This is a genomic window from Pseudomonas sp. SMV71 (genome assembly GCF_052042015.1).
Lineage (GTDB): Bacteria > Pseudomonadota > Gammaproteobacteria > Pseudomonadales > Pseudomonadaceae > Aquipseudomonas.
On sequence record NZ_JBKGGU010000020.1, the window covers coordinates 1 to 103,634 of the forward strand.

At 60.8% G+C, this 103,634-nt stretch carries 91 protein-coding genes, 4 tRNA genes and 1 pseudogene; 45 read left to right on the top strand and 51 right to left on the bottom strand.

The genetic code is table 11. From position 1 onward, the window contains the following. Nucleotides 1-200 precede the first annotated feature (200 nt). From msrQ to ACLEJQ_RS19765, 6 genes are all read right to left on the bottom strand, one after another. Complete coding sequence (gene msrQ, locus ACLEJQ_RS19740) at nt 201-821, bottom strand: protein-methionine-sulfoxide reductase heme-binding subunit MsrQ (protein ID WP_440797668.1); 621 nt, start codon at nt 819-821, stop codon at nt 201-203. Further along, nucleotides 821-1,831 (bottom strand): protein-methionine-sulfoxide reductase catalytic subunit MsrP, encoded by a 1,011-nt coding sequence (gene msrP / locus ACLEJQ_RS19745; protein WP_440797670.1) that lies wholly within the window; start codon nt 1,829-1,831, stop codon nt 821-823. Before msrP ends, msrQ begins: the two co-directional genes overlap by 1 nt. A gap of 75 nt (nt 1,832-1,906) precedes the next feature. After that, nucleotides 1,907-2,752 (bottom strand): CDP-diacylglycerol--serine O-phosphatidyltransferase, encoded by an 846-nt coding sequence (pssA, locus tag ACLEJQ_RS19750; protein ID WP_440797672.1) that lies wholly within the window; start codon nt 2,750-2,752, stop codon nt 1,907-1,909. Nucleotides 2,753-2,896: 144 nt separating this feature from the next. After that, nucleotides 2,897-3,913 carry a ketol-acid reductoisomerase gene (gene ilvC / locus ACLEJQ_RS19755; protein ID WP_042728776.1) on the bottom strand — a complete coding sequence of 339 codons (1,017 nt, stop codon included), beginning with the start codon at nt 3,911-3,913 and terminating at the stop codon, nt 2,897-2,899. A gap of 45 nt (nt 3,914-3,958) precedes the next feature. Continuing rightward, the gene (gene ilvN / locus ACLEJQ_RS19760) at nt 3,959-4,450 is read right to left on the bottom strand and encodes an acetolactate synthase small subunit (protein WP_003205610.1); all 492 of its coding nucleotides are present in this window, start codon (nt 4,448-4,450) and stop codon (nt 3,959-3,961) included. A gap of 2 nt (nt 4,451-4,452) precedes the next feature. Beyond that, nucleotides 4,453-6,177 carry an acetolactate synthase 3 large subunit gene (locus tag ACLEJQ_RS19765; RefSeq protein WP_440797674.1) on the bottom strand — a complete coding sequence of 575 codons (1,725 nt, stop codon included), beginning with the start codon at nt 6,175-6,177 and terminating at the stop codon, nt 4,453-4,455. Nucleotides 6,178-6,576: 399 nt separating this feature from the next. Here ACLEJQ_RS19765 and ACLEJQ_RS19770 point away from each other — a divergent pair, with 399 nt between their 5' ends. After that, nucleotides 6,577-6,999 (top strand): DUF4124 domain-containing protein, encoded by a 423-nt coding sequence (locus ACLEJQ_RS19770; RefSeq protein WP_440797676.1) that lies wholly within the window; start codon nt 6,577-6,579, stop codon nt 6,997-6,999. A 6-nt stretch (nt 7,000-7,005) separates the two neighbouring features. Here ACLEJQ_RS19770 and ACLEJQ_RS19775 read toward each other — a convergent pair whose 3' ends face one another. The 3 genes from ACLEJQ_RS19775 to mrcB are packed head-to-tail and all read right to left on the bottom strand — an operon-like array spanning nt 7,006 to nt 10,419. Further along, complete coding sequence (locus ACLEJQ_RS19775) at nt 7,006-7,335, bottom strand: YqcC family protein (RefSeq protein WP_440797678.1); 330 nt, start codon at nt 7,333-7,335, stop codon at nt 7,006-7,008. After that, nucleotides 7,335-8,084 carry a hypothetical protein gene (locus ACLEJQ_RS19780; RefSeq protein ID WP_440797680.1) on the bottom strand — a complete coding sequence of 250 codons (750 nt, stop codon included), beginning with the start codon at nt 8,082-8,084 and terminating at the stop codon, nt 7,335-7,337. Before ACLEJQ_RS19780 ends, ACLEJQ_RS19775 begins: the two co-directional genes overlap by 1 nt. 16 nt (nt 8,085-8,100) lie before the next feature. Continuing rightward, nucleotides 8,101-10,419, bottom strand: coding sequence for a penicillin-binding protein 1B (gene mrcB, locus ACLEJQ_RS19785; RefSeq protein WP_440797682.1), 2,319 nt, complete (start codon nt 10,417-10,419; stop codon nt 8,101-8,103). Between the two features lie 116 nt (nt 10,420-10,535). On the opposite strand from mrcB, the gene ACLEJQ_RS19790 reads away from it, so the two are divergent. From ACLEJQ_RS19790 to ACLEJQ_RS19805, 4 genes are all read left to right on the top strand, one after another. Then, entirely contained in the window at nt 10,536-12,092 is a 1,557-nt protein-coding gene (locus tag ACLEJQ_RS19790) for an AAA family ATPase (RefSeq protein ID WP_440797684.1), read from the top strand. A 91-nt stretch (nt 12,093-12,183) separates the two neighbouring features. Then, nucleotides 12,184-12,525 carry a pentapeptide repeat-containing protein gene (locus tag ACLEJQ_RS19795; RefSeq protein WP_440797686.1) on the top strand — a complete coding sequence of 114 codons (342 nt, stop codon included), beginning with the start codon at nt 12,184-12,186 and terminating at the stop codon, nt 12,523-12,525. A 225-nt stretch (nt 12,526-12,750) separates the two neighbouring features. Further along, nucleotides 12,751-13,023, top strand: coding sequence for a TfoX/Sxy family protein (locus ACLEJQ_RS19800; RefSeq protein WP_245139182.1), 273 nt, complete (start codon nt 12,751-12,753; stop codon nt 13,021-13,023). Between the two features lie 496 nt (nt 13,024-13,519). Beyond that, nucleotides 13,520-13,837: a Rieske (2Fe-2S) protein gene (locus tag ACLEJQ_RS19805; RefSeq protein WP_440797688.1), complete on the top strand. Its 318-nt coding sequence runs from the start codon at nt 13,520-13,522 to the stop codon at nt 13,835-13,837. Here the strand turns inward: ACLEJQ_RS19805 and sfsA are convergent. Further along, nucleotides 13,793-14,548 (bottom strand): DNA/RNA nuclease SfsA, encoded by a 756-nt coding sequence (sfsA, locus tag ACLEJQ_RS19810; RefSeq protein ID WP_440797690.1) that lies wholly within the window; start codon nt 14,546-14,548, stop codon nt 13,793-13,795. The genes ACLEJQ_RS19805 and sfsA overlap by 45 nt on opposite strands. Further along, nucleotides 14,548-15,720, bottom strand: coding sequence for a pyridoxal phosphate-dependent aminotransferase (locus ACLEJQ_RS19815; protein ID WP_440797692.1), 1,173 nt, complete (start codon nt 15,718-15,720; stop codon nt 14,548-14,550). The genes sfsA and ACLEJQ_RS19815 overlap by 1 nt, the downstream gene beginning before the upstream one ends. A 337-nt stretch (nt 15,721-16,057) precedes the next feature. Here ACLEJQ_RS19815 and dksA point away from each other — a divergent pair, with 337 nt between their 5' ends. The 14 genes from dksA (at nt 16,058) to ACLEJQ_RS19885 (ending at nt 35,618) form a co-directional block, all read left to right on the top strand. After that, on the top strand, nt 16,058-16,501 hold the full coding sequence (dksA, locus tag ACLEJQ_RS19820; RefSeq protein ID WP_003205639.1) for an RNA polymerase-binding protein DksA: 444 nt from the start codon (nt 16,058-16,060) through the stop codon (nt 16,499-16,501). A gap of 237 nt (nt 16,502-16,738) precedes the next feature. Beyond that, nucleotides 16,739-17,629: a tRNA glutamyl-Q(34) synthetase GluQRS gene (gene gluQRS / locus ACLEJQ_RS19825; RefSeq protein ID WP_440797695.1), complete on the top strand. Its 891-nt coding sequence runs from the start codon at nt 16,739-16,741 to the stop codon at nt 17,627-17,629. A 77-nt stretch (nt 17,630-17,706) separates the two neighbouring features. After that, a complete protein-coding gene (locus tag ACLEJQ_RS19830) occupies nt 17,707-17,883 on the top strand; it encodes a hypothetical protein (protein ID WP_003176118.1) in 177 nt (58 codons plus the stop codon). After that, the gene (locus ACLEJQ_RS19835; protein ID WP_440797697.1) at nt 17,867-20,821 is read left to right on the top strand and encodes a sensor histidine kinase; all 2,955 of its coding nucleotides are present in this window, start codon (nt 17,867-17,869) and stop codon (nt 20,819-20,821) included. The genes ACLEJQ_RS19830 and ACLEJQ_RS19835 overlap by 17 nt, the downstream gene beginning before the upstream one ends. Nucleotides 20,822-20,843: 22 nt before the next feature. After that, nucleotides 20,844-22,280: a sigma-54-dependent transcriptional regulator gene (locus ACLEJQ_RS19840; RefSeq protein WP_440797699.1), complete on the top strand. Its 1,437-nt coding sequence runs from the start codon at nt 20,844-20,846 to the stop codon at nt 22,278-22,280. Between the two features lie 808 nt (nt 22,281-23,088). Then, nucleotides 23,089-24,486 (top strand): polynucleotide adenylyltransferase PcnB, encoded by a 1,398-nt coding sequence (locus ACLEJQ_RS19845; protein ID WP_440797701.1) that lies wholly within the window; start codon nt 23,089-23,091, stop codon nt 24,484-24,486. Between the two features lie 3 nt (nt 24,487-24,489). Then, nucleotides 24,490-24,975, top strand: coding sequence for a 2-amino-4-hydroxy-6-hydroxymethyldihydropteridine diphosphokinase (folK, locus tag ACLEJQ_RS19850; protein ID WP_440797703.1), 486 nt, complete (start codon nt 24,490-24,492; stop codon nt 24,973-24,975). 330 nt (nt 24,976-25,305) lie between these two features. Beyond that, nucleotides 25,306-26,106, top strand: coding sequence for a 3-methyl-2-oxobutanoate hydroxymethyltransferase (gene panB / locus ACLEJQ_RS19855; RefSeq protein WP_440797705.1), 801 nt, complete (start codon nt 25,306-25,308; stop codon nt 26,104-26,106). Continuing rightward, nucleotides 26,103-26,963: a pantoate--beta-alanine ligase gene (panC, locus tag ACLEJQ_RS19860; protein WP_440797707.1), complete on the top strand. Its 861-nt coding sequence runs from the start codon at nt 26,103-26,105 to the stop codon at nt 26,961-26,963. The genes panB and panC overlap by 4 nt, the downstream gene beginning before the upstream one ends. Nucleotides 26,964-27,335: 372 nt before the next feature. Next, the gene (pgi, locus tag ACLEJQ_RS19865) at nt 27,336-29,000 is read left to right on the top strand and encodes a glucose-6-phosphate isomerase (RefSeq protein WP_440797709.1); all 1,665 of its coding nucleotides are present in this window, start codon (nt 27,336-27,338) and stop codon (nt 28,998-29,000) included. Nucleotides 29,001-29,195: 195 nt separating this feature from the next. Beyond that, nucleotides 29,196-31,133, top strand: a complete 1,938-nt coding sequence (gene acs / locus ACLEJQ_RS19870; protein ID WP_440797711.1) for an acetate--CoA ligase — start codon at nt 29,196-29,198, stop codon at nt 31,131-31,133. Nucleotides 31,134-31,250: 117 nt separating this feature from the next. Further along, on the top strand, nt 31,251-32,267 hold the full coding sequence (locus tag ACLEJQ_RS19875; RefSeq protein ID WP_440797713.1) for a class I SAM-dependent rRNA methyltransferase: 1,017 nt from the start codon (nt 31,251-31,253) through the stop codon (nt 32,265-32,267). 118 nt (nt 32,268-32,385) lie between these two features. Next, a complete protein-coding gene (locus ACLEJQ_RS19880) occupies nt 32,386-35,319 on the top strand; it encodes a DUF748 domain-containing protein (RefSeq protein WP_440797715.1) in 2,934 nt (977 codons plus the stop codon). Between the two features lie 2 nt (nt 35,320-35,321). Further along, nucleotides 35,322-35,618: a DUF2845 domain-containing protein gene (locus tag ACLEJQ_RS19885; protein ID WP_440797815.1), complete on the top strand. Its 297-nt coding sequence runs from the start codon at nt 35,322-35,324 to the stop codon at nt 35,616-35,618. 310 nt (nt 35,619-35,928) lie between these two features. Here the strand turns inward: ACLEJQ_RS19885 and ACLEJQ_RS19890 are convergent, their stop codons facing one another. Continuing rightward, nucleotides 35,929-36,282, bottom strand: coding sequence for a BON domain-containing protein (locus ACLEJQ_RS19890; protein ID WP_440797717.1), 354 nt, complete (start codon nt 36,280-36,282; stop codon nt 35,929-35,931). Between the two features lie 268 nt (nt 36,283-36,550). After that, nucleotides 36,551-36,961 (bottom strand): pilin, encoded by a 411-nt coding sequence (locus ACLEJQ_RS19895; protein WP_440797719.1) that lies wholly within the window; start codon nt 36,959-36,961, stop codon nt 36,551-36,553. Between the two features lie 225 nt (nt 36,962-37,186). On the opposite strand from ACLEJQ_RS19895, the gene pilB reads away from it, so the two are divergent. From pilB to yacG, 5 genes are read left to right on the top strand one after another with little or no spacing between them, the layout of a single operon-like run. Further along, nucleotides 37,187-38,887: a type IV-A pilus assembly ATPase PilB gene (gene pilB / locus ACLEJQ_RS19900; protein ID WP_440797720.1), complete on the top strand. Its 1,701-nt coding sequence runs from the start codon at nt 37,187-37,189 to the stop codon at nt 38,885-38,887. Between the two features lie 2 nt (nt 38,888-38,889). Beyond that, nucleotides 38,890-40,107, top strand: a complete 1,218-nt coding sequence (locus tag ACLEJQ_RS19905) for a type II secretion system F family protein (protein ID WP_440797722.1) — start codon at nt 38,890-38,892, stop codon at nt 40,105-40,107. Nucleotide 40,108: 1 nt separating this feature from the next. Next, complete coding sequence (locus tag ACLEJQ_RS19910; protein WP_440797724.1) at nt 40,109-40,978, top strand: prepilin peptidase; 870 nt, start codon at nt 40,109-40,111, stop codon at nt 40,976-40,978. Between the two features lie 24 nt (nt 40,979-41,002). Further along, nucleotides 41,003-41,626: a dephospho-CoA kinase gene (gene coaE, locus ACLEJQ_RS19915; RefSeq protein WP_440797726.1), complete on the top strand. Its 624-nt coding sequence runs from the start codon at nt 41,003-41,005 to the stop codon at nt 41,624-41,626. Next, nucleotides 41,623-41,829, top strand: coding sequence for a DNA gyrase inhibitor YacG (gene yacG / locus ACLEJQ_RS19920; protein WP_440797728.1), 207 nt, complete (start codon nt 41,623-41,625; stop codon nt 41,827-41,829). Before coaE ends, yacG begins: the two co-directional genes overlap by 4 nt. On the opposite strand, the gene ACLEJQ_RS19925 is transcribed toward yacG, so the two are convergent. Next, nucleotides 41,826-42,041, bottom strand: coding sequence for a hypothetical protein (locus tag ACLEJQ_RS19925; protein ID WP_003185533.1), 216 nt, complete (start codon nt 42,039-42,041; stop codon nt 41,826-41,828). The two genes, yacG and ACLEJQ_RS19925, sit on opposite strands and share 4 nt — an antisense overlap. Before the next feature lie 63 nt (nt 42,042-42,104). Then, complete coding sequence (locus ACLEJQ_RS19930; protein ID WP_440797731.1) at nt 42,105-42,791, bottom strand: energy-coupling factor ABC transporter permease; 687 nt, start codon at nt 42,789-42,791, stop codon at nt 42,105-42,107. A 227-nt stretch (nt 42,792-43,018) separates the two neighbouring features. On the opposite strand from ACLEJQ_RS19930, the gene ACLEJQ_RS19935 reads away from it, so the two are divergent. The 3 genes from ACLEJQ_RS19935 (at nt 43,019) to ACLEJQ_RS19945 (ending at nt 45,339) form a co-directional block, all read left to right on the top strand. Next, nucleotides 43,019-43,645 carry a DUF1780 domain-containing protein gene (locus ACLEJQ_RS19935; protein ID WP_245140946.1) on the top strand — a complete coding sequence of 209 codons (627 nt, stop codon included), beginning with the start codon at nt 43,019-43,021 and terminating at the stop codon, nt 43,643-43,645. 119 nt (nt 43,646-43,764) lie between these two features. Next, the gene (locus tag ACLEJQ_RS19940; RefSeq protein ID WP_440797733.1) at nt 43,765-43,938 is read left to right on the top strand and encodes a DUF3094 domain-containing protein; all 174 of its coding nucleotides are present in this window, start codon (nt 43,765-43,767) and stop codon (nt 43,936-43,938) included. A gap of 102 nt (nt 43,939-44,040) precedes the next feature. Then, nucleotides 44,041-45,339 (top strand): NAD(P)/FAD-dependent oxidoreductase, encoded by a 1,299-nt coding sequence (locus ACLEJQ_RS19945; protein WP_440797735.1) that lies wholly within the window; start codon nt 44,041-44,043, stop codon nt 45,337-45,339. Nucleotides 45,340-45,487: 148 nt separating this feature from the next. Here the strand turns inward: ACLEJQ_RS19945 and ACLEJQ_RS19950 are convergent, their stop codons facing one another. The 9 genes and pseudogenes from ACLEJQ_RS19950 to rluD form a co-directional block, all read right to left on the bottom strand. Then, nucleotides 45,488-46,351, bottom strand: coding sequence for a methyl-accepting chemotaxis protein (locus ACLEJQ_RS19950; protein ID WP_440797817.1), 864 nt, complete (start codon nt 46,349-46,351; stop codon nt 45,488-45,490). Continuing rightward, nucleotides 46,343-47,113: pseudogene (locus tag ACLEJQ_RS19955) on the bottom strand (MCP four helix bundle domain-containing protein); the annotation flags it as partial. The gene ACLEJQ_RS19950 and the pseudogene ACLEJQ_RS19955, both read right to left, overlap by 9 nt. A gap of 145 nt (nt 47,114-47,258) precedes the next feature. Then, nucleotides 47,259-47,335: transfer RNA gene (locus tag ACLEJQ_RS19960), tRNA-Pro, on the bottom strand. Nucleotides 47,336-47,429: 94 nt separating this feature from the next. Continuing rightward, a tRNA-Lys gene (locus ACLEJQ_RS19965) sits at nt 47,430-47,505 on the bottom strand. Between the two features lie 5 nt (nt 47,506-47,510). Further along, nucleotides 47,511-47,587, bottom strand: a tRNA-Pro gene (locus ACLEJQ_RS19970). Nucleotides 47,588-47,594: 7 nt separating this feature from the next. Further along, nucleotides 47,595-47,670 (bottom strand) — tRNA-Asn (locus tag ACLEJQ_RS19975). A 308-nt stretch (nt 47,671-47,978) separates the two neighbouring features. Further along, nucleotides 47,979-50,543, bottom strand: a complete 2,565-nt coding sequence (clpB, locus tag ACLEJQ_RS19980; RefSeq protein ID WP_440797737.1) for an ATP-dependent chaperone ClpB — start codon at nt 50,541-50,543, stop codon at nt 47,979-47,981. Nucleotides 50,544-50,879: 336 nt separating this feature from the next. Beyond that, a complete protein-coding gene (gene pgeF / locus ACLEJQ_RS19985; RefSeq protein ID WP_440797739.1) occupies nt 50,880-51,605 on the bottom strand; it encodes a peptidoglycan editing factor PgeF in 726 nt (241 codons plus the stop codon). After that, nucleotides 51,602-52,564 carry a 23S rRNA pseudouridine(1911/1915/1917) synthase RluD gene (gene rluD / locus ACLEJQ_RS19990; RefSeq protein WP_440797740.1) on the bottom strand — a complete coding sequence of 321 codons (963 nt, stop codon included), beginning with the start codon at nt 52,562-52,564 and terminating at the stop codon, nt 51,602-51,604. Before rluD ends, pgeF begins: the two co-directional genes overlap by 4 nt. Nucleotides 52,565-52,715: 151 nt before the next feature. Here rluD and ACLEJQ_RS19995 point away from each other — a divergent pair, with 151 nt between their 5' ends. From ACLEJQ_RS19995 to ACLEJQ_RS20010, 4 genes are all read left to right on the top strand, one after another. Then, a complete protein-coding gene (locus ACLEJQ_RS19995; RefSeq protein ID WP_440797742.1) occupies nt 52,716-53,732 on the top strand; it encodes an outer membrane protein assembly factor BamD in 1,017 nt (338 codons plus the stop codon). 126 nt (nt 53,733-53,858) lie between these two features. Next, nucleotides 53,859-54,092: a PP0621 family protein gene (locus tag ACLEJQ_RS20000; RefSeq protein ID WP_440797744.1), complete on the top strand. Its 234-nt coding sequence runs from the start codon at nt 53,859-53,861 to the stop codon at nt 54,090-54,092. Next, on the top strand, nt 54,082-55,668 hold the full coding sequence (locus ACLEJQ_RS20005) for a two-component system sensor histidine kinase NtrB (protein ID WP_440797746.1): 1,587 nt from the start codon (nt 54,082-54,084) through the stop codon (nt 55,666-55,668). Before ACLEJQ_RS20000 ends, ACLEJQ_RS20005 begins: the two co-directional genes overlap by 11 nt. Continuing rightward, nucleotides 55,665-57,005, top strand: coding sequence for a sigma-54-dependent transcriptional regulator (locus ACLEJQ_RS20010; RefSeq protein WP_440797748.1), 1,341 nt, complete (start codon nt 55,665-55,667; stop codon nt 57,003-57,005). The genes ACLEJQ_RS20005 and ACLEJQ_RS20010 overlap by 4 nt, the downstream gene beginning before the upstream one ends. 197 nt (nt 57,006-57,202) lie before the next feature. Here the strand turns inward: ACLEJQ_RS20010 and ACLEJQ_RS20015 are convergent, their stop codons facing one another. The 8 genes from ACLEJQ_RS20015 to ACLEJQ_RS20050 form a co-directional block, all read right to left on the bottom strand. Then, nucleotides 57,203-57,457, bottom strand: coding sequence for a DUF6124 family protein (locus tag ACLEJQ_RS20015; protein WP_440797749.1), 255 nt, complete (start codon nt 57,455-57,457; stop codon nt 57,203-57,205). A gap of 325 nt (nt 57,458-57,782) precedes the next feature. Beyond that, nucleotides 57,783-58,883 carry a glycine oxidase ThiO gene (gene thiO, locus ACLEJQ_RS20020; protein ID WP_440797751.1) on the bottom strand — a complete coding sequence of 367 codons (1,101 nt, stop codon included), beginning with the start codon at nt 58,881-58,883 and terminating at the stop codon, nt 57,783-57,785. Between the two features lie 55 nt (nt 58,884-58,938). Next, nucleotides 58,939-59,340 carry a type IV pilin protein gene (locus tag ACLEJQ_RS20025; RefSeq protein ID WP_440797753.1) on the bottom strand — a complete coding sequence of 134 codons (402 nt, stop codon included), beginning with the start codon at nt 59,338-59,340 and terminating at the stop codon, nt 58,939-58,941. Nucleotides 59,341-59,348: 8 nt separating this feature from the next. Beyond that, nucleotides 59,349-62,468: a pilus assembly protein gene (locus tag ACLEJQ_RS20030; RefSeq protein WP_440797755.1), complete on the bottom strand. Its 3,120-nt coding sequence runs from the start codon at nt 62,466-62,468 to the stop codon at nt 59,349-59,351. Further along, the gene (locus ACLEJQ_RS20035) at nt 62,455-62,934 is read right to left on the bottom strand and encodes a pilus assembly PilX family protein (RefSeq protein ID WP_440797757.1); all 480 of its coding nucleotides are present in this window, start codon (nt 62,932-62,934) and stop codon (nt 62,455-62,457) included. The genes ACLEJQ_RS20030 and ACLEJQ_RS20035 overlap by 14 nt, the downstream gene beginning before the upstream one ends. A 10-nt stretch (nt 62,935-62,944) precedes the next feature. Continuing rightward, complete coding sequence (locus ACLEJQ_RS20040) at nt 62,945-63,670, bottom strand: PilW family protein (protein ID WP_440797759.1); 726 nt, start codon at nt 63,668-63,670, stop codon at nt 62,945-62,947. Then, nucleotides 63,667-64,131 (bottom strand): type IV pilus modification protein PilV, encoded by a 465-nt coding sequence (gene pilV, locus ACLEJQ_RS20045; RefSeq protein WP_440797761.1) that lies wholly within the window; start codon nt 64,129-64,131, stop codon nt 63,667-63,669. The genes ACLEJQ_RS20040 and pilV overlap by 4 nt, the downstream gene beginning before the upstream one ends. Then, nucleotides 64,128-64,601, bottom strand: coding sequence for a GspH/FimT family pseudopilin (locus ACLEJQ_RS20050; RefSeq protein WP_440797763.1), 474 nt, complete (start codon nt 64,599-64,601; stop codon nt 64,128-64,130). The genes pilV and ACLEJQ_RS20050 overlap by 4 nt, the downstream gene beginning before the upstream one ends. 213 nt (nt 64,602-64,814) lie before the next feature. Between ACLEJQ_RS20050 and ACLEJQ_RS20055 the strand changes: the two genes are divergently transcribed. Next, nucleotides 64,815-65,330, top strand: coding sequence for a GspH/FimT family pseudopilin (locus ACLEJQ_RS20055; protein ID WP_440797765.1), 516 nt, complete (start codon nt 64,815-64,817; stop codon nt 65,328-65,330). On the opposite strand, the gene ispH is transcribed toward ACLEJQ_RS20055, so the two are convergent. The 6 genes from ispH to murJ form a co-directional block, all read right to left on the bottom strand. After that, a complete protein-coding gene (gene ispH / locus ACLEJQ_RS20060; RefSeq protein ID WP_440797767.1) occupies nt 65,307-66,254 on the bottom strand; it encodes a 4-hydroxy-3-methylbut-2-enyl diphosphate reductase in 948 nt (315 codons plus the stop codon). The two genes, ACLEJQ_RS20055 and ispH, sit on opposite strands and share 24 nt — an antisense overlap. Before the next feature lie 169 nt (nt 66,255-66,423). Continuing rightward, nucleotides 66,424-66,861: an FKBP-type peptidyl-prolyl cis-trans isomerase gene (gene fkpB / locus ACLEJQ_RS20065; RefSeq protein ID WP_440797769.1), complete on the bottom strand. Its 438-nt coding sequence runs from the start codon at nt 66,859-66,861 to the stop codon at nt 66,424-66,426. After that, nucleotides 66,854-67,366 carry a signal peptidase II gene (gene lspA, locus ACLEJQ_RS20070; RefSeq protein ID WP_440797771.1) on the bottom strand — a complete coding sequence of 171 codons (513 nt, stop codon included), beginning with the start codon at nt 67,364-67,366 and terminating at the stop codon, nt 66,854-66,856. Before lspA ends, fkpB begins: the two co-directional genes overlap by 8 nt. Further along, nucleotides 67,359-70,190: an isoleucine--tRNA ligase gene (gene ileS / locus ACLEJQ_RS20075; RefSeq protein ID WP_440797773.1), complete on the bottom strand. Its 2,832-nt coding sequence runs from the start codon at nt 70,188-70,190 to the stop codon at nt 67,359-67,361. Before ileS ends, lspA begins: the two co-directional genes overlap by 8 nt. Before the next feature lie 13 nt (nt 70,191-70,203). Then, on the bottom strand, nt 70,204-71,142 hold the full coding sequence (gene ribF, locus ACLEJQ_RS20080; RefSeq protein WP_440797774.1) for a bifunctional riboflavin kinase/FAD synthetase: 939 nt from the start codon (nt 71,140-71,142) through the stop codon (nt 70,204-70,206). A gap of 129 nt (nt 71,143-71,271) precedes the next feature. Then, on the bottom strand, nt 71,272-72,810 hold the full coding sequence (gene murJ / locus ACLEJQ_RS20085) for a murein biosynthesis integral membrane protein MurJ (RefSeq protein WP_440797776.1): 1,539 nt from the start codon (nt 72,808-72,810) through the stop codon (nt 71,272-71,274). Between the two features lie 253 nt (nt 72,811-73,063). On the opposite strand from murJ, the gene rpsT reads away from it, so the two are divergent. Then, nucleotides 73,064-73,342, top strand: a complete 279-nt coding sequence (gene rpsT, locus ACLEJQ_RS20090; RefSeq protein WP_020798646.1) for a 30S ribosomal protein S20 — start codon at nt 73,064-73,066, stop codon at nt 73,340-73,342. A 179-nt stretch (nt 73,343-73,521) separates the two neighbouring features. Here rpsT and ACLEJQ_RS20095 read toward each other — a convergent pair whose 3' ends face one another. The 6 genes from ACLEJQ_RS20095 to rplU all read right to left on the bottom strand — a co-directional run bounded on the left by ACLEJQ_RS20095 (nt 73,522) and on the right by rplU (nt 79,519). Further along, on the bottom strand, nt 73,522-75,558 hold the full coding sequence (locus ACLEJQ_RS20095; RefSeq protein WP_440797778.1) for a toxin-antitoxin system YwqK family antitoxin: 2,037 nt from the start codon (nt 75,556-75,558) through the stop codon (nt 73,522-73,524). An 80-nt stretch (nt 75,559-75,638) separates the two neighbouring features. Beyond that, nucleotides 75,639-76,094 carry a CreA family protein gene (locus ACLEJQ_RS20100; protein WP_440797780.1) on the bottom strand — a complete coding sequence of 152 codons (456 nt, stop codon included), beginning with the start codon at nt 76,092-76,094 and terminating at the stop codon, nt 75,639-75,641. A gap of 9 nt (nt 76,095-76,103) precedes the next feature. Beyond that, complete coding sequence (gene proB / locus ACLEJQ_RS20105; protein ID WP_440797782.1) at nt 76,104-77,222, bottom strand: glutamate 5-kinase; 1,119 nt, start codon at nt 77,220-77,222, stop codon at nt 76,104-76,106. Nucleotides 77,223-77,497: 275 nt separating this feature from the next. Further along, on the bottom strand, nt 77,498-78,721 hold the full coding sequence (gene cgtA / locus ACLEJQ_RS20110) for an Obg family GTPase CgtA (protein ID WP_440797784.1): 1,224 nt from the start codon (nt 78,719-78,721) through the stop codon (nt 77,498-77,500). Between the two features lie 190 nt (nt 78,722-78,911). Next, nucleotides 78,912-79,169: a 50S ribosomal protein L27 gene (gene rpmA, locus ACLEJQ_RS20115; protein WP_003205738.1), complete on the bottom strand. Its 258-nt coding sequence runs from the start codon at nt 79,167-79,169 to the stop codon at nt 78,912-78,914. Between the two features lie 35 nt (nt 79,170-79,204). Beyond that, nucleotides 79,205-79,519 carry a 50S ribosomal protein L21 gene (gene rplU / locus ACLEJQ_RS20120; protein WP_003176051.1) on the bottom strand — a complete coding sequence of 105 codons (315 nt, stop codon included), beginning with the start codon at nt 79,517-79,519 and terminating at the stop codon, nt 79,205-79,207. Between the two features lie 239 nt (nt 79,520-79,758). Here rplU and ACLEJQ_RS20125 point away from each other — a divergent pair, with 239 nt between their 5' ends. The 3 genes from ACLEJQ_RS20125 (at nt 79,759) to ACLEJQ_RS20135 (ending at nt 81,725) form a co-directional block, all read left to right on the top strand. Continuing rightward, entirely contained in the window at nt 79,759-80,727 is a 969-nt protein-coding gene (locus ACLEJQ_RS20125) for a polyprenyl synthetase family protein (protein ID WP_440797787.1), read from the top strand. A gap of 193 nt (nt 80,728-80,920) precedes the next feature. Next, entirely contained in the window at nt 80,921-81,262 is a 342-nt protein-coding gene (locus ACLEJQ_RS20130) for a zinc ribbon domain-containing protein YjdM (protein ID WP_440797789.1), read from the top strand. Nucleotides 81,263-81,467: 205 nt separating this feature from the next. Further along, the gene (locus ACLEJQ_RS20135) at nt 81,468-81,725 is read left to right on the top strand and encodes a PA4570 family protein (protein WP_440797791.1); all 258 of its coding nucleotides are present in this window, start codon (nt 81,468-81,470) and stop codon (nt 81,723-81,725) included. Between the two features lie 135 nt (nt 81,726-81,860). Here ACLEJQ_RS20135 and ACLEJQ_RS20140 read toward each other — a convergent pair whose 3' ends face one another. The 4 genes from ACLEJQ_RS20140 to ACLEJQ_RS20155 all read right to left on the bottom strand — a co-directional run bounded on the left by ACLEJQ_RS20140 (nt 81,861) and on the right by ACLEJQ_RS20155 (nt 86,426). Next, the gene (locus ACLEJQ_RS20140; protein WP_042731943.1) at nt 81,861-82,478 is read right to left on the bottom strand and encodes an FKBP-type peptidyl-prolyl cis-trans isomerase; all 618 of its coding nucleotides are present in this window, start codon (nt 82,476-82,478) and stop codon (nt 81,861-81,863) included. A gap of 202 nt (nt 82,479-82,680) precedes the next feature. Beyond that, the gene (locus ACLEJQ_RS20145) at nt 82,681-83,169 is read right to left on the bottom strand and encodes a TIGR00645 family protein (protein ID WP_042731944.1); all 489 of its coding nucleotides are present in this window, start codon (nt 83,167-83,169) and stop codon (nt 82,681-82,683) included. Nucleotides 83,170-83,289: 120 nt separating this feature from the next. Continuing rightward, the gene (locus tag ACLEJQ_RS20150; protein WP_440797793.1) at nt 83,290-83,631 is read right to left on the bottom strand and encodes a PA4575 family protein; all 342 of its coding nucleotides are present in this window, start codon (nt 83,629-83,631) and stop codon (nt 83,290-83,292) included. 356 nt (nt 83,632-83,987) lie between these two features. Beyond that, on the bottom strand, nt 83,988-86,426 hold the full coding sequence (locus ACLEJQ_RS20155; protein ID WP_440797795.1) for a Lon protease family protein: 2,439 nt from the start codon (nt 86,424-86,426) through the stop codon (nt 83,988-83,990). A 282-nt stretch (nt 86,427-86,708) separates the two neighbouring features. On the opposite strand from ACLEJQ_RS20155, the gene ACLEJQ_RS20160 reads away from it, so the two are divergent. The 6 genes from ACLEJQ_RS20160 (at nt 86,709) to lanM (ending at nt 93,974) form a co-directional block, all read left to right on the top strand. Then, entirely contained in the window at nt 86,709-87,197 is a 489-nt protein-coding gene (locus tag ACLEJQ_RS20160; RefSeq protein ID WP_440797797.1) for a DUF3015 domain-containing protein, read from the top strand. 87 nt (nt 87,198-87,284) lie between these two features. Beyond that, nucleotides 87,285-89,138 carry an Lnb N-terminal periplasmic domain-containing protein gene (locus ACLEJQ_RS20165; RefSeq protein ID WP_440797799.1) on the top strand — a complete coding sequence of 618 codons (1,854 nt, stop codon included), beginning with the start codon at nt 87,285-87,287 and terminating at the stop codon, nt 89,136-89,138. A gap of 112 nt (nt 89,139-89,250) precedes the next feature. Next, the gene (locus tag ACLEJQ_RS20170; protein WP_440797801.1) at nt 89,251-89,607 is read left to right on the top strand and encodes a hypothetical protein; all 357 of its coding nucleotides are present in this window, start codon (nt 89,251-89,253) and stop codon (nt 89,605-89,607) included. A gap of 70 nt (nt 89,608-89,677) precedes the next feature. Then, the gene (locus ACLEJQ_RS20175; protein ID WP_440797802.1) at nt 89,678-90,169 is read left to right on the top strand and encodes a GreA/GreB family elongation factor; all 492 of its coding nucleotides are present in this window, start codon (nt 89,678-89,680) and stop codon (nt 90,167-90,169) included. A 476-nt stretch (nt 90,170-90,645) separates the two neighbouring features. Next, nucleotides 90,646-90,807 carry a hypothetical protein gene (locus tag ACLEJQ_RS20180; protein WP_440797804.1) on the top strand — a complete coding sequence of 54 codons (162 nt, stop codon included), beginning with the start codon at nt 90,646-90,648 and terminating at the stop codon, nt 90,805-90,807. Between the two features lie 83 nt (nt 90,808-90,890). Further along, nucleotides 90,891-93,974: a type 2 lanthipeptide synthetase LanM gene (gene lanM / locus ACLEJQ_RS20185; RefSeq protein WP_440797806.1), complete on the top strand. Its 3,084-nt coding sequence runs from the start codon at nt 90,891-90,893 to the stop codon at nt 93,972-93,974. A gap of 196 nt (nt 93,975-94,170) precedes the next feature. Here the strand turns inward: lanM and ettA are convergent, their stop codons facing one another. Next, nucleotides 94,171-95,835: an energy-dependent translational throttle protein EttA gene (ettA, locus tag ACLEJQ_RS20190; protein WP_440797807.1), complete on the bottom strand. Its 1,665-nt coding sequence runs from the start codon at nt 95,833-95,835 to the stop codon at nt 94,171-94,173. Nucleotides 95,836-96,106: 271 nt separating this feature from the next. On the opposite strand from ettA, the gene ACLEJQ_RS20195 reads away from it, so the two are divergent. The 3 genes from ACLEJQ_RS20195 to ACLEJQ_RS20205 all read left to right on the top strand — a co-directional run bounded on the left by ACLEJQ_RS20195 (nt 96,107) and on the right by ACLEJQ_RS20205 (nt 102,101). Next, entirely contained in the window at nt 96,107-99,955 is a 3,849-nt protein-coding gene (locus ACLEJQ_RS20195; RefSeq protein ID WP_440797809.1) for a sensor domain-containing protein, read from the top strand. A 165-nt stretch (nt 99,956-100,120) separates the two neighbouring features. Then, the gene (gene glyA / locus ACLEJQ_RS20200) at nt 100,121-101,374 is read left to right on the top strand and encodes a serine hydroxymethyltransferase (protein ID WP_053153674.1); all 1,254 of its coding nucleotides are present in this window, start codon (nt 100,121-100,123) and stop codon (nt 101,372-101,374) included. A 196-nt stretch (nt 101,375-101,570) separates the two neighbouring features. Next, nucleotides 101,571-102,101 carry a hypothetical protein gene (locus tag ACLEJQ_RS20205; protein WP_440797811.1) on the top strand — a complete coding sequence of 177 codons (531 nt, stop codon included), beginning with the start codon at nt 101,571-101,573 and terminating at the stop codon, nt 102,099-102,101. Nucleotides 102,102-102,219: 118 nt separating this feature from the next. Here the strand turns inward: ACLEJQ_RS20205 and yjiA are convergent, their stop codons facing one another. After that, on the bottom strand, nt 102,220-103,188 hold the full coding sequence (gene yjiA, locus ACLEJQ_RS20210) for a GTPase (protein ID WP_440797813.1): 969 nt from the start codon (nt 103,186-103,188) through the stop codon (nt 102,220-102,222). A 310-nt stretch (nt 103,189-103,498) separates the two neighbouring features. Next, nucleotides 103,499-103,634: YbdD/YjiX family protein (locus ACLEJQ_RS20215; RefSeq protein WP_440797819.1), on the bottom strand; the 136-nt coding region annotated here is incomplete at its 5' end.

Genomic DNA, 103,634 nt, shown 5'->3' on the forward strand with positions numbered 1-103,634 from the left:
TCACCGCTTGCGACCGAGAAGATCGAACCGTCAATGGGCACTACTACAACTGCCCTGTCGACTCCTTCCAGACTTCGATGAACTGAAGCAGGCCGCCATCGAAAACCAAGTAACTCATTGAATCTCAAGGAGTTTTCCGTTTCGACTGCGCCGGAAGTGGGGCGAATTATAGACACCTGAAATCTGCCGTCAACCCTTAATTACGCTTTTGTTGCAGAAGACACTTTCCTGCCCTTTAAACGCGGGATCCGCCGGGCAATCGGTGGGAGCCGCAACACTAACAGCGCAGCACCTATAAACGCATATATCGCCCACTCCTGCAGATCCGCCCGCACAATCCACAGCATATGCAGCAACCCGAGACCCAGTATCAGATACACCAGGCGATGCAATTTCTTCCAGCGTCCGCCCAAGCGACGCTGGCTATAACGATTGGACGTGAGCGCCAACGCCAGTAATCCTAGAAACCCCAGCGCTCCGACAATGATGTAAGGTCGCTTGCTCAGCTCTACCCCCAATTGCGACCAATCGAACCCCAATATGAAAGCGGTATACCCACTCAGGTGCAGGACCACATAGGCAAAACACCACAATCCCAACTGGCGCCTGACCGCGATCCATCCCGCCCACCCCGTCAATTTCTGTAGCGGTGTCATGCTCAACGTGATCAGCAACAGGATCAGCGTTCCCAACCCAAGCCGATCCACGAGCACCTTGCCAGGGTCAGGTCCCAGCGCGTTCGTCAGCGCCTGATAGAGCCAGAGCATCGGCCAGATTGCTGCGGCAATGAAGACGCCAATCCGCCACAGAGGAAAACGCATCAGTAATCCTTCCTCAAATCCATTCCCGCATATAAGGAAGCGACTTCATCCTGGTACCCGTTGAACATCAGGGTATCGCGGACATTGGGGCTGAACAGGCCGCTTGGCAAACGACGTTCATGGGCCTGGGTCCAGCGCGGATGATCGACCGTTGGATTGACGTTGGCATAAAAGCCGTACTCATCAGCTGCAATGCTCTGCCAGGTGGTTCTCGGCTGTTCGCTGACCAGGCTGATACGCACGATGGACTTCACGCTCTTGAACCCGTATTTCCACGGCACCACCAGTCGCAACGGCGCGCCGTTCTGGTTCGGCAGCTCCCGCCCGTACATGCCTACCGCCAGAATCGCCAAGGGATTCATTGCCTCGTCCAATCGCAGGCCCTCTACATAAGGCCAGTCGATCAAGGCGAACCCCGAGCGCTGTCCCGGCATGACCTTGGGATCCTGTAAGGTTTCAAAACGAATGTATTTGGCCTTCGAGGTGGGTTCGACGTGTTTGAGCAGCGCGGAGACAGGAAAACCGATCCAGGGGACGACCATCGACCAGGCTTCAACACAGCGCAGTCGGTAAATTCGCTCTTCCAACTGATAAGGCTTCATGAAGTCTTCCAGGCCGTAGCGTCCCGGCTTACTCACTTCCCCATCGACCACTACGCTCCAGGGTTCGGTTTTCAGGGAGCCGGCATTCGCAGCCGGATCCCCCTTGTCAGTCCCGAATTCATAGAAGTTGTTGTAGTGGGTGGCGTCCTTGAACGGTGTAATGGGCTCATTAACCGTAATAGCGCCCCATTGAGTCGATGGTAGCTTCTTGGTAAACCAGGACGGCGCCTTGCCAGGCTCGACATCGGCGTACCGCGCTGCATCGGCAGCACCGGCCCAGCGCGGCAGGCTACTGATCGCCACTCCAGCCACGCTGGCGCCAAGCAGCTGACGACGAGAGAAATAGAGGGACTCAGGCGTGACGTCTGATTCTGAGCAGTCGGACGACTTGGGGATCTTGATCAGCATGACAACTCCGCAGCATTGGAGGGCAGATGCACCAATAGACTGCGGAGTATGGGGGAAATTACATTAAGGCAACATTTAGCGGCGACGAAGACGCAGCAAATATTGCACCGGTCCGGAAGCGGCATACGCGAGAAACACCAGCAGCAGGATACGTGGCGGATCGCTGAACACCACTGCAAATACCAGCACCACCGCCAGGATCGCAACGAACGGCACTCGCCCTTTCAAGTCCAGCTCCTTGAAGCTGTTGTACTTGATATTGCTGACCATCAACATCCCGGCTGCCGCCACCAGCAGCGCCACCAGGAACGACATCTTCGAACCCTGGATACCGTAGTCACTGAACGCCCAGACGACCCCGGCCACGACACCCGCCGCAGCCGGACTGGCCAAGCCGATGAAGTAGCGCTTGTCCGCCTTGCCGACCTGGGTATTGAAACGCGCCAGGCGCAACGCCGCACCTGCGACATAGATAAAGGCAACCATCCAGCCAACCTTGCCCATATCCCCCAGTGCCCAACCGAACGCCAACAAGGCAGGCGCCACGCCGAAGGCGACCATATCGGACAACGAATCGTATTCGGCACCGAATGCGCTCTGGGTGTTGGTCATGCGGGCAACGCGCCCGTCCAGGCCGTCGAGCACCATGGCGACGAAGATTGCGATGGCGGCGAAGGCAAAGTAACGACTCGCTCCTGCGCTATCGCCGGCACTCAGTGCAGCCTGGGCACTCATGGAACTGATGATGGAATAGAAGCCAGCGAACAGGTTCGCGGTGGTGAACAGGTTTGGCAGCAGATAGATGCCACGATGCCGGACCTTACGGCCTTCAGCGTCATGACCTTCTTCGACATGCTCATCGATGGGCAGCAGGCTTTCGGCGTCAGAAGCCTGATTCGGCTCTTCGGGACGTTCGCTCATGGACAGTACCTTGCAACGGTGTGAAAAAATTCGACAGACGCCTGGGACGACGGTTCGGCCGCAAACGATGCAGCTTTATACCAGAAGCCGCCCACCAAACGAAAAAACGCGGCCAGGGCCGCGTTTTTCGATCAAGCTTGCGACTCAGTTCTTGGCTTTGTCGACAATCTTGTTGGCGCTGATCCAAGGCATCATGGAGCGCAGTTGCTCACCGATGATTTCGATGCCGTGGGCAGCGTTATTACGACGCTTGGCGGTCATCGAAGGATAGCCGGTGGCGCCTTCGCTGATGAACATCTTGGCGTATTCGCCGTCCTGAATACGTTTCAGGGCGTTGCGCATGGCCTGACGGGATTCGGCGTTGATCACTTCCGGGCCGGTCACGTATTCGCCGTACTCAGCGTTGTTGGAGATCGAGTAGTTCATGTTGGCGATACCGCCTTCGTACATGAGGTCAACGATCAGTTTCAGTTCGTGCAGGCATTCGAAGTAAGCCATTTCTGGCGCGTAGCCGGCTTCAACCAGGGTTTCGAAACCGGCTTTCACCAGTTCGACGGTACCGCCGCACAGAACGGCTTGCTCGCCGAACAGGTCGGTTTCGGTCTCGTCCTTGAAGGTGGTTTCGATGATGCCGGTACGACCGCCGCCAACACCGGCAGCGTAGGACAGGGCCACGTTCTTGGCGTTGCCCGATGCGTCCTGGTAGATCGCGATCAGGTCAGGGATACCGCCGCCCTTGACGAACTCGGAACGCACGGTGTGGCCTGGAGCCTTGGGCGCGATCATGATCACGTCCAGGTCAGCACGTGGCACGACCTGGTTGTAGTGGATCGAGAAGCCGTGGGAGAAAGCCAGGGTTGCGCCCTTCTTGATGTTCGGCTCGATCTCGTCGCGGTACAGAGCGCCCTGGAATTCGTCCGGAGTCAGGATCATGACCAGGTCGGCTGCGGCAACAGCGGAAGCCACGTCAGCCACTTTCAGGCCATGGGCTTCTGCCTTGGCAACGGTGGACGAGCCTTTACGCAGACCGACGGTCACGTCAACGCCGGAGTCTTTCAGGTTGCACGCCTGGGCGTGACCTTGGGAGCCGTAGCCAATGATGGCGACTTTCTTGCCCTGGATGATCGACAGGTCGCAGTCTTTATCGTAGAAAACTTTCATGAATTACCCCTATATCCGGCCGTTCAGGCCATTCGCTAATTTGATTTAGATGCTCAGTACTTTGTCGCCACGGGCAATGCCGGTGACGCCACTGCGTACGGTTTCCAGGATCGAGGCAGTACCGATCGATTGGATGAAGCTGTCGAGCTTGTCGCTGGTACCGGTCAACTGAACGGTATAGACGCTGGCGCTGACATCGACGATCTGCCCACGATAAATATCGGTAGTACGTTTGATCTCGGCGCGCTGGGCGCCGGTGGCCTTGACCTTGACCAGCATCAGTTCACGCTCGATATGAGCGCTTTCCGACAGGTCCACCAGCTTGACCACCTCGATCAGCTTGTTCAGGTTCTTGGTGATCTGCTCGATGATTTCATCGTGACCTACCGTGGTCAGCGTCAGACGCGACAGGGTCGGGTCCTCGGTTGGCGCCACGGTCAGGCTTTCGATGTTGTAGTTGCGCTGCGAGAACAGGCCTACAACACGAGACAGAGCGCCCGGTTCGTTTTCCAGAAGCAAGGAAATAATATGTCGCATGATTAGGTACGCTCCGTCTTGCTCAGCCACATATCGCGCATGGAGCCGTCTTTGATCTGCATCGGATAGACGTGCTCGCTGGTGTCAACCGCAATGTCGATTACCACCAGGCGATCCTTCATGGCGAACGCCTCCTCCATCTTCGACTTCAAATCCTTCGATTCGGTGATGCGCACGCCCACGTGACCGTAGGCTTCGGCCAGCTTGACGAAATCAGGCAGGGATTCCATGTAGGAATGCGAGTGGCGACTGCCGTAGCTCATGTCCTGCCACTGGCGAACCATCCCCAGCACACCGTTGTTCAGGATCACGATCTTCACCGGCAGACCGTACTGCAGGCAGGTGGACAGCTCCTGGATGTTCATCTGGATGCTGCCCTCGCCCGTAACGCAGGCGACGTCGGCATCCGGGAAGTTCAACTGGATGCCCATGGCCGCCGGCAGACCGAAGCCCATGGTGCCCAGGCCACCGGAGTTGATCCAGCGGTTGGGCTTGTTGAACTTGTAGTACTGCGCGGCGAACATCTGGTGCTGACCCACATCGGAGGTCACGAAGGCATCGCCTTTGGTCACTTCGCACAAGGTTTCGATCACGGTCTGCGGCTTGATCATGCTGCCGTCACCCTTGTCGTAAGGGAACAGGCCGCGATCGCCACGCCATTCATCCACCTGTTTCCACCAACTGGTCACCGCGTCCTTGTTCGGGGTTTCTCCGATCTCCTTGAGGATGGCGACCATTTCGGTCAGCACGCTCTCGACAGGACCGACAATCGGCACGTCTGCCTTGATCGTCTTGGAGATGGAAGCCGGGTCGATGTCGATGTGGATGATCTTGGCGTTCGGGCAGAACTTCGCCGCACCGTTGATCACACGATCGTCGAAACGTGCGCCGACTGCCAGTATCACGTCCGCATGGTGCATCGCCAGGTTGGCCGTGTAGCTGCCGTGCATGCCGAGCATGCCGATGAACTGACGGTCGGTACCCGGATAGGCACCCAGGCCCATCAGGGTATTGGTGACCGGCAGGTTAAGCATTTTCGCCAGTTCGGTCAGTTGCGCGGAGCCGCCACCGAGGATCACGCCACCGCCCGAGTACAGCACCGGGCGCTTGGCGGCCAGCAGCATTTCGGCGGCCTTGCGGATTTGTCCCGAATGACCGCGTACAGCCGGACTGTAGGAACGCAGCTTGGCTTTTTTCGGGAAGATGTATTCGAACTTCTCGGCCGGGTTGGTCATGTCTTTCGGGACGTCGACCACGACCGGGCCCGGACGACCGGATTCGGCCAGGTAAAAGGCCTTCTTCATCACTTCCGGGATTTCCGATGCGTGCTTGATCATGAAGCTGTGCTTCACGATCGGCCGGGAGATACCGATCATGTCGGTTTCCTGGAACGCATCGGTACCGACCATGGTGCTGGGCACCTGACCAGAAATGATCACCATCGGGATCGAGTCCATGTACGCGGTGGCGATACCGGTGATGGCGTTCGTGGCGCCCGGGCCGGATGTCACCAGCACCACGCCGGCCTTGCCGGTGGCGCGGGCATAGCCGTCAGCCATGTGGGTCGCGGCCTGTTCGTGACGAACCAGGATGTGGGTCACTTCCGGTTCTTTGAACAGGGCATCATAGACATGAAGAAGAGCACCACCTGGGTACCCATAGATATATTTGACGCCTTCGTCACGCAAAAAGCGGACGAGCATCTCACCGCCAGATAAAAGCTCCACGTTGTTCACCTCTAAAACGCCAGAATACCGACCCACGAAAGGGGACGGGTCTTAATAGGTTTACTTCTCGGCAGAGCATGAGCGACGGTGGTCGCCGACTACGTCAGCACTGACTGAGCAAGTATTGGGATCGTCCCAAGTGTTGCGGGCCTTTCCCACCCAGCGCGAGGTAACGCGTTGCGGGTGTAACAGGTCGGCGCGGATATGCGCCTCATGATCTGCCGAGTGGGCCTGCTTCTGGCAGTCCCTCTACAGCGGACTTTGGATTCTTCTGTTTCGCCTTCTGCAAGTCAAGTCGTCAATGTGCCTTATTGAAGTAAGCGCATGAGAACGCAAGAAAAAACCTTTAAAGCCCAACTGTGTTAGCTTCAATTGCGCAACCCAGGACAAGGAAACAGCATGCGAATGTTCTTATTGACGGCCAGCCTGCTCGTTGGCCTGAGCCCGATGTGCATGGCCGGCCAGGTCTACAAATGGGTGGACGCCCAGGGCGTTACCCACTTCGGCGCCCAGCCGCCGCAAGGTGCAGAAGCCACGACCGTGATCAAATCCGCCTCGCCCCCGACAAAGCCACAGGCACTGCCGTCCGGCGAGGCCATTGGCGATCAGAAGGCAATCGATCAACAGGTCAAGAAGCAGGTGGCCGAGCAGGAGGCTCAGCTCAAGGCGTTCTGCGAACAGGCCCGGACCAACCTGGCCCAACTGCAGAACAACCCGCGAGTCCGCGAGGATGTGGAGGGAGAAATGCGCCGCCTCACTGACGAACAGCGGCGCCAGCGGATCGATGAGACCCGCAAGCAGATCGAGGAAAACTGCCAGTGAAGGCCGTCAGCCGGCTTCGCTGATCAGCTGGTCGAACTGCGCCAGCAGCCGCTGCAACCCGATGCCCTGCCCTGGCCGTTGTGCATAGACCATTTCGGCCATGGCAAGGATACCCGAGGCATTGGGCAGCGGCAGATCGTTTTCCAGGATCGACTTCATCCGTGGCAGGAAAATCCATTGCAGCCATTGCTCGAAGTCCAGGGTATCGACCGCGAACGGCTCGACGCTGGCCAGCGCTTCAGCCGATGGCGAAACGCTGCTCCACCAGCCCTGGACTCGCAACTCGCGCTCGATCAGCAGCAATTGATCGGCAATCTGAGGAAACCGCGTGTCCATCAGAGCGCAACCTTGGCTTTCTGACGGGCCAGTGCCGCGCCGGCAGCGTCGCCTTGTTTCTCACGGGCCTGGGCGATCAATTCCCACAGGCTGGCCTGAAGTGCCGGACGCCCGCTGGTGAAAGTCAGGCCGCGACGGGCGAGCTGTTCGGCTTGCGGCGCGTCGCCCTGGGCCATGCGCACCTGGGCCAGGCGATAAAGCACCTGCGGCTCGCGCGGTGCGACACGCTGGGCACGCTCCAGGCTGGAGGACGCACCATTGAGGTCGCCACCGGCCTGTTGCTGTTGGGCCGTGGTCAGTAACGCCAGGACCGGGCCATCGAGTTGCTCATCGGCGGACAAGCCACCCGAACTGGCGGGCGGGATACTGCTCGGCGTCGATGGCATGCTGTAGCTGCCTTGATCGATCGGCGAGGTCTCGATCGGTCCCGGGGTGATCGGGCCAGGCGTGATCGGGCCAGGCGTGATCGGGCCCGGAGTAATCGGTGTGCTGCTGATCGGTGCCGACGTCGCGGCACCGCCGCCAGGCACCATCACCACTACACCGCTGTCGCCCTGCGGGATCGCCTGGGCCTGGTTTTGCGCCGGGCGTTTCACGGTCGTCTGGCGGAAACCGCCATTGGCCGAGATCCGCTCGCTATTGGAAACCGCGGTACCGGAATCAACGACCGGAATCGACCCGCGCTGTACGGTAGAGCAGCCACTGAGCAAAGCCACGGCCGTTACCGCTGGAATCAACCACTTGTTCACGTGAAACCCTCTTTGCTTAATTCATCCAGTCCTTGACCCAATCCATCACCGACTCGGCGGGATTCTGGCCCCCGCAGGCTGCGCCGGGAGGTGGCTCGCTGCCGCGAATATACGGCATCTGCACGGCGCCCGGGCAGTTGGCGTCGGAACCTTGTCCGGTGCGCGAGTCGACCCAGGCCTGGACGATGTTGTCCGGTTGCGGCATGTCCAGTGGCAACGGGTCGGCCTTGCGCATGAAACTGGTCCAGACCTGCAGCGCTCCGGTGGCGCCGGTGAACGGGGTCTTGCCATTGTCATCACGTCCAAGCCAGACCACCGCCAGCAGATCCTGGCTGAAACCGGCGAACCAGCTGTCGCGCGAGTCGTTACTGGTACCGGTCTTGCCCGCCAGGGTCAGGGTCCGGGGCAGCACGTTATAGACCGAGCTGCCGGTGCCCTCACGCATGACGCGCTGCATGGCACTCTGGATCAAATAGATGGAGCCAGGATCGAAACGCTGCTGGATCTGGAACGGGTAACGCTTGAGCGGCTCGCCGTCGGCAGTGAGCACGCTACGGATCCCGCGCATCGGCGTATTGAATCCGCCGTTGGCCAGGGTCTGGTACATGGCCGCCACTTCAATCGGCGTAAGGCCTCCGGCCCCCAGGAGCATTGATGGGAACGCTGGCAGCTCGCGGCTTACCCCCAGGCGCGCCACGGTCTTGAGCACATTCGGCACCCCGACTTCCAGCCCGAGGCGGGCCGTTGAGAGGTTGTAGGAATGCGCCAACCCCTGGTACAGGAACACCGTGCCGTGGGAGCGACGATCGTAGTTCTGCGGCTTCCACACCTGGCCGTCCGCGCCCTTGACCGAGAACATCTCGTCCGAAAGCCAACTGGTCAGTGTGTACTGGCTGGGTTTTTCCAGTGCGGTGAGGTACACCGCAGGCTTGATCAGCGAGCCGATCGGGCGGACGGCATCCAGGGCCCGGTTGAAGCCGGCGAAACTGGCCTGGCGACTGCCGATCATGGCCTGGACTTCACCGGTTTCGGGATTGGTCACCACCATGGCGGCTTCGACTTCATCGGCGCCTTTGCGTGCGCCGAGGCGCTTGAAAGTGTCCTCGACCGAGGCCTCGGCCTTCATTTGCAGGATCGGATCGAAGCTGGTGAAGATCCGCAGGCCTTCTTCGGTCAAGTCTTCGTCGCGATAGTCTTCACGCAACTGGCGCTTGACCAGGTCCATGAAACCCGGAAACGAGCTGTCCGCCAGGCTGCCCCGCTTGGTCACGCCCAGCGGCATCTTCTTCGCCGCTTCGACTTGCTCGGCAGTCGCCACGCCTTGCTGTTGCAGCAGGTCGAGCACCAGGTTGCGCCGTTCGAGGGCACGCTCCGGATAACGCCGTGGATTATAGGAAGACGGCCCCTTGACCATGCCCACCAGCAACGCCACTTGATGCAGCTTGAGTTCCGACAGCGGCTGGCTGAAGAAGAACTGGCTGGCGAGGCCGAAACCGTGCACGGCGCGCTGGCCGTCCTGGCCGATAAAGACCTCGTTGAGGTACGCCTCCAGGATCTCCTGCTTGTCGTAGTGCAGTTCCAGCAGCAGCGCCATCATGGCTTCGGTGAGCTTGCGGGTGAGGCTGCGTTCGTTGGTCAGGTAGAAGTTCTTGACCAACTGTTGGGTCAGGGTACTGCCGCCCTGGCGCATATGACCGGAGGACGTATTGACCCAGACCGCCCGGGCAATCGACTTGGGCGAAACACCGAAGTGATGATAGAAGTCGCGGTCTTCGACGGTGATCAGCGTATCGAGCAGGAACGGCGGTACCTGGTCGATCTTGATCAGGATCCGGTCCTCGAGGTTCTTGGGGTACAGGCCACCGATCAACAGTGGTTCGAGGCGCACCACCGACAGGCTGGCGTTGTTGGCGCCCGTCAGCGCCGCCACGTAATCACCGGAAAAACGCACTCGCACCTGCTGCGCCTGTTCCATGCCTTCATAGAACTGGAAGCCGCGGGTATTGAGATCGACGGTATTGCCATTGACCGAAGCTGCACCGGGACCATTGGCCACGCTTTCACGGCGATAGCCCAAGGCATCGAGTTCGGTCAGGAAATCGTCGCGGCTCAGCTTTTGTCCGACGAACAGCTCCAACGGCCTGGCATAGACCTTGGCCGGAATCGTCCAGCGCTTGCCGGAGAATTTTTCCTGGACCACCGCATCGAGGTAGACCGCAAATCCGGCGAGCACGACAAGGCCAACCAGGCTCAGTTTAAGGGCCCAGCCCAACCAGGGCCGCAGGCGGCTGGCGGGTGGTTTCTTGGGGGTACGGGGGGATCGGGTACGAGTCATGGCGGCGGATTATACGCACTTTGTCGTGGTTCAACATGAGGCGGGCAAGGTTTGCGTTAACCTCGCTTGTCGCCATAATGACCGCCTCGAATTCTCCAGACTCTGAAGGACCGCCCGTGAGCCAATCCCTGATCGCTGCCCTGCAAAACCCGGCCCTCTACCCGCATCCCGTAGAAGGGTTCCAGGTCATCGAAACCCATATTTCCTGGGTGGTGCTCACCGGACCCTACGCTTATAAAATCAAGAAGCCGGCCAACTTCGGCTTTCTCGATTTCACCAGTCTGGAGGCGCGCCGGCATTTCTGTGGCGAAGAGCTGCGCCTGAACCAGCGCCTGACCCAGGACCTGTATCTGGAGGTGTTACCGATCACCGGCAGTGTCGAAGCGCCGCAGCTGGGTGGCGACGGGCCGGCCATCGAATACGCGCTGAAGATGCGGCAATTTCCGCAGAGCCAGATGCTCAGCACGCTGCAGGCCAATGGCGAGCTGACCACCGCGCATGTCGACGAGATGGCCGAGCAGATCGCCCGATTCCACCTCGCCACGCCCCAGGTACCCGCCGAGCATGCCGCCGGCACGCCGCAAAGCGTGATGGCGCCGGTGCTGCAGAACTTCGAACAGATTCTTCCGTTTCTCAGCGACAAGGCCGACCTGTTGCAGCTCGAAGCGCTGCAAGCCTGGGCCGAGAGCAGTTTTGAACGCCTCAAGCCACTCTTCAACCAACGCAAGGCGGAAGGATTTATCCGCGAATGCCACGGCGATATCCACTTGGGCAATATCACCGTGATCGACGGCAAGGTGGTCATTTTTGACTGCATCGAGTTCAACGAACCGTTCCGCTTCACCGACGTCTACGCCGATACCGCATTCCTGGCGATGGACCTGGAGGACCGTGGCCTCAAATCCCTGGCCCGGCGCTTCGTCAGCCAGTACCTGGAACTGACCGGGGACTACCAGGGCCTGGAACTGCTGAACTTCTATAAAGCCTATCGTGCCCTCGTCCGCGCCAAGATCGCGCTGTTCAGCATGCCCGCCGAGGCCGATCCGGTGCAGCGCGCCACGACCCTGCGCCAGTATCGCAACTACGCCAACCTCGCGGAAAGCTACAGCACCATCCCTTCACGCCTGCTGGCGATCACCCACGGCGTTTCGGCCGTCGGTAAAAGCCATGTCGCGATGCGCCTGGTGGAAGCGTTGGGCGCCATCCGCCTGCGTTCGGACGTGGAACGCAAGCGCCTGTTCGGTGAACAACAGGTGGCTAACGATCCACAAGCCGGCATTTATAGCAACGATGCCAGCAGCGCCACCTACGCTCGCCTGCATGAAGTCGCCGAGGTGATTCTGCGTGCCGGGTTCCCCGTGGTGATAGATGCCACCTACCTCAAGCGAGACCAACGCGACGCCGCCGCGAAGATCGCCGAAGCCACGGGGGCTCCGTTCCTTATCCTGGATTGCGACGCTCCACAAGCCGTCATCGAAAGCCGCCTCGCGCAGCGCCAGACTGACCAGAAAGACCCGTCCGATGCGAATCTGGCTGTGATCGCCGCCCAACAGTCCAGCCGCGAAGCCCTCACGCCGGCGGAGATCCTTTGCAGTAAACGTGTGCAGACCAATGAAAGCGGGACTCTCGACGTGGTCGTCGCGCAAATCCGTCAACGGCTGCCGGGCCTGTAGATAAATATCTCGACCGTGAAGCGACGCCCGGCTTCACGGTCGCCAAATAGTGGCACTATACTGGCGTCATAAAACCAACAGGTGCTATGACATGAGCCATCCCAAGAATCTCAACACTCCGCTTTACGCCTTGCTGCGCAAAGACGATATCGCAGGCTTCAACAGTGAACGCCCCCAAGGCCCGGTCGACCTGAGCGGCGGCGATTTCCGTGGTCTTGATCTGCGGGAACTGAACGCAGACGATGTCGATTTCAGTGACGCCTACTTCCGTTCCGCCGACCTGCGTGGCATCGATTTTCGCAAGTCATCCCTGGAAGGCGCGAGTCTGGCCCATGCACAGATCTCCGGCGCTTACTTCCCGCCGGAGCTATCGGCCGACGAGATCCTGATGTCGATGAACTTCGGCACCCGGCTGCGCTACCGCACCCGCTAACGTCACACGGGACCACCCAAGGCTGACTTGGCGTCGTACACACCGATCTCCAGCGCCCCCGCCTGCGCTGGATGATGAGTGCTGTCGCCCTCTGCTTCTCCATCGTGCGTAATGCATTAGAAGCTTTTGCGTTAAATCCCACCAAAGAATCACGCTTTTCCTACTGACCGCTACACTGCTCAGAGGCTTGCCCATTGCACCAGTCGGCCGTCGCAAGGAGGCTCGATGAATGATGAACTGCAACACCTGAAAAACCTGGGCAAGACGTCGGCCCAGTGGCTGCACGCCGTGGGTATCCACAGCGCTTCGGATTTGCGCCGCCTCGGTGCCGTTGACGCCTACCGCGCCGTGCGTACCCGCGGTTTCCGGGCGTCCAAGGTTTTGCTGTACGCAATCGAAGGCGCGTTGATGGATGTGCACTGGAACGACATTCCCGCTGAACGCAAGGAAGCCTTGAACAAACAGTTGGAAGCTATTTCAACGCGGCACAAAGCCTGACACAGCGGGTTGCGCCGCTGATGTTTCGAATAAATCACCAAACAATGTTTGACATGGAAATGAGAATCGCTATGATTACCACATCCGGTCGCGAGACTGGTCGATATTTGAACAGGCCTTGGTTCGGACTTTCAGATATCTCCTCATCAGGCTAATCACGGTTATTCGACCCGGCTCTTGCCGGGTCTTTTTTTTGCTTGCAGGAAACCTTTGTAAGAAACCTTTGTAAGAAACCTTTGTAAGAAACCTTTGTAAGAAACCTTTGTAAGAAACCTTTGTAAGAAACGTTTGTAGGAAACCAATGGGGGCACGGAATCGCCAGGACGGATATCCTCCACCAGCGTATCCATTTTTTTGACCTTCAGGCCTGCCTCTGGGGGGCGAGCCTGCTCGCGCCATAGCGCAGTGCCAATCACTCTGTTGTCGGTTGCCCCACCGCCTTCGCGAGCCGGCTCGCTCCCGGAGAGGGTTCATTCAACATAAGCACGAGACACCTATGAAATTTCTGTGCACCAGCGCCGAACTGCCCGACAACAAAAGTCGCGGTTTCGACTTTGATGGGCGCAAGGTGCTGGCCGTACGGCGCGCAGGCCAGGCCTACGTCTACCTCAATCGCTGCCCGCACCGTGGCGTACCGCTGGAGTGGCAGCCCGACCAATTCCTCGACCCCAGCGCCAGCCTGATCCAGTGCGCTACCCATGGCGCCCTGTTTTTGATCGAAAACGGTGAATGCGTGGCCGGCCCCTGTGCCGGTCAGTTTTTGGCTGTGCTAGACAGCCGGGAGGACGAGCAAGGCATCTGGGTCGAGCTGTAGCGGTTCGAGCAACACTGGCAGCGGACGGTCCACCCGCAGTTGCTCGGGCGTCAACGTCACCCCGTAGGCCAGCACTTCAACGCCCGCCGCCACCGCTTCGCGCAGCGCGGCCGCGTACATCGGGTCGATCTCTTCTGCCGGGCGAACCGCGTCGATGCCGCTCAGATTCACACAGTACAACTGCACTGCCCGCACGCCCTCCCGCGCCAGGCAGGCAAGCTCCCTCAGATGCCTGGCGCCGCGCAGAGTCACCGCATCAGGAAACGCCGCCACGTTGGTGCCATCAAAGCCCAGGGTGACGCTTTTGACTTCGACCCAGGCCGACCCATGCGGGTAATCCAGGCGAAAATCGATACGACTGTTTTCCTGACCGTAAGCCACTTCTCGCTTGAGCAAGGTGAACCCGTTCAGCTCACCGATGACCCCATTGCGCAACGCTTCCTCGACCAGCGCATTAGCCCGCGCGGTGTTGATGCACGCCAGGCGCCCTTGAGGGGTCTGGCCTATTTCCCAGGTGCCGGGCAACTTGCGCTTGGGGTCGTTGGAGCGGCTGAACCAGACGCGTGCGCCCTCTGCCATGCAGTTGAGCATCGAACCGGTGTTCGGACAGTGAATAGTGAGCAATTCGCCATGAACGGTCTCGATATCCGCTAGAAAACGCTTGTAACGGCGAATCAGGCGGCCTTCCTCCAACTCGGGTGAGAAACGCATCAGCCTTTCCAACTCCGCAGCCCGCGCTCGATTCGCCCCACCGCTTCCTGTAGCCGCGCCAGGTTCTGGGTATAGGCGAAACGCACATGATGGCTGGCCTGATGGCGGCCAAAGTCCAGGCCTGGGGTGAAGGCCACATGTTCGGTTTCCAGGAAATGTTGGCAAAACGCAAAGGCGTCGCCGCCGAACGCACTGATGTCGGCATACAGGTAGAACGCCCCTTCCGGCTCCACCGTGATGCCGAAGCCCAACTCACGCAACGCCGGCAGCAGAAAATCGCGACGCAGGGCGAACTCAGCCCGGCGCTGCTCGAAGATTTCAATGGTGGCGGGTTCGAAACAGGCCAATGCCGCATGCTGGGCCATGCTCGGTGCGCTGATATAAAGGTTCTGCGCCAGCTTCTCCAGCTCGCCGACGGCGGCCGAAGGGGCCACCAGCCAGCCAAGCCGCCAGCCGGTCATGCCGAAATATTTGGAAAAGCTGTTGAGGACAAAGGCGTCGTTATCGACCTCCAGCACGCTGGTGGCGTCGGTGCCGTAGGTCAGGCCATGGTAGATCTCATCCACCACCAGGTGACCGTTGTGCCCCTTGATGGCCCTGGACAGGCCCGCCAGCTCGTCCCGGCTCAGAATCGTCCCGGTCGGGTTGGCCGGCGACGCCACCAGCGCGCCGACGGTGTCCTGGTCCCAGTAGCGGTTCACCAAGTCCGGCGTCAGTTGATAGCGCACGTCCGGCCCCACTGGCACCAGTTGCGCCGCGCCTTCCACCAGGCGCAGGAAATGTCGGTTGCATGGGTAACCGGGGTCGGCCAGTAGCCAATGCTTGCCCGGGTCCACCAGCAGCGCACTGGCCAGCAGCAGCGCACCGGAACCGCCGGGCGTCACCAGAATGCGCCGGGGATCGATGTCGACGCCATAGCGTTGCTGGTAGAAGCCGGCGATGGCCTCGCGCAGCTCCGGAATGCCGCGAGCCGCGGTGTAACGGGTCTTGCCCGCTGCCAGCGCCGCCTGGCCGGCCCGGATGATCGGCTCGGCGGTGGTGAAGTCCGGCTCGCCGATCTCTAGGTGGATGACGTCATGCCCCGCCGCCTGCAGTTCATTGGCCCGGGCCAGCAGCGCCATCACATGGAAAGGTTCGATGGCGCGGCTACGCGCGCTGTAGGGCTGAGCCATTGGCCTTCCTTCAACATAAAAAAAATCGATTCTACCCAACTCAGTGGCCGGTGCGGGAACGAGCGCGAACCTTGTGAGGTCTGAGCCGGTGGATTACTGGAAATGACTCCGGCGATTGACCCAGGCTTGACTAGAATCAAGCATTGAGCACGGTTGCATCCACACCGAACCAGACCCGGCCATGTGTCACAAAGCCCCGCCCGCCGCAGGCTCGACAACCGGGAGTAGCGCGGCCCGATTTGATCTGGTAAGTTCGCCCGCTTGCAGCCGCAGGGCCGGCAGGTGTCGGTGATGGAGCAATCCTGCGTTGGATTACAAGAGTAGAGGCGGTCCATTCATGCCCACCCAAGCAAAGCAGAATCAAAATCAGTCGCTCAGCGGGTTTGAGCCTTACGTCCCGCAAGCCGGCGAAGAATACATGGGCGCCCCCATGCGCGCGCACTTCACCAAGATCCTGAACAAGTGGAAACAGGACTTGATGCAGGAAGTCGACCGCACCGTGGATCACATGAAAGACGAAGCGGCCAACTTCCCTGACCCGGCCGACCGTGCCAGCCAGGAAGAGGAGTTCAGCCTCGAACTGCGCGCCCGTGACCGTGAGCGCAAACTCATCAAGAAGATCGACAAGACCCTGCAACTGATCGAAGACGAAGAATACGGTTGGTGCGAGTCCTGCGGCATCGAAATCGGCATCCGCCGCCTCGAAGCCCGTCCAACCGCCGACCTGTGCATCGACTGCAAGACCTTGGCGGAAATCAAGGAAAAACAGGTCGGCAAGTAAATCGCCTGGGCTGTCACGAAAACGGAGCGTTCATACGCTCCGTTTTTTGTTTAAAGGACTTGGCACATCCTCTGAATGCCAAACCCTGTGGGAGCGAGCTTGCTCGCGATTACGCAGTATCAGCCAGCATTGTTGGGACTGATACACCGCTATCGCGAGCAAGCTCGCTCCCACAGGAATCTGTCTCGTCATCGACGTTCTGTGTATCCGTTGCCCTGAACCAGTAACATTCTTCCTATGACCGCAACCTCCTCCTATATCGGCCGCTTCGCCCCCACCCCCAGTGGCCACCTGCATTTCGGCTCGCTGGTCGCCGCGCTGGCGTCGTACCTGGATGCCCGAGCCGTAGGTGGGCGTTGGTTGCTGCGCATGGAAGACCTCGACCCGCCTCGGGAAGAACCGGGTGCGCAAGCGGCGATCCTCAAAGCCCTGGAGAGCTACGGGTTTGAATGGGATGGCGAGATGGTGCGCCAGAGCGATCGTCATGAGGCGTACGCTCAAGTCATCGACCGGCTGTTCAGCCAGGGCCTGGCCTACGCCTGCACCTGTTCGCGCAAGCAACTGGAGGCGTACCAGGGAGTTTATCCGGGGCTGTGCCGCAACGCCGGGCACGGTACCGAAGACGCAGCCATTCGCCTGCGGGTGCCTGAACTGCAATACCACTTCAAAGACCGGGTACAGGGTGAATATCGCCAGCACCTGGGCCGCGAGGCCGGGGACTTCGTGATCCGCCGGCGCGACGGGCTCTATGCTTACCAACTGGCGGTGGTGCTGGACGACGCCTGGCAAGGGGTGACCGATATCGTGCGCGGCGCCGACTTGCTGGATTCCACGCCGCGTCAGCTATACCTGCAAGAACTGCTCGGGCTGCCACAACCGCGCTACCTGCACGTGCCATTGATCACCCAGCCGGACGGGCAAAAACTGGGCAAGTCCTATCGCTCGCCACCGCTGCAAGCCGATCAGGCAACGCCCCTGCTGCTGCGGGCCTTGCGTGCGCTGGGGCAGCAACCGGGCCCGGAACTGGCCGACGCCAGCCCGCCGGAGCTGCTGGCCTGGGGCATCCGCCACTGGGATGTGGCCGGGATCCCGCGCACACTGAGCCTGCCCGAGGCGCAAATACGTTGACGGCCCTTGCAGCTTGGCGCCCATCCGTTACCATCGCCGCACGTTTTCGGGCACGTGCATAAACAAGAGAGGCCGGGATGTACATCTATCGCTTGGTCCTGCTCCTGGTAGTGGGGATTTACCTGTTCTCCCCGGCCATCATGGACTGGTGGATCGATGCCACGGGTGCCTGGTACCGCCCGTATCTGCTCTGGCTGATCCTGATTGTCGTGACCTTCATCCTGCAGAGCCAAAAAGATGCCGATGAGCTTTAGCCTGACCCAGATGATCCTGATCAGCGCCGCCTACCTGGCGGTGCTGTTCAGCGTGGCCTGGATCAGCGAACGAGGCATGATCCCCCGGGCGATCATCCGTCACCCGCTGACCTACACCCTGTCGCTGGGGGTCTACGCCAGCGCCTGGGCGTTCTACGGCACGGTCGGGCTGGCCTATCAGTACGGTTATGGCTTCCTGTCCAGTTACCTCGGGGTGTCGGGCGCGTTCCTGCTGGCACCAGTGCTGCTCTACCCGATCCTGAAAATCACTCGCACTTACCAGCTGTCGTCCCTGGCCGACCTGTTCGCGTTCCGCTTTCGCAGCACCTGGGCCGGCGCGCTGACCACGATTTTCATGCTGGTCGGAGTATTGCCTTTGCTGGCCCTGCAAATCCAGGCCGTGGCCGACTCCATCAGCATCCTGACCCGCGAACCGGTACAGCACCGAGTGGCCCTGAGCTTCTGCGCGCTGATCATCCTGTTCACGATCTTCTTCGGTTCCCGGCACATTGCCACCCGGGAAAAGCACGAAGGCCTGGTGTTCGCCATTGCGTTTGAATCGGTGATCAAGTTGATCGCCATCGGCGGCGTCGGCCTTTATGCCTTGTACGGCGTATTCGACGGCCCGCAGCAACTGGAGTTGTGGCTGCTGCAAAACCAGACCGCCCTCGCCGCCCTGCACACGCCGTTGCAGGAAGGCCCGTGGCGTACGTTGCTGCTGGTGTTCTTCGCCTCGGCGATCGTCATGCCGCACATGTACCACATGACGTTCACCGAAAACCTCAACCCGCGCTCGCTGGTGAGCGCGAGCTGGGGCTTGCCGCTGTTCCTGCTGCTGATGAGCCTGGCGGTGCCACTGATCCTGTGGGCCGGCCTGAAGCTGGGGGCCAGTACCAATCCGGAATACTTCACCTTGGGCATCGGCATCGCCGCCAACAGCCAGGCATTGGCGTTGCTCGCCTACGTTGGCGGCCTTTCGGCGGCCAGCGGGCTGATCATCGTCACCACCCTGGCGCTGTCGGGCATGGCCCTTAACCACCTGGTGCTGCCGCTCTATCAGCCACCGGCCGAGGGCAATATCTATCGCTGGTTGAAATGGACCCGGCGGGCGCTGATCGTCGCGATCATCATGGCCGGCTACGGGTTCTACCTGATGCTCGGTGACGGTCAGGACTTGGCCAACCTGGGCATCGTCGCCTTCGTTGCCACCTTGCAATTTCTCCCTGGCGTGCTGTCAGTGCTGTACTGGCCGACTGCCAACCGCCGCGGCTTCATCGCCGGCCTGTTGGCGGGAATCCTGGTGTGGCTGGTGGCGATGCTGTTGCCGCTGATGGGCAATCTGCAGGGTTTCTATATTCCGCTGTTGAACATGATCTACGTGCTCGACGACACCAGCTGGCACATGGCAGCCATCGCCTCGCTGGCGGCGAACGTGCTGATGTTCACCCTGATTTCGCTGTTCACCAACGCCAGCAGCGAGGAGGCCAGCGCTGCCGAGGCTTGCGCGGTGGACAACGTCCGTCGCCCACAGCGCCGCGAGCTGCACGCCGCCTCGCCCCAGGAGTTCGCCACGCAACTGGCCAAGCCATTGGGTGCCAAGGCCGCGCAAAAGGAAGTCGAACAGGCCCTGCGCGACCTCTACCTGCCCTTCGATGAACGCCGCCCCTATGCCCTGCGTCGCCTGCGCGACCGGATCGAAGCCAACCTGTCCGGCCTGATGGGCCCCAGCGTGGCCCAGGACATGGTCGAGACATTCCTGCCGTACAAAGCCGGTGGTGAGAACTATGTCACCGAAGACATCCATTTCATCGAAAGCCGTCTCGAGGACTATCACTCGCGTCTTACCGGCCTGGCAGCCGAACTCGATGCCTTGCGCCGCTACCATCGCCAGACGTTGCAGGAACTGCCGATGGGCGTCTGCTCCCTGGCCAAGGACCAGGAAATCCTGATGTGGAACAAGGCCATGGAGGAGCTGACCGGGATCGCCGCCCAGCGTGTGGTCGGTTCGCGCCTGAGCACCCTGGGCGAACCATGGAAAGGCCTGCTGCAAGGCTTCATCAACCTGCCGGACGAGCACTTGCACAAACAACACCTGGCCATCGACGGCCAGACGCGCTGGCTCAACCTGCACAAGGCCGCCATCGACGAGCCGCTGGCGCCGGGTAACAGCGGCCTGGTCCTACTGGTCGAGGACCTGACCGATACTCAGATGCTCGAAGACAAGCTGGTGCATTCCGAGCGCCTGGCGAGCATCGGCCGGCTGGCCGCCGGGGTGGCTCATGAAATCGGCAACCCGATCACCGGCATCGCCTGCCTGGCGCAGAACTTGCGCGAAGAGCGCGAAGACGACGGCGAGCTGACGGAAATCAGCAGCCAGATCCTTGAGCAGACTCGCCGGGTATCGCGCATTGTTCAGTCGCTGATGAGCTTTGCCCACGCCGGCGGCCACCAGCACAACGACGAGCCCGTCTGTCTGGCCGAGGTGGCCCAGGATGCTATTGGTCTGCTGGCCCTTAACCGGCGCAACTTCGAGGTGCAATTCTTCAACCTGTGCGACCCGGAGCATTGGGTCGACGGCGACCCCCAGCGGCTCGCCCAGGTGCTGATCAACCTGCTCTCCAATGCCCGCGATGCCTCGCCGGCCGGCAGCGCGGTACGGGTCAGGAGCGAAGCCAGCGAACACACGATCGACCTGATCGTGGAGGACGAAGGCAGCGGTATTCCACAGAACATCATGGACCGACTGTTCGAACCTTTCTTTACCACCAAGGATCCTGGCGAAGGCACCGGTCTGGGCCTCGCACTGGTCTATTCCATCGTTGAAGAGCATTATGGACAAATCACCATCGACAGCCCGGCCGATGTTCAGGGCCAACGCGGCACCCGTATACGGGTCACCTTGCCGCGTCATGTCGAAGCGACGTCCGCTGTGAACTGAGACCGTCGAGAGAATCGAATCAATGCCGCACATTTTGATCGTCGAAGACGAAACAATTATCCGCTCCGCCTTGCGCCGCCTGCTGGAACGCAACCAGTACCAGGTCAGCGAAGCTGGATCCGTGCAGGAAGCACAAGAGCGTTTCAGCATCCCAACGTTTGACCTGATCGTCAGCGACCTGCGCCTGCCCGGCGCGCCCGGGACCGAGCTGATCAAGCTCGGCCAGGGCACGCCGGTGCTGATCATGACCAGTTACGCCAGCCTGCGCTCGGCGGTCGACTCCATGAAAATGGGCGCCGTGGACTACATCGCCAAACCGTTCGACCACGACGAGATGCTCCAGGCAGTGGCTCGCATCCTGCGTGATCGCCAGACGGCGGTAAGCAGCCCGATGGAACCGACGAACGGTAAGGTTGCGGTTGCTACAAAAGCCGGCGCCGGTAACAACAATGGCGAGATCGGCATCATTGGTTCCTGCCCGCCCATGCAGGACCTCTATGGCAAGATCCGCAAGGTCGCTCCGACCGATTCCAATGTGCTGATCCAGGGTGAATCAGGGACCGGTAAAGAGCTGGTCGCACGCGCCCTGCACAACCTGTCGCGCCGAGCCAAGGCGCCGATGATCTCGGTGAACTGCGCGGCCATCCCGGAAAGTCTGATCGAGTCCGAACTGTTCGGCCACGAGAAAGGCGCTTTCACCGGTGCCAGCGCCGGACGCGCCGGGCTGGTGGAGGCGGCGGACGGCGGCACGCTGTTTCTCGATGAGATCGGCGAGTTGCCGCTGGAAGCCCAGGCGCGTTTGCTGCGGGTACTCCAGGAAGGTGAAATCCGTCGGGTCGGGTCGGTGCAGTCGCAGAAAGTCGACGTCCGTCTGATTGCGGCGACCCACCGCGATCTCAAGAACCTGGCGAAGATCGGCCAGTTCCGCGAAGACTTGTACTACCGCTTGCACGTGATTGCCTTGAAACTCCCGGCCCTGCGCGAGCGTGGCGCGGACGTCAACGAAATCGCCCAAGCCTTCCTTGCGCGCCAGAGCGCAAGGGTCAACCGCACCGACCTCAAATTCGCCCCGGACGCCGAGCAGGCGATTCGGCATTACAGCTGGCCGGGTAACGTTCGGGAGTTGGAGAACGCGGTGGAACGGGCGGTGATCCTGTGCGAGAGCCCGGAAATTTCCGCCGACCTGTTGGGCATCGATATCGAGCTGGGTGACCTGGACGACGAAGAATTCATCGGCCTGGCTCCGCAACAGGCTGGCAGCGCCAACAACACCAGCCACGAACCCACCGAGGACTTGTCCTTGGAGGATTACTTCCAACATTTCGTCCTAGAACATCAGGACCACATGACCGAGACGGAACTGGCCCGCAAGCTGGGCGTGAGCCGCAAGTGCCTGTGGGAGCGTCGCCAGCGCCTGGGCATCCCCCGGCGTAAGACCGGCGTCGCCAGCGAAAGCTGAGATTACTGTGGGAGCGAGCCTGCTCGCGATGACGCCAGATCAGTCACACCTGCTGTGACAGGTACACCGCTATCGCGAGCAGGCTCGCTCCCACAGGGTTACCAGGTCGTAACGTCATCAATGTGAAAAAACTGTTACCTCAGTTTTTTCACGTAACAGAAGCCGGGGTTTACGGTAACGAAACCCCGGCTTTTTTTCGCCTCGGAAAAATGGCTATAACGATAGAACCCCCGGTTTTGCGGGGCCGGGCAAAAGTTGGCACGCACCCTGCTATAGCTTTGGTACAAGAACAATAACAAGCAATGCAAAAGACAATAAAAATAAGACGAATCGACTCACGCACAATAAAAACAAGACGGCGAGAGGCGCAGCTAACTGATTCTTTTGGAGAGGCGTTGTATTTGGGGCTTGCCCCACGACCAGGCCGAGAACAATAAAACTGTCTCAAGACAGGTGCCTGAACTGGTTGGATCGATTGATCACTGCAACACAGCGACCAAAGCAATCCGTTTGCTCTTGGCTCCCGATTGGGAGGGTCACGTAGGAAACTTCGTGGCGCGGGCACTCAACAAAAACAAGAAGCCCGAAAACCATAATAAAAACAGAGCACGCAACTAATTCTGGGGGAGCTTCGGCTCCCCTTGTGGTTTCTGCGATTCCAGCCTGCAGTCCTACAAGGCTTGCGGCTTAAAGCTTGCAGCTCAAAGCTGCCGTGTCCTACACCATCCCTCCACTAAATGCTAGAATCCCCGCCCATCATGCGGTCATTCTTCGTTTTGGCCGAACATTCCTTCAAACAGTGCATCCCATGCTGAAGAAGCTGTTCCAGTCATTCCGTTCTCCCTTGCGTCGTACGCAACACATTCGCAGCACGCCTGAAGTGCTCAACAGCGGCCAGCATTCCCTGCAAAAGGCCCAGTTCAGCCGTTATGCGGTGAACATCGTCGAACGCCTGCAGAGCGCCGGCTACCAGGCGTACCTGGTCGGCGGATGCGTGCGCGACATGCTGCTCAACATCACCCCCAAGGATTTCGACGTCGCCACCAGCGCCACGCCGGAACAGATACGGGCCGAATTTCGCAATGCACGGATCATTGGCCGGCGCTTCAAGCTGGTCCACATCCACTTCGGTCGTGAAATCATCGAAGTGGCCACCTTCCGCGCCAATCATCCGCAAAACGATGAAGAGGAAGACAGCAACCAGTCTTCGCGCAACGAGAGCGGTCGCATCCTGCGCGACAACGTCTACGGCACGCTGGAAGAGGACGCGCAACGCCGCGACTTCACCATCAACGCGCTGTATTACGATCCAGTGAGCGAGCGCATTCTCGATTACGCCAATGGCGTACACGACATCCGTAATCACTTGATCCGCCTGATCGGCGATCCCAAGCAGCGTTACCAGGAAGACCCGGTGCGGATGCTGAGGGCCGTGCGCTTTGCCGCCAAGCTGGACTTCGGCATCGAAAAACACAGCGCCGCGCCGATTCGCGAACTGGCACCGATGCTGCGGGAAATCCCTTCGGCACGGCTGTTCGAGGAAGTGCTCAAGCTGTTCCTGTCGGGCAACGCAGCGGACACCTTCGAAATGCTGGTCGACCTGCAACTGTTCGACCCGCTGTTCCCGGCCAGTGCCGAGGCGCTGGAGCACAACCCGACCTACACCCACACCCTGATCAGCGAAGCGCTGATCAACACCGACCTGCGCATCAAGCAGAACAAGCCGGTGACCCCGGCGTTCCTGTTTGCCGCCCTGCTCTGGCCGGCCCTGCCAGCCCGGGTGCTGCGCCTGCAGGACCGAGGCATGCCGCCGATCCCGGCGATGCAGGAAGCCGCCCACGAATTGATCGCAGAACAGTGCCAGCGCATCGCGATTCCAAAGCGCTTCACAATGCCGATCCGCGAGATCTGGGACATGCAGGAGCGCCTGCCACGGCGCAGCGGCAAGCGCGCCGACCTGCTGCTGGACAACCCACGTTTCCGTGCCGGCTATGACTTCCTGCTGCTGCGCGAAAGCGCCGGCGAACAGACCGACGGCCTGGGCGAATGGTGGACCGATTACCAGGACGCCAACGACAGCGAGCGCCGCGAGATGATTCGTGAACTCAGCGGCAAGGACGACGGTGCCAGCGGCCCGCGCAAGCGCCGTCGCAGCAGCGGAGCCAAGCGCAAACGTGCCGGTGCATCGAGCGATTCGGGCGAATAACCGATGGAACGCGTCTACATCGGCATGGGCAGCAACCTGGCCGAACCCGCCGAACAACTGCGCAGCGCCCTCCAGGCCTTGGCGCAATTGCCCGACACCCGACTGGCGGGCGTTTCGGCGTTTTATCAAAGCGACTCCCTGCTGCCGGGTCAACCGCGCTATACCAATGCCGTAGCGGCATTGGACAGCCAACTGGCCCCCCTGGCCCTGCTCGATGCGCTGCAAGCCATCGAAACCGGACAAGGTCGCGAGCGCCTGGAGCGCTGGGGCCCACGGACCCTGGACCTGGACATCCTGCTGTTCGGCGAGCGCCTGATCGATGAACCGCGCCTGAAAGTCCCGCATTACCACATGCAGGCCCGGGCTTTCGTACTCTATCCACTGGCGGAACTGGTCCCCGCCGGCCTGCGCCTGGCCGACGGGCGCCTGCTCAAGGACATGCTGGCCGCGTGCCCGTTCGAAGGCCTGGAGCGCCTGCCCCCTCTCTGACACAGTCCGTCCCTTGTGGGAGCGAGCCTGCTCGCGATAGCGGTATATCAGTCGACATTCACATTGACTGGCCTACCGCTATCGCGAGCAGGCTCGCTCCCACAAACTCCAGTACCGGACGGTCACCTTTAAAACGCCCCCCACGGCTGAAACGCATCAGTAACCTCGGTAACACCCGCCGGTAACACATCCAATTGACTTCCCCCGTACTCCTCACGACTATAGGCGTCCCGTTGCCGCCAACGCGGCGTTGAAGGGCGCCATCCAGGCCTTACAAGCACTACACATAGAAGGTGCGCCTGTATACGAACGCCCAATGAGGACTTTTTCATGCCAGCTATTACCCTGACCACGCTGCAAGGTCTCAAGCAAAAAGGTGAAAAGATCACCATGCTGACCTGCTATGACGCAACGTTCGCCCACGCCTGCAACGAGGCGGGTGTCGAAGTGTTGCTGGTGGGCGATTCCCTCGGCATGGTGCTGCAAGGTCACGACAGTACGCTGCCGGTGACCACCGCCGACATGGCCTACCACGTGGCCGCGGTCAAACGCGGTAACACCGATGCACTGATCCTCGCCGACCTGCCATTCATGGCCTACGCCACCCTCGAACAGACCATGAGCAACAGCGCCCAATTGATGCAGGCCGGCGCGCACATGCTCAAGATAGAAGGTGCCTTGTGGCTCGCCGACTCGATCCGGCTGCTGGCCGAGCGCGGCATCCCGGTCTGCGCGCACCTGGGCCTGACGCCGCAAGCGGTGAACGTCCTCGGCGGCTACAAGGTCCAGGGCCGCAATGAAAATCAGGCACGCCAGATGCGCGCCGATGCGATTGCCCTGGAGCAGGCCGGGGCGGCGATGTTGCTGCTCGAATGCGTACCCAGCGAGCTGGCGGAAGAAATTACCCAGGCGGTGAACATCCCGGTGATCGGGATTGGCGCGGGCAGCGCCACCGACGGGCAGGTCCTGGTGCTGCATGACATGCTCGGGCTCTCGATCACCGGTCGCGTGCCCAAGTTCGTGAAGAACTTCATGGCAGGCCAAACCAGCATCCAGGGAGCCCTGGGCGCGTACGTGGCCGAAGTGAAAGCGGCCACCTTCCCTGGCGTCGAACACGGATTTTCCGCATGAACACCGTCAAAACCGTACGCGAACTGCGCGCCGCCGTGGCCCGCGCCCGCGGCGAAGGCAAGCGCATCGCCTTTGTCCCGACCATGGGCAACCTACACAGCGGTCACGTGGCACTGGTGACCAAGGCGGCGCAACGGGCCGACTTCGTGGTGGCGAGCATTTTCGTCAATCCGCTGCAATTCGGTGCCGGCGAAGACTTGGACAAATACCCCCGGACCTTGCCAGCCGACCAGGAGAAACTGCTTCAGGCCGGCTGCCACCTGTTGTTCGCGCCCAGCGTCGAGGAGATGTACCCCGACGGTATGGCCGGGCAAACCCGGGTCAGCGTCCCGCAATTATCCGAAGGCCTGTGCGGCGCCAGCCGACCAGGGCATTTCGAAGGTGTGGCGACGGTGGTCAGCAAGCTGTTCAACATGGTCCAGCCAGACCTGGCGGTGTTCGGTCAGAAAGATTTCCAGCAACTGGCGGTGATCCGCGCACTGGTCCATGACCTGAACATGCCGATCCAGATCATCGGCGAGCCGACCGTACGCGCCGAAGACGGCCTGGCATTATCGTCGCGCAACGGTTTCCTCAGCCAGCAAGAACGCGCCGCCGCACCCGTGCTCTATCGCGGCCTGAGCCAAATCGCCGAAGCCATCCGTCAGGGCCGAAGGGACTTCCCTGCACTGATTGCCGAGCAGCTCAAACAACTGCAAGCCGCCGGCCTGCGTCCCGACTATCTGGAGATCCGTCACGCCCGGACCCTGCGCCCGGCTACGGGCGAGGACCGGGACTTGGTAATCCTGGTGGCAGCCTTCCTGGGCACCACGCGGTTGATCGATAACCTGCATCTGGATCTCGACGCACCCGCCTGACCCCTGCCATCTCCCTGTGGGAGCGAGCCTGCTCCCGATAGCGTCCGCACATTCAAGATGAATGTGACAGACACACCGCCATCGCGAGCAGGCTCGCTCCCACAATTGAAGCAAGTACATCTGCAAGTTACAGGTCGGCTTCAAGGCGCCGCTGCTAACAGCGCCCCGCCCGTCGCCCCCCTTCCAACCCCAATGTATAAAAAAGTACCGGCTTGCGGTCTGACAAAGTCAAGACAGATCGCCACGCGAGGTTTACTGTAGTCGCCCTGCGTGCGGCGATCGTGTCGACGCAGTCTCCGGACGCCCGCCGCAAGCCGCGCCGGAATTTTCGTGTACAAAAAGGTCGTTCAAGTAAAAAGGAAACCCGCAGCGATGGCGTATTACCGAACCCCTCATGACGTGACCGCTCTGCCCGCCTGGCAAGCGCTGAATGACCACCGCAAAGCCATGCAGGATTTCAGCATGCGCGAAGCGTTCAATGCCGATCCGCAGCGTTTCAACCAATTCACCCTGTCGAGCTGTGGCCTGTTTCTCGATTACTCGAAGAACCTGATCACCACCCAGACCCGCGACCTGCTGGTGGGTCTTGCCAACGAAGTCGACCTCAAGGGCGCGATCAAGGCACTGCTCGAAGGCGAGATCATCAACGCCTCGGAGAACCGCCCGGCCCTGCACACCGCCCTGCGCCGTCCAGTGGGGGACAAGCTGCTGGTCAACGGCGTCAACGTGATGCCGGATGTACACAAGGTCCTGAATCAGATCACCGACCTGGTGGGCCGCATTCACGACGGTTTGTGGCGCGGCTACACCGAGAAGCCGATCACCGACGTGGTGAACATCGGCATCGGCGGTTCCTTCCTCGGCCCCGAGCTGGTGTCCGAAGCGCTGTTGTCCTATGCGCAAAAAGGCGTGCGCTGCCATTACCTGGCCAACATCGACGGCAGTGAGTTCCACGAACTGACCATGAAGCTGCGCGCCGAGACCACGCTGTTCATCGTCTCGTCGAAGTCCTTCAACACCCTCGAAACCCTGAAGAACGCCCAGGCCGCCCGCGCCTGGTACCTTGCCCAGGGTGGCTCCGAAGCCGAGCTGTACCGCCACTTCATCGCCGTATCGAGCAATAACGCCGCCGCCGTGGCGTTCGGCATCCGCGAAGAGAACATCTTCCCGATGTGGGACTGGGTTGGCGGGCGTTACTCGCTGTGGTCGGCCATCGGCCTGCCGATCGCGCTCGCCATCGGCATGTCGAACTTCAAGGAATTGCTCTCTGGCGCCTACTCGATGGACCAGCACTTCCAGAGCGCGCCGTTCGAGCAGAACATGCCGGTGCTGCTCGCGCTGCTGGGCGTGTGGTACGGCAATTTCTGGGGCGCGCAAAGCCACGCGATCCTGCCGTACGACCATTACCTGCGCAACATCACCAAGCATTTGCAACAGCTGGACATGGAATCCAACGGCAAGAGCGTGCGCCAGGACGGTACGCCGGTATCCACCGACACCGGTCCGGTGATCTGGGGTGGCGTCGGTTGCAACGGTCAGCACGCTTACCACCAACTGCTGCACCAAGGCACCCAACTGATCCCGGCGGACTTCATCGTGCCGGTCGTCAGCTTCAACCCGGTGGCCGACCACCATCAGTGGCTGTACGCCAACTGCCTGTCCCAGAGCCAGGCACTGATGCTCGGCAAGACCCGCACCGAAGCCGAAGCCGAGCTTCGCGACAAAGGTGCGAGCGAAGAAGACGTGCAGAAACTGGCCACCCACAAGGTGATCCCCGGCAACCGTCCGAGCAATACGCTGGTGGTCGAGCGCATCAGTCCGCGCCGTCTCGGCGCACTGGTGGCATTGTATGAACACAAAGTGTTTGTGCAGAGCGTCATCTGGGGGATCAACGCTTTCGACCAATGGGGCGTGGAGCTGGGCAAGGAACTGGGCAAAGGCGTCTACAACCGACTGGTGGGCAGTGAAGAAAGCCCGGCGGAAGACGCTTCGACCCAGGGTCTGATCAGCTACTTCCGCGGGCGTCATCGCGGCTGATTTCATCACCCTGAGCATGCCTCCTGTGGGAGCGAGCTTGCTCGCGATAGCGGTCTGTCAATCAATAGAAATGTTGAATGTACCGACGCCATCGCGAACGGGCTCGCTCCCACAGTTGTTTGGTGCATGGCTTGAACCCTTTGGCTACTCGGAGCATCTTTATGTCTTGTCGCAAAACAAGAATAAGGAGCCGTCATGTTCGATATCAGCCAGTACCCACAAGCCGATGCCGTCCGCCAGGCTGCGCAACTGACTCAGGACGAGTACCAGCGGCTCTACAAGGAATCCATTGAGCACCCCAGCGCTTTCTGGGGCGCGCAGGCCAAGCGTTTTCTCGACTGGATGACGCCCTGGCAGACCGTCCAGCGCTATGACCTCAAGAATGGCGATGCCACTTGGTTCGCCGGGGGCAAGCTGAATGTCAGCGCCAATTGCATCGACCGCCACCTGGACAGTCGAGGCGACCAGATTGCGATTATCTGGGAAGGCGACAACCCTGCCGAATCGGCGCAGATCACTTACAAGAAACTCCACAATCACGTATGCCGCTTGGCCAACGTGCTGAAGAGCCGTGGCGTGAAGAAAGGCGACCGGGTCTGCATTTACATGCCGATGATTCCGGAAGCGGCCTACGCCATGCTTGCCTGTACCCGCATTGGCGCGGTGCATTCAGTGGTGTTCGGTGGCTTCTCGCCGGATTCGTTGCGCGATCGGATTCTCGATGCCGACTGCCGCACCGTCATCACCGCAGATGAAGGTGTGCGCGGCGGGCGCTTCATTGCACTCAAGCGCAATGTCGACAAAGCGCTGGAAAGCTGTCCGGACGTCAGTACCGTGCTGGTAGTCGAGCGCACCCAGGGCGAGGTGAACTGGGTTGAAGGTCGTGACCTGTGGTACCACCAGGCCATGCACGACATGAGCGACGACTGCCCGCCCGAGCCGATGGACGCCGAGGACCCACTGTTTATCCTCTATACCTCTGGCAGCACCGGCAAACCCAAGGGCGTGTTGCACACCACCGGCGGCTATCTGTTGCAAGCGGCGATGACCTTCAAGTACGTACTCGATTGCCGCGACAACGAAGTGTTCTGGTGCACCGCCGACGTCGGTTGGGTCACCGGCCACAGCTACATCGTCTACGGCCCCTTGGCCAACGGCGCCACGACGCTGATTTTCGAAGGCGTGCCCAGCTATCCCAGCAGTTCGCGCTTCTGGCAGGTCATCGACAAACATCAGGTCAACATTTTCTACACCGCACCCACCGCCCTGCGTGCGTTGATGCGCGAAGGCGCCGCGCCACTGCAAGAAACCTCGCGCAAGAGCCTGCGCTTGCTCGGCAGTGTCGGTGAGCCGATCAACCCCGAGGCGTGGGAATGGTATTTCAATGCAGTCGGCGAACAGCGCTGCCCGATTGTCGACACCTGGTGGCAGACCGAGACCGGCGGCATCATGCTCAGCCCGCTGGTGAGCGCGCCGCGGCTCAAGCCGGGCTGCGCCACCCGGCCGATGTTTGGCGTACAACCGGTGCTGCTGGATGAAACCGGCAAGGAAATCCAGGGTGCCGGGAGCGGCGTGCTGGCGATCAAGTCCAGCTGGCCGGCGCAGATCCGGAGTGTCTATGGCGATCATCAACGCATGGTCGACACCTACTTCAAGCCCTACCCCGGCTACTACTTCACGGGCGACGGAGCCCGCCGCGACGAAGACGGCGATTACTGGATCACCGGGCGCATCGACGACGTGATCAACGTCTCCGGCCATCGCATCGGCACCGCCGAGGTGGAGAGCGCCCTGGTGTTGCACGACAGCATCGCCGAGGCCGCGGTGGTCGGTTATCCGCACGATCTCAAAGGCCAGGGCATCTACGCCTTTGTCACGCCAATGAACGGCGTGGAGGCCAATGACGAATTGAAGAAAGAACTGCTGGCTCATGTCAGCAAGGAAATCGGCAGCTTCGCCAAACCGGAGCTGATCCAATGGGCACCGGCACTGCCCAAGACTCGCTCGGGCAAGATCATGCGCCGCATCCTGCGCAAGATCGCCTGCAACGAACTCGACAACCTGGGCGACACCTCGACCCTGGCCGATCCGAGCGTGGTTGAGGGATTGATCGAGAAGCGCCTGAATCGCTGAATCCCCCCGTGGCGAGAGAGCTTGCTCCCTCGCCACGGTCAGTGCTCGGCTCTGAACCGCATACACTGTCCATAACTGTTAAACTCCCGCGCCTCATTTCTCTAAGGCGCGCACGGCATGTCCTCTTTGAATCAGGCGCTGCGCGCCGCCCTCGACCAGCGTCACGACCTGCTCGGCCAATTGCACCAGCAAGGCACCGATTGCTATCGCCTGTTCCATGGCAGCCAGGAAGGCGCACCCGGCCTGACCGTCGACCGCTACGGGCCGCAATTGCTGGTGCAAAGCTTCCACCAGTCGCTGGAGCGCGAGGCGTTGCTGCAGCTGCATGGCATTGTCAACGAACACCTGGGCCTGGACACGCTGCTGGTGTACAACGACCGCGCCCGAGGCAATTCGCGCATCGATCGCCAGGACACGGTCTACCAGGCCGAAGAAGCCGCCCTACAAGACCTGATCGGCCATGAGTGGGGCCTGAACTACCGTGTTCGCGGACGCCACGCCGGGCAGGATCCGTTGTTGTTCCTCGACCTGCGCAACGCCCGCGGCTGGGTCAAGGCGCATAGCCGTAACAAAAGCGTACTCAACCTGTTTGCCTACACCTGCGGCGTCGGCCTGAGCGCCGCAGCCGGTGGCGCGCGGGAAGTGTGTAACCTGGACTTCGCCGAAGGCAACCTGGCGGTGGGACGCGAAAACGGCCTGCTCAACCCCGGGCTGCCGACCATGGAATTCGTGCAATCGGATTACTTCCCGGCCATCCGCCAGTTGGCCGGCTTGCCTATCAGCCAGCGCCGCGGGCAGAAACTGCCAAGCTACGTGCGCCTGGAGCAACGCCAGTATGATCTGGTGCTGCTCGACCCACCGGCCTGGGCCAAGAGCGCCTTCGGCACTGTCGACCTGCTACGCGACTATCAGAGCCTGCTCAAACCGGCGCTGCTCACCACCGCCGAAAACGGCGTGCTGATCTGCTGCAACAACCTGGCGAAAGTCCCCATGGATGACTGGCGCGAGCAAGTGCTTCGCTGCGCGGAAAAGGCCGGCCGCCCAGTGCGCGAGTGGAGTGTACTGACGCCCGCCAGCGACTTCCCCTCAATGGACCACCAACCACCGCTCAAGACTTTGATTCTGCAGCTGTGAATCTGTCGGGGAACTCCTACTCGAAAAACGGACAAATCTCATAAATCACAGTGGCTTCGGAACCGTAAACGCGTGCCATACTCCAAGGCACTCCGATTCACACCAGATGAAACCGAACATGTCCAAAGGATTGATCCGCGCACTTGGCGCCCTGTTGACCGCACTGGCCCTCTACAGCCTGTTGGGGTTCCTGATCCTGCCGGGCATCGCCTTGCGGATCGCCAATCAGCAGTTGGCCGAGCACGTTACGGTGCCGGCCCGGATCCAGCGCCTTGAACTCAATCCTTTCAGCCTCGAGGTCACTCTCTGGGGCCTGAACATCGGCGAACCGGGCAAGGAACAAGTCGGCTTCGAACGACTCTGCGCCAATCTGCAACTCGACAGCCTGTGGACGGGGGCGTTGCACCTGGCCGACATCGAACTGGACAAACCCAAGACCGAGGTGGTGTTCGCCAAGGACGGCCAGCTGAACCTGCTGGGCCTGTTCAAGCTGCCAGCCAGCGAACCCAAGCCGGCCGATCCCGATGCCAAGCCATTCCCCCTGCGGGTCGACCGCATCAAGCTCGCCAGCGGCTACGTGCACTTCCAGGACCTGCGCCCCAGCGAGCCCATCGAATTTCTCTACGACGCCCTCGATTTCGAGCTCAAAAACCTCAGCACCCTGCCCGACGACAGCGCCGACATGACCCTGGTGGCTGCCGGTCCAGCGGGCGGCCAGATCGACTGGACCGGTAATTTCAGCCTTTCTCCCATCGCCTCCGAGGGCAAGCTCAAGGTCACCGACGGCCAGATGAAAGCCTGGTGGCCCTACGTGCGCGATGCGGTGCCCCTGGTGCTTGAAGACGGCGTGCTCAACCTGAGTACCGACTACAAGCTCAACCTGGCCAAGGAAACCGAACTGCTGCTCAGCAACGTAGCGGTCAGCGTCGCGCCCTTCGCCATCAAGGCACCGGACGGCCGTCCGCTGGCGAAACTCGAACGCCTGGACGTCAGCGAAACCACGGTCGACCTTGCCAAACAGCAAGTGGTGGTAGGCAAGATCCGCAGCCAGAAGCTGGAAACCTGGGCGGCCCGCGAAGCCGACGGACAACTGGACTGGCAGAAACTCTTCGCCAGCCAGCCGGCCAAGCCGCAAGTCAAGGTCGAGCCGGCATCGGCCCCGGCCGCCGCCGATTCGCCGCCCGCCACGCCGCCAGCGCCAGGCAAGCCGTGGCAGGTACTGCTCAAAGATGTCCAATTGCGCAATTACCAGGTGCATCTGGCCGACCGCCAGGCGCAACCCAACGTGGCGCTGGAAGTCGGCCCGTTGAACCTGGATTTGCAGAACTATGACACCCTCAACGGCTCACCGTTTACCCTCAAGCTGGACACTGGCGTGGGTAAACAAGGCAAAATCCTGGCCGATGGCGAGGTCAACCTGAACCCGATCAGCGCCCGGCTCAAGGTCAAGACGCAAGACATCGACCTGCGCGTCGCTCAGTCCTATATCAACCCATTCATTCGTCTGGAGCTGCGCTCCGGGATGCTCGGCAGTGACCTGGCGGTCGACCTCAAGAGCACCGAGCCGCTGGCCTTTGCCGTCACTGGCCGCGCCCAGGTCGATCAATTGCACACCCTCGACACACTCAAGACCCGTGATTTCGTGAAGTGGCAGAGCCTGGTCCTCGAAGGCCTCAGCTATCAGCATGGCGACAGCCTGTCCATCGACAAGGTCAACCTGTTCCAGCCCTACGCGCGGTTCATGATCAACGACGACCGCACCACCAATGTCGACGACCTGCTGATCCCGCAACCGGTCGACGGTGGTGCGAAGAGCGCTGCGGCAAAACCGGCGTCCCAGGACAAGCCATTGGGTATCCACATCGGCGGGATCGCCATCAATGACGGCTCGGCCAACTTCGCCGACTTCAGCCTGACGCCTAATTTCGCCACGGCCATCCAGCAGCTCAACGGCCAGATCGGCACCATTGACAGTCGCCAGGCCAAGCCGGCCAGCGTCGACGTCAAAGGCAAGGTCGATCGCTATGCGCCAGTTACCATCAAAGGTGCCCTTACCCCCTTCGATCCGATGGCCAGCCTGGATATCGCCACCAGCTTCAAACGGGTCGAGCTGACCACTCTGACGCCCTACTCCGGCAAGTTCGCCGGCTATCGCATCCGCAAGGGCCGGCTCAATCTCGATCTGCATTACCGCATCACTAAGGGTCAGCTCCAGGCCGAAAACAAAGTGGTCGTCGAGCAGCTGCAATTGGGTGAAAAAGTCGACAGCCCGGACGCCGTGAGCTTGCCGCTGAAACTGGCCGTCGCGCTGCTCAAGGATTCCGAAGGCAAGATTTCCATTGAACTGCCGGTCACCGGCAACCTCAACGATCCGCAGTTCAGCGTCATGCCGATTGTCTGGCAGACCCTGCGCAACCTGGTGGTGCGTGCAGCCCAGGCACCATTCAAGCTCATCGGGGGGTTGGTGTCCGGTGGCGGTTCCGAGGACCTGGGCAGCGTAGCGTTCGCTCCGGGCTCCAGTGACCTGAGCAAGGAAAACGAAAGCGTACTCCTCAAGCTCTCCGAAGCCTTGGGCAAGCGCCCTGAGCTGCGTCTGGAGATCGAAGGCACCGCCGCCGAGAGCAGCGACGGCCCGCTGCTCGCCGCCCAGCGCCTGGAACGCGAATACCAGTACAACTACTACAAGATGCTGCAACGTCGCGGCGACAAAGTCCCGGCCCAGGCCTCGCTGCTGCAAGTGCTGGAGGATGAGAAGGCGCCGCTGCTCGAAGGCATCTATCGCACCCGTCTCAAGGCCCAGCCGCCGGCCGAATGGGCGCAGTTGGACAAAAAGGCCCGCACCGAAAAACTGCGCGAAGAGGTGATTAAGTTCTGGAGTGGCAGCGACGTACTGCTGCGTCAACTGGGCCAGGAGCGCGCCGGCAGCATCAAGGACTTCCTGGTGGACAAGGGCCGCCTGGCTGATGACCGCGTGTACTTCATCGATGCCAACCTCGGCCAGGCCGAGAGCGACGGCCGCGTGATCACCCCCATGCACCTGGATGCCGAATGAATATGAAATACCTGTACGGGCTGGGCCTGGGTCTGCTGCTCGCCACTCATCAAGCGTTCGCCGCCAATACCCTGCGCTGCGGCAGTCAGTTGATCAGTCTGGGCGATCGCGCCAGCGAAGTGCTGCAAAAATGCGGTGAACCAACGGGGCGGGATGACCTGGGCTACAAGCGCAGTGTCAATCGCCGGGAGGAATACCCGGTGGAGGAATGGACCTACGGGCCCAACAGCGGCATGTACCAGTACCTGCGTTTCGAAGGGAATCGGCTGGTGGAGATTACCAGCAAGCGTGGGCGCTGAAGGTCCGCGCTAGTCAATTGAATGATATTGTCGGTACCGGCGCCATCGCGAGCAGGCTCGCTCCCACAGGGTTCGGGTGTCTCAGCGCAATTCTCTGTGGGAGCGAGCCTGCTCGCGATAGGGGCACTTCAATCCCACAGGCAGTCCTGCAAAATCCCTTTCCAAAATAGAACAGGCCCCCCGACAGAAATGCCGGGGGGCCTGTGATGACCACATCCGTATGGCCTTTTGCATGGACCAGAGCAACGGCCCGCGTATGACTCAGCCCGCGCGCCGTGCCTTCTCCCGGTCCAGGCGAGAAGCTTGAGACTTACTCGGCTTTCAGGCCGTCAGCCGACACGGCCTTGACGCCTTTGATTTTCTTGGCAATCGAGACGGCCAGTTCTTTCTGCTTTTCAGTCACCGCCACGGTCGAGGACAGCGACACGACGCCTTTGTTGGTTTCAACTTTGATGTCGGAGCCTGGAACACCGTCTTCGGTCATCAGGTCAGCCTTGACCTTGGTGGTGATCCAAGTATCGGAGGTGGCTTCCTTCGCCTCGGTCACTTCGCCTGCGGCCAGCATCATTGGAGCCTGAGTTGCTTGAGTGGTCTCGGCGAAAGCGCTAGCCATGGACAGGGTCAGTGCAGTAGCAGCGGCGGCAGTGATAGCGAACTTCTTCATACGAGTAACTCCTGTTTTTCTCAGAAAACCGCCGGAAGTGCGTCCCGGCAGGGGTAACAGGAGTAGTGCGAAGGCTGTGCCAGTTTATAGATTAAAAATAATATCTTTCAAATCAAGGAGTTAAGCGAAGCGGCAATTTTTGGAATCATGCAAAATGCAAGACCGACCGATTTTTCAACATGCAACTTGCCGATTCCAGGCCTGCTCTAAGCTTATGAATTACGAAGTTTTTTGCGGCGGGGGAGCTGACTCCCCCGCCTCTGCAGCATCAGACGCCAGGGCAGCCGGTCGGCAGAAATTCCTTGGCGGCGTTGGAGGCGCAAGTCCATGCTCCGTTGGCATCACGGCTGAGGGTGATGGTCTTACCTGCCACGGCAGCTGGGGCGTTCTGGAGCGTACACACAATGGTGCCAGTACCCGCCGAGGCGGTCCCTGTGACGGCAACTGCGCAATTGCTGGTAGGCGTTGTGATGTTCATGTTGGTCGCTGTCGGGTTGACCCCCTGATTCATCTGATCCTCGTACGGTACCTTCAGCGCCGATATCTCACCGAGCCCGGCGGTAGCCTTCGCTCGCGCCTGGTACTTGGAATATTGCGGCAACGCAAAAGTCGCCAGGATGCCAATGATCGCTACAACGATCAGCAGCTCGATCAGGGTAAAACCATTTTGCTTGCTCATAGACATCTCCATAGCATGAGTCGAAGTCTCATGTCCTGAAGCGGCCGTTGCACGGCACATGCCAACCCTCCTCGGCCCCGCCGGCAGGGGGTTTCAGGACGCTTGAGGCCGATATCCCATACCTGCAACCGCACTATCTGACACTTTTTGTCACCCGGCCCCGCTGGTTTGGCGTCGACGCTTGACTACGCTATAAGTCATGAACTGTCCGCCGCCGGTATTCCCATGAATGACATCGCCCTCAGCGGCCTGACCAAGCAATTGGTACTGGCCGAACTGATCACCGAGCAGACTGCACAACAGGCCAATCAGCAAGCCCAACGCAGTCGCCTGCCCCTGGTCAGCTACCTGGTGCAGAACAAACTGGTGCAGAGCAGCCGGGTGGCGGAAATTGCCTCGGAGCATTTCGGCGTTGCCCTGTTGGACCTCAACAGCCTCGACAAGGAATCCCAACCCACGGGCCTGGTCAGCGAGAAACTGGTGCGCCAGCACCATGCCCTGCCGCTGTGGCGGCGCGGTAACAAGCTGTTCGTCGGCATCTCCGACCCCACCAATCATCAGGCCATCAATGACATCCAGTTCAGTACCGGGCTGACCACCGAAGCCATCCTGGTGGAGGATGACAAGCTCAGCGATGCCATCGAGAAATTCTTCGAGTCCAGTAGCACCGGCCTGGAAGGCATGGGCGACGTCGACCTCGACGGCCTGGACATCGAGTCGATCGACGACCACAAGCAAGACGCCATTGCCGGCCAGGATTCCGACGATGCGCCGGTGGTGCGCTTCGTCAACAAGATGCTGCTGGACGCGATCAAGGGCGGCTCCTCCGACCTGCACTTCGAGCCCTATGAAAAATCCTACCGGGTGCGGGTGCGTACCGACGGCATGCTGCGAGAAGTCGCCAGGCCGCCGATCCAACTGGCCACCCGTATTGCGGCGCGGCTGAAAGTCATGGCCAGCCTGGATATTTCCGAACGACGCAAGCCCCAGGACGGGCGCCTGAAAATGCGCCTGTCGAAAACCAAATCCATCGATTTCCGGGTCAACACCCTGCCCACGCTCTGGGGCGAGAAGGTGGTGATCCGGATCCTTGACCCCTCCAGTGCGCAAATGGGTATCGACGCCCTGGGCTACGAACCGGATCAGAAAGAGTTGTACGTCGCCGCCCTCAAACAGCCACAGGGGCTGATCCTGGTTACCGGGCCAACCGGCTCGGGCAAGACCGTCTCGCTCTACACCGGCCTGAATATCCTCAACACTGTGGACATCAATATCTCCACCGCCGAAGACCCGGTGGAAATCAACATGGAAGGCATCAACCAGGTCAACGTCAACCCACGCCAGGGGCTGGACTTTGCCCAGGCCCTGCGCTCGTTCCTGCGCCAGGACCCGGACGTGATCATGGTCGGCGAGATCCGTGACCTGGAAACCGCCGAGATCGCGATCAAGGCCGCCCAGACCGGGCATCTGGTGCTGTCCACACTGCACACCAACAGTGCCGCCGAAACCCTGATCCGCCTGCAGAACATGGGCATCCCAGGGTTCAACATTGCCACCGCGGTGCACCTGATCATCGCCCAACGGCTGGCGCGCAAGCTCTGCCCCCACTGCAAGAAGGCCATCCAGATCCCCGAGGAAACCCAGCTCAAGGAAGGCTTCCCCCGGGAACGCATCGGCTCCTTCACGATCTATGAGCCGGTCGGTTGCGACCAATGCAATCACGGCTACAAGGGGCGCGTGGGGGTCTACGAAGTGGTCAAGAACACACCCGAGCTGCAACGACTGATCATGGCCGAAGGCAATTCGCTGGAAATCGACCTGCAGATGCGCAAGGACGGTTTCAACGACCTTCGTACTTCCGGGCTGTTCAAAGTCATGCAGGGCCTCACCAGCCTCGAAGAAATCAACCGGGTCACCAAGGATTGAACATGGCGGTCAAGGCAGTCAAAACCGATGTCTACACTTGGGAAGGCAAGGATCGCAAAGGCACGAAAATGACCGGCGAGCTGGCGGGCCAGAGCCCGGCGCTGGTCAAGGCACAACTGCGCAAACAAGGGATCAATCCGGAGAAAGTCCGCAAGAAATCCACGTCGATATTCAGCAAGGGCAAGCGCATCAAACCGCTGGATATCGCCCTCTTCACCCGCCAGATGGCAACCATGCTCAAGGCTGGCGTGCCGCTGTTGCAGGCGTTCGACATCATCGGCGAAGGCTTCGACAACGCCAACATGCGCAAGCTGGTGGACGAGGTCAAACAGGAGGTCGCGGCGGGCAACAGCTTTGCCGCGTCACTGCGCAAGTGCCCGCAGTATTTCGACGAGTTGTACTGCAACCTGGTGGACGCCGGCGAGCAGGCGGGAGCCCTGGACACCCTGCTGGACCGGGTCGCGACCTATAAGGAAAAAAGCGAAGCGCTCAAGGCCAAGATCAAGAAAGCCATGACCTACCCCACCGCCGTGATAGTGGTCGCAGCGGTGGTGACCGGTATCCTGCTGGTCAAGGTGGTGCCGCAATTCGAGTCGGTGTTCTCGGGGTTCGGCGCAGAGCTTCCCGCGTTCACGGTGATGGTCATCGGCCTGTCGGAGTTCATGCAGCGGTGGTGGTACCTGCTGCTTGGCACGCTGGTCGGGGCGTTTTTCGCAGTGAAGTATGCGCTCAAGCGCTCCCAGCGTTTTCGTGACTGGCGCGATAAATGGCTGCTCAAGCTGCCGCTGGTAGGCGCGTTGATGTACAAGTCCGCCGTGGCCCGCTACGCCCGTACGCTCTCTACTACATTTGCCGCCGGCGTGCCCTTGGTCGAAGCCCTGGACTCGGTGTCCGGCGCCACTGGTAACGTAGTGTTCAAGCGGGCGGTGCAGCGTATCCGGCAGGATGTCTCGACCGGCATGCAGTTGAATTTCTCCATGCGTGCATCAGGGATCTTCCCGAACCTGGCGATCCAGATGACCGCCATTGGCGAAGAATCCGGTGCGCTGGACGACATGCTCGACAAAGTGGCGAGTTTTTATGAGGCCGAAGTGGACAATCTGGTGGACAACCTCACCAGCCTGATGGAACCCTTCATCATGGTGATCCTTGGCGTAGTCGTCGGTGGTCTGGTGGTTGCCATGTACCTGCCCATCTTCCAACTCGGCTCTGCGATCTGACATGCCCTTGAGCGAATTTTTCCTGCTCTATCCCCTGGCCTTCGTGCTCGCTGCGTTATTGCTCGGACTGATCGTCGGCAGTTTCCTCAACGTGCTGGCGTGGCGCCTGCCGAAAATGCTCGACCGCGAATGGCGCCTGCAAGCCCACGACCTGCTCGGCCTGCCGCCCGAGGCCCCAGGCCCGGTCTACAACCTGATGCTGCCCCACTCCGAGTGCCCACACTGCGGCCATCGCATCCGGGCCTGGGAAAACATCCCGCTGCTCAGCTACCTGATGCTGCGCGGGCGCTGCTCCAGCTGCGCAACCCCCATCGGCAAGCGTTATCCGCTGACCGAACTGGCCTGCGGCGCGTTGTCGGCCTTCGTCGCCTGGCATTTCGGCTTTGGCTGGCAGGCCGCAATGGTGCTGGTGCTGACCTGGGGCCTGCTGGGCATGAGCCTGATCGACATCGAGCACCAGTTGCTACCCGATACGCTGGTGTTGCCCCTGTTATGGCTGGGCCTGATCGTCAACAGCTTCGGGCTGTTCGTCACCCTGGACCAGGCGATGTGGGGCGCGGTGGCCGGCTACCTGGCGCTATGGTCGGTGTTCTGGGTGTTCAAATTGATCACCGGCAAGGAAGGCATGGGCTATGGCGACTTCAAACTACTGGCGATGCTGGGCGCCTGGGGTGGCTGGCAACTGCTGCCGCTGACATTGCTCTTGTCATCGCTAGTGGGGGCGCTGATCGGAGTCGTTGTGCTGCGGTTGCGCAACGCCCCGGGTTCGACGCAGATCCCTTTCGGGCCCTATCTGGTTATTGCCGGCTGGATTGCCTTGCTCTGGGGTGGTCAAATAACCGACTTCTATTGGCAGTCTGTCGGTTTCTGATGTCGATTCCCCAAGACCTTTTTTATGAGTAGCCCCGTGGAAAAACCCTGGATTCTCGGCCTGACCGGTGGCATTGGCAGCGGCAAGAGCGCGGCGGCCCAGCATTTCATCGACCTGGGTGTGCATGTCATCGACGCCGATCACGCGGCGCGCTGGGTGGTCGAACCCGGGCGCCCGGCGCTGGCGAAAATCGTCGGGCACTTTGGCCCCGGTGTGCTGCAAGCCGATGGCGCGCTGGATCGAGCGGCGTTGCGCAAGCTGATCTTCGAGAACGCCGATGAACGCCGCTGGCTGGAAGCACTGCTGCATCCGCTGATCGCGGAGGAAATTGCCCATCATCTGGCCCAGGCACAATCGGCCTACGCGATTCTGGTTTCGCCGCTGCTGATCGAGTCAGGGCAGTACGCCATGACCCAGCGGATCCTGGTGATCGATGCGCCGGAACAATTGCAGATCGAACGCACCTTGCAGCGCGACCAGACCAGCGAACAGCAGGTCCAGGCGATCCTCAAGGCCCAGTCCAGCCGCCAGGACCGCCTGAGCCATGCCGACGACGTGGTGGTCAACGACCGCGACCTCGCCTGGCTGCACAGCGAGGTCGAGCGCCTGCATCACTTTTACCTTAGTTTGCGTGGAGGCCAGTCATGAGCCAGACCCCAATCGTCAATTGCCCGACCTGCGGCGCCCCTGTGGAATGGAGCCCGGAGAGCAAATTCCGACCGTTCTGTTCCGATCGCTGCAAACTGATCGACCTGGGCGCCTGGGCGTCGGAAGAACACAAGATCCCGGTCAGCCCGGAGGCCGAGGATGAGCTGTTCAGCGAGGATTTCAATCCCCGCTCGCACCACTAAGGCCGCATGAAACCGTAGTCCTGCTCGTCGTCGAGGTTTTCCGCCAGGAAGCTCAACTCATCGGCCAGGTCTTCGACGCTGCGCACTGTCTTGCTCTGTTGCACGATGGCACTGAGCAAGGCACGCAGGCTCAGGCCCGGGTCGAAGCCGATCTCCATGGCCGCGTCGTGACTACGCCTGATCTCTTGTCTCGCCCACTCATAAACACTCATGGCTGTGCTCCTGGAAGTTTTCCAGAGCATGAGGGGCGGGTGGCGATGCGACCTTGATGTGAATCAAGGCTTGTCATCATCCTTCCAGGGTGCCGACAGATAGCGCGTACGGTTGAAGGTCTCCAGCCAGTCGGGACTGAATACCACCAGCGCACTGACCACCATGCCATTGATGAACGCCTCGGGGAAAATGATCAGCCACAGGTAACCAATGAAATCCCCCAACCAGTAGGGCATGGTGAAAACCCCGTCGTACCAGAGCAGACCCAGCCCCAACAGCAGACACAAAAGCGCCGAAAGCGCGGCCGCGAGAAATCCCGAGCAGAAGATATACACGAACAGGTTACGCGGCTGGGCCCGCTCCACCAGGATCGCGCAACACTCGGTGACCAGCACCGGCAGCAGGATCAGCAGCGCACCGTTGATGCCCAGCGCCGCCATGTCCTGGCGCCCCAGCAACACCAGGGCGAGCTGGGCAATGAGCCCACCGAGGATCGCCAGCGGCCAATCCAGCAGCAGGGTCACGGCGGTCATGCCAATGAAGTGATACGACACGCCCGTATCGAAATCCCGTCGCACCAGCCACAGCAGGAACAGCGCCAGGACGGTGCCGAACAACAGATGCTGGCGACGGCTGTCAGTGAACAGTTCGACCCACGGCGCCCGCCACACAGCCCAGGCCAATACCGGCACATAGATCAGCCAGCCGACCGTCAGTGTCTGCGGCGATAGCAGCTCGGCACCGATCATGGGACTACTCCTTTTGCTTGTCCTTGCATAAACAGCCTGGTGTGGCGAGGAAGCTTGCTCCCGCTGGGCTGCGAAGCAGACCTAAAGAATTTGCGACCGCTTCGCGCTCGAACGGGAGCAAGCTCCCTCGCCACGGTGACTTCAGACCAGCAGTCTACCCCCTCATAACGTCCATTAATCACCGCGACGCTTTCAGCTTGTCGCAATTGAACGCTAAGCTTGGGCTCATGGATGATTCCGATTATTTACGCCTGCTGACCATCGCGGCCGAGCAAGCCAACGCCTTTCTCTCCAATGCCCGCAAATGGGAGCGTGAGCGTTGGGTCTGCCAGCGACTGCTGCAAGGGCTTAACGTGCCTTATCGCGCCGATGAGTTTGCCCCGGCGGGCGAGCCCCCGGACGTCCTGTTTCGCGACGCCAATTTCGAGGTGTTCTTCGTACTCGATGAAGGCCGGCGCCTCAATGACGAATGGCGCGATGAGCTGCAACGCCGCCGCAGTGCGTTTTCCCTGAGCCAGCTGGTGCGCCGCGAAGCCAAGCCGCGACGGATCCCGGCCAATGAGTTCCTGCTGCGCCTGGCCCCGACCCTGCGCAAGAAGGCCCACAACTACACCGAGCGCGGCATGGACCTGGGCGATCTGGACATCATTGCCTTCGCCAGCCTCAAGCGCGAAGTACTGGACCTCAACAGTCATTTTCCACCGCCCACCGAGTACTTGCGCCAGGGCTGGCGGTCCCTGTCGCTGGTCGGCCCGACCTTTGCCCGGGTGCTGTTCGCCCACCCCGACGCACCGGACTTCCTGCGCAGCAACCTGGGCCGCAGCATTGTGTTCGACGTCGGGATCAGCCTGTAGACTTGCGACAGACACCGGCACGTGTACGCTCACCTGATGAACGGCTACGCTGCATTAATGCCACGGAGCGGACGTTGTAGCGTCTGCACCTTTCGCAACGTCTACCTGACGAGGCCTTTATGACCAGCCGCCTGAACCCGGATGACCAGAAGCATGTCGAAGAGTACCTGCAACTGTCCCAGCACCAAGTCGAGCGCCGGCCTTTCCGGCCGTGGATGCTCCTGGTGGTGGTAGTGGCCGTGACCATCGGCCTGGGCCTGTTGAGCCGACTGATCAGTTACCTGACGCTATGAGCGGGTGTCGTACTTCACAGATACGTTTCTTTTTGTGCAGCACGACACCCAGGCTCGCGGGGGTAACGGCACCGATTTCCTTTAGCCTTGCGAGATATCCCCATGACTCACCGTATTGTTATCGTCGGCGGCGGCGCCGGCGGCCTGGAGTTGGCTACCCGTCTGGGTAAGACTCTGGGCAAGCGCGGCACGGCCAGTGTGATGCTGGTCGACGCGAACCTGACCCACATCTGGAAACCCCTGCTGCACGAAGTGGCCGCCGGTTCCCTGAACTCTTCCGAAGACGAACTCAACTATGTCGCCCAGGCCAAATGGAACCACTTCGAGTTCCAGCTCGGGCGCATGAGCGGACTGGATCGGCAACTGAAGAAAATCCAGCTGGCCGCCACTTATGACGAAGCGGGCGTCGAGCTGTTGCCGGCCCGGGAGCTGGCCTACGACACCTTGGTCATTGCCGTCGGCAGCACCACCAATGACTTTGGCACCGAAGGCGCGGCACAACATTGCCTGTTCCTCGACACCCGCAAACAGGCCGAGCGCTTCCACCAGCAGTTGCTCAACCATTACCTGCGCGCCCACGCCGGCCAGACCGATGCGGTAGAGCGCATCAGCGTTGCCATTGTCGGTGCCGGCGCGACCGGCGTCGAACTGGCCGCCGAGCTACATAACGCGGCCCATGAACTGGCGGCCTACGGGCTGGACCGGATCAAGCCGGAAAACATGCACATCACCCTGATCGAAGCCGGGCCGCGCGTCCTGCCGGCATTGCCCGAGCGCATCAGTGGACCTGTGCACAAGACCCTGGAGAAACTCGGCGTCAATGTCATGACCAACGCCGCCGTCAGCCAGGTGACCGCCGACAGCCTGATCACCGCTGACGGCAAAGTGATCGATGCGAGCCTCAAGGTCTGGGCGGCTGGAATTCGTGCACCGGGGTTCCTCAAGGACATCGACGGACTGGAGACCAATCGCATCAATCAGTTGCAGGTCCTGCCTACGTTGCAGACCACCCGCGACGAGAACATCTTCGCCTTCGGCGACTGCGCCGCTTGCCCGCAACCGGGCAGCGACCGCAACGTACCGCCCCGCGCCCAGGCCGCGCACCAGCAGGCATCGCTGCTGGCCAGATCCCTGAAGCTGCGAATCGAGGGCAAGGCCCTGCCGCATTACAAGTACACCGACTACGGTTCGCTGATCTCGCTGTCGCGCTTCTCGGCGGTGGGCAACCTGATGGGCAACCTTACCGGCAGCGTAATGCTCGAAGGCTGGCTGGCGCGGATGTTCTACGTGTCGCTGTACCGCATGCACCAGATGGCGCTGTACGGCACGTTCCGCACGGCGATGCTGATGCTGGGGAGCAAGATCGGACGCGGGACCGAGCCTCGGCTGAAGTTGCACTGAACCTGACGCACCGCTATCGCGAGCAGGCTCGCAGTGAGCCGAGTACCCACAGGAGAATGCACTCTCTGTGGGAGCGAGCCTGCTCGTGATGACGGCAGTACAGTCATATCCAGTCTCGGGCAGAATCACTGCCCGAGCCCGCCATCGATCACACCTGAAACCGCTGCACCATGGTGCGCAACGAATTCGCCAGTTTCGACAGTTCATGGCTGGACGCACTGGTCTGGTCTGCGCCGGTGGCCGAGCGCACCGACAGATCACGGATGTTCACCAGGTTGCGATCGACCTCACGGGCCACCTGAGCCTGTTCTTCCGCTGCGCTGGCGATCACCAGATTGCGCTCATGGATTTCACTGACCGAGGCGGTGATGGTCTGCAATGCCTCTCCTGCCCGCTCCGCCATCGCCAGGGTGCTGGCGGCGCGCGTCGAGCTGGCCTGCATCGAGTTCAGCGCCTGGGTTGCGCCGCTGCGCATGCCCTGGACCATCTGTTCGATTTCCTGGGTCGATTGCTGCGTGCGATAAGCCAGCGCTCGCACTTCATCCGCCACCACCGCAAACCCGCGACCGCTTTCCCCGGCCCGGGCCGCCTCGATGGCGGCGTTGAGGGCCAGCAGATTGGTCTGCTCGGCGATGGCCCGGATCACGTCCAGCACCTTGCCGATATCCTGTGACTGGTTCGCCAGGGACTGCACCAACCCACCCGTCACCTCCACGTCGTTGGCAAGTGCGCCAATTGCGTCCACCGTGTCGCTGACCCGCTGCTGGCCCAGGGACGCCGACTCACTGGATTGACGCGTGGCGTCGGAGGTGGACACCGCGTTGCGCGCCACCTCTTCCACGGCCGTGGTCATTTCGGTGACGGCCGTGGCGGCCTGCTCGATTTCGTTGTTCTGCTGTTGCAGGCTCTGGGTGCTGTCGAGGGTCACGACGTTCAGTTCATCGGCCGCCGTCGCCAGCCGCGTCGCCGACCCGCTGATGCTCTGCAACGTATCGCGCAGATTCTGCTGCATTGTGGCCAGGGCCTTGAGCAAGCGGCTCACTTCGTCGTTGCCATGGGTTTCGATCGGCCGGGTCAGGTCACCTTCAGCCACGCTCTCTGCGGCGTGCAGCGCCTCCCCCAGGGGCTTGACGATGCTGCGGGTCAACAACATCGCCAGGGCCACCGTCGCCAGGGCGGCCAGGACGATGAACAGGCTGACGATCATGCGGGAATTGGCGTAGTGCTCCTGGGACTTCTGGCTCTCGATGGCGACCTGCTTGGAGAACAGCTCCGCCAGATCGTTGAGCTGTTTGCCGGAACCGTCCACCACGGTCTTCATGTCCACCAGCAGCAGCTTGATCAGTTCGTCTCGACGCCCTTGTTCCGCGAGGATGAACGATTGCGCGATACCCGCACGGTAGGCAGCGAAGGTCTGCTTGAACTGGTCGTAGAGCGCTTTGCCCTCGGGGGTCACAACGAGCTTTTCGTAATTGGCGATTTTTTCGCTCAGTTCCTTGTCGCGGACGTCCATCTGCCCACGGTAGACCGAGGTATTCTTCGGATCCTGGTCCAGGGCCATGCGCAGGGAGATGGTGCGAATGCGCAGCATCCATTCGCGAATTTCGTCACCGCCACGAATACTCGGCAGCCACTGGGTTTCCACCGCCACTTCGCTGTCGCGGATGCTCGACATCTGCCCCAGCGCAAATACCCCGAGCAAGGCCACCAACAGGGCAATCAAGGCAAAACCCAACGCGGCACGGCGCGCAATATTCAACTGACGGAGAAACATAATGGAATGCCTTTTTATTGTTGGCGTGAAGTGGGTTCGAGGCCCTATCCGCGATTTATCGGCTAGTTGTACGACAACTTGAAGCCTTGGGCTTTTTCGCAGGCAAAAAAAATCCCCGCACCTTTCGATACGGGGATCTTCAATATGGTCGGGGTAAGGGGATTCGAACTCCTGACATCCTGCTCCCAAAGCAGGCGCGCTACCGGACTGCGCTATACCCCGGTAAAAAAAAGGCGACCTCTGCAAGTCGCCTTCCTCGATCAGCGCTTTTGGCCTCTGATCTTAAGATTCGATTCCAGCGAACTGGTCTCAAAAATGGTGGGTCGTGTGGGATTCGAACCTACGACCAATTGGTTAAAAGCCAACTGCTCTACCAACTGAGCTAACGACCCAAATATGGTCGGGGTAAGGGGATTCGAACTCCTGACATCCTGCTCCCAAAGCAGGCGCGCTACCGGACTGCGCTATACCCCGATTGAAATGGCTCCGTGACCAGGACTCGAACCTGGGACCCAATGATTAACAGTCATTTGCTCTACCGACTGAGCTATCACGGAACTGATATTTCAAGTTACAACGTTGAAGCTTGTCGAATCTCGCTTCAACCTCTTCGACCCGTCTGCATCGCTGCGTTCGTGTGTCTGAGGCGCGCTATTCTACAATCTTCAAAACCGCTGTCAACCCCCTAAATTGCTTTCAAGACAATGATTTGCAACTTATTTTGGATTGCTTCCCAGTGAGAAGTAACCCTTCGGGTGACTGACTGCGGGGCGCACTTTACAAGCCTTTTCCTTTGAGTTCAACGGCCTGATGAAAAAAATGGCCTCGCAACGCGAGGCCATTTGGTCAGCGCACGTGCAGACCGTCAGTTGAAGACGATTTCGTCGTTTTCCACCGTGCCGGTCACGGTTTCCCCCGGCATGAAACGACCGGACAGAATCAGTTGCGCCAGCGGGTTCTCGATCCAGCGCTGGATCGCCCGTTTCAGCGGCCGGGCGCCATACACCGGGTCGTAGCCCACCGCAATCAGCTTGTCCAAGGCCTCGTCGCTCAATTGCAGCTTGAGCTCGCGCTCGGTGAGACGACTGCGCAGGCGACCCAGCTGAATCTCGGTGATGCCGGCAATCTGATCGCGAGCCAACGGCTCGAAAATCACCACTTCGTCGACCCGGTTGATGAACTCCGGCCGGAAGTGGATGGAAATCGCATCCATTACCGCAGCACGCTGCGCTTCGCGGTCGCCCACCAGCTCCTGGATCTGCGCCGAGCCGAGGTTGGAAGTCATCACGATCACCGTGTTGCGGAAATCCACCGTACGCCCGTGGCTGTCGGTCAGGCGACCGTCCTCCAGCACTTGCAGCAAGATATTGAACACGTCCGGATGAGCCTTCTCGACCTCGTCGAGCAGGATCACCGAGTATGGCTTGCGACGCACCGCCTCGGTCAGGTAACCGCCCTCTTCGTAACCGACGTAACCCGGTGGTGCACCGATCAGCCTGGCCACGGAGTGTTTCTCCATGAACTCGGACATGTCGATGCGCACCATGGCCTCTTCAGTGTCGAAGAGAAATTCGGCCAGGGCCTTGCACAGCTCGGTTTTACCGACACCGGTCGGGCCGAGGAACATGAACGAACCGCTCGGACGGTTAGGGTCCGACAACCCGGCGCGGGACCGGCGCACGGCGTTGGCCACCGCCACCACCGCTTCTTCCTGGCCGATCACGCGCTGGTGCAGCAGGCTTTCCATCTTCAACAGCTTGTCACGCTCGCCTTCGAGCATCTTCGAGACCGGGATCCCGGTCCACTTCGAGACCACCTCGGCGATCTCTTCTTCGGTGACCTTGCTGCGCAACAACTGGTTTTCGCTCTTGCCGTGCTGGTCGACCATCTGCAGGCTGCGCTCCAGATCCGGGATCACCCCGTACTGCAACTCGGCCATGCGGTTGAGATCACCTTTGCGGCGGGCCGCTTCCAGTTCCTGGCGGGACTGTTCGATCTTCTGCTGGATCTGCGCCGAACCCTGGACTTCGGCCTTTTCCGAGTTCCAGACTTCCTCGAGATCGGAATACTCACGTTCGTGACGAACGATTTCTTCCTGCAACTTCTCAAGACGTTTCTTCGCCGCTTCGTCGCTTTCCTTTTTCAGGGCCTGGGATTCGACCTTGAGTTGAATCAGGCGCCGCTCCAGGCGATCCAGCACTTCGGGCTTGGAGTCGATTTCCATGCGGATGCGGCTGGCGGCCTCGTCGATCAGGTCGATAGCCTTGTCCGGCAACTGACGGTCGGTGATGTAGCGATGACTCAGCTTGGCCGCCGCGATGATCGCGCCATCGGTGATCGCCACCTTGTGGTGCACCTCATAGCGCTCTTTCAGGCCGCGCAGGATGGCGATGGTGTCTTCTTCGCTCGGCTCGTCCACCAGCACTTTCTGGAAGCGCCGCTCGAGGGCCGCGTCCTTTTCAATGTACTGGCGGTATTCATTGAGAGTGGTCGCGCCGACGCAGTGCAACTCGCCACGAGCCAGCGCGGGCTTGAGCATGTTGCCGGCGTCCATCGAGCCCTCGCCCTTGCCCGCACCGACCATGGTGTGCAATTCGTCGATGAACAGGATGATCTGTCCTTCCTGCTTCGACAGTTCATTGAGCAGGGCCTTGAGCCGTTCTTCGAACTCGCCACGGTACTTGGCACCGGCAATCAGTGCCCCCATGTCCAGGGACAGCAGGCGCTTGCCCTTGAGGCCATCCGGCACTTCGCCATTGATGATGCGCTGGGCCAGGCCTTCGGCGATGGCAGTTTTACCCACGCCCGGTTCACCGATCAGCACCGGGTTGTTCTTGGTACGCCGTTGCAATACCTGGATCGTGCGGCGGATTTCGTCGTCACGGCCGATCACCGGGTCGAGCTTGCCCTCTTCGGCGCGCTTGGTCAGGTCGACGGTGTACTTGTCCAGTGCCTGACGGGACTCCTCGTGGTTGGCGTCGTTCACCGCCTCGCCGCCACGCAGGTTGTTGATGGCATTTTCCAGGGCCTTCTTGCTCACACCCTGGCCGAGCAACAGTTTGCCCAGCTTGCTGTTCTCGTCCATGGCGGCGAGCAGCACCAGTTCGCTGGAAATGAACTGGTCGCCCTTCTGCTGGGCCAGACGGTCGGCCTGGTTGAGCAGGCGCGCCAGGTCCTGGGACATGTTCACATCGCCAGTGGGGTTCTGGATCTTGGGCAAATGGTCGAGTTCTTTCGCCAGCTCTTTGCGCAGGCTGTTGACGTCAAAGCCCACCTGCATCAGCAGGGGCTTGATGGAACCGCCTTGCTGTTCGAGCATGGCCTGCATCAAATGCGCCGGCTCGATACCGGGATGGTCCAGGCCGACCGCCAGTGATTGGGCGTCGGACAGGGCCAATTGCAGTTTGCTGGTTAAACGGTCAATACGCATAGGGTCACCTTCCTTTTGAGCAGGCCGGACCTGAAAACCGTCCTGAATGAAGAAACCTGCCAGATACCGTTATAGATGTGGTCGATTCTGGAAGTTTCAAGCGGCGCTCTGTTGACGCAGATCAGTCAGTGAAGACCTGTTGGGCGAACCCACTGCGTCAGGTTGGTAAAAGGTTAGCTGACACACCGCGTCGCGAGCAGGCTCGCTCCCACAAGGGATTGCGGCATATACGAAGGCTCAGTCATCCGGAAACCCGTGGGAGCGAGCCTGCTCGCGATTGCGGTCTTACATTCGATACCACCATCGCTGAAACGGACTGGGTCAACCGGACAACCTCTATTGCTCGATCCAGACCAGGGATGCGAAGCGACCGGTGCGCGGATTGCGCCGGTAGGAAAAGAAGCGCGGATCGGACACGGTGCACATACCGCCACCATAGACCGCCGTGACCCCGCGCGCGGCCAGGCGCAGTCGCGCAAGGGCATAGATGTCGGCGAGGAATTTGCCGACGTTGTGGCTGGGCACGAAGGCTTTCGCGGCCTCGGGCTGAACGGCCATGAACGCTTCACGCACCTCGGCGCCGACTTCGAAGGCCTGCGGGCCGATGGCCGGGCCGAGCCAGGCGAGGATTTGATCCGCTGGCATCGCAAGCCTATCGAGGGTGGCCTCCAGCACGCCGTTCACCAGCCCGCGCCAACCGGCATGAGCCGCCGCGACGCGGGTGCCGGCGCGATTGCAGAACAGCACGGGCAGACAGTCCGCCGTCATCGCCGTGCAAGCGATACCCGGCGTGGCGGTCCAGCTGGCATCGGCGGTCATGACCTGTGCCGGGTCGGCCTCGACCACCTCGATCCCGTGGACCTGTTGCAGCCAGGCCGGACGCATGGCGAATCGGCCAGTAAGACGGCGGCGGTTTTCAGCGACGGCCTGCGGATCATCGTCCACATGGTTGCCAAGGTTGAGGCTGTCGAACGGCGCCAGGCTGACGCCGCCCGCACGGGTGGTAACGCAGGCCTTGACCCGGTCCGGCGCGGGCCAGTCGGGTATCAGCCAGGCACTCATCCGACGAACGCCTCGCGATCCTGCTTGAGCAATGTCAGCAGCCAGACGAAGTCATCCGGCAAGGGTGATTCCCAGCTCATGCGCTTACCGCTGGTCGGATGATCCAGCTCCAGGAACCGCGCGTGCAGGGCCTGGCGCGGGAAGTTCTTCAGCGACTCGACCATCGTCACGCTGGCGGCTGGCGGAATGCGGAAACGACCGCCGTAGGCCGGATCGCCCACTAACGGGAAGTTGATATGGGCCATGTGCACGCGGATCTGGTGGGTACGACCGGTTTCCAGCTTGACCCGCACATGGGTGTGGGAGCGGAAGCGTTCGAGCACGCGGTAATGGCTGACTGCCGGCTTGCCGCCTTCCATCACGGCCATGCGCTGGCGCTGCTGGCCATGACGACCGATCGGCGCGTTGATCTTGCCACCGGCGGTGACCACGCCAATCACGATGCATTCATAGATACGGCTGACGCTGCGGCTTTGCAGTTGTGCAACCAGCTGTGTCTGGGCCTGGATGGTCTTGGCGACCACCATCAGGCCGGTGGTGTCCTTGTCCAGGCGATGGACGATGCCGGCACGCGGGACATTGATGATGTCCGGCACGTGGTGCAGCAGGGCATTCAACAAGGTGCCATCGGCATGGCCGGCGGCCGGGTGCACCACCAGGCCAGCCGGTTTGTTGATGACCAGGATGTCGTCATCTTCGTAGACGATGTCCAGGGCGATGTCCTGGGCAACCCATTCACCCTGGGCCTCCTGCTCGGCGGTCAGCTCGAGGATGGCGCCGCCGTGGACGATGTCGCGCGGGCGCACGACCGCCCCATCCACCGTCAGGCGGCCGTCCTTGATCCAGGCGGAAAGGCGCGAGCGCGAATGCTCGTCGAAGAGTTGGGCGGCGACTTGATCGAGGCGTTGGCCGCCCAATTCGGACGGCACCTCTGCGCGGAGTTCTATTTTATCGGACATGCTCGGACTGGGCGTCGGCACAGCCTTTGGTTTCGGCTGCGCGCTTGTGGTTAAATACGGCGTCTTTTGCCCCGAGGCTTTTCAACGGGGCGCTCATCATAACAGGACGGCCCCGCCCAAGACAGCGGCCGTCATAGGGACGCAAGCCGCCATGCAAGTGAAACACCTGCTGCTGATCGCCATCCTCGCATTGACCGCTGCTTGCTCATCGAAGGAAGTCGTAGACGAAAACCTGAGCGAAGTCGAACTGTACCAACAGGCTCAGAAAGACCTGGACAACAACAGCTACACCAGCGCCACCGCCAAGCTCAAGGCCCTGGAGTCGCGTTATCCGTTCGGTCGCTACGCCGATCAGGCTCAACTGGAGCTGATCTACGCCAACTACAAGAACGCCGAGCCGGAAGCTGCCAAGTCCGCCGCCGAGCGTTTCATTCGTCTACATCCGCAGCACCCGAACGTCGATTACGCTTACTACCTCAAGGGCCTGACCTCCTTCGACCAGGATGTCGGCCTGCTGGCGCGCTTCCTGCCGCTGGACATGACCAAGCGTGACCCGGGCGCTGCGCGCGACTCCTACAATGAGTTCGCCCAGCTGACCAGCCGCTTCCCCAACAGTCGCTACTCGCCGGACGCCAAGCAGCGCATGATCTACCTGCGCAACCTGCTGGCCTCCTACGAGATCCACGTGGCCGACTACTACCTGACCCGTCAGGCCTACGTCGCCGCCGCCAACCGTGGCCGCTACGTGGTGGAAAACTTCCAGGAAACCCCTTCGGTGGGCGACGGCCTGGCGGTGATGACCGAAGCCTACCAGCGCCTGCACCTGGACGACCTGGCGGCCACCAGCCTGGAAACCCTGAAGCTGAACTACCCGGACCACCCATCGCTGGTGGACGGCCAGTTCACGCCGCGGGTCGACGAAGCCGACAACCGCTCGTGGCTGAGCAAGGCGACCCTGGGCCTGATCGAATCCCGTCCACCGCTGCCGCCGGGCGAAACCCGCGCCAACCAGGACGTTCAGCGTCAGTTCCAGGACGCCAAGGAAGCCATTCCGAACGAGCTCAAGCCCAAGGACGAAAACGGCGACGTGATCGAGGAAGAAGAGCCGCAGAACGAGTCCAGCGACCGGTCCTGGTTCAGCCATCTGACCTTCGGCCTGTTCGACTGACGCCGAGGCAGCAATCATAAAGGGAGACCCGGCGGTCTCCCTTTTTTGTGCCTGTGTTTTATTGCGCTGGGCGCCGTTCCTATCCTTGGCTAAAATGCCGGATCATCAGCCGAAAAGCCGCCCATCATGCTTCGTTTACTGTTCTGGATCGCCCTGATTGCCGCCGCGGTATGGTTCTGGCGCAAGTACAAGGGCGCGTCCGCCGCCCCTCGCACCTCCCGCGAGCGCGACGCAACGCCGGTGGTCCGCTGCGCCCAGTGCGGCGTACACCTGCCCCGCGACCGGGCGCTGGCCCTGGAACAACAGTGGTATTGCAGCCAGGCTCATCTTGAGCAAGGCCCGGATCCTCGTGGCCACTGAGGCTTCGAGCCCGCGCCTCAAACAGACGCAGCGCCTGCTGCGTCTCTATCACCTGTACCGCCTGAGCATCGGCATCACACTGGTGCTGCTGATTTCCAGCAACATGGACAACCGGTTGCTGGAATTCGCCAACGACGACCTGCTGCGCAGTGGCAGCTGGTTGTATCTTGTGCTGAATATCCTGCTGGTGGTGTTCCTCGAAAACACCCGCCACCCTGCCCGTCTGTTCGGCCTGACGCTTGCCGATGTGCTGTTGCTCTCATGGCTGTTCTATGTCGCGGGCGGCGCCCCCAGCGCCATCGGCAACCTGATCATCGTCTCGGTCGCCATCGGCAATACGCTGCTGCGTGGCCGGCTGGGCTTGCTGATCGCGGCCGTGGCGACGCTCGGCATCGTAGGCTCCAGCTTCTTCCTGGGTTTGAGCGACTCGAACCGTCCCAGCAACTATCTACAGGCCGGCACCCTGGGGGCGTTGTGCTTCGCCGCAGCCCTGTTGGTGCAAGGCCTTAACCGACGCCTGGAAGCCAGCGAAACCCTGGCCGAGCGACGGGCCAGCGAAGTGGTCGGCCTGGAAGCGCTCAATGCCTTGATCCTGCAGCGCATGCGCACCGGCATTCTGGTCCTCGATCGTCAGCGCCGGGTGCAACTGGCCAACGAGAGCGCGCTGCACCTGTTGGGCATGCACGACCTGGTCGGCCAGCAGATCGACGACTATTCCAGCGCTCTGGTCGAGCGGCTGCAATTGTGGCTGAACAACCCCAGCCTGCGTCCACCCAGCCTGACCGTCAGCGGCACCGGCCTGACCTTGCAGCCGAGTTTCATTGCCCTGGGGTACGACGACCAGCGCCAGATCCTGGTCTTTCTCGAAGACCAGGCCCAGGTTGCCCAGCAGGCCCAGCAATTGAAACTGGCGTCGCTGGGACGACTCACCGCCGGCATCTCCCATGAAATCCGCAATCCGCTGGGGGCGATCAGCCACGCAGCGCAACTGCTGCGTGAGTCCGAGGAACTGAACGCTGCGGATCGGCGTCTGACGCAGATTATTCAAGATCACTCCCAACGAATGAATCGCGTCATTGAAAATGTCCTGCAACTGTCCCGCCGCCAGACCTCCACGCCCCAGCGCCTGGACCTGCGCACCTGGCTCGAACAATTCGTGCGCCGGACACGCGAGCATGCGGGCGAACAGCAATTGCACCTGAGCATAGACCCAGGCGACTACGTCACGTTGATGGACCCGGACCAACTGACCCAAGTGCTCGACAACCTGCTGCGCAACGCCTGGCGCCACAGTGCCATGCTCCATGAACCGGCCGAGGCCTGGCTGAAACTGTTCATCGACCCCCATAGCCAGTTGTCCACCCTGGACATCATCGACAATGGCCCCGGTGTGACGCCGCAGCAGCAGGCGCACCTGTTCGAACCCTTCTTCACCACCAGCAGCCAGGGCACCGGCCTTGGGCTCTATCTGTCCCGTGAGCTGTGCGAAAGCAACCAGGCCCGCCTAGACTTCAAACCACGCCAAGGCGGCGGTTGCTTTCGCATTACCTTTGCTCACGGACGGAAACAGATTTGAATACTCGCTCACGGCAACGAATCCTGATCGTCGATGACGAACCGGACATCCGCGAACTCCTGGACATCACCCTGGGAAGGATGAAACTCGACACCCGCAGCGCCAAGAACCTCGCCGAAGCCCAGGGTCTGCTGGCAGACGAGGCATTCGACCTGTGCCTGACCGACATGCGCCTGCCCGACGGCACCGGCCTGGAACTGGTGCAACACATCCAGCAGCGCTACCCGCAATTGCCGGTGGCGATGATCACCGCCTACGGCAGCCTGGAAACCGCCATCGACGCCCTCAAGGCCGGTGCTTTCGACTTCCTGACCAAGCCGGTCGACCTGGCGCGCCTGCGCGAGCTGGTCAACAGCGCCCTGCGCCTGCCGGTCGCAACGCCGACCACGACCATCGAACGTCGTCTGCTGGGCGACTCACCGCCGATGCGCAACGTGCGCAAGCAGATCGAAAAACTCGCCCGCAGCCAGGCACCGGTGTACATCAGCGGGGAATCGGGTTGCGGCAAGGAACTGGTCGCGCGGTTGATCCATGACCAGGGCCCTCGTTCAAGCCAGGCGTTCGTGCCGGTCAACTGTGGGGCGATTCCCACCGAGTTGGTGGAAAGCGAATTCTTTGGCCATCGAAAAGGCAGCTTCAGCGGCGCCATCGAAGACAAGCCCGGGTTGTTCCAGGCCGCTCAGGGCGGAACCCTGTTTCTCGATGAAGTGGCCGACCTGCCGTTGGCGATGCAAGTGAAGCTGCTGCGAGCGATCCAGGAAAAGGCCGTGCGCGCCATCGGCGGCCAGCAGGAGGAAGTGGTGGATGTGCGCATCCTCTGCGCCACCCACAAAGACCTCGACGCCGAAGTCACCGCCGGTCGCTTCCGCCAGGACTTGTACTACCGACTGAACGTGATCGAACTGCGCGTCCCGCCCCTGCGCGAGCGCCGCGAAGACATCGAACCGCTGGCCAACCATATGCTTCAGCGCCTGGCGACCAGCACGGGCAGCCCGGCAGTCAAGCTGCATCCCAAAGCCCTCGAAGCCCTGCTGAACTACCGTTTTCCCGGCAACGTGCGCGAGCTGGAGAACATGCTCGAACGGGCCTACACCCTGTGCGAACACCAACAGATCGAAGCCGACGACCTGCGCCTGGCCGAGGGCAGCAATGGGGATACAGCCAATCCAGAACTGACTCAGGTCGACAACCTGGAAGACTATCTGGAAAACGTCGAACGCAGACTCATCCTCCAGGCCCTGGAAGAAACCCGCTGGAACCGCACGGCGGCGGCGCAACGCTTGAAACTATCGTTTCGGTCAATGCGGTATCGGTTGAAGAAGTTGGGGTTGGATTAGCACAGCCGCAGGGCTGACAGTGCCCGCCGTGGCGAGGGAGCTTGCTCCCACTGGGCTGCGAAGCAGACCCGAATCCTGACACCTCGGTGTGCCAGATGGATCTGCGTTGCTGCTCATTGGGGCTGCTGCGCAGCCCAGCGGGAGCAAGCTCCCTCGCCACGGGTAGGTGTCTGTCTTGGGAGCCCGAGCGGTGCCCTCTAGGCTTCAGTCACCAGGACTCCCTCACCCAGCACTTGATTAGCCAGCAACTCGCCCAGTTCAATCAGTTGCCGTACAGCCAAGGCAATACGTCGTCGCGAGCCATCCAGATAGGCCGCCTCGCTTTTGCTTTGCTTTTGCTTTTGCTTTTGATCTGGGCGCCCCGTTAACCACAAGGGCCGAACGCAGGTGTTGCGTAGTGGGCATCCCGGCATGGATGCCGGGATAGCCGCGCAGGGCCATGGAGGGCCCATCGCGGCGGGCCCACGGAGCAATGCCGGAGTGAGGGAACACCGAGCGTAAGCGAGGTGCCCAGTGGTGGGGCAAGAGCGTTTTGCTTACTTTTGCGCTTCTCAAAAGTGAGCCGCCGTCAGGGCGGAACCCTAAGCCGCCGTTACCGCAGAAATGGATATGTACTCGGTCAACAGAACCGCGACCGACAATCAGGCCGCCATCGCGAGCAAGCTCGCTCCCACAATTGAATCAGCGTACGACCGAGAGAGATAGGTCAACTGTCTTCGCGAGCAAGCTTTGCTCCCACGGAGTGCTCCCCCAAAGTGAAAGGCCACCCGCCTGCCCCTACAACCGCCCCGCCGGCGCATAAGGCGCAGGATCAATCACCGGCTCCCGCCCCAACATCACATCGACAAACAACTGACACGAAGCCGGCGCCAACACCAACCCATTGCGATAATGCCCACAGTTCAGCCACAAGCCCGCAAACCCCGGCACTTCGCCGATGTACGGAATACCCTCCGGCGATCCGGGTCGCAATCCGGCCCAGTGCCCCACCACCTCAGCCTCGGCCAGCGCCGGGATCAGCTGTTGCGCCGAGGCCTTCAGACTCTCCAGCGCAACATCGGTCGGCGTCTTGTCGAAACCTTCATGCTCCAGGGTGCTACCGACCAGAATATGCCCATCGCGACGCGGTATCGCATAGCGCCCCTTGGCCAGGACCATGCTCGACAGGAAATCCGACGCGCACTTGTACAGAATCATTTGCCCCTTGACCGGTTCGACTGGCAATTTGAGCCCCAACGTCTTGAGCAACTCACCGCTCCAAGCTCCCGCAGCCAGCACCACCTGATCGCCCCGGATTGGTCCTGTCGAACTGTCCACCCCGACCACCCGATCAGCGTCGCGTATGAAGCCACTGACTTCACAGTGCTCATGCAGCGTGACATTGGGCAGGGCTTGCAACGCCGCCTTCAGGGACTTCACCAACCGCGGATTGCGCACGTTGGCAACGTCGGCCATGTAAATCGCCCGAGAAAAGCCCGCGCCCAGCACCGGCACCGCATCATGGACCGCCGAGACATCCACGGCGCGCAGCGGTCGGCCTTCCCGCTCGGCCCAGGCCAGCGCCTCGTCCTGGTCATCCAGGTCCAGCCAATACAGCCCGGTGACATGCACCTGCGGGTCGATGCCGGTGGCGGCGAACAGCCGCTGCCCCAGTTGTGGATAAAAATCCTGCGACCAATGCGCCAGCGCCGTGACCGCCGGGCTGTAGCGCCAGGGGTACAGTGGCGAGACGATTCCACCGCCGGCCCAGGACGCTTCCTGGCCGACGCCGGAGCGCTCCAGCAACACCACGGATTGCCCTTCGGACGCCAGATTGAACGCCGTCAGCAGGCCGATGACTCCGCCGCCGACAATCACCACCTGCTGTTGCTTGGTCATGTTTTGATTCGACTCATAAGACAGAGGACGCAAGACCGCGCCCGAATAAGAAAACTCAGCGACCCCAGCAATCCTTGGTGGTCAGCCCCGCAGCAGCGTTGATCATGCCGCGCGCGCCGGTGTTGTTGAGGGTGAAATCACCGCATTTGTCCGTGGCCATGGACGAGCCACTCTTTCGCACGGCGGTCAGGGTGAAGCTCTGGTCCGCCAGCGTCTGGTTGATGGTGTAGAAGTCGTTCCCGCTACTCAGGCCGGTCGCGTTGGTGTAGACGTTGTTCTTGGAGTAATAACGCTCGAGGATCTGCGCCTGCTCCGACAACAGCCCGGCAATTTCGGTGCGTCGGCCCTTCTTCATGTATTCGGTCAGGCTTGGATAGCCGACGGTGACCAAGATACCGATGATCGCGATCACGATCATGATTTCGATCAAGGTGAAACCCCGGTTGGATCTGCGCATACCTTACCTCACTGTACTTGCCGCCACATGATGCGGCGGCTGCCGCCGACTGTTTTCTCCAGCAGGTTGGTAATGCCGCCGCTGGAGTCGTTCACGATCATGTTGGTGGCCCCGCTGGTATTGACCACCGCACTCAAGGTAGGGATACCGCCGCTGAACACCACGCCCGCCGAAATCGTGTCGAGGTTGCTGAGCGTGCCGTCTCCATTGGTGTCGAGCACTGCGTAGTTGAGCATCTTACCGTTGAACGCATCCAATTCGATCAGTTTGCCGGTACCGAAGGCAGCACAAGGGTCGGTGGTGTCCACTGCGGCGGTGGTAAAGACCACGCGCCCAAGCACCAGATTGGCCGGGTTGATCACCCGCTCGCCGGTCAGCACATTGTTATAGATCAGGGGCAGGTACCAGCCTTTCTTGGCAGGGTACGTCACGTCAGTCTGGCTGGTGGTCACGAACTGCCCGGTGCTGCCGGAAAACACACCGGTGATCGATTGGGCCTGCAAGCTCGACACGGTGATCTGCCCAGCACCACCCGTGGCGTCCCAGATCGAGTAGAACGCCTGCAGATCCTTGGTGAGTTTGTCGGTCGCCTCATTGAATTTACCGGTGCCGAAAAACACCTGGGTGCCGCCCTGGGGGTTGTCCGCCAGCAGCGGCTGCACGGTGATCGGCTGGGTGGCACCGCCGGGTGCGGTGAACAATGGCTGGCCGGCAAACGCCAGCCCCCAGGCGGCCGGGGAAGTGCCGCTGAGGTCGAACTTCCACATCCGTCCCTTCAGGTCGCCACCGTAAGCGGCTTGCACCACGTTCTGCGAGTTGACCCGAAGCTTGACCGAGGACAGCCCGTTATCGGTTTCGCTACTGTTGATGACGATCTTGCGGATCAACGAACCGTCCCGGATATCCACCACGTATAGCGCTGCCACACCACTGTTGCTGCCGTATCCGTTGGCAATGAACGCCGCCCAACGACCGTCCGCCAGGCGTGCGACTTCCGGACGAGCGTAGGCATAACCCAGGTCGTTGAACGTGTTGGCGGTGCTGGCCACCGCCGGTGCGCTGATTTCCCACAAGGCCCGGAGCACATTGCCTGCCGCCGCATCGAACAACTGCACCGCATAGAAAGTCCTTCCGCCTGCCCCTGTCCCGCCCAGGGCCAAGGTCTTCCAGACGCTGCCTGCCTGCGCATCAAAGACGCCGACCTGGCCGTCCACCAGGAACTGGTGTCCCACCCCATTGATGTAAGTGGGTTCCGCGATACTTTCCAGGGAAGGCAATACGCTCGATGGCATATAGGCGTAACGCCGCGTGCCGTTGGCGCTGTTGATGACACTGAAGAAACCATCGTTGGCGTTTACCACCAGGCTGGCGCTCATGTTCGTTGCCTTGGTCGCCAGGTAGGTGCTGTAGCTGGTGTCGTTGAGCAGGTCTGCGGCGGTCTGGTCGTTGGGCGATGCTTGCACCAGCGGCGAATTGATGATGTCCCCCAGCAACGCGCTGCGTACCTTCAGACCGGTCTTGTTGACGCCCTTGCTCCACTCCACCAGGTCATTGCCGGTAACACCCGTGGGCAGGTTCTGGTTGAGGATGGCCTGCTGGGTGGGCGAGAAGTTGCCATAGGCCAAGGTCACCGGGGCATTGGTCGCAGTGTTCCAGGATTGGTAGATGGGGGCGGTGGCACCGGGCACGATGGCGGTGTCGGTGGTCCACTGCACCGCTGCGGTGTTGACAGTACCGTCGGCGTTGAAACCAAACGCCCGGATGGTCCCGCGCCAGTCCTTGGGATCGTAGGTGGTCTGGTAGAAGCTTGAGGTACTGGATAACGAAGCGCCGTTGGTGGCGCCACCGCCCCCCGACCCGGCCTTGGAGGTAATGTCACTCAGGGCCGAAGACAAGGCCGAACTCAGACCCTCGCTGTCGCTCGCCTGGTAGTACCGACCGGCGCCATAGCGGGCGGCGTCGGACAACATCTGGTTGGTGGCGGTAAAACCCACGGTATAAGTGTTGAGGTACTGGCGGGGGAAATCCCCTGAGTTCCAGCTTTTGCCGGTGGCGTCGTTGCCAGTGGAACGCATGTCGATGTCGAAGGCGAACTTGGCGATGTCGTCCAGGTAAAGCGTATCGCCCTCCCCGTCGCCGTTGGGATTGCCGCCATCGTTGCTGCTGATCCCATCCCAGTTCGGCAAGCGGGCACCGCCCGCCGGGGTGCCCTGCGGATCATTGGTGGGGAAGGTCCGGTCATAGGTGGGCAGACCGTCGGTGATCACCACGCCGAAGTTCTTCTGGCAACGGTACTGGATCGGACTGGTGTAGGTGGCTGGCGTGCCGTTGTAGTAGGGCGCGATACCCCGGAAATATCGTGTGACCTCGTAATAGCTTTCGGCGAGCGGGGTATTCGCCACGGCCCCCAGCCCGTTAATGGCATTGATCAGCGCGGTGTAGTTGGCATTGGCCTGGGTCTGGGTCACGCTGCCGCTGACAGGAGACAGGTCACTGACCGCCCGGGCGATATAGCCCCCAGGACCGGAGTTGGTGCTGCTGGGAGGGTTGAAGGTGGCCAGGCCAATGCGCAACGCGCGGTTGCTGGTCACCAGGTCCGTGGAAACATCCCGCGCCACGTTGATCCGATAGTCGTTGGGGATCGTACCGGTGGTGAAGTCGCGGCTCGTGCCGTTGGCGAGCGTCAACAGATACGACAGGTAGTTTGCCGAATAGCGGGTGTTGCCACCGCCCACCGGGTCCGGCAGCCTCAGGCAGACCCGCCCGAGATTGCTGCGATAAAACCCGTACCAGTTGCCAGCGGTCGAACAGCCCCCACGCAACAGACTCCCCAGCAACACGTTGCTGTTTTCCATATCCATCTCGGCGATGCTGTTGCAGCTTGTGCTGGACTCACAGGTGTACACGGTGGGTCGCGCCACCGTCGGGTCGAACCCTGATGCCCAGATGATGTTGTTCATGCTTCCCGAGTCATCGATCAGCAACATCACGTTTGGCGTAACCGCACCCGCACTCAGCAATGGCGAATCCGAGGGCGTGAATGCGTAGGCCGGAGCCGTCAGATAAAGGCTGAGCAACGCGCCCAGGATCATCTGCTTCCAGCTGCGGCGCGCCTCAGTATTTCGCATAAATGCTCTCCACTACGCTGCGCTGGTTATTGTCTATCACCGCTACCGCCGTGATCCGGTAAAGCGTCGCCGATATATTGCTGGGGACGTTGACCGCCGTGAGGGTAGTGCCGATGTTCTGCACGCCATAGAACCCGCCAGGGACGGCCACCCAGGTAACGCCGGAAGTAGAGTTGCGCCCGGCTGCCGTCAGGGTCGCCGACTCGGCAGGCGGTGCACATTGAATCGCGGTGGAACAGACCGGCAGGGAATAGGTCTCGACCTGTACGGCGCTCTCGCCCATCCGCAGCGCCGCCTCGGCAAGCTGGAAGGACTGGTTGCGCTGCATGACGCTGCTGGTCATTTTTTCCTGGAGTGTGGCGCTCTGCATCGACGACAGGCCGATCAGCGTCAGCAACAACAGGAACACCAGGCTGACCAACAAGGCCATGCCACGCTGCTTGGATCTCTGGGGCGTCGGGTTCATGATAAGCCCCTCACAACAGCCGGTTGCGCAACGCGGCAACCACGCTGTAGGTCTGCTCGCGCACGGCGTTCTTCGGATCGAAGAGCGTCAACGTCAAGCGCACGCTGCGGATCAGTGCAGGGTCGGACGGGTTGCTGTTGTAGCTCGACGCTGCGATGTCCGTGGCACTGCTCGCCACGCCGAACATCACGTTGAAGGATCGGACGTTATCCACCAGCACAGCCATGGTCGGGTTGGCAGGCCCGCCGGGTGTCTGTACGCCCATCAGCAGCTGGTTATTGCTGAAACTGTAGATCAGTCGCCTGATCGGAAAGGCCATCTGCCCGGCCGCCGGTGCCCTAACGCCGGTATAGGCAGTGGCCGAGGTGCGACAATCGGAAACCACGGTCCAGGTGGGCGTCCCGCCACTGTTGCCTACATCCGCTGCCACCAGGGTCAGTTTGAGGTTCGCATTGTCCCAACGGATCGGGGTGATCTGGCTGGCATTGAAATCCCCCGCCGAGGAGGCGTCGGTGATGTTTGCCAGGCAACCGAACATGCCCACCATGCGCAGCTCCTGGAGCATCTTGCTCAGGGCGAACCGGGCATCTTCCTGCATCACCGCTGCGGCGCCCTGGCTGACATAAGTGTTCTTGGCAGCGATGAAAACCTGCACGACGCCCAGTACGACAATCAGGCTGAGTACCAGCGCGATCATCAGTTCGATCAGGCCGAACCCCCGGCTGCGCCTGTTCATGGCGACGGCGCCGCGATCGGGTCGACGGCAACGCGACTGGTCAGCACGAAGCTGCGTCGCGCATCGGCCGCATTGGTGGTATTGGCCGCTCGCGCATCATCCCAGGAAATGGTGATGGTGTAGACCCGCTGGTTCAAGGCAACGGTGCCGGTGGCCGTGGCACCGCCAAAGGCAATGATGTTGGTCTTGAAATCGTAGAGGTCCTGGTCCCTTGCCACGTTGAGATTGGGCGAACCGGGCGGCGTGATAGTGTAGTCGGCGCCGGAATTGGCGCGAATGCGGTCCAGCAGGTCGTAGGCGATGAAACTGGCCTGGCTGGTCATGCGCGAGCTGTCGGTGTATTTGAGCGCATTGAGCTGGATCATCGCCGCCCCCAGCAGCCCCACGCCGAGGATCAGCACGGCCACCAGCACCTCGATCAGCGTCATGCCCTCCTGTGCCTTTTTACTGCAATCCGTCATCCGCAACTTCCACCCAATACGATTCTTCCATTGAGGCAAACAATCAGCGTCCTGCTTTGCGCCCCGCGCACGTAATTGAAGCTCACCGCAGTGGACGGCGCCGATAAGCCGCCCAGGTTGTTGAAATCAATGCTGGTCACATCAGAGGTTAGCGTCAGAGTCACGCCGCTGCCCATCGCTGGAACAACCCGCAATACATTGGCCGGCGTGCCAGTACTGTCGTAGACCGACAATTCGCCGCTCCAGACACCGCCCAGGGTCGTGGGGCGTATGCGGATGATGGTGCCTCGGTCGATCGCTTCCATCCGTGCAAAATTCAGCGCCCGCCGCAGATCGCCAATCTCGGTATCGGCCTTGGTGCCTTGCATCGAGCCGGTAAACGCCGGCACCGCCAGGGTGATCAGGATCAGCAGCACGCCGATCGCCACCAGCACCTCGATCAGCGTGAAACCTTTTGTACGAAGATCCATCGATGCCCTCCGTTGCCGTCGGCTATACCTGCTTTTACAACGCTAGAACAAACCGGTGCCTGTGGCGAGCAAGCCCGCTCCCGCTCGGCGGCTGGCGGCTGCTCTTTTTGGGCTGCTGCGCAGCCAGCGGGAGCAAGCTCCCTCGCCACAGAAGCTCTGCGCCACAATTGCTCGCACATCTCGCCGTTTCACGCTCTCCAGGGAGGAGACATCATGCACCAACAGGGTTTCAGCCTGATCGAACTGCTCATGGGACTGGCGATTGCCACGATTGTTCTGTCATGGGCGGGATCCAGCTATAAGACACTCATCGAATCCATCGAGCGCAAAGACGCCGCCCAGCTGCTGGCCAGCGGCTTGCGCACCGCGCGAAGCGAAGCCATCACGCGCAACCGGACGGTGGCATTCAGAGGGATAGACAACGATTGGAGCCAAGGGTGGCAAATCATCCTGGACGGTGATGACCAGGCGTTGCTGACACAGCGCAGCAACGGCGCTCGTATCATTGGCAACTGGGCAATGAAACGTTCGGTCAGGTTCGCCAGCCATGGTCAGGCAGTATGGCGCAGTGGCGCCTTTCACTCGGGAACGCTCCATGTTTGTGAAAAACAGGGTCCGATCAGCCACCATCAAGTCGTACTGGCACCCACCGGGCGCGTCAGCCTGCGCAGCCATGCAGCCGAGCAGGCCTTGTGCGAAAAAGGCTTAAAGCAGCGAGCGGACCCGTAGTTCCTTGGGCATGGAGAACGTGATGTTTTCCTCACGTCCGGCCAGCTCATCGGCACCGGTCGCGCCCCAGGCCTGCAATTGCTGGATGACCCCGCGCACCAGCACTTCCGGCGCTGACGCACCGGCGGTGATGCCGATCCGCTCGACGCCATCGAACCAGCTGCGTTGCATGTCTTCGGCGCCGTCGATCAGGTAGGCCGGGGTAGACATGCGCTCGGCCAGCTCACGCAGGCGGTTGGAGTTGGAGCTGTTCGGGCTACCGACCACCAGGACCACATCGCATTCATTGGCCAGTTGTTTGACCGCGTCCTGGCGATTCTGCGTGGCATAGCAGATATCGTCCTTGCGTGGTCCGCCGATGGCCGGGAAGCGCGCACGCAAGGCGTCGATCACCCGACTGGTGTCGTCCATGGACAAGGTGGTCTGGGTGACAAAGGCCAGGCTCTCGGGGTTGCGTACCTGCAGGGCCGCAACGTCTTCCTCGTCCTCGACCAAGTAGATCGCGCCACCGTTACTGGCGTCGTACTGGCCCATGGTGCCTTCGACTTCCGGGTGCCCTTCGTGGCCGATCAGGATGCACTCGCGACCGTCGCGACTATAGCGCGCCACCTCAATGTGCACCTTGGTCACCAATGGGCAGGTCGCGTCGAACACCTTCAGGCCACGCCCGGCGGCTTCGGTACGCACCGCCTGGGAAACGCCATGGGCGCTGAATATCACGATGACGTCGTCCGGCACCTGGTCCAGTTCCTCGACGAAAATAGCCCCGCGACTGCGCAGGTCCTCGACGACGAATTTGTTGTGGACTACTTCGTGACGCACATAGATCGGCGGCCCGAAGACTTCCAGGGCGCGGTTGACGATTTCGATCGCCCGGTCCACACCGGCGCAGAAGCCACGGGGGTTGGCGAGTTTGATTTGCATGCTGTGCCTCGTGTCTGGCCTGTTGATCGAACGAAGGGCTCGAACACAATGGAAATACCTTGTGGGAGCGGGCTTGCTCGCGAAGAGGACCTGACATCCAACAATGATCTTGGCTGACAGACCGTATTCGCGAGCAAGCCCGCTCCCACACTTGACCGCATTCGGCCAGTTACAGAGCCTTGACCTCAAGAATCTCCACTTCGAAATTCAAGGTCTTGCCCGCCAGTGGATGGTTGAAATCCACGGTCACCTGAGCGTCGTCGAACGCCTTCACCACACCCGGCAATTCAGTGTTGGCCGCATCGTTGAAGATCACCAGCAACCCCTCGGACAGTTCCATGTCCTGGAATTGGGAGCGTGGCATGGTCTGCACGTTTTGCGGGTTGGGCTGACCAAAGGCATTTTCCGGCGGTACGACCACGGTGCGCTTGTCGCCGGCCTTGAAACCGAAGATCGCCGCCTCGAAGCCAGGCAACAGGTTGCCGTCGCCGACCTTGAACACCGCCGGCGCCTTGTCGAAGGTGCTGTCGACGGTGTCACCGTTTTCCAGGTGCAGGGCGAAGTGCAGCTTCACTTCGGTGTTTTGAGCGATACGCTGCTCAGTCATGGACGGCCTCTCCGGTTTTCTTGCTCTTGAACATGTCCAGGGCGAGCATCACGGCGCCCACGGTAATAGCGCTGTCGGCAAAGTTGAACGCCGGGAAATACCAGCGGTTCTGCCAGTGCACCAGGATGAAATCGATCACATGACCCAGGGCGATGCGGTCGTACAGGTTGCCCAGCGCGCCACCGAGTACCAGCGCCAGCGCCACGGCCAGCCAGGTCTCGTTGCGCCCCAAGCGCTTGAGCCAGACCACCAGCACGCCGCTGACGACGATGGCGATCAGCGCGAACAACCAGCGCTGCCAGCCGGAACTGTCGGCCAGGAAGCTGAACGCCGCGCCGGTGTTGTAGGCCAGCGTCCAGCTGAAGTAATCAGGGATGATCACAATCTGCTGGTACATCGTCAGCGAGTTCTCGAAGTAGAACTTGCTGGCCTGGTCGATGACCAGTACCAGCACGCTCAACCAGAGCCAGCCCAGCCGTCCGAAACGACCCGCTGCGTTAGGCATAGTGGCGAACCTCGCCGCTGCCGCTGATGTTGTCGACGCAGCGACCGCAGATTTCCGGATGCTCCGGGTTCACGCCGACGTCTTCACGGCAGTGCCAGCAACGGGCGCACTTGACGAAACTCGACTTGACCACCTTGAGTTTCAGGCCAGCCACTTCGGTCACCACCGCATCGGCCGGCGCCTGCACCAACGGCGCGACACTGGCAGTGGAGGTGATCAGCACGAAGCGCAGCTCGTTGCCCAGTTTCGCCAGGTCGGCGCTCAGGGCTTCTTCGGCATAAAGGGTTACTTCAGCCTGCAGGTTGCCACCGACAGCCTTGGCCGCGCGCTGGATCTCCATTTCCTTGTTGACCGCCGCCTTGACCGCCATGATCCGATCCCAGTACGCACGGTCCAGCTCGAAACCTTGCGGCAACTCGGTCAGGCCTTCGTACCAGGTGTTGAGCATCACCGACTCGTTGCGCTCGCCCGGCAGGTACTCCCACAGTTCGTCGGCGGTGAACGCCAGGATCGGCGCGATCCAGCGCACCAGCGCCTCGCTGATGTGGAACAGCGCGCTCTGGCACGAGCGGCGTGCCTGGCTGTTGGCACCGGTGGTGTACTGGCGATCCTTGATGATGTCGAGGTAGAAACCACCCAGCTCCTGCACGCAGAAGTTGTGGATCTTGGAGTAGACGTTCCAGAAGCGATATTCGCCGTAATGCTCCTGCAACTCGCGTTGCAGCAACAGGGTACGGTCCACGGCCCAACGGTCCAGCGCGAGCATGTCCTCGGCTGGCAGCAGGTCGGTGGCCGGGTTGAAACCGGTCAGGTTCGAGAGCAGGAAGCGCGCAGTGTTACGGATACGACGATAGGCATCCGCGCTGCGTTGCAGGATCTGCTCGGAAACGGCCATTTCGCCAGAGTAGTCGGTGGACGCGACCCACAGGCGCATGATGTCGGCGCCCAGGGTGTCGTTGACCTTCTGCGGCGCAATCACGTTGCCCAGGGACTTGGACATCTTGCGACCGGCCTCGTCGACGGTAAAACCGTGGGTCAGCAACTCGCGGTAGGGCGCGTGGTCGTCGATGGCGCAACCGGTCAGCAAGGACGAATGGAACCAGCCGCGGTGCTGGTCCGAACCTTCAAGGTAGAGGTCGGCACGCGGGCCGGTCTCGTGGCCCATCGGGTGCGAGCCGCGCAGCACGTGCCAGTGGGTGGTGCCGGAATCGAACCAGACGTCCAGGGTGTCGCTGATCTTGTCATACAGCGGCGCTTCGTCGCCCAGCAGTTCGGCGGCGTCCATCTTGAACCAGGCTTCGATGCCTTCGACTTCAACGCGCTTGGCGACCTCTTCCATCAGCTCGACGGTGCGCGGGTGCAGCTCACCGCTTTCCTTGTTCAGGAAGAACGGGATCGGCACGCCCCAGTTGCGCTGGCGGGAGATGCACCAGTCCGGACGGTTGGCGATCATCGAGTGCAGGCGCGCCTGGCCCCAGGCCGGGACGAACTTGGTGTCTTCGATGGCCTTGAGCGAGCGTTGGCGCAGGGTGTCGCCATTGGCGGGCTGCTTGTCCATGCCGATGAACCACTGCGCGGTGGCGCGGTAGATCAGCGGGGTCTTGTGGCGCCAGCAGTGCATGTAGCTGTGTTCGATGACGGTGGTGTGCAGCAGCGCACCGACTTCGGTCAGCTTGTCGACGATGGCCGGGTTGGCTTTCCAGATGAACTGGCCGCCGAAGAATTCCAGCGATGGCACGTACACGCCATTGCTTTGCACCGGGTTGAGGATGTCGTCGTTGACCATGCCGTATTTCTTGCAGGTCACGAAGTCGTCCACGCCATAGGCCGGTGCGGAGTGAACCACGCCGGTGCCTGCGCCCAGTTCCACGTAGTCGGCCAGGTAGACCGGCGACAGGCGGTCATAGAACGGGTGACGGAAATTGATCAGCTCCAGCGCCGAGCCGGGAGCGGTGGCCAGCACCGAGCCTTCCAGGCCGTAGCGGGACAGGCAGGATTCGACCAGTTCTTCGGCCAGCACCAGCAGCTTGTCGCCCACATCGACCAGGGCGTAGTTGAACTCCGGATGGACGTTCAGCGCCTGGTTGGCCGGGATGGTCCATGGAGTGGTGGTCCAGATCACGATGGAGGCCGGCTTGCCCAACTTGCCCAGGCCGAACGCGGCGGCCAGCTTGTCTTCATCGGCGATCGGGAAGGCCACATCGATGGTCGAGGACTTCTTATTCTCGTACTCGACTTCCGCCTCGGCCAGGGCCGAACCGCAATCGAAGCACCAGTTCACCGGCTTGAGGCCCTTGAACACGAAACCACCCTCGACGATCTTCGCCAAGGCACGGATTTCGCCGGCTTCGTTCTTGAAATCCATGGTCTTGTACGGGTTGGCGAAGTCGCCCAGCACGCCGAGACGGATGAACTCGGACTTCTGCCCCTCGATCTGCTCGGTGGCGTAGGCACGGCACAGTTCGCGGGTCTTGTCCGCGCCCAGGTTCTTGCCGTGGGTAACTTCCACCTTGTGCTCGATCGGCAGGCCATGGCAGTCCCAGCCCGGAACATAAGGCGCGTCAAAACCCGACAGGGTCTTGGAGCGGATGATCATGTCCTTGAGAATCTTGTTCAGCGCGTGACCGATATGAATGGTGCCGTTGGCGTACGGAGGGCCGTCGTGCAGGACGAACTTCGGACGATCCTTGCCAATTTCGCGCAACTTACCGTACAGGCCAATGCTGTCCCAACGCTGCAGAATCTGTGGTTCGCGCTGAGGCAGGCCGGCCTTCATAGGGAAGGCGGTGTCCGGAAGGTTTAGCGTGGCTTTATAGTCGGTCATTTAAGGCTCTTCATTAGCGATTGGCGCTGGTTGCGACAAGGGCACGGGCGGCGGCGATATCTGCATGGATCGCCGTCTTGAGCGCCTCCAGAGAGGCAAAACGCTGCTCTTCACGCAGCTTCTGGTGGAAAACCACCGTCAAACGCCGGTCATACAGATCGCCGGCAAAATCCAGAACATGTACTTCGAGGTGCGCCTTGCCGTCTCCCTGGACGGTAGGCCGTACGCCGATATTAGCGACTCCGGGCCAGGCCTTGCCGTCGATTTCGACACTCACCAGGAACACCCCGGTCAGCGGCACACGACGGCGCTTGAGCTGCACGTTGGCCGTCGGCGTGCCCAATTGGCGCGCCAGTTTCTGCCCGTGCAGGATCCGTCCGGCAATCCGGTACGGGCGGCCCAGCAAGCGCTCGGCCAGGTCGAAGTCGGCAGCCGCCAGGGCATTGCGGACCTGCGTGCTGCTGACGCGCAAGCCGTCCATTTCCACGGTCTGCGCCGCTTCGACGGTAAAGCCCTTGGTGGCGCCGGCCTGTTGCAGGTAGACGAAGTCCCCTGCCCGGTCGCAGCCGAAACGGAAATCATCGCCGACTTCCAGGTGTTTCACTCCGAGACCATCCACCAGAATGGTCTCGACGAATTCGGCGGCACTGAGCTTGCTCAGGCGTTGGTTAAAGGCGAGGCACAAGACACGGTCGACGCCTTCGGCTGCCAGCAGGTTCAGCTTGTCCCGCAGCCGAGCCAGGCGGGCCGGAGCGGTGTCCGGGGCGAAAAACTCCCGCGGCTGCGGCTCGAAAATCACCACGCAGCTGGGCACGCCCAACTCCCGCGCACGCTCGCGCAGCCGCGCCAGGATAGCCTGGTGACCACGGTGAACACCGTCAAAGTTGCCAATGGTGGCGACGCAGCCCCGATGCTGGGGGCGCAGGTTGTGAAGGCCTCGAACCAGCTGCATAACGCGCTTCTTGCTCATAAAGTGGCCGATTATAACCACACCCGGCGGCCGACGACAGGCAACACCGTAACCCAAAGTGCTCGAACCGACAAAACCGCCGCCCAGCCTGGGGTTATCCGGGACCGGGCGTCAGCTCAAAGCCTTGCGATTGAAGTCGCGCAGACGGAAACCCATCAGCAGCAACATGCCGAAATATGCCACCACGCCAGCCACCACCAGCACGCCCAGGCGCAGGAAACGCTCGAGCATCTGCCCCTCACCCCAGGCCGGCATGAAATGCATGGCCCCCAGCAGCACCGCCGACATCACGGCCACGGCCACCAATAGCTTCAAGGCGAACCTGGCCCAGCCCGGCTGCGGCTGATACATCTTTTGCTTGCGCAACTGATAGAACAGCAATCCGGCGTTGAGGCAGGCACCGGCACTGATCGCCAGGGCCAGGCCGGCGTGGGCCAGCGGGCCGATCAGCAAAAGGTTGAACAATTGGGTCATCACCAGGGTGAAAATGGCGATTTTCACCGGCGTACGGATGTTCTGCTGGGCGTAGAAACCCGGGGCCAGCACCTTGATCACGATGATTGCGAGCAGGCCCACCGAGTAGGCGACCAGCGCCCGCTGGGTCATCAAGGCATCGAACGCGTTGAAACGACCGTACTGGAAAAGCGAAACGGTCAGGGGCTCGGCCAGGATTCCCAGCGCGAGGGCGCACGGCAAAACCAGCAGGAAGCACAGCCGCAGCCCCCAGTCGAGAATGCGCGAATACTCATGGCGATCCTGGTTGGCGTAGGTCTTGGCCAGGGTCGGCAACAGGATCGTGCCCAGGGCCACACCCAGCACACCGGACGGCAGCTCCATCAGACGGTCGGCGTAATACATCCACGACACGGAGCCAGCCACCAGGAACGAGGCAAAAATGGTGTTGATGATCAGGGAGATCTGGCTGACCGAAACCCCGAGGATCGCCGGCAGCATCTGTTTGAGCACCCGCCACACGCCGCTGTCACGCAGGTTCAGGCGTGGCAGCACCAGCATGCCGATCTTTTTCAGGTGCGGCAGCTGATAGAGCAATTGCGCCAGGCCGCCCACCAGAACGGCCCACCCCAGGGCCATCACCGGCGGGTCGAAGTATGGCGTCAGAAACACCGCGAACACGATCATGCTGACATTGAGCAGGGTCGGCACGAAGGCCGGCACGGAAAAGCGGTTCCAGGTATTGAGGATCGCTCCGGCCAGGGAGGACAGGGAAATCAACAATATATAAGGAAAGGTCACCCGCAACAGGTCAGTGGTGAGCTGGAATTTTTCCGGGGTATCGGTGAACCCCGGCGCCGTGGCCCAGATCACCCAGGGCGCGGCAAGGATGCCGGCAGCCGTGACCAGCGCCAGCACCAGCGTCAGCAGGCCCGTGACATAGGCAATGAAGGTGCGGGTCGCTTCGTCGCCCTTCTGGCTTTTATATTCCGCCAGGATCGGCACGAAGGCCTGGGAAAATGCCCCTTCAGCGAAGATCCGCCGCAGCAGGTTGGGCAATTTGAAAGCAATGAAGAAGGCGTCGGTGGCCATTCCGGCGCCGAATATCCGCGCGATCAGGGTGTCACGGACGAACCCCAGGACGCGGGAGAGCATCGTGATAGAGCTGACGGCAGCCAACGATTTGAGCAGGTTCATGAAAAGAGTTTTGCCTGTCGATGAACAGCAGGCGAACAACGCGCCCACTTGTGCGATACTGCGCGCCGCTAAACAGCACCGCGCCAAAACCCGCGAGTTTACAGGTCGCACGCCGGAAAGAAATCCTCCGGTGCATTGCGGCTGCCATTCAGCGGAATGCATTGCCCGCCCTTGACAACCCGTCAACTCATCGGCATGATTCGCGGCCTATTTTGTTTGCTATTTCCTAAAAAGTCTTTCGAGGAGCTCGACGGTGGCCAACTCACCTTCCGCCAAAAAACGTGCAAAACAGGCTGAGAAGCGTCGCAGCCACAACGCCAGCCTGCGTTCCATGGTCCGCACCTACATCAAGAATGTAGTCAAGGCCATCGACGCAAAAGACGCTGAAAAAGCCCAAGCTGCTTACGTTCTGGCTGTGCCAGTTATCGACCGCATGGCCGATAAAGGCATCATCCACAAGAACAAGGCTGCTCGCCATAAGAGCCGCCTGAATGGCCATGTAAAGGCCCTGAACGTTGCCGCTGCTGCCTAAGCGACGCGCTCATTAAAAAACCGACCCCAGGGTCGGTTTTTTATTGCCTGTGATTTCGCAAACGCCCTATAACCCCCCAACCCCCGCAGAAACGAGCCTGCTCGCGAAGCGTGATGCCAGGCGACCGAGCAGGTGCTGTCCTCCGTTTGCACCGTTGAGTTACATCACAGCAAGCGCTATCACTCCCCAAAATTGAACACCACCGGCTTGCGCGGCGGACAACCGCCCGGCGGTGGAAAATTCTGGATGCCGTTCTCGTCGTAACCGGTGTAGCAGCCTACGATCTTGTCATCCTTGAAGCTCATGCGCCGCTCAACCACGCCCGTAGGGTAATAGTAGACGGCCTCCCCTTCGCGCCGGGCGTACGAGTAATCCTTGTAGCTGCGCCCCTCGACCGTGATCAATCGGAAACCCTGCCTGGCTTCAGAGGATTTCAACTGGCCGTTGGGGTAGTACTCGTTTCTCGTCACGCGATCATCAGGCCCCAGCAACACTTCGCGCACTGTGCGCCCATCCCGGACGAGACGAGCACTTTGCTCGTTACCGAAGAGGTAATCGCTCTCGTAGTCGAACTGGCCGTTATTAAATGCCCCACGCTGCCTGCCGCAGGGCTGAATGCGAGTGGACTGGCCATCCGGCACGTGGCAATAGTTGCGGTCAGCGATCAACACCCCGCTTGCATCAAACGACTGCAGATTGCCGATAGGTTCATCCGCCTCATAGGTCGCCACCGTATCCGGCTGTCCGTTGGGGTGGTAGAGACGAAACACCCCTTCTTTCACACCATGGCGCCACGTGATATCGGAACGCAGCACCGCACCGTCATCGCTGTAGGTGAGCGCCCGCCCGTCAACCTGACCATTGGCATAACTGGCCGAATAAGTGAGCTTGCCATTCGCCGCGTAAGTTTGCCTCACCCCGTCCAATACACCCGCACGGTAGTGCTCGACGAGCCGCAGCACACCCGCGGCGTCTACCTCACGCAGCTCACCCTGCATCTTGTCGGCCACGAAATCCACGACTTGGACATGACCATCGCCCACTTTCAGCGTCCAACGACCCTCGCGCACACCCCGCTCGTAACGCCCCTCACCCCAGGGCATTATCCAATCGCCGTGCTGCTGCCCCGCGACGAACTCGCCACGCTGGACCACCTCGCCATTTTTCACACGCTCGGAGGGACCGTCATAATCACCCCGCTTGTAGGTATCGAAGCCCGAAACCTGCCCATCGTCGTCATTCGACTCTATCGTCCAGCGCCCTTCGTAGTAATCGTCGACAATCATGCCGCTGGAGACACCTTGGCGATCACGAACGATCCAGACTCCCTGCCGCAAGCCGTTCTCATAGGCGCCGACGGACGCGTTGCCCCACTCGTCGAACTCAGTCCACTGACCGGATCTTTTGCCCTGCACATAATCGCCCAGCGCCAAAAGCCGCTCGCCCGCAAGGGCCGCCCACGGCCCCTCTTCAGACCCCCGGTACAATGTCGGGTCGCACTCCCAGGCCATCCTGGCGACCCGGTAGGCGGAGCCGACGTCCTCCTCCTGAGGAGGCACGCGCTCGTAGGTCAGCGTGAGCCAGCGTCCTTCGCGCTGCTGAAAGGTCTTTTTATAGGTGTCACGGTGAGGATCTTCCGCGGGCTGGCCAACTGAAGCCGGCACCCCGTCGACACCGAAGTAACCCACGAGCGTGCCGTCGGCCGGGTCAAGCGCATCGAATTCGGCAACACCGGTGCGAGGCAGCGTGACGCTATAGTCATAGGGCGGCCACTCGCCCAGAGCCTTTTGCACGAGCGCAGCGTTGAGCACTTTGTGACGAGCGGCGATGCGCTCGAGCACCGGCTGGAGCGTTTCGAGCCGCCGGTACTCACCCGTCGAGGGAACAAAGCGGTAACCGCGCAATGCATACTGCCCCTTCGCCCGGGACAGCACGATCAGCGTCTGGAGACGGCTGTCGAGATTGGCATAGAACACCGACTCGATACTGGCATCACCATACCGGTCGAGCACTGTCGGCGCCCCATTCGGCGAATCGCACAGGCACGAATAGCCGACGATACCCTGCGCTTCACGGATAAAGGCCAGCGTCGCACCGCTCTCCTGGGAGGTTTTTATCACCGGATGGGCCAACGGCTTGTCTGCGTAGAACGGCTCGGCCCATGCCGCGATGGATACCGAACACCCCAAGACCCACACCATCAAAAACGAACGCATACCAATCCCTTCGCGCCTGAAGCACAGCACATCCATGACAGAAGAAAGCGAGCCGCTCTGCTCGCTCCATTACTCGAGATTCAGCGCCAAGGCAGGATCGGAATCGCCGTGACCGCATTCTGCGGGCTACCTTCGATCACACGATCGCTGTAGACCAGGTACACCAGCGTGTTGCGCTTCTTGTCGAGAAAACGCACCACCTGCATGGTCTTGAACACCAGGGAAGTGCGCTCCCTGAACACCTCTTCGCCATCCTTGAGCTCACCCTTGAAGTTGATCGGCCCCACCTGGCGACAGGCGATGGAGGCCTCGGCACGGTCTTCAGCCAGGCCCAGGCCACCCTTGACGCCACCGGTCTTGGCCCGCGACAGGTAACAGGTCACACCATCGACCTTGGGATCATCGAACGCCTCGACCACGATCCGATCGTTCGGCCCCACAAATTTGAACACCGTCGATACCTGGCCAATTTCCTCGGCCGAGGCCAGCAGTGGCAACGCCAACAACAGGCCAATCAATCCTTTTGCCAACCCCATGATTTTTCCTTAGACGAGGATCAGGTTGTCACGGTGGACCAACTCAGGCTCCGCCATGTACCCCAACAGACCGACAATCGCATCAGACGACTGACCGATGATTTTCTGCGCCTCCAGCGCGCTGTAGTTGGCCAGCCCACGAGCGATTTCACGCCCGTCCGGTGCCACGCAAACCACCATTTCGCCGCGACGGAAACTGCCTTGCACCAACTTCACACCCACCGGCAACAGGCTTTTGTTGCCCTGGGACAAGGCCGACACGGCACCCGCATCCAACACCAGCGTGCCGCGTGTCTGCAGGTGCCCGGCCAACCATTGCTTGCGTGCCGCCAACATGCCGCGTTCAGGAGAGAGCAGCGTACCGATGCGCTCGCCCGCCTTCAGGCGATCCAGCACGCGCTCCAGGCGGCCGCCGACAATGATGGTATGAGCGCCGGAACGCGCCGCCAGCCGCGCCGCGCGCAACTTGGTTTGCATGCCGCCACGCCCCAGGGCGCCGCCGGTGCCGCCCGCCACGGCGTCCAGCGCCGGGTCGTCGGCGCGAGCTTCGTAAATCAGCTTGGCATCGGGGTTGCTGCGCGGATCGGCATCGAACATGCCATCGCGATCGGTGAGAATCACCAGCAGGTCCGCTTCCACCAGGTTCGCCACTAGCGCGGCCAGGGTGTCGTTATCGCCGAAGCGGATTTCGTCGGTGACCACGGTGTCGTTTTCGTTGATGACAGGGATGACCTTGAGCTCCACCAGCGCCCGCAGGGTACTACGGGCATTGAGGTAACGCTTGCGATCGGACAGGTCGTCATGGGTCAGCAGGATCTGCGCCGTGTGGCGACCGTGCTCGGCAAAGCTCGACTCCCAGGCCTGCACCAGGCCCATCTGACCGATGGCGGCAGCGGCTTGCAATTCATGCATCGCGCTGGGTCGCGACGTCCAGCCCAGGCGGCTCATACCTGCGGCCACAGCCCCGGACGAGACCAATACCAGCTCGACGCCAGCCTCATGCAAGGCCACCATCTGCTCGACCCACACTGCCATGGCCTTGCGATCCAGGCCTTTGCCATCCGCCGTCAGCAGTGCGCTGCCGATCTTCACGACCCAGCGCTGCGCACCCGTCACCTTGCTCCGCATTATCTTCAACCTTTGCCAGCGAACGGCGCGACCCAGCGCCGCCCATGGATTATTCGTATTTGCGTTTTGCAGACACCAAAACGCCGCTCGAATGAGCGGCGCCCTGGAAACCGGCCGGCTGCGATGATAACACCGCGCCGACCCACTTAAACCTGTGGGAGCGAGCCCGCCCGCGAAAGCGCTGGATCAGCAGCATAGACACTGGCCGAGATAACGCATTCGCGAGCAGGCTCGCTCCCACAGGATTTGCAGCCTAACTGACGAACATTTCAGGATCAGTCGCGAACGTAGATGATTTCCGGACCATCTTCGTCGTCCACATCTTCTTCATCCCAATCATCGTCACCGATGTCATGGACCGACTTCACGCCACTGCGACGCAGGGCACGCTGGTCATCCAGCGCCTGCAGCTGGGCACGAGCCTCGTCTTCGATGCGCTGGTCGAGCTCGGCCAGCTCTTCCTTGTAGGCCGGGTCATTGGCCAGGCGATCGGCGCGATCTTCCAGGTAACGCATGATGTCGTGGCACAGGCGCTCGGTGCCTTCTTTGGCAATGGCCGAGATCATGTAGACCGGACCTTCCCACTCCAGGCGATCGACGATTTCCTTGACCCGCTCTTCATGCTCTTCTTCGAGGATCTGGTCGCACTTGTTCAGCACCAGCCAGCGATCACGCTCGACCAGGGCCGGGCTGAACTTGGCCAGCTCGCTGACGATGACTTCGGCAGCGTCGGCAGGGTTGCTTTCATCCAGCGGCGCCATGTCTACGAGGTGCAGCAACAGACGGGTACGGGACAAGTGCTTGAGAAAGCGAATCCCCAGGCCGGCGCCATCGGAAGCGCCTTCGATCAGCCCCGGGATGTCGGCAATCACGAAGCTCTTCCAGCGGTCGACGCTGACCACGCCCAGGTTCGGCACCAGGGTCGTGAACGGGTAGTCGGCGACTTTCGGCTTGGCCGCCGACACCGAACGGATGAAGGTACTTTTACCGGCATTCGGCAGGCCCAGCAGCCCCACATCGGCCAGCACTTTCATTTCCAGCTTCAGGTCACGCTGCTCGCCCGGCTTGCCTGGCGTGGTCTGGCGCGGAGCACGGTTGGTACTGGATTTGAACCGGGTGTTGCCCAGGCCATGCCAACCGCCATGAGCAACCAACAGGCGCTGGCCAGGCTTGGTCAGGTCGCCGATCACTTCCTGGGTGGCCGAGTCGATCACCGTGGTGCCGACGGGCACGCGCAGGATCAGGTCCTCGCCCTTTTTGCCAGTGCAGTCGGTGCTACCGCCGTTGGAGCCACGCTCGGCATCGAAGTGCCGGGTGTAGCGGTAGTCCACCAAGGTGTTGAGGTTTTCGTCGGCGAGCATGTAGATCGAGCCGCCGTCACCGCCGTCACCACCGTTCGGGCCGCCGTTTTCAATGAATTTTTCCCGACGGAAACTCATGCAGCCATTGCCGCCGTCGCCGGCCTTTACTCGAATCGATACTTCATCAACAAACTTCATGACACACGCCTCTCGCCATACGGACGAGCCGAAAAAAACAAGACATAAGACTCTTGCAAAAATGCACGCTGCGACCCGATCAAGCGCCCGGTTGCGGCGCCGCCAGCCCACACAAACAGCTTTGCAAGAGACTCACCCCACAAACGAAAAAGCCCCGTCGCAAGACAGGGCTTCTCCAGCGGTCTCGCAATTAAGCTGCGATAACGCTTACGTAACGACGACCGAAGGCGCCTTTTACTTCAAACTTGATCACGCCTTCGACTTTAGCGAAGAGGGTGTGATCCTTACCCATGCCTACGCCGTAGCCAGCGTGGAATTGGGTGCCGCGCTGACGCACGATGATGTTGCCCGCTTTGATAGCCTGGCCGCCATACATCTTCACGCCAAGGCGTTTGGCTTCTGAGTCGCGACCGTTACGGGTACTACCACCAGCTTTTTTGTGTGCCATGAGTTCAATTCTCCTAGTGAGGAATTAGGCTGAAATTAAGCCTGAATACCGGTGATTTTGATCTCGGTGTACCACTGGCGGTGGCCCATGCGCTTCATGTGGTGCTTACGGCGACGGAACTTGATGATGCGGACTTTATCGTGACGACCTTGGGAGATCACTTCAGCCACAACGGTAGCGCCAGCAACGACTGGAGCGCCGATATTCACGTCATCGCCATTGGCGACCAACAGAACGCGATCAAAAGTCACGGATTCGCCGGTAGCGATTTCCAGTTTCTCGATCTTCAGGTATTCACCTGGGGCGACCTTGTATTGCTTGCCACCAGTAACAATTACTGCGTACGACATGGTATTTCTCCGATAATCCTGCTCACCCAGCGCTTTATAAGAAGAGGTATTGGCTGGCATGGCTGCATGGGCTGGAAGGCCCGGATGCAATTGCGTAAGGCAGGTGCTGCCCAGGAAGTTCAGGGTGCGCGATTGTACGCAAGCCAACGAAGCCTTGCAAGTAGCCGTCTATCGTGCCTTGACAGCCCCGGACATGGGTCCTAGCATGCCGCGCAACCCTTCTGGAGCGCCTGTCGCTGATGCAACCCCAAGCTTTCTACCGCGCAGTGGCGGACGATTTTAATGCCGTCGACGGCATCATCAAGAAGCAACTGACTTCCCGAGTACCGTTGGTCTCGAAAATCGGTGACTACATCACCTCGGCCGGTGGCAAGCGCCTGCGTCCTTTATTGGTGCTCCTGTGTGGCAAGGCCCTGGGCCGCGAAGGCGACGACATGCGCCTGCTGGCCGCCACCATCGAATTCCTGCACACCGCGACCTTGCTGCATGACGACGTAGTCGACATGTCCGGCATGCGCCGTGGCCGCTCGACCGCGAACGCGATGTGGGGCAATGCGCCGAGCGTGCTGGTGGGCGACTTCCTGTATTCGCGCTCGTTCGAAATGATGGTCGAGCTGGGCTCGATGCCGGTGATGAAGATCCTGTCCCAGGCCACCCGCATCATCGCCGAGGGCGAAGTGCTGCAGTTGTCCAAGGTACGCGACGCCAGCACCACGGAAGAGACCTACATGGAAGTCATCCGCGGCAAGACTGCGATGCTCTTCGAAGCCTCCACCCACAGCGCCGCCGCCCTGGCCGGTGCCAGCGCCGAGCAGAGCGAAGCACTGCGCACCTTCGGTGACCACCTGGGCGTGGCCTTCCAGCTGGTGGACGACTTGCTGGACTACAAGGGCGATGCCGAGACCCTGGGCAAGAACGTCGGCGACGACCTGGCCGAAGGCAAGCCGACCCTGCCGCTGATCTACACCATGCGCGAAGGCACGCCCGAACAGGCGGCCCTGGTGCGCCAGGCGATCCAGAAAGGTGGGATCGAGGATCTGGAAAGCATCCGCCAGGCGGTTGAAGCCTCTGGCTCGCTGGAGTACACCGCGAAACTGGCCCGGGACTATGTCGCCCGCGCCATCCGGTGCCTGGAGGCCCTGCCGGCCAGCGAATACCGCGATGCGCTGGTTGAACTGAGCGAGTTTGCAGTGGCGCGTACTCACTGATCCGAGCGAGATCATAAAAAGCTTTTGTGGCGAGGGAGCTTGCTCCCGCTGGGCTGCGCAGCGGCCCTCGCTTTGAGACGGCTGTTTTGCAACCGGGCGGGAGCAAGCTCCCTCACCACAGAGCCATCCCCCTCCCGACGTAAAACCCTATACAATGTGCGCCCTTTTGCCCTCCTGATACCAAGGAACCCTAGTGAGCACGTTGCCTCCCTGCCCGAAATGCAATTCCGAATACACCTACGAAGACGGCACCCAACTGGTCTGCCCGGAGTGTGCCCACGAATGGTCCGCCAGCGGCGAAGCTGAGGCGGCCTCCGATGACATCGTCAAGAAAGATTCGGTCGGCAACGTCCTGCAGGACGGCGACACCATTACCGTGATCAAGGACCTCAAGGTCAAGGGCACGTCGCTGGTGGTCAAGGTGGGCACCAAGGTCAAGAACATCCGTCTGTGCGACGGCGACCACGACATCGATTGCAAGATCGACGGCATCGGCCCGATGAAGCTCAAATCCGAGTTCGTCAGAAAAGTCTGAGCTTGCCGTACTCCATCCCGCGCCCCGCGTGGGATGGTTCCCCGCCCTCCCCCGCTTACCCCCGTCGTTCCGGGCACTGGCCAGACGCCAGTCGTCTCAAGCTTCCCCAACCCGCCGTCTGAAAAGAAATCCATGCGCCAATTGAGACTTGCTATTTAGCGAATAAGAATTATTCTCATCGAAACCCATCAAGGAGATGAGAACCATGACTTATCTGATCGATGCCTGGCTGGATCGCCCGCATCCATACCTACGGATCCTGCATCGGGAAACCGGGGAAGTCTGCGCAGTGATAGAAGAAGATGCTCTGAACGAGTTGCAGGACCAGGGGGATCTGGACCTCCACAGTCTCAACTCCAGCGAACCGTTGGTGCTCAAGGAGCTGGTGCGCAATCTGTTCCTGTTCTGCTACGCCCGGGCGTTGCGCCCCAGTGGCGATTTCAATGGCAGGTTTCACGGGTGAAGCACCTGACCCTGTGGGAGCGAGCTTGCTCGCGATGGCGGCATGTCAGTAACGAAAATGTCGACTGACTGTACGCTTTCGCGAGCAAGCTCGCTCCCACAGTTTTTTGTCCGGCTGTAAAAACCGGACAGGGTTTTACAGAACGTCCAACAGCTCGACGTCAAACACCAACACGCTGTGCGGCGGGATGCTGCCAACGCCCTGGGCGCCGTAAGCCAGTTCGCTTGGTACGTAGAGGCGCCATTTGCTGCCGGCATTCATCAATTGCAGCGCTTCGGTCCAGCCTGGGATCACGCCGCCGACCGGGAATTCGGCAGGCTGGCCACGATCGTAGGAGCTGTCGAACACAGTCCCGTCGATCAGGGTGCCGTGGTAGTGGGTGCGCACCTGGTCTTCACGGGTCGGCTTGGCGCCTTCACCCTGGGTCAGCACTTCAAATTGCAGGCCCGAAGCCAGGGTCGTAATGCCTTCACGCTTGGCGTTTTCCGCCAGGAACGCACGGCCTTCGCCTGCGGCGGCTTCAGCCTTGGCAGCGGCTTCGGCTTGCATGATTTCGCGGATCACTTTGAAGCTGGCGGACATTTCTTCCTGGCCTACGCGGCTCGGCTTGCCGGCGAACGCGTCGGTCAGGCCGGCGAGGATCGCGTCCAGGCTGACGCCTGGTGGCGGGTTGTCGCGCAGTTGGTCGCCCAACTGACGGCCAATACCGTAGCTGACGCGGGTTTCGTCGGTGGACAGGTTAACTTCGGACATGGTGCTGCTCCGCTGTGCGGACGGCTCGGGAAGTGGCCGTGCATGCCACAGCGCCTCCCGGAGCGCCCGGAACCAAAAGGGCGAGCAGACTAGCACAGAAGTCATGACCGATGACGAGTCCCACTCGCAAAGCGCTCGCCGGAAACGACAACGCCCGCCTGCTTCGACCAGGCGGGCGTTGCGTCAGCAGGATGAACGGACCTCAGTGCTTGGTCAGTTTGTCCAGGTAGCCCATGGCGAACGCCGAGACCACGAAAGTCATGTGGATGATCACGTACCACATCAGGTGCTCGGGATCGACATTCTTGGCGTCCATGAAAATGCGCAGCAGGTGGATCGAGGAAATCGCCACGATGGAGGCCGCGACTTTCATCTTCAGCGATGAAGAGTCCATGGTGCCCAGCCAGTTGAGCTTTTCCTTGTCGGAATCGATGTCCAGTTGCGAGACGAAGTTCTCGTAGCCGGAAATCATCACCATCACCAGCAGGCCGCCTACCAGCGCCATGTCGATCAGCGACAGCAGCACCAGGATCAGGTCGGACTCGGCCATGGAAAACACGTTGGGGATGACGTGAAAGACTTCCTGGAAGAATTTCAGCGCCAGGGCCAGCAAGCCCAGGGACAGCCCGAAATAGATCGGCGCCAGCAGCCAACGGGAGGCGTACATTGCATTTTCGATAAAGCGTTCCATTGAATCTCACACCAGGGCTGAAAAAACGCGGCGAGTATATCAGCCACCAACAGCCCCACAAACGCCCGGCCCGTCCCTGCCCCTGCCGCCGTGACAAAATTTTACTGGCGTGGACACCCGTCAATGCAACGGCCGGAACTCGAAACCACCGACATTGCGACAACGGCCACCATTGATCTCACGCAGCTGGGCCTGCATGTGCAGGCACCAGATCTGTGGGTCATTGGCCACCTCATAGCCGTGTAGAGTCAGGCTCTGGACGATGGTATCGAGGATGGATTCGGCAGCGTTCGGACCGGCAAACGGACCCTGGGCCTTGATGGCTGAAGGTTGTTCGCCGGCCATTCCGGCGGCGAAGAGCAAGGTCCACATACCGGTATCACCCGCCAGCGGGCGGACAGCGCATTCGATACGGGTGACAAGGCCCAGGCATTGGCGAGTGAGGCAAAGGTTGCGCGACATGGCGGCGCCCCTCGGTAGATCCGGTATTCAGCCCCGGAATGAGGCTGTTTCGATCCGATGATGGCTCTCGTTATCCTTGAGCTGAGGATAGAAGATAAGTTCCGGTCCCATGGGATTTCGAGACCAGAATGCGCCGAGTGGTCATAGTGTGAATATTGGCGCCAGGGTAGTGGCATTTTGTCCAAGAACACACCGTGAAAACTATTGTGCAATGTTACTTATGACAGCACTAAACCCGTGCCGAGGGAGCTTGCTCCCGCTTGAGCGCGAAGCGTTCATAAAGAAGGCTGCTTCGCAGCCCAGCGGGAGCAAGCTCCCTCGCCACAGTGATTTGGCTCCCAGCGATCAGACGTCCATCAAGCCGGCTTGGCCTCGGCCAATGCCTGCTGCGCCAGTTCCTTTTCCGCTTCCTTGATATCGTCTTCGCTGATCATTTCCGCAATGACTCGCAACCGCTCCACCACCCGGGCGTTGACGCTGCCCTCCGGGAAGTCGCCGTTTTCATCCGGCTCCCCGGCAGGCTCGCCCACCAGCAGACTCAAGGCTTCGTCGGCCTGGCGCACGGCATAGACGTGGAACTGCCCGGCACGCACCGCGGCCAGCACTTTCTCGTCGAGCATCAACGTGGCGACGTTGGCCTGCGGGATGATTGCGCCCTGCTCGCCGGTCAGCCCACGGGCCTCGCAAAGGCGGAAGAAGCCTTCGATCTTCTCGTTGACCCCACCCACCGCCTGCACTTCGCCGAACTGGTTGATCGAACCGGTGATGGCGAAGCACTGCTTCAACGGCGTCTTCGACAGCGCCGAGATCAGCGTACACGCCTCGCCAAGGGACGCACTGTCGCCGTCCACATACCCATAGGATTGCTCCAGGGCGATACTGGCCGAGATCGCCAGCGGGAATTCCTGGGCATACCGGCTGCCCAGGTAACCGGTGAGAATCATCACGCCCTTGGAGTGGATCGGCTGGCCGAGGTTGACCTCACGCTCGATGTCGACAATGCCGCTGCCGCCCGGGTACACCGTGGCAGAAATCCGCGCCGGCACGCCAAACGCCGAGTCACCGACCTCCAGCACCGTCAGCCCGTTGCATTTGCCCACGGCGGCGCCGTCCGTATCGATCAGGATGATCCCGGCCAGCATGTCGTCGAGGATTCGCGCCGAGACGCGCCCGGTGCGGGTGGCCTTGGCCTTGAGGGCGCGTTCGATGTGGCCGGCGTCGGTCATCTCGTCACCGGCCAGCTGGCGAATGAAATCCGCTTCGCTGACCAATTGGAACAGATCGCCGATACGCGCCGACAACCGCCCCTGGTGTTCGGCCAGGCGTGCGCTGTAGGTCGCCAGGCGCGCCACCGCATCGGCGGTCAGTGGCGCCATGCCCTCCTCCGAAGTACGGGTCTTGAGCAACTGGGCGAACTGCTCCAGGCTCTCGTCGCCCATGGGGATGTCTTCGTCGAAGTCCACCAGCACGCGGAACATCTCCTGGAAGTCCGGATCCAGGTCCTGCAAGGCGTAGTAAAGCTGGCGGGCGCCGATGATCACCACCTTGACCTGCAACGGGATGTGTTGCGGCGTGAGGGTCACCGTGGCCAGTCGCCCCAGCTCGCCCAACGGCGATTCCATTTTCAGCTTGCGCGATTGCAGGGCGCGCTTGAGCGCATCCCACACGAACGGCTCGCCGAGCATTTTTTCCGCTTCCAGGATCAGGAAGCCGCCGTTGGCCCGGTGCAAGGCACCCGGACGCAACTGCCGATAGGTGGTGTAGAGCGCGCCCTGGTCGGTGCTGTACTCGATGCGTCCGAACAGGTTGTCGTAGGTCGGGTGCGGCTCGAACACCACCGGCGCGCCGCCACTGGACGGATGGCCCACCACCAGGCTCGGGGCATACTGCTCTTCCAGCAGTTTGCGGGCGACGGCGTCGGTCTTGCTGTCGTCCACCAACTGCTCGACCACGGTCCTGAGCAAATTGACCTGCATCGCCTGCAAGTAACCGCAGACCGCCGCGTTCTCTGCGTATTTTTCCGACAACGGCGCGAGCAAGGGTTGCAGGGCCAGGGTGATGGTTTCTTCGTTGAGCTGGCGCAACTGGTTGTTGGACTCGCGCTTCCACTGCGGCAGGCTGGCCAGTTCTTCGTTCAAGCGCTCTTCCAGGCTCGAGATGTCCTCATGGAAACGCTCGCGCTCGGACTCCGGCAACTGGGCGAATTCCGCCTCATCCAGGGCCTTGCCATCGCTCATCGGGGTGAAGGCGATGTTGCTGCTGTCGCGGTACAGCGCGACGTCCTTTTCCAGCGCCAGGCGTTCGATCACATCCAGGGCGCGGTCGTAGCGCTGGTTGAAGGCACGGTCGATGGCGCTTTTCTTCTGTTGGTAGGACGGATGCTCGAACACGGCCGGAAATGTCGCCAGCAGGTTGTCGATCAGACCGTTGATGTCGGCGATGAAGGCACCGGCGGCGCCCGACGGCAACTCCAGGGCACGGGGCTCGCGAGGCTCATCGAAATTGTTGACGTAGACCCAGTCAGCCGGGGTCTGCAGGCGCTTGCCTTCGGCCTTGAGGTAGCGTTTGACGAACGAGAACCGGCCAGTGCCGGGCTCACCCATGACAAATACGTTGTAGCCGGGGCGTGGCATGGCCACGCCGAACTGCAAGGCTTCGACCGCACGTTCCTGGCCGAGCACACCGCGGAAGGGCTCCAGATCATTGGTGGTAGAGAAGCTGAACTGTTCAGCGGAAAACGGACGGGTCAGCGCTTCAGGCGCTAGACGCAAGCTGGCAGCAACAGGATCAGGCATCGGGCTTCCTTACATCAGGCGGGGCAGATAGCGGCATTCTGGCGCTGCCTGTACCTGACTGGCAAGGAGCGCCTCAGGCCAAAGCATAGCCCAGGAACCACCCGGACCCAGGCCAGCAGGCCCGCGGCGTGCACGATAGTTTTTGCAAAAAGTCACGGAACCCTCGGATCGTGCCTAAACTCCAAATTGCGCGGCTGGAACAATAACCGGCCCACTGGCACCTGGCCCCACAGGCACGGGCCAGACCCTGTCCATTGGTATGCACATAAAGAGAACATAGCTATGAAACGGATTCTTCTCGGTACTCTCTTCACCGCTGTTTCCATCAACGCCATGGCTCAGGCCCCGGGCGGCCCGGACTGCGGTTGGGGCAACATGCTGTTCGAAGGCCAGCGTGGCACCCCGGCGCACTTCCTGGCATCCACCACCAACGGCACCTCCGGTAACGCCACCTTCGGCATGACCTCCGGCACCAACGGTTGCTCGACCAACGCCGCACTGACCTACGGCGGCAAGTCCTGGCTGGCCATGAATGGCATGATGAACGAGCTGTCCGAAGACATGGCCAAGGGTCAGGGCGAGGCGCTGACCACCTACGCCGTGGTACTGGGCGTGGCGCCGGAAGACCGTGCGCACTTCTCTGCCGTCACCCACGAGCACTTCCAGCAGATCTTCAGCAAGGCTGACGTGACCGCTGAAGACGTGCATGCCAACACCCTGGCCGTGCTGAAAAGCGATCCTCGTCTGGCCAAGTACGCAACTCAAGCCTAAGCTCGCCACACTCGCTCCCTCCGGGGAGCGGGTTTTTCTTTTCTGGGCCCTTTTGGTCTTTTTTTTCGACTTTCCAAGTAGCCGACTATGCTCAAACGCCTTGCCTGGCTGGCGCTCTGTGTGTGCGCCCCGCTGTCCGCCGCGCCCCATGTCGATCCCCAACGTTTGCAGCAACTGGCCAATGACCGCTTCTGGATTTCCCTCGGTCACTACGAAGCCGCCAAGCTGGGTGGCTGGCGCAGCTATATCAGCGACAAGAAATTTTTCCTCGCCTCCGACGGCAATGCACATCCCGACCGCGAACTGACCGCCACGCTGCAGGCCTTGTATGGCCCGGCCAGCGCCGGCCAGCAGCATGCTCAATGCGTGTACCCGGCACGTACCCGCTGGCTCAAGGCACAGCTCAACCTGACGGACCTGCCAGCGGTCGATTGCAGCGAATTCACCCAGTGGTTCAAGGACGTGTCGCCCCACAGCGCAGTGATGATTTTCCCCGCCGCCTATCTCAACAGCCCCTCCTCGATGTTCGGCCACACGCTGCTGCGCATCGACCAGGCCGACGTTCAGAGTGACAAGACCGCCCTGCTCAGTTACGCAATCAATTTCGGCGCCTACATCGAAGGCTCCGACAACAGCATTCTCTATGCCTGGAAAGGCCTGATGGGCGGCTATCCGGGCCTGTTTGCCCTGGTGCCCTACCAGGAAAAACTCTCCGAGTACCGTAGCCTGGAGAACCGCGACCTGTGGGAATACCGCCTCAACCTGAGCCAGGCGGAAACCGAGCGCATGGTCGAGCACGTCTGGGAACTCAAGCAGATCCAGTTCGATTATTTCTTCTTTGACGAAAACTGCTCTTACCGCCTGCTCGAACTGCTTCAGGTCGCCCGCCCGAGCCTGCGCCTGACAGAACAGTTCCCGCTGACGGCAATCCCCACCGACACGGTCAAGGCGGTGAAAGACGCCGGGCTTGTGGAAAGCATCCAGTATCGACCGTCCCGCGAACGAGAGCTGCTCAGCCGCGCCGAACCGCTGAGCAACGACGAACAACAATGGGTACTGAAAGTCAGTGCCGACCAGCAGCAACTGCAAACACCCGAATTCAAGGCGCTGCCACGCAAGCGCCAGGCACTGATCGTCGATGCGGCCTATCGACTGGAGCGCTACCGGGCCAACGGCCAGGAACGCGATCCGCAACGCGCCCAGCGCAGCTTCGAACTATTGCGGGCGATCAACCGCAATCCGGCGCCGGAACTCGACATCCCGCAGCCGGGTCTGCCGGAGGACGGTCATCAGTCGCGTACCTGGCAGGCCGGCCTCGGTACCCGCGGCGACCGGGCATTCGGCGAGTATGGCCTGCGCATGGCCTACCACGACCTCAATGACAACGCCGAGAGTTTTCCCCTAGGGGCACAGATCGAAATTCTCCAACTGAAGCTACGCCAGTACGAAGGTAATGAATGGCAGGTGCAGCAACTGGACCTGGCGACCATTCGCTCCCTGACCCCGCGCAACGAGCTGTTGCAGCCGCTGTCCTGGCAAGTGACCGGCGGGCTGGAGCGGGTGCCCGGCAAGCACGACGATGAAAACCTGGTCAGCCACGTCAACGGCGGCGCGGGGGGAACGTGGGCGTTGGGCGACGACATGCTGGGCTTTGCCTTGGGCACGGTGCGGGTCGAGCACAACAACGATTTCGCCCAGTTCATCGCCCCGGCCGCCGGTTTCAACAGCGGCGTGCTGTGGAAAAACCCGCTGGGCAACCTGAGCGTGGAAGCCAAGGGCGACTATTTCGTCAACGGTGAAGTGCGCCGTAGCCTGAGTCTGAACCAGCAATGGGAACTGTCGCGCAACCTCGGCCTGCGCTTGAGTGCCCAGCGTGAATTCAGCCACCTGGCCACGCCCCAGAACGAGGTGATGCTTGAGGTGAAGTGGTATCACTACTGAGCATCGATAGCCTACCCCTCGACAGGGCAAACGGATTAATCACAGGGCTTTCACACCGGCCTGACGAATCCGCTTCTAGACTTATCGTATAAGTGGAGGCGGAAGGCAGGACATGAGGCGCGCGATAGCGGTACTGGCGGTATTGATGATGCTTGGCGGTTGTGAAACCACCCACGAAGACCTGATTGCCCGCGGGTTTCCAGCGGCGTTTGCCGACGGCTATGACGACGGTTGCAGCAGTGGCCGGCAAGCGGCCGGGGCGATCACCGGCCAGTTCCGCAAGGACGTGCCGCGCTACCTCAAGGATCCACGCTACGCCGAGGGGTGGAGCGACGGGTTCCGCCAATGCCAGGCCATGCGCGAAAGCCAGGAACGCGACGCCTACCGTGAGCGCCATTGGGACGAGCGCGAACGTGCCTGGCAACAGGAAAAGGACCGGGACGCCGCCCGGGCGTATCGCTCGCAATGAGTCGCGCATAGACATCCCGCGAAACCAAATGCCTGCGACCATGGCCCAAACTCCAACAGAGGAGAACACCATGAGCCGCGCCTTCGTCAACGAAGACAACGCCGCTGCCCAAGCCGACCAGCCGGTCGAACGCCAGGTCAGCGCGCAACCCAACTACGTCACGCCCGCCGGGCTCGCCCAATTGCAGGCCCGGGTTGCCCACTTGCAGACGCTGCACGCTCAGCAAGTCGCCAGGGCGGATCAGGCGGACAAGCAGCGTATTGCCGATCTTGAACGCGACCTGCGCTATTTCAATCAGCGCGTGCAAAGCGCCCAAGTGGTGGCGCCAACATCCTCCGAGCAAGTGCGGATCGGACACTGGGTGACTTTCGTCGACGAACAGGACCGCCAACAGCGGGTGCAATTGGTGGGTGAAGACCAGGCCGACGCGGCCACCGGGCTGATCAACTGGGGCTCGCCATTAGGGCGAGCGCTGCTGGGAACGAAGGTAGGCGACGAAGTAGTGTGGCAGCGACCGATAGGAGATCTCGCCATTGAAATAGTTGCCATAGAACTTGATTAGCTCAACGACCGCATCTTAATCGCACTAACAGCCAACTAAAAAAATCACTATTGCGCCTGTAGCAATATGTAACTGCAACATGAAGTCATAACGCAAAGTTGGTGTCGATACGGCAGCGTGGTACTGTTTTTCCCGCACATGAATCGGTGCAAAAAAACCAAGAGGACGATACACAATGAGCGAACGACTACTTGCAATGTCAGGTAACTTCGACAGTGACTTCAACTCCTACCAACAGCTAAACAGTCCCGGTAGCGAATCAGCAATGCTGACCATTGTCGAGTGCGGCACCATAAACTGCACCGCTACTTTGTGCTGATTCCTACCTATCGAAGCGCCTGCCCAACAGGACTTTGAGACTCCCTGATCCCTACCCATGAACGCGTCATTAACATCCTGCAATCCGGGTGCGCTTAGTAGCGCCCGAACGACCACTGGGTCATTGCAATGGATTTATAACTGATGAGGAAAACACGATGAGCGAACAAATCCTGAACATGTCCGGCGACTTCTATTCCGAGTTCGATGCCTATCAAGCGCCTGCCAACAACAATATCGGGGCCATTCTGGCAACGACACTGGAGTGCAACACCTTCGGAACCTGCACTAACCTGGAATGTTCGACCGTCATGTGCTGATCGCCCTGATCGTTAGTTGAACCAGCAACACCGATAAACATAGAGCAGGCATCGCCTGCTCTATCCATGTCAGGAACCACGACATGCTCGTTAACTCATTGAAGTTGAATCAGCGCGGCCAGTGCAGATTCGCCTCAGCCTCCGACATCACCCTGTTTGAAAACAACCTGACCCGCCTGCATGGTGACGACCAGGCCTTGTTGAGTCACTTTGGACTGGATAGGGAGCAGTTGACTTCGTACATCAACGACCCCGCCAATACCCAGCCCTTGCCCCACGATGGCGAAACCGCCCTGCAGGCCTTGAAGGAAAAGCTTGTCCGGCTTGATCGCCAGCACATCGATACGAAAACGGTCGGCAGCAACGACGAGAATTTTTATTGGTTTGGCTATCGTTTTTTTCTTTATTTCCTCGAATCGTTCAAGACGGACCCGCGCTACGGCCATGCGTCCAGGTACGTCGACGAACCGGCAGTGTTTGCCAGCCTTGAGCGTTATGTCCTGGCTCGGGTCGGACGCACGGCGGAACAGAGTCTGGTCCATTATCTGAACACGCGGATCGCCAGTGGCGACGACATTGACTTGAGCCGCTTCAATGAACGCCTGCGAACTTTGCCGCTGTTGAAACTCTTCGAGTCTTATCCCGTGCTGGCGACCCTATTGCTGGGGATGCTGGAGGACACGATCAACTATCTGTACGCGGTCGTTCTGAACTTTGCCGACGATGTGGAACGGTTGGAGCATGCATTTGCGATCCCGTCGCGCAAAATCGATGCTATTGAACTTGGGCTAGGTGATCCTCACGGTCGGGGCGAAACGGTCTGCCAGGTTAAAGTTGCCACGACTTACCTGGTGTACAAGCCCAGGGCAAGCCGCGAAGCGCTTTTTTACAACGGGCTTATCGGGCAATTGCACGAGTGGACGCAAGCCGAATGTTTTTCCATTCACGCGCCACGAATTCTCAGTCGCGAGCGTCATAGCTGGGTCGAGAAAATCGATAACGTGCCGTGCGCAAGCGAAGCGGACGTTGAGCTGTTTTATCAAAAGATGGGCGCACAGATTGCCGTTATCCACGCACTGAACGGCATCGACTTCCATTATGAAAACATCATTGCGCATGGAAGCAGCCCGGTCATGATCGACCTGGAATGCCTGTTCACCGCGTCAACCAGCGAAGTACTGTTGGATTTGCCGGCTGGCTGCGCGTTGTCCAATACGTATAAGTTGATCCAACAGTCGGTCTGCTCCAGCGGCTTCGTGCCCTTCTCACAAAAATCCAGCAACGACCAGAGCGGTTTGACACGACAGGAGCTGTTCATCTCCACCCGGCACTCGCTGGTTTTCGATGACGGCTTCTATCATCTACGCAGGATCAGATTCGAACATCAATTGGCGCAAAAGCATCTGCCGTTGCTACTGGGTGAACGCAAAGGGCTGGAAACTTACAGGACCTCGTTCTTCCAGGGTTTTGAATATGCTTATGACCAGTTGATAAGCCATCGCCATAGCCTGATGCAAATGCTTGAACAATCGGCGAACCAACTCTCCACCCGGGTCCTGCTGAAAAACTCCCAGCGCTACGCCGACTTCATCGGCCTGAGCCGCCACCCACGCTTCATGCAAAACATGCTGGATCGGGAACTTCTGCTGGCCACCTTCTGGAGAGACGTGAAAGAGCCTTACCGGGAAAAAGACATCCCCCGCCATGAAATAGCCGACCTGCAACGATCCGCCATTCCCTGTTTCACTATGCCCCTCGACACGAGCTGCATGACCAGCGCACAAGGTGTCACCATTGACCTGGCACAAGTGGAGCCGCCGCTAACCAGCTGCTTGCAAAAGATCGCCGGCCTGTCCCAGGCAGACAAGGCACTGCAACGCACACTGCTGGAACTCTGTCTGTTTCCAGAACAGAGCCCACGCCCGGCCTTACCGGCGCGGCAAACCGGTGGGAAGCCGGAAAAGCCGTCCCAGGCGAACCGACTCGATGCGGTCCTGAAGATCGGCGCTCGCCTGGAGGAGCTTGCAGTCAAGGGATCGGCAACGGACGTCAGGTGGTTGTCTTTTCATCTGCACCCCTCGACCCAGGGAAAATACCCCTCCCCCATGGATCACGGCGTGTATTCCGGCATCGCTGGTCTCGGGCTGTTTTACCTGAGCCTGTTCAAGGTGAGCGGCAAGCCTCACTGTCTGTCGCTCCTGGATCAGATCCTGCGTTCACTGGAGCAACAATTCGGCTTTTTCAAAAGCGACCTGAGCATCAGCGCGTATCACGGGCTGGGGGCCTACCTGTATCTATTGATCAATCGTCGCCAGATCACCGCAGACGGAACACATGACGAAAAGATCGCCAGCCTGTTGCAGCAGCTGCTTGACGTACCGCCCGAGCAGTATGACTTCGACTTCCTGGGTGGCTGCTGTGGCGCGGTGACGCTGCTGGCCAACATTCATGAGCTGTCTGCCCGTGAGGATGTGCTCTCGGCCATCGGACGCATGGTCGACTACATCAAGGATCAACTACTGGTTGAAGAAGGCCAGTTGCTGCGACGCGATGATCGATCCGTCATCCTGACGGGCTTGTCCCATGGCCTATCGGGCGTCATCCATGGGTTGTGCAGGGCCTATGACGTCACCGGCGATGCAGCGCTGGTGGCCCTCGCCGTCCAGGTGCTCGAAGGCGAAAACCGCTTGAGCCGGGACGGCTTCTGGCTCGACCTGCGCAACCATGGGCATGTGCAGCATTCGACCAAGTGGTGCCACGGCGACGGTGGCATCCTCATTGCCCGGCGACAGCTGATGAAATCCATGGGAGACGTCCTGGACGAAACGACCCGGCAAACCGTGCTCGACGACATACAGCGATGCGAGGACAACCTCTGGCAACACGGGTTTGGCGACGGCTACAACCTTTGTCACGGGGATCTGGGCAATCTGATCTGCCTGTTCGACGGGTATCGGCGCTCGGGCAATTGCGAAGGCATCCTGAGAGTCCAACAAGCCATTGACCAGGTCATCCGGCAGTTCTTTGAAGGGCCCTTTATGGACAGCGACCGGGTTCCCGATGTCAGCCTGCTGACCGGTATTGCCGGGGCGGGTTATGCGCTGCTGTACGCGATGGATCCGACGATTCCCAATGTGCTTACCCTGGATTTCGCGGCGCGGGCCTAGGCCTATCGGACAACACAATATCCTGCGTGGGAGCGGGCTTGCCCGCGAATGCGGCTTATCAGCTAGCGTTGATAGTGAATGTGCCATCGCTTTCGCGAGCAAGCCCGCTCCCACAGGGATCATTCACTTCCTACAGGAATTGCGCCCATGAAAAACGGAGCCCGAGGGCTCCGTTTTTTTCATGCAACCAACCAAATCAGGCCAGTTTCTTGTGCCGTACGCGATGGGGCTGGGCAGCCGCTTCGCCGAGGCGTTTCTTGCGATCGGCTTCGTACTCGGTGTAGTTGCCTTCGAAGAACACCGCCTGCGAATCGTCCTCATAGGCCAGGATGTGGGTCGCCACGCGGTCAAGGAACCACCGATCGTGGGAGATCACAATGGCGGCGCCCGGGAAGTCCAGCAGGGCTTCTTCCAGGGAACGCAGGGTTTCGACGTCGAGGTCGTTGGACGGTTCGTCGAGCAGCAGGACGTTGCCGCCCTCCTTCAACGTCAACGCCAGGTGCAGGCGGCCACGTTCACCACCGGAGAGGTCCTTGACGAACTTCTGCTGGTCGCCGCCCTTGAAGTTGAAGCGCCCCACGTAGGTACGCGACGGGATTTCGTAGTTACCGATGCGGATCTGGTCGGAACCGTCGGAGATCTGCTGGAACACGGTCTTGCTGCCGTCCAGGTCTTCACGGCTCTGGTCGACGCACGCCAGTTGCACGGTTTCACCGATTTCGATGCTGCCCGAATCCGGAGTTTCCTTGCCCATCAGCATGCGGAACAGCGTCGACTTACCTGCGCCGTTACCGCCGATCACACCGACGATGGCGCCTTTAGGCATGGAGAACGACAGGTTGTCGATCAGCACGCGGTCGCCATAGCCCTTGGTGACGTTCTTGAATTCAATGACCTTGTCACCCAGGCGCGGACCGGCCGGGATGTAGATCTCGTTGGTTTCGCTGCGTTTCTGGAATTCCTGGGACTGCATTTCCTCGAAACGTTGCAGACGGGCCTTGGATTTGGACTGGCGGGCCTTGGCGCCTTTGCGCACCCATTCCAGCTCTTCCTTCATGGCTTTTTCATGGGCCGACTGCTGCTTGGATTCCTGGGCCAGACGCTCGGACTTGGCTTCCAGCCAGCCCGAATAGTTGCCCTCGTACGGAATGCCTGCGCCGCGGTCGAGTTCCAGGATCCAGCCGGCAACGTTGTCCAGGAAGTAACGATCGTGCGTGATCGCGACCACGGTGCCCGGGAAGTCGTGCAGGAAGTGTTCGAGCCAGGCGACGGAGTCGGCGTCCAGGTGGTTGGTCGGTTCGTCGAGCAGCAGCATGTCCGGGGCGGACAGCAGCAGGCGGCACAGGGCAACCCGGCGTTTTTCACCACCGGAGAGGTGTTCGACCTTCGCTTCCCAGGCCGGCAGGCGCAGCGCATCGGCGGCGACTTCCAGCTGGCGCTCCAGGTTGTGACCATCGCTGGCCTGCAGGATCGCCTCGAGCTTGGCCTGTTCGGCGGCCAGCTTGTCGAAATCGGCGTCCGGGTCGGCGTAGGCGGCGTAGACCTCGTCCAGGCGGGCCTGGGCATCCTTGATGACGCTGACCGCTTCCTCGACCACTTCACGCACGGTCTTGGTCGGGTCCAGCTGAGGCTCCTGGGGCAGGTAGCCGATATTCAGGTCCGGCATCGGACGGGCTTCGCCGTCGAACTCGGTATCGACGCCGGCCATGATTTTCAGCAGCGTGGATTTACCCGAACCGTTGAGGCCCAGCACGCCGATCTTGGCGCCGGGGAAAAACGACAGCGAGATGTTTTTCAGGATTTCCCGCTTCGGCGGAACGACTTTGCTCAGCCGATGCATGGTGAAGACGTATTGAGCCATGGAGAACCTAGCGTCAGTGACAGGTGAAAAGAACAAGCCAGGCCATGCGCAGCGCCGGCACTTGACGGTCATCAATGCCTGCGGGCGGATAGAGCCTGGGAATCTGGAGCTGGAACGCTCTTGTCTGACCGGCAAAGCTACCTCAACCGTCGGTCAAGGTCCAGCCGCGAAGGACTGGCACTTTGCCACAAGTCAAGGCATGCTAGCCGCCCTTCGGGCGTCCGGCTTATAGTGCGTGTCGCGCCAGTCCAGCAAACCGCAGGATTACAGCTTGTCCAACGTCACGCCGCCCCCGTCCCCCCGCGCACCGACCGCAGTGCCCGGCTCGCCCCTGCGCGGGACTCTGAAGGGTGCCCTGGCGACGCTGGTCCTGCTGTTGTTGGGACTGCTCTTCTGGCAATTGATCGACCAACTGCGCGAAAACCAACAGCACCAGCGTCAATACACCATCGACTACACCGCCGACCTGGCCGCCCAAGTCAGCCTGAACATGGCGTTGAACGCGCAGATCGCCCTCAATCTGTTACCGATCGTCGAACAACCGCAAACGGCCGACGAACAGCAGGCACTGGTACGCAAGCTCCAACAGTCATTGCCGGAGGTGCGCAGCCTGGCGCTGCTGAGCCCATCCGGCCGGGTGCTCAGCGACAGCGATGTCGACAGCGAGGATGCCGATTACCTGGCTGAGCTGGTGCGGCGCAGTCGTGCCCAGGCCCATTATTTCAGCAATGCCGAAGACGGCTCCGTGGTGCATCTGTTGCTGCATCAGGCCAGCGGCAGCAGCCGAGGCTACTGGGCCCTGCGCCTGACGCCGAACTTTTTCACCACGCTGACCAAACAGGCCGATGTCGGCCTGCGTCCGCTGTGGCTGGTGGAGAACCGCCTCAACCAACAGGTCATCAGCCGCGATGAGAGCCTGCCGTCGTCCGAGACTGCCCGCCTGTCGGTCGATGATCTGGAAAATACCGTCCTGACCGTGCCCCTGAGCAGCAGCGACTGGCAACTGCGGGGCCTTTTCGACCGGCGCCAGGTGATCGAGCAACTGCTGCCGGCATTCATTGGCAAATGCCTGTTGGGCCTGGCGTTTTCATTGCTGCCAGTGATTGCACTGTTGAACATGCGCCGGCGCCAGCGGCAGTTGCACGAAGGTCGTCGGCGCTACCAGGATATTTTCGAAGGCACCGGTGTGGCCCTGTGCGTGCTGGATCTGTCGGGACTCAAGGCATTCTTCGCCAGGAATGGCCTGCACAACGGCGATCAGTTGCGCGCCTGGCTGGAAGTCCCGCACCAGCTCGAGCAGTTGCAGCAGGAAGTGATCGTCACCGAGGTCAACCAGATGGCGTTGAAGTTGCTCAACGTCGACTCCTGTGAGCAGGCCTGGCAACTGCTGGTGGGCAATGGCGTGCAGGACACCAACCCGGTTGGCTACAGGTTGCTCCAGGCACTGCTCGACCCGCACAAACAGCTGGAACTGGAGATCAGGCTGCAGGATGCCCACGGTCGTGACCAGCACCTGTGGCTGGTGCTGCGCTTGCCGGAACACCAGGATGACTACAACGCCGTCATCCTGAGCATCAGCGACATCACCAGCCGCAAGCTGGTGGAGCTGTCGTTGCTTGAGCGCGAGGGTTTCTGGTCCGACGTGGTGCGCACGGTGCCGGACCATCTCTATGTGCAGGACGTCATCAGCCAGCGGATGATTTTCAGCAACCATCACCTGGGCCAGACGCTGGGGTACGACCGCACCGAGCTGCACCAGATGGGCGAGTATTTCTGGGAAATCCTGTTGCACAGCGAAGACGCCGATCACTACCACCAATTGCGCCAGGAACAACGCCGGGGCGGTTATACGCAACTGCTGCAATGCCAGTTGCGCTTTCGCCATCGCAACGGCAAATGGCGACGTTTCGAGGTTCGCGAACAAGCGCTGGCTCGCGACCGGCATGACCAGGTGACCCGAATCATTGGCGTGGCCAAGGACATCACCGAGCAGATCGAGGCCAGCGAATCGCTGCGCGACAGCGAACAGCGCTACCGGATGCTCGCCGAAAGCATCAGCGATGTGATCTTCTCCACCGACAGCAAACTCTCGCTCAACTACGTCAGCCCGTCGGTGCAGGCCGTGCTGGGCTACGACGCCGACTGGATCTTCCAGAACGGCTGGCAGTCGATCATTGCCAACCCGCAGCAACTGACCGGTATCTACAGCCTGATGGACCGGGTCAGCAAGGCCCTCGACAAGCCCGAGCAACTGTCCGAGCTGCGCAACCAGATGCAGACCCAGCTGTTCCTGTTCGACTGCCTTCGGGCCGACGGGCGCAAGATCCCCATCGAGTTGCGGCTGGTGCTGGTATGGGACGATCACGGCGCGTTCGAAGGCGTGCTGGGCGTAGGCCGCGACATCAGCCAGCAACGGCGTGCCGAAAAAGACCTGCGCATGGCCGCCACGGTATTCGAACACTCGACCTCGGCCATTCTGATCACCGACCCGGCCGGCTACATCGTCCAGGCCAACGAAGCGTTCAGCCGCGTCAGCGGGTACGCCGTCTCGCAAGTGCTGGACCAATTGCCCAACATGCTGACGGTAGACGAGCAGCAGGAAGCCCACCTGCGCTACGTGCTCAAGCAATTGCAACAGCACAGCACCTGGGAAGGCGAAGTCTGGCTCAAGCGGCGCAATGGCGAACACTATCCGGCCTGGGTCGGCATCACCGCCGTGCTCGATGACGAGGGCGACCTGGCCAGCTATGTGTGTTTCTTCAGCGACATCAGCGAACGCAAGGCCAGCGAGCAGCGCATCCACCGCCTGGCCTACTACGATGCTCTGACCCACCTGCCCAACCGCACGCTGTTCCAGGATCGCCTGCACACCGCCCTGCAATCGGCCGACCGACAGAAGACCTGGGTGGTGCTGATGTTCCTCGACCTGGACCGCTTCAAGCCGATCAACGACTCCCTGGGCCACGCCGCCGGCGACCGGATGCTCAAGGAAATGGCCACGCGCCTGCTCGGGTGCGTGGCTGATGACGACACCGTGGCACGCATGGGGGGCGATGAATTCACCTTGCTGCTGCAACCGCGCGCCAGTCGCGAAATGGCGCTGAACCGGGCGATTACCGTGGCTGAGCAGATCCTTGCCAGCCTGGTCCGGCCTTTCGTGCTCGAAGGCCGGGAGTTCTTCGTCACCGCCAGTATCGGCATCGCCTTGAGTCCCCAGGACGGCAACGAACTGAGCCAGTTGATGAAAAACGCCGACACCGCCATGTACCACGCCAAGGAGCGCGGCAAGAACAACTTCCAGTTTTACCAGGCCGACATGAACGCCAGTGCCCTGGAGCGCCTGGAACTGGAAAGCGACCTGCGCCATGCCCTGGAGCAGAACGAGTTCGTGCTGTATTACCAGCCGCAGTTCAGCGGCGACGGCAAGCGCCTGACCGGCGCCGAGGCCCTGCTACGCTGGCGTCACCCGCGCCGTGGGCTGGTGCCGCCGGGAGACTTCATTCCGGTGCTCGAGGAGCTCGGGCTGGTGGTGGACGTGGGCGACTGGGTCATCGACGAAGCCTGCCGGCAGCTCAAGACCTGGCACCAGGCCAAGGTCCGGGTGCCCAAAGTCTCGGTCAACATTTCCGCCCGGCAGTTCTCCGACGGTCAGCTCGGCACCCGCATTGCCAATATCCTGCGCAGCACCGGCCTGCCGCCGGCCTGCCTGGAGTTGGAGTTGACCGAGAGTATCCTGATGCGCGAGGTCAGCGAGGCGATGCAGATCCTTGCCGGGCTGAAGAACCTGGGCCTGAGCATTGCCGTGGATGACTTCGGCACCGGGTATTCATCCCTCAACTACCTGAAACAATTCCCCATCGACGTGTTGAAGATCGACCGCACCTTCGTCGACGGCCTGCCGTCCGGCGAGCAGGATGCGCAGATCGCCCGGGCGATCATCGCCATGGCCCACAGCCTCAACCTGGCGGTGATCGCCGAGGGCGTCGAGACTCACGAGCAATTGGACTTCCTGCGTGAACACGGCTGCGATGAAGTCCAGGGCTACCTGTTCGGCCGCCCGATGCCGGCCAACCGGTTCGAGGCGCAGTTCAGCAATGATGCGCTGTTCATGCTCGACTGAGGCCTTTTGGTACCTGGGCTGGCCTCATCGCGAGCAGGCTCGCGATGAGGCCCGCAAAGGCTGGGTGAATCCCATTCGTCCGCGACATGACGTCCTTTCATATGCCTTCCAAAAGCGGTTGGGTTAGAATGCCCCCCTTTTCTGCCCCGATCCTTGAGGACCGCCATGTTCAGCCGTGATTTGACTATTGCCAAGTACGACGCCGATCTCTTTGCCGCCATGGAGCAAGAAGCTCAGCGCCAGGAAGAGCACATTGAGCTGATCGCTTCGGAAAACTACACCAGCCCTGCGGTGATGGAGGCTCAAGGTTCGGTACTGACCAACAAGTACGCCGAAGGCTACCCGGGCAAGCGCTACTACGGTGGTTGCGAGTACGTCGACGTGGTCGAGCAACTGGCTATCGACCGCGCGAAGCAACTGTTCGGCGCCGACTACGCCAACGTCCAGCCACACGCCGGCTCCCAGGCCAACGCCGCCGTGTACCTGGCGCTGCTGTCGGCCGGTGACACCATTCTGGGCATGAGCCTGGCCCACGGCGGTCACCTGACCCACGGCGCCAGCGTCTCCTCCTCCGGCAAGCTGTACAACGCCATCCAGTACGGCATCGACGGCAACGGCCTGATCGACTACGACGAAGTCGAGCGCCTGGCCCTGGAACACAAGCCGAAGATGATCGTGGCCGGTTTCTCCGCCTACTCCCAAGTGCTCGATTTCGCACGTTTCCGCGAAATCGCCGACAAGGTCGGTGCCTATCTGTTCGTAGACATGGCTCACGTGGCAGGTCTGGTCGCCGCTGGCGTCTACCCGAACCCCGTGCCGTTCGCCGACGTGGTGACCACCACCACCCACAAGACCCTGCGCGGCCCACGTGGCGGCCTGATCCTGGCTCGCGCCAATGCCGACATCGAGAAGAAACTCAACTCCGCTGTGTTCCCAGGCGCCCAAGGCGGCCCGCTGGAGCACGTGATCGCGGCCAAGGCGATCTGCTTCAAGGAAGCGCTGCAGCCTGAGTTCAAGGCTTACCAGCAGCAAGTCGTGAAGAATGCCAAGGCCATGGCCGGCGTGTTCATCGAGCGCGGCTTCGACGTCGTATCCGGTGGTACGGAAAATCACCTGTTCCTGCTGTCGCTGATCAAGCAGGACATCTCCGGCAAAGATGCCGACGCGGCGCTGGGCAAGGCGTTCATCACCGTCAACAAGAACTCGGTGCCAAACGACCCACGCTCCCCGTTCGTGACTTCCGGACTGCGCTTCGGCACCCCGGCCGTGACCACCCGTGGCTTCAAGGAAGCCGAGTGCAAGGAACTGGCCGGCTGGATCTGCGACATCCTGGCTGACCTGAACAACGAAGCGGTCATCGACGCCGTTCGTGAGAAGGTCAAGGCCATCTGCAAGAAGCTGCCGGTATACGGCGCTTAATTCTCCCGACGCAATGCACTAAGAAAGGCCCGCCTCGAAAGAGGCGGGCCTTTCTTATGGCCCCATCTAAAACAACTGACAACTTATTTAAATCCCAACTTGATAATGCCCTGCAATACATCCAATCCCACAACTTGACAACAAATCCATAACATCGAGTCCGCTTCAGTCAATTAACAAACAAGGACTCATCAACATGGACAGTCACTCATCTTTTACCGCAACACTTAGAATGCACGAAGCCCGTATCAATCTACTTGAGCACCTGCATGGCAAGCCTGCGATGGCAACCATCCGTTCGTTCAGTGGTGGTTTTTTTACCGGTCAGCCCCAACCCCATGATCACTCCAGCCTGCTCGGGATGTACCCGAACGCCCGGGATACCGACAGCCCGCCCTTGCGCCTGCATTTTCGACATACCGCAGATGGCTACATCCTGAGCATCAAAAACCCCGGTGAATACTACGACAAGCTCATCAGCCGGAGCTGGCTGGAAGTGTTGGGGGCCCAACATCCAAACACCCGAAACCCAACGCTTTTCAATCTCGTCGATCATCGACAAAATATTATTACGCGCAAAGACATCTCTTCTATCCACTCGCCTGTGTCGCTCATGACGACCAACAGAAAATATGTGGGTGGATTAAAGATACCGGGCTCGCCTTATATCTACCTCGCCAAGACAGAAGAGAAATCAAGGATAACGTTCATCTTGAGTATTCATTAAGGGCGTCGTAGGAGAACTCCGGTGGAGAGCAGCAATATTGCCGAAGCCACGCGCCTGATGGATGAGCACCTGGGCCATCTTGAGCAACAGCTGTCGATGGCCGCAGGTACCGGGGGCGTCAGACCAGGATGGCTTCGAAGCCGGCGCGAATTTTTTCCTCGGGCAGCTCGTCGGCTATGAACACGATCACGCTTTCCCGGACATCGCCTGGGGCCCACTCGGTGTCCCAGTCGAAACCGTAGAGTTTGAGCACGCCCTGGAACACCAATCGACGCGGTTCGCCGGCAATGTTCAGCACGCCTTTGTAGCGCAGCAATTGCTTGCCATGCGCCTCCAGCAACTCGTTCATGAACCCGCTGAGCCGGTCGATATCCAGCGCCTTGTCGGTGCGCAGCACCAGGCTGCTGATGCGATCAGCGCTGGTCGACGGTACGACCGGCCGCAAGCTGAACCCCGCGCCCATGTCGGCGTTCAGGTTGAAGCCGCGGATGTCGAGCAGTTCGGCCAGATCAATGTTGCCGTGCTCCACCACCCGGATCGGCGCCCGCCGGTTGATACGCGTCAGCCGCTCGCCCAAGGCCTGGACATGGGCCGCGTCCACCAGGTCGGTCTTGCTCAAGAGCAGGCGGTCGGCGAATCCGACCTGGGCCTGTGCGATGGCCTGGGTCAGGTGCAGCTCGGCGTGGGCGGCATCCACCAAGGTCAGGATACCGTCGAGGATATAACGCTCGCGCAAGTCCTCGTCGATGAAAAACGTCTGCGCCACCGGCGCCGGATCGGCCAGGCCGGTGCATTCGATCACCAGGCGGTCGAATGCGATCTCACCGCTGTCGAGCCGTTCGAGCAGCAGGTACAGGGCCTTGGTCAAGTCAGTGTGAATGGTGCAGCACACACAGCCATTGGCCAGGGTCATGACCTGCACCGGCTCGTCGCCCAGCAGCTGGGTATCGATACCGGCGTCGCTGAATTCATTCTCGATCACAGCGATTTTCAAACCATGCTCGGCCTTGAGCAGATGACGCAAAAGCGTGGTTTTGCCTGCGCCGAGGAAGCCACTGAGGATGGTGACCGGGATGGGAGAGGACAACGTGATTCTCCTGCTGCGAAATAAAAAGAAAGCACACAGTACAACTGTGGGAGCGGGCTTGCTCGCGAAAGCGATCTACCGGTCGACATCTTCGCCAACTGATCCACCGCCTTCGCGGGCAAGCCCGCTCCCACAGGGATTTGTGGTGGATGCAAATCCCGAGACTACAAAAAAACAATGTGGGAGCGAGCTTGCTCGCGAAAGCGATCTATCAGCCGACCTCTTCACTGACTGACCCACCGCCTTCGCGGGCAAGCCCGCTCCCACACAGGCTCACTCCCACACGGGTTAATTCAACCCGGACAGTGCCTCAACAACACTTCGGCCCGCCCTTGCCGCCGTAGCGGGCTTCCTGGCGTTCGCGGAAGAACGTTTCGTAGTCCATCAGCGGCTTGTCCGGATGCTTGGTCTGCATGTGCTCGACGTAGTTGTCGTAGTCGGGCATG

Excerpts from the sequence above, each read along its gene's own strand:
- msrQ (WP_440797668.1), bottom strand. The coding sequence starts at position 821 with ATGCGTTTTCCTCTGTGGCGGATTGGCGTCTTCATTGCCGCAGCAATC.
- msrP (WP_440797670.1), bottom strand. The coding sequence starts at position 1,831 with ATGCTGATCAAGATCCCCAAGTCGTCCGACTGCTCAGAATCAGACGTC.
- pssA (WP_440797672.1), bottom strand. The coding sequence starts at position 2,752 with ATGAGCGAACGTCCCGAAGAGCCGAATCAGGCTTCTGACGCCGAAAGC.
- ilvC (WP_042728776.1), bottom strand. The coding sequence starts at position 3,913 with ATGAAAGTTTTCTACGATAAAGACTGCGACCTGTCGATCATCCAGGGC.
- ilvN (WP_003205610.1), bottom strand. The coding sequence starts at position 4,450 with ATGCGACATATTATTTCCTTGCTTCTGGAAAACGAACCGGGCGCTCTG.
- ACLEJQ_RS19770 (WP_440797676.1), top strand. The coding sequence starts at position 6,577 with ATGCGAATGTTCTTATTGACGGCCAGCCTGCTCGTTGGCCTGAGCCCG.
- ACLEJQ_RS19775 (WP_440797678.1), bottom strand. The coding sequence starts at position 7,335 with ATGGACACGCGGTTTCCTCAGATTGCCGATCAATTGCTGCTGATCGAG.
- mrcB (WP_440797682.1), bottom strand. The coding sequence starts at position 10,419 with ATGACTCGTACCCGATCCCCCCGTACCCCCAAGAAACCACCCGCCAGC.
- ACLEJQ_RS19795 (WP_440797686.1), top strand. The coding sequence starts at position 12,184 with ATGAGCCATCCCAAGAATCTCAACACTCCGCTTTACGCCTTGCTGCGC.
- ACLEJQ_RS19800 (WP_245139182.1), top strand. The coding sequence starts at position 12,751 with ATGAATGATGAACTGCAACACCTGAAAAACCTGGGCAAGACGTCGGCC.
- ACLEJQ_RS19805 (WP_440797688.1), top strand. The coding sequence starts at position 13,520 with ATGAAATTTCTGTGCACCAGCGCCGAACTGCCCGACAACAAAAGTCGC.
- sfsA (WP_440797690.1), bottom strand. The coding sequence starts at position 14,548 with ATGCGTTTCTCACCCGAGTTGGAGGAAGGCCGCCTGATTCGCCGTTAC.
- ACLEJQ_RS19815 (WP_440797692.1), bottom strand. The coding sequence starts at position 15,720 with ATGGCTCAGCCCTACAGCGCGCGTAGCCGCGCCATCGAACCTTTCCAT.
- dksA (WP_003205639.1), top strand. The coding sequence starts at position 16,058 with ATGCCCACCCAAGCAAAGCAGAATCAAAATCAGTCGCTCAGCGGGTTT.
- gluQRS (WP_440797695.1), top strand. The coding sequence starts at position 16,739 with ATGACCGCAACCTCCTCCTATATCGGCCGCTTCGCCCCCACCCCCAGT.
- ACLEJQ_RS19830 (WP_003176118.1), top strand. The coding sequence starts at position 17,707 with ATGTACATCTATCGCTTGGTCCTGCTCCTGGTAGTGGGGATTTACCTG.
- ACLEJQ_RS19835 (WP_440797697.1), top strand. The coding sequence starts at position 17,867 with ATGCCGATGAGCTTTAGCCTGACCCAGATGATCCTGATCAGCGCCGCC.
- ACLEJQ_RS19840 (WP_440797699.1), top strand. The coding sequence starts at position 20,844 with ATGCCGCACATTTTGATCGTCGAAGACGAAACAATTATCCGCTCCGCC.
- ACLEJQ_RS19845 (WP_440797701.1), top strand. The coding sequence starts at position 23,089 with ATGCTGAAGAAGCTGTTCCAGTCATTCCGTTCTCCCTTGCGTCGTACG.
- folK (WP_440797703.1), top strand. The coding sequence starts at position 24,490 with ATGGAACGCGTCTACATCGGCATGGGCAGCAACCTGGCCGAACCCGCC.
- panB (WP_440797705.1), top strand. The coding sequence starts at position 25,306 with ATGCCAGCTATTACCCTGACCACGCTGCAAGGTCTCAAGCAAAAAGGT.
- panC (WP_440797707.1), top strand. The coding sequence starts at position 26,103 with ATGAACACCGTCAAAACCGTACGCGAACTGCGCGCCGCCGTGGCCCGC.
- pgi (WP_440797709.1), top strand. The coding sequence starts at position 27,336 with ATGGCGTATTACCGAACCCCTCATGACGTGACCGCTCTGCCCGCCTGG.
- acs (WP_440797711.1), top strand. The coding sequence starts at position 29,196 with ATGTTCGATATCAGCCAGTACCCACAAGCCGATGCCGTCCGCCAGGCT.
- ACLEJQ_RS19875 (WP_440797713.1), top strand. The coding sequence starts at position 31,251 with ATGTCCTCTTTGAATCAGGCGCTGCGCGCCGCCCTCGACCAGCGTCAC.
- ACLEJQ_RS19880 (WP_440797715.1), top strand. The coding sequence starts at position 32,386 with ATGTCCAAAGGATTGATCCGCGCACTTGGCGCCCTGTTGACCGCACTG.
- ACLEJQ_RS19885 (WP_440797815.1), top strand. The coding sequence starts at position 35,322 with ATGAAATACCTGTACGGGCTGGGCCTGGGTCTGCTGCTCGCCACTCAT.
- ACLEJQ_RS19890 (WP_440797717.1), bottom strand. The coding sequence starts at position 36,282 with ATGAAGAAGTTCGCTATCACTGCCGCCGCTGCTACTGCACTGACCCTG.
- ACLEJQ_RS19895 (WP_440797719.1), bottom strand. The coding sequence starts at position 36,961 with ATGAGCAAGCAAAATGGTTTTACCCTGATCGAGCTGCTGATCGTTGTA.
- pilB (WP_440797720.1), top strand. The coding sequence starts at position 37,187 with ATGAATGACATCGCCCTCAGCGGCCTGACCAAGCAATTGGTACTGGCC.
- ACLEJQ_RS19905 (WP_440797722.1), top strand. The coding sequence starts at position 38,890 with ATGGCGGTCAAGGCAGTCAAAACCGATGTCTACACTTGGGAAGGCAAG.
- ACLEJQ_RS19910 (WP_440797724.1), top strand. The coding sequence starts at position 40,109 with ATGCCCTTGAGCGAATTTTTCCTGCTCTATCCCCTGGCCTTCGTGCTC.
- coaE (WP_440797726.1), top strand. The coding sequence starts at position 41,003 with ATGAGTAGCCCCGTGGAAAAACCCTGGATTCTCGGCCTGACCGGTGGC.
- yacG (WP_440797728.1), top strand. The coding sequence starts at position 41,623 with ATGAGCCAGACCCCAATCGTCAATTGCCCGACCTGCGGCGCCCCTGTG.
- ACLEJQ_RS19925 (WP_003185533.1), bottom strand. The coding sequence starts at position 42,041 with ATGAGTGTTTATGAGTGGGCGAGACAAGAGATCAGGCGTAGTCACGAC.
- ACLEJQ_RS19930 (WP_440797731.1), bottom strand. The coding sequence starts at position 42,791 with ATGATCGGTGCCGAGCTGCTATCGCCGCAGACACTGACGGTCGGCTGG.
- ACLEJQ_RS19935 (WP_245140946.1), top strand. The coding sequence starts at position 43,019 with ATGGATGATTCCGATTATTTACGCCTGCTGACCATCGCGGCCGAGCAA.
- ACLEJQ_RS19940 (WP_440797733.1), top strand. The coding sequence starts at position 43,765 with ATGACCAGCCGCCTGAACCCGGATGACCAGAAGCATGTCGAAGAGTAC.
- ACLEJQ_RS19945 (WP_440797735.1), top strand. The coding sequence starts at position 44,041 with ATGACTCACCGTATTGTTATCGTCGGCGGCGGCGCCGGCGGCCTGGAG.
- ACLEJQ_RS19950 (WP_440797817.1), bottom strand. The coding sequence starts at position 46,351 with ATGCAGCAGAATCTGCGCGATACGTTGCAGAGCATCAGCGGGTCGGCG.
- clpB (WP_440797737.1), bottom strand. The coding sequence starts at position 50,543 with ATGCGTATTGACCGTTTAACCAGCAAACTGCAATTGGCCCTGTCCGAC.
- pgeF (WP_440797739.1), bottom strand. The coding sequence starts at position 51,605 with ATGAGTGCCTGGCTGATACCCGACTGGCCCGCGCCGGACCGGGTCAAG.
- rluD (WP_440797740.1), bottom strand. The coding sequence starts at position 52,564 with ATGTCCGATAAAATAGAACTCCGCGCAGAGGTGCCGTCCGAATTGGGC.
- ACLEJQ_RS19995 (WP_440797742.1), top strand. The coding sequence starts at position 52,716 with ATGCAAGTGAAACACCTGCTGCTGATCGCCATCCTCGCATTGACCGCT.
- ACLEJQ_RS20000 (WP_440797744.1), top strand. The coding sequence starts at position 53,859 with ATGCTTCGTTTACTGTTCTGGATCGCCCTGATTGCCGCCGCGGTATGG.
- ACLEJQ_RS20015 (WP_440797749.1), bottom strand. The coding sequence starts at position 57,457 with ATGGGCCCTCCATGGCCCTGCGCGGCTATCCCGGCATCCATGCCGGGA.
- thiO (WP_440797751.1), bottom strand. The coding sequence starts at position 58,883 with ATGACCAAGCAACAGCAGGTGGTGATTGTCGGCGGCGGAGTCATCGGC.
- ACLEJQ_RS20025 (WP_440797753.1), bottom strand. The coding sequence starts at position 59,340 with ATGCGCAGATCCAACCGGGGTTTCACCTTGATCGAAATCATGATCGTG.
- ACLEJQ_RS20030 (WP_440797755.1), bottom strand. The coding sequence starts at position 62,468 with ATGCGAAATACTGAGGCGCGCCGCAGCTGGAAGCAGATGATCCTGGGC.
- ACLEJQ_RS20035 (WP_440797757.1), bottom strand. The coding sequence starts at position 62,934 with ATGAACCCGACGCCCCAGAGATCCAAGCAGCGTGGCATGGCCTTGTTG.
- ACLEJQ_RS20040 (WP_440797759.1), bottom strand. The coding sequence starts at position 63,670 with ATGAACAGGCGCAGCCGGGGGTTCGGCCTGATCGAACTGATGATCGCG.
- pilV (WP_440797761.1), bottom strand. The coding sequence starts at position 64,131 with ATGACGGATTGCAGTAAAAAGGCACAGGAGGGCATGACGCTGATCGAG.
- ACLEJQ_RS20050 (WP_440797763.1), bottom strand. The coding sequence starts at position 64,601 with ATGGATCTTCGTACAAAAGGTTTCACGCTGATCGAGGTGCTGGTGGCG.
- ACLEJQ_RS20055 (WP_440797765.1), top strand. The coding sequence starts at position 64,815 with ATGCACCAACAGGGTTTCAGCCTGATCGAACTGCTCATGGGACTGGCG.
- ispH (WP_440797767.1), bottom strand. The coding sequence starts at position 66,254 with ATGCAAATCAAACTCGCCAACCCCCGTGGCTTCTGCGCCGGTGTGGAC.
- fkpB (WP_440797769.1), bottom strand. The coding sequence starts at position 66,861 with ATGACTGAGCAGCGTATCGCTCAAAACACCGAAGTGAAGCTGCACTTC.
- lspA (WP_440797771.1), bottom strand. The coding sequence starts at position 67,366 with ATGCCTAACGCAGCGGGTCGTTTCGGACGGCTGGGCTGGCTCTGGTTG.
- ileS (WP_440797773.1), bottom strand. The coding sequence starts at position 70,190 with ATGACCGACTATAAAGCCACGCTAAACCTTCCGGACACCGCCTTCCCT.
- ribF (WP_440797774.1), bottom strand. The coding sequence starts at position 71,142 with ATGCAGCTGGTTCGAGGCCTTCACAACCTGCGCCCCCAGCATCGGGGC.
- murJ (WP_440797776.1), bottom strand. The coding sequence starts at position 72,810 with ATGAACCTGCTCAAATCGTTGGCTGCCGTCAGCTCTATCACGATGCTC.
- ACLEJQ_RS20095 (WP_440797778.1), bottom strand. The coding sequence starts at position 75,558 with ATGCGTTCGTTTTTGATGGTGTGGGTCTTGGGGTGTTCGGTATCCATC.
- ACLEJQ_RS20100 (WP_440797780.1), bottom strand. The coding sequence starts at position 76,094 with ATGGGGTTGGCAAAAGGATTGATTGGCCTGTTGTTGGCGTTGCCACTG.
- proB (WP_440797782.1), bottom strand. The coding sequence starts at position 77,222 with ATGCGGAGCAAGGTGACGGGTGCGCAGCGCTGGGTCGTGAAGATCGGC.
- cgtA (WP_440797784.1), bottom strand. The coding sequence starts at position 78,721 with ATGAAGTTTGTTGATGAAGTATCGATTCGAGTAAAGGCCGGCGACGGC.
- rpmA (WP_003205738.1), bottom strand. The coding sequence starts at position 79,169 with ATGGCACACAAAAAAGCTGGTGGTAGTACCCGTAACGGTCGCGACTCA.
- rplU (WP_003176051.1), bottom strand. The coding sequence starts at position 79,519 with ATGTCGTACGCAGTAATTGTTACTGGTGGCAAGCAATACAAGGTCGCC.
- ACLEJQ_RS20125 (WP_440797787.1), top strand. The coding sequence starts at position 79,759 with ATGCAACCCCAAGCTTTCTACCGCGCAGTGGCGGACGATTTTAATGCC.
- ACLEJQ_RS20135 (WP_440797791.1), top strand. The coding sequence starts at position 81,468 with ATGACTTATCTGATCGATGCCTGGCTGGATCGCCCGCATCCATACCTA.
- ACLEJQ_RS20140 (WP_042731943.1), bottom strand. The coding sequence starts at position 82,478 with ATGTCCGAAGTTAACCTGTCCACCGACGAAACCCGCGTCAGCTACGGT.
- ACLEJQ_RS20145 (WP_042731944.1), bottom strand. The coding sequence starts at position 83,169 with ATGGAACGCTTTATCGAAAATGCAATGTACGCCTCCCGTTGGCTGCTG.
- ACLEJQ_RS20150 (WP_440797793.1), bottom strand. The coding sequence starts at position 83,631 with ATGTCGCGCAACCTTTGCCTCACTCGCCAATGCCTGGGCCTTGTCACC.
- ACLEJQ_RS20155 (WP_440797795.1), bottom strand. The coding sequence starts at position 86,426 with ATGCCTGATCCTGTTGCTGCCAGCTTGCGTCTAGCGCCTGAAGCGCTG.
- ACLEJQ_RS20160 (WP_440797797.1), top strand. The coding sequence starts at position 86,709 with ATGAAACGGATTCTTCTCGGTACTCTCTTCACCGCTGTTTCCATCAAC.
- ACLEJQ_RS20165 (WP_440797799.1), top strand. The coding sequence starts at position 87,285 with ATGCTCAAACGCCTTGCCTGGCTGGCGCTCTGTGTGTGCGCCCCGCTG.
- ACLEJQ_RS20170 (WP_440797801.1), top strand. The coding sequence starts at position 89,251 with ATGAGGCGCGCGATAGCGGTACTGGCGGTATTGATGATGCTTGGCGGT.
- ACLEJQ_RS20175 (WP_440797802.1), top strand. The coding sequence starts at position 89,678 with ATGAGCCGCGCCTTCGTCAACGAAGACAACGCCGCTGCCCAAGCCGAC.
- ACLEJQ_RS20180 (WP_440797804.1), top strand. The coding sequence starts at position 90,646 with ATGAGCGAACAAATCCTGAACATGTCCGGCGACTTCTATTCCGAGTTC.
- lanM (WP_440797806.1), top strand. The coding sequence starts at position 90,891 with ATGCTCGTTAACTCATTGAAGTTGAATCAGCGCGGCCAGTGCAGATTC.
- ettA (WP_440797807.1), bottom strand. The coding sequence starts at position 95,835 with ATGGCTCAATACGTCTTCACCATGCATCGGCTGAGCAAAGTCGTTCCG.
- glyA (WP_053153674.1), top strand. The coding sequence starts at position 100,121 with ATGTTCAGCCGTGATTTGACTATTGCCAAGTACGACGCCGATCTCTTT.
- ACLEJQ_RS20205 (WP_440797811.1), top strand. The coding sequence starts at position 101,571 with ATGGACAGTCACTCATCTTTTACCGCAACACTTAGAATGCACGAAGCC.